This is a genomic window from Bacteroides sp. 214, from assembly GCF_010501015.1.
Lineage (GTDB): Bacteria > Bacteroidota > Bacteroidia > Bacteroidales > Bacteroidaceae > Bacteroides.
This window is the reverse complement of the sequence record NZ_QVML01000004.1, coordinates 1-115,343: the sequence shown is the minus strand read 5'-3', so window position 1 is coordinate 115,343 and position 115,343 is coordinate 1. Positions and strand designations below refer to the sequence as shown.

Genomic DNA, 115,343 nt, shown 5'->3' with positions numbered 1-115,343 from the left:
TTTCACCTGTGGTTATAGACGTTGTACCCCTACGGGGTGTTCAAACAAAATCAAAATTTAACCCGCACTGTTATCATAAACTCCCGTGCCCGCAACGCATAACGATAGTTTATTTGGTCAAAACCATTGTGAATGGTGTTTTCGTACACCTTCTGGTTGGTAAGGTTGGATAGTTTCAATTCTACTTCAAACTCCGAGCGAATATATCTTACTCCTCCATCCAGAAAATAAGCAGATACATACTTACTTGGTTCTGTTTCTATATTAGTATAATTCAATTTACTGTATACCTCAAACCCTGAAAACGGAAAGACAGAGAGATGAATACCAGTTGTCCAGTTATCTTGAGTTGTTTTTGTTGCAGAACCAGCTACTGTAGTCGAGACACCTGTTTGAGAGAAAACGGCATCGCAACTTATGTATAACCACTTATAGGGTGTAGTGGTTATGGTAGGAGCTACAGACCAAACCGAAACATCCACCGGATACTTGATAGAGTGGCGTATCCGCTTGGATTTATTAAGCGTGTAATTCCCGTTAACCGAGAACACTGTACGTATATTATGTACATTTTTAGAGAAATAACCCGTTGCAAGAAACAACCTTCCTTTGTTTTTTTGCTCCTTCGCGGTAGAAGAAACAGTTTCTTCATCTACCACGGAGCTATTGATTGTATTCTTTTCAATCAATGTATAACCCACCTGAACAGAGTAGAACAAACCTGCAAGCGAGTTTTTATAATTACCGTTCAAACTCCCACCCAACCTGTTTCTTTCCTCGAGTACACCAGTTCCGGGAGTCATTCTCGAAAGGTAATTGAGTTGAATCGGTTGCATTACAAAATCAACAATATCACCTATTACACTTTCGTATTGTAGTTTTCCTGTCAATGCAAATCGTGCCGAAAGTGTATATCTCAATGAATGATTCAGGTTGATGTATGGGCGGGTCAAACGAAATTTTTCATTGTTGCCGTATGAATAGCGAATAGTATACAACCGAAACGGGAGAGTAGCCTCGTAACGAAGATCTGTGTTTTGATAGGTATATCCCGCCACCGCTTCATAGCTTATCTTATAGCCTTGAGCAGTATGTTTACTTGTTTCTTCGTGTTGACTTTCCAACTCTATTTTGTCATACGCTGTGTTAATAAGCAATAATAGCGAAAACATAGAACGTCGGTTTGCCGACCAATTTAGCGAAGTAGACTCTGTGGTATAAAACCCCCATCCGGTTACTTTTTGTAGTTGGTTGATTGCTTCTGTGTTGTTAGCTATCAACAAATTGTTCTGTGGAAAATTGTTGAAACTCATGCGCGAGTTGAACCCCGTCAATCGTTTGTCGCTTCGCCTTAGGTAATTGAATTGATTGGAAAGACGCACTTCATTCATTTTGCGCGTTTCTGTTAGCTGGTTTCCGGTTGCAATTTCAAATTTGTCATCAACAAACTGCGAACTGAAGGATAATCTATTTTTGAGATAACACACTGTATCATTGAGTTCATAATCAACCTCCGCACCCAGTTTGTGCGTTTCATAACGCGAATCAATAGCTTCTTCTACAATTACATTGCCCTCTTCCGAAAAATAAACTAGCTGTTTGCCTTGCGTATAGCTGTTCTTATCATAGGAATAATCAGCGTTTACCTTTATTGTTTTATTGGTAGCCAGCTTAAATAAGTTATTAGTCGAAACAATAGAAGAATTATTTCGATAATACCTTTCGGAGGCAATAGAAGGTTTGCCGTAGCCACCTCTGCCAAAAAGTTTATTGATTTGTGAAGTTGTTTCCGATTCGAGGCTGATTTGATTGGTCAGTTCGCTCGAATAAGACACGCCGTCGTTGCCACTCTTTATTGTTAGCAAGTGCTGCGATGGTTTCCTGATAAATAGCGCAAAAAGCTCGCCTTTATATAACGCCTTGTCACCATAGCCACCCCCACCCGAAATATATCCCATTGGTCGTACCTGATTCTTTTTCAGCTTGATATTCAGCGCGGCTTTGTCCACAAACTCAATATCCTTCTTCGCCCGTATGGGTTGGTGATTTTCGTATACCTGAATAGTAGTAACATATTCGGGGGCTAAGTTTTTGGTAATCTGACTGTACTTACCGCCCAGCATATCAAGATCTTCTACATAAAACTTATTAATAGGCTCCCCTTTATAGAGTATCTTCCCCGAGTTATCTATGTCTATCCCCGGCAACTTCTTAATAATATCCTCAATGTTTCGGTCGGTTTGCGATAGGAACGAAGCTATGTTGTAACTAATTGTATCGCCGTTTCCATAAATAGGGGTTGCTTTAATGGTCACCTCTTCCAACTGAAAGACATCATCTTCCATTGTCATCGTAACTTCTGTTGTTTTTGGGGTTATTACTTTCCGAACGGTTTTATACCCCATAAGCGAAAACTGCAACACAACCTTGTCTACTTCTGTCTTTATCTTCAACAGAAACTCTCCATCTGCATTGCTTATGGCATAAGCAAGGAGCGCTTCTTCTACATCTATCGCTTTCACAATTACGCCACCAAGTGATGTAGAGTCTTGCGTACTCAACACCGTTCCGCGCACGGCTTGCTGAGCGTATAGGCAGAACGAAATAACACTAAACAGCATTAAGAACAGAAGCCTCGGCATCGTTACAGCTTTTCTATCTGGTTATAGAATGGCTTATACGATTTCACTTCTATCTCTTTGCCATTTTCATCTTTCGGCGCATACATTGTACCGCGATAGGCAGTTCCAGGATCTTCCATGTGTTTATTCAGCCCCTTTATATATTTGTCTCGCGTTGTTTTTATGTAGTGCTTCTTCTCTTTATGGATGGATTGGGTAGAGTTGCGTATCGTTATCGCTTCAAAGCAGTGTTCTTTCTCTTCGTCTTCTGCTTTCAAAATTAGCCCGGGAAGTCCGCAAAGTTTCCATGGACCTGCATTTACCGGAATGTTAGCAAACCAAGCAGCCCAGTTTCTGCCAGCAAATGTAGCGGTTGCTTGTTGGCAGGCATAACCACAAATGGTATCTCGTTGGTTGGTTATATCCCAAGCAATGGCAGGTATATCCTCTTCATACACATAATTATCCAGAAAAATCCGACCAAGAACAGTAACCTTACCAGAGATTCCATCTATGAAAAACTTATCTTTAAGCAATGAAACCGACCCATATTTACCATATATTCTACCGGCTTCATTTGTTGATATTTTGGTAATATCCATTTGATAGATTACAGAATCTCGTCGATAATTTGACAACCCCCAGAACTTGGAAAGGGTGTTTCCTGCTTGCAGAATCATATATTCTGTTTGGCTGCTTTTTCGTTCAAGGTCTTTAACCGTATAGGCATAAATACATTCTAATTTACTTTCGGCAAGGATTTCGAGTTCGGCAAATTTGGCGAATTTGGAGGATGATCCACCGCTATTTACAATCATTTGTGAGTAAACAGGTAGTATTACAAATAACAGTAGGGAGAGGAGGAAGAGTTTTGTTTTCATTTTAATGTTATATCAATTTGTTTGTCCAACAAATCTACCTCCGATTGTTATGTCATACACAAAAACTACTTCACAAAAAGTTCACAAATGCGCCATCCCTATTAGCAACCACGCTATGAAGTGCTATATAAGCTTTACATCTTACGTATAAAATCATCCCACAGCTCCGCCCTGCCTTGTTCGCCATGGGTTTTTTCGTACAACCTTTTACGAATATTGCTTATGGCACTTGGCTCTTTGCAAAGCAATCGGGCTATGTCTTTAAGCGGAATTTCTGCTTTTATGAGTAAGCTAACGTGTAGTTCTGTTTCGCTTAGTTTGGGGTATAATATATAAAGCCTTCCTGAAAAATTATTGTAGAGTAAGTTTATTTCTTCTTGCAATTCCTCCCAATGCTTCTTTATCCTAAAACTCGGGTTTTTACAATTCTCATGAAGCAGCAAATAGATGGAAGATGAACGAAATTTATTTTCGGTCTCCTTCTTCTGTGTAACTAACTGATTGTGCTTTCTAATGGTTTCCTCCAGTCGTTGCTGCAAAAGAATTACCTCTTGTGTGTTTTCTGTAGCCGACCTCTCCAATTGTTGTTTCAGCTCCATCATCTTTTTGTTTTTCTTTTCTATTTCGGCTTGTAATTCCTGCTGTTTGAAAAAATAAACACGTTGCTGTTGCTCCAACTGCATCCTCTTGCGCTTGCGATAGTAAAGAAATAACCAGCAGGCAATAATAATACCCAAAACAACCACGAAGAATACAGTATATGCAACCATCTCCCGCTCTTTATTCTTCAACAACAAGCGGTTGTTTTCGTTTTCGATAAGCTGATAATTATACAACGACGTTAGTTGTTTTACACTTTCGGTAGTTGTGAAATTCTTAATAGAATCATTGCTCGAAACGTATTGTTCCAAAAAATAAGGCACATCCTTTTCTAATTGAATATTGCCAAATTCTACAACCCTAATATGATAGTGCTTAGCCGAATCCGAGTTATTGATTTTTGTATAGGACCTTCCACCAGCTAAACCATCATCCAGATGTTTTTTCACCGTACTCTCAATTAATAATGTGCGTGCACTATCCAAATGATTGAGCCGCAGATAAATATCCGCCAACTCTACTCCTACCTTTTCGGCAATTGTTTCATTGCCTGTTCTTTTTGCTATTTCGATTGCTTTGTTATAATAGTACAAGGCACTATCAACATGAGATATTTCGATATATACTTTATTCATTTCGTGCAAGCCATATATTATGGTTGATGAATCCTTCAACGACACGTCATGCTGATATGATTTCTTGTAAGCCTCCACCCCTTCCTTATGCAGGTTTTGCTTAAAAAAGAGTGTTCCTATCTGGCTATATATTCTACTCAACAGCCTATGTTCTGTCTGTTCTTCGGATGTTTCTGCCGCTTTCAAGAAACAGTCGATTGCCCGGGGTGCATCGCCCAAGTCGCGATACACACTTGCCAAATAATACAACGATTCCATTTTTTGATGCGTATTACCGTGCTTTTGATAATAATCTACTACGGATTTCATCAGCGAGTCGGATGTGTGCGTTAAGAAACATTTATCTTGTGCTTTGGTAAGCAACAAGTTGTAGTACATCTGAGTAGGTCGGCTTTCGTGTTGAACACTTGCCACAAATGCAGTGAGTAACGACAACGCACTATCCGGACAACACTCCATCAACGAATCTGCACGAAGCAATAAGGGATTAGTAACTGTTCTCTGCGAACAAGAGATGAACAGCAGAGGCAAAAAAGAAAGGAAAAGTAAGCGTTTATGTGTTTTCATGTAATAGATAAAATAGAACATTTCGACAAAAGTATAGTAAAATAGGGAAAACGCAAGCATCCAACCACATATTCTACCTCGGTCTATTTCATGGGTTAAACCCCAGTTCGGAATTGCTGCCGAGTAGATACTGATTGGAGGAGGTCTCCAAAGGGCGGAGGAGGACTTTGAAGCAGCCTTTTTCTCACTGCTTTTTACTGCAAGATTGACTGTTTTTCGCATTGTTTCTCACTGCATTTTACCACAAAAGCAGTCAAAAAAATTGGTTGTGAAGACCTTGTGAAGGCAAAAAGAGGGGGTCTTCACACGTAATTCCCTCAGCGCCATCTGCTTACAGCGTTTTGTGAAGGTGAAGACCTATTTCGTAAAACTACATTTGGAGGATGGTAAAGCTACAACTGGCACTTTAAGCTTATAGTAAACAGTCGGAGAGCCATAAGCATTTACCCCAAGAGCCATAAGCATCCGAGGTGAATGCCATAAGCATTTGGAGCAAATGCTTATGGCATTTAACGAGCAGTCGTAATTCGTACTTGCAGTGTATGCGGTTTCTTCTCTATGGCATATTTCTTCAACACACCCGGACCGCAACTACTGTTGCCCAGTCCCAACACGGCAGCGTCCAAACTAAGAATCACTTCTTCGCGAGGGCGGAGCTGATAGTCGTGCGTAACAGCATTAAGGTCTTGCGCGGTATAGTGCAATGCCGAAGCAGAAAATGTATTCCCGATAGCATCGATGCGAATGCCTTTTCCTTTTGCATTGGTTAATGTAAGCCAACGCACCTCTTCTTTATTTCCACTATCTTGCGGACGAGGATAATGTGTGTATTGTTCGCTTACATTACTACGCCACAAGCCAATGGGGGTAGATATTTTTCTGTCGGGATAGCTATCTTGCGGGCCACAGCCGTACCAGGCAAAGTTAGTTAGCGACTTGTTTAAGCAGAATGCAATGCCAAGGCGAGGCAGTTCGGGAAGTTCGCCCTGAGGTGTAAAAGTTACGTTCAACTCAATAGTTCCTTCTTCGGTTAGCAGGTAACGATAATCTACATCGATACTTCCGCGTTGATAGCGATTGGATTTCTTTATCTCTACAAGAACATTACCGTCTGCTGCCGTTGTGTAGTTGCACGAATGGAATACGGTTTCGGGGGTAGCCAGCCCATGTTGTTGCCAGTCTTTGGCAATCCAGCTACCAAAGCCTTTATCATTATCTACCGGAGCACGAAAGGCTTGCATCCATGGTTGAGAGGTTACGTCGACAGAATGTGTCAAGACCTCTTGTCCGCCACAGATTAAAGATATCAGATTTCCCTCTTTGAGATTCCAAACAGCAGTTAAATGGTTATTGCCTACGGTGAGAGTTACAGCGGTTTTATCTTCTATCACTTTCAGCTTGCCATTACGATTTTTAAGTTCGGGTGCAAGGGTTCCTTCCTGCAGACAAAACTGCCATGTGCCTATTTCGTATCCTCTCTTTGCCCACAACTCATCATTGCGTAATACAAAGCTGATGTTAAGCTGCACATCAGATTGAGGCGGAGAGTTCTTAAGCGAAGGAGCATCCAGCTCTGCCGAAACTCCCGGAAGGATATCGGGCAGAGTTATTTCGCCCTCACGAAGCATACGTCCATCTTTAGTTATCGTGTAGCGGCAAACATACTGAGCCGTTGTGGTATGGTGGTTTCTGTTAGTGACAATCAACTTGTCTCCTTTCTTCTGTACATTGATAGGAGCATATACTTGCTTAACTTCCATGTATTTGGGTGTTATCTCACGCTCGGACATCACGATACCATTAAAACAGAAGGCTTTCAGATTGGGAACATCGCCAAAGTCGCCACCGTAAGCTAAGAAGCGTTCGCCGTTGGGCAAGGCTTTGTAAACTCCCTGATCGCTCCAATCCCAGATAAAACCACCAAGCATGCGTGGGTTGGAGTATATTTCATCCCAATACTCTTTGAAGTTACCCAAAGCATTTCCCATAGCATGTGCATATTCGCTGGTAAGTACAGGGCGCTTGTCATTGGTTCGTTCGGCAATGGAGAGTAAACGTTCCCAACGGGCATTTTCGGCACGCTCGGCATCGCTGTTTTCATCTATACCGGGATTGAGGTACTCTTGCTGCACACGAGGATAGAAACGGCTAATCATATCTACGGTTTGAGGGTCGGGGTTACCATCTACACCTTGTGCTCCTTCGTAATGGATAAGACGTGTAGGGTCGAAATCTTTCAGCCATGCCGAGATAGCAGCGAAGTTTGGACCGTAGCCACTTTCATTCCCCATGCTCCAACAAATGATACTGGGGTAGTTCTTATCTCGTTCCGCCATGCGGACGGCTCTGTCCAAGAAAGCCGCATGCCAATCGGGTGTACTGGCAAGTGTGCCGCGCAGTCCATGCTCCTCAATATCTGCTTCGTCCATAACGTACAGTCCGATGCTATCGCATAGCTCATACCAACGGCTTACGTTAGGGTAATGACTGGTGCGAACCGCATTCATATTGGCTTGTTTAATAAGCATAACATCTTGCAGCATACGCTCTTCACTCATCACACGGGCTGTTAGCGGGTCGTGCTCATGGCGGTTCACACCGCGTAAACGGATAGGTTTACCATTTACCAATACCTGTCCGTTCTTTTGCTCTACCGAACGGAAACCAATACGTTGACGCACCTGCTCTACAACTCTACCTGTACTATCTTCGAGTGTGAGCAACAAGTCGTAGAGCTCGGGAGTTTCGGCAGTCCACTTACGAGGATTAGGAATGAGAGCTGACATACGTCCCATCTTGCGCGGTCCACGTTGCGGATACCACGTATTCATATTAACAGCGCGATGATCGAGATCAAGAATAGGTTCTGCATCGGCAGTTATGTTGATATCTCCAAGTACAGCACGTAAACGATAGCCTTCGCCCTTCTCCTTATTATATACGCTAAGCTGCGGGTCTATCTGGAGGGTGAAGTCTTTATAGTCAGCATCGGGCAAGGTACGTATCATGAAGTCACGAATACGAACGTCAGGAGTATGAAACAACGAAATGCTACGATGAATACCACCAAATCGCCAGAAGTCTTGGTCCTCGAGATAAGAGCCATCACTGTAACGATACACCTCTAAGGCTATTTGATTTTCGCCACTCACTAAATACGGAGTAAGATTGAATTCCGAAGGCTCCATGCTCCCTTGCGAGTAACCCACCCGAACGCCATTCAACCAAACATAGAACGCACTCATAACCCCTTCAAAGCGGATAAATGTTTGTCCGCCTTGCTTCCATGTTGCAGGAAGGTTGAACGTGCGACGGTATTGTCCTACCGGATTTCGTTCTTTATAGGTCGTATAAGAGTGTTTGGGCTCGCCCATTACAAAGGGTGGATTGATTTTGAACGGATAACCTGCCGACACATAGATGGGTGTACCAAAACCGTTTACTTCCCAGTTGGCAGGAACAGGAAAAGAGATCCACTGAGTGTCGTCAAAGTCGGTGGTATAGAAATTAACGATTCGTTCTTCGGGGGTAGCCGTCCAACGAAACTTCCACAATCCATCGAGTGAGAAGTTGCTATCACCCGGAGTTTTGACAAATGAGGTAAATGCAGCACGAGCCGGCTCGCGGTTAATTTGCAATACGTGGTGGTTCTCCCAGTCGTGAGAGATTGGTTGAGCCAGCAAGCTTACTGCCCAAAAAGAGATGGAAAGGAGAAGAAATCTTTTCATTGTTTTATTATATTACTGTACATCAACCGCATCGAACGCTAGTCCTGCCATATCTGCTGCCGTTAGTACGATGCGATAATATCCCGCATTGATATATGTACCTGTTGTGGTACTCATCATTCGCCACTTCTCGGGTGCTTCGGGGAAAGTTATTTCAGCATCTTTCAACACAGCTCCTACCTTATCTATAAACTGTAGGCGTACGGTTATCGGGCGGCCACTGGTGTTCATATACTTAAACCGCATGGCATACTCTTGCGCCAGTCCGGTCGATATGTTCCATTCAATACTGTTTGTTTTGCTTTCGCCAAAGAAGACACCAACCTGTTTGCGGTGTTCCTTTTTGGTAAACTTACCACGTAGCTTCGCCTCTTCGGCTTCGTAAGTTACGTTAGCACGAGTATTTAAATCTTCGGGAAGTAGTTCCTTCGGGGTTTTCTCCATAACAGAAGTATTGAAAGATTTCCACATGGTTGTCTCTTTACGTCCCTCACCAAAAGTGACAGGTTTGCTTTGTTGTTGAGAGGAAGCTATCGCAATAGCTGAGATCACCGCTTGCCCCGCTTTCACTTCGGGGAAGTTTATAACAAGCGAACCACCTTTCACATCAGCATATACCACTTTCTTACAAGCACCATCGTGTCCTGTCTCTGCCCAGATATCCAAATCATTGAGCAATGTTTGTCCGTTCACTGCCACATCAAAGATGCGCCACCCCTCACAGTCGGTAGCGGCGCTTCCGCCTGTACCATGCCATGGCTCGGTAAAGTAGAGTTCAATGCGATAGCGGCCATCAGGTACATCAAAACGAAACGTCAGCTGATGTCTGCCAAAGCGGAAGTATTGAAACAGTTCCCAATCTTTTGTGCCACGTATCGGGTCGTTTGTTACCCGTTGGCTGGCAAGGTAAGGATTTAAGCCTTCAAAATTCTCTGCCCACGAGTGGGAATACGATCTATTGTCCTGACTCCATCGTTGCCCAAAGCTATCCTCATATTCGTCGCCTCCGCAGTTAACGCGATACAGATAGTTGTATCCACTCTCGCCTTCCAATAACGGGCGTACATCAGCATATAGTTTTTCGAAGTGAGGGGCTTGTTCCAAACCTTTCAACACAAGTATGTCTTCTGCAACCGGCTTACCTTGATAATATCCCACCGCACGAAGTACATTATAACGTATATCACGGTTTTCCCACATCATATGTGTTCCAATACCACCGTTACGTTTTCTTCCTAAATACTCCGAATCAGCAGCATCATTATATAATAATACGGAGTCGCAATTACTATATGCCTCAATCGTAGCACGACGGCGACCATCTTTGAAACGATCTGCCCATGTGTGCGAAACGAGATACACCATAGGGTCTTTAGCTGCACTCATATAATTGGAGCGATACATATAATATACATCGAGCGGCTCTTCCCACGGAGAGGTTAATCCTTTGTAATTAAATGGTCCAACCTTATCGATTATTCTATAACCTTCGTCGGGTTGGCGGCGACCGGGGTTGTCGTGACTACTATATATCCACTGAAACTGTCCGCACACACTATCGCGTACTTGTTCTGCCAAACGCACCTTCATCTCCATAAGCTGACACATACGTTCTTCGCTCCACACACCATTTTGTTCGAACGCACCGGGTTCGGTATGCAAATCAAGACTGCGCCATGCACCATATTCACCGTTCAGCAGCTGCTCTTTGCGAGCCAGCTCACGATTATAGTCTTGTGGATTACCACCATAAGTACCACTCCAGTTCTGAACTACATTCCAATCGGTTCCTTCGCCACCATTACACGTAGTAATAATGCGCATATTGCGTGCTGTCGGGTCCATTTCGCGAATTATTTCGCAACATTCTTCGGCAAAAGCACGGGGCAATGTGCTTTCATTCTGCAATCCCCAAATAACCACAGAAGGTGAGTTGCGCCGCTCCTTCACCCACTGACGAAGCAGCTTTTTGAAGTTCGCACGAAACTCGGGTGTATCGTACCACACATGCGCCGAAAGTTGTGTCCAGAAGAGAACGCCTTCTGCATCCCAATACTTCTGATAGTCCAAATGGTGCGGTTGGTGTGCATCCCTAAAGCCATTGAAGCCTGCGGCTAATATCTGTCGTACACGCGCTTTAACCTGTTCGCGGCTAAAAGCGTGGCTTTGTCCAAACTGATGTTCGTACTCGCAAACACCATTAATAAATACCGGCTTGTCGTTCAGGAAGAAGCGGCCATCGCCATCATTGCGTTTAACCGGCCAGCTAATGGTGCGGATACCAAACGGGGTTGTTATTTCATCAGTGGTTTTAGTATTACGTTTAATCATGGTAGCCAGGTTATAAAGATAAGGATTCTCTGTATCCCAGCGTATTGGGTTCTCTACAGGCGAAGACTGACGGATTGTTTTTGTCTCACCCGCTGCCAACGTTACTTGTTCCACCAACCGAAACACTTGGCGTCCCATGTCGGTACTCAATTTATTGACTAGTTCTACTGTTTGAGTAGCGTTGCTGTAATTTTTTAGTTCTGTGTCAATATAAACTGTTTCTGCCTTGTCATCGTTCCAAACATGCACTCCGAAAGGTTCAATCCGAATGTTGTCCGATACTTCCAGCTCTACCGGACGAAAGATTCCTAATGGTTGCGAACCTTCGCTGAACCCCCACTCCGAAGAACATCCGCCACATACCCACGGCATATCAGCAATCAGTTCGGGATGTTCGGCTTTTACTTCGAGGAAGTTGGACTGCCCGGGTTTGATAGCATCGGTTACATCAAGAGTCAGTGTGGTTCGCCCTACCGGATGACGACCATAGTCTTTACCATTTAACGTGATGGTGGCATATGTTCCTACGCCCGAAAAGCGCAAAGAATATACTGCCTCACCCCAACCCTCTCCAAAAGAGAGGGAGCTACCTGCGGAATGAAGAGATGGTGCAACAAAAGTAGTACGATATAAGGCTGTTCCGTGCAGGTTACCATGTGTAAGTTGGCGATATCCGTAATAATCATCCCAATTATGCGGAATGGTCACTTTTTGCCACTCATAATCAGCTGCGCTATCTTCCCCCTCTCTTTTGGAGAGGGCTGGGGTGAGGCTGTTAGGTTGCAACTTGGTTTCCCAATCGTTTAGTTCTGTTACTACGCGCTTATTCTTTACTTCCGGTGCAGGAAAGTGTACAGCCGAGCGCCCCATGGGTTTGCTGGTTGCCACGGCAATACCTCGTTGGTCGTATTTGTTAGTAGCACAATAGAAATGATATACCACACCGTTGTGGTTTATCACATAGCTTTTGTGTGCAAAGAGGTCATCGTAATCTTTGGACGGTTTAATCAGATCTTCGCCTTGCCAGTCATTCCAGTGGATAAGGTCGTAGCTACACGCAAAGGTGTTGTAGGCTTTGTATGAGCGAGTAGGATTGAACGCCGAAAAGTAGAACATCACATATACATCGCCAAACTTTTGAATGTGTGCATCGCCTGTAATGGTTCCTTCTGTTTCGTGTACAAAAACCGGGTTACCCGCGTAACGCTTCCACTTCTTCATATCTTTGGAGAGGGCGATACCCACACGTTCTCCTTTCAGGTTGGTTTCGGGATGGCGACCACCGGCGTTATAAAACATCACAAATGGTGCACCTAGTGTTTTCTCTTTATCCCAATAAATAGTACTCTTATACTCTGTGAGATTCTCGAACCACTGTGCTTCTTTATCTGAGGAAGCAATGATGGGTGTATCCATTCCCTCCCACTCTATGGCAGTTCCCAGATTTTTTGCATCTGTCCATGCCAAGCCAATGCTTAGCGGTCCAGCCTCATAACCTGTTTTATTGCCACCTATGTAAGTCATCCAGTATTTACCTTTCCATGGTTGCAAGGTATAGCTTCCTCCCCACTCCATATCGGGCAGAGCAGGAAAGCCACCACGTTGATTCATATCCCATCCTTGTTCGCGAAAGGAGAGTAAGCGTCCTTTAGTCGTCCACTCCAAGAGATTATCACTCTCGGCAAGCCATGTTTCATAGCCTCGTCCATCAGTACCAAAGCGTCCATTGTAAAGCACATACGTCATGTACCATTTGTCGTTGTGACGGAACACTGTGGGGCAATCTACCTTGTAGTTGTTTGTTTCGGGAGCAATCACCATGCCATATTTATACGGGGTTTTTACCTGTTCGTATATTTCCGTCATGCGTTCTTGCGACACTTCCCGTTGCGCAGCAACAGGAAGTATACTTGTTATTACTATAAAAAAAGAGACTATACGATTTATCATCTATATGTATATTAATAAAACATCCAATCCATTGTTTTCTCAACGCCAGCTAAACCTGCGTTGCGCGTTGGTACTTCGCTATCCGTAAAGCCCAACACCAGCAAATAACCCTTTGGCAATAGGAGCTTGTGTTTACCTGCTTCGAAATTATAGGTATGCACATCTGCCAATGGCAATCCCTTGATGCGTATGGCATGCGACAATTTTGCTTCTGCCTGACCGTATTCGTTTGCCGCTGCATCTATTTCGAGTGTTGGTTTCTTGGCATACTTGCGATGATCATCGCGGAAGTATCCTACCAGCAAGCTAACCGGTTTATCGCACTCAAATTCTATTGTAGTTGCCTCTTTCCGTTGTTTCTCGCCGTCAAAGCGAAAAGCAGTAAGTCCTTTCAATTCGGGTGCTAAAGCCTCTACCGGGTTGGTGATGTTAGTTAGCAGACTTGCGCCTTCTTGTAACGCCACCGCTGGCAAGTTACTCATTATTTTCACATTAGCCTTGTGTAGCGGGGTTATTGTTGTGGAGTTTTCGCTGGTATCACCATTTGCCTGCGCTTTCAGTGTGGCGAGGTTTCCTTTGTAGTTTTCAAGCTCTTGCTCATAATGTACCAACATCTCTTCCCAAGTCTTGTTTTTTCCATCGTCTCCACCAATAGGAATACGACGTTGTGCAGTTTGCATACTATTAGCGTAGTAGTAATGATCTTTTGTCAGCTCTACCAGTTTACGATAATGCACTAAACTTTCTTCCAGCAATGGGATAGCTTCTTCCAAACGAGCAATCTCTTTGCCCCATTGATAATCGAGCACCAATTTGGCTGCTTTTACTTTGAGGTTGAAGGCATACGCAAATTCGCGGTAACAATGCATATCATTGCGTAAACGTTCGAACTCCTCTTTGTTAAGCGTAGCCTCACCAGCTGCTTGCTCAATGGCGGCAACTGCTTTGTCGCCATGTATGATGACTTGTTCTATGATATCAAGAGGCAACTCTCCCACATGTGGTTCTTTTTTCCATTCTTTCTCTACATACTCTATCAGTTTTTCGCCTTCGGGACCACAGCTTTCGTAGAAGCCCGGATAGATGGTGTATTTATAAGGGTTTACCAATTGACTTACAAACATACCAAGCAGCAATGTCTGACGGTTTCCTTCGGTGATTCCAAAACGGCGCAACAGCTTGGGAGCAATCTCGCCAGCTTGCTCGTAGGCTTCGAGTATATCAGCGGCAGTTTCGGTGGTTGTTCCATAGAAGTCGGCAAGCTGTTTACTCCAAAACTCTACTTCATTAGGACGTTCGTAGCGACAGTTCCATGCATATCTTCCCCACGTTTTATACCAAATCCAGTCGCGCTCTATTTGTTTCTCGCGTTTACCATCAGGCAGTTTATCGGCAGTGTATGGCCAATCCCAGTAAGATGCTTGCGGATAAAGATGTAACGCATTGGCTCCATGTACATCGTGCATGGCTTTTACAGCTTTCTGTACAAACTCGGGCGATCCCCAGCGGAAAGGTTCAAGATTGGCGAGGATGTGTACATTACTAATATGTATACTTCCTAGAGCGCTAAGATCTTTGTGTATCTTAGACCACGGGCCACGCGGCTGATAGGTCGTAAGCGATTCGCCATTGTACTTGTGCATGGTGTAGAGGTTCTTATAAAGTGGCAGAGCAGCATCCATTACCATCTTGCAATCGGTGTCGTGCGCACGCACTAGTATAGGTGGTTCGTCGGTACGCCCCAGCTTGGTAAGTCCGTCTTTTACCCCCGGTATAATTGTTTTAGTAAACCATTCCACATCATCTTCATACGTATTCATAGCTTCGCCTAAGCAAACGAGCAGTCCCACGTTGGGATACTTTTCTATAAAGGCTGCCACCGACTTGCGGGTATAGTCACTGACAAGTGGTGTAATGGGGCGATGTCTATCTTGCGTTTTGATACCGTAATGTTCGGCGAAGGGTTTGGAAACAAAGATATTGTAGAACATCTGAATCACAAAGATACCGCGTTTATCAGCTTCTTGGGTAAGAAAAGAGAATACCTCTTCATTCTTCTTAAAAGTAGCCTCGTCTACTTCTAAAGCAAACGGATAGTCTTCTAACTTTACAAGCGAAGCAAACGGATGCCCGTTCCACAAATAAAGAGAGTTCATGCGGTTCTCCACCAACATATCAAGGTATTCTATCCATTGTTCTTTATCATAAAACCAAGGGAAGTTTTCGGGCGTATAAGGGTATTCGTACACACCGTGTCCGGGTAAATAGGTGGTCTTCTGCAAACCGATACAAGCACCACGCAACACCATTTCGGGGGCGTCGGTAAATGACTTGGGAAAATCTATGTTCTTCTTTCCCTTGATATGATCAATGAGTTGGCGCGCTCCGTAAATAACACCGCTACCATCTCGTCCGCCAATGGTGGTAACTTCTCCTTCGGTAAGGATGCAGAAGCCTTCAGCACGCAGCGTGGTGTCTTTGGATAATTGCAAGCGAATGGTTTTACCTGTTCCGGCATTTACACTATACCCGGCCTGTTGCAATGCTTCCTGCAATTGTCCTGCAGCAAATTGAATTCGGTTGGATGCGTTTTCTTCTACAACGATATTTACATTTTCTTTGTTGCATGCACACAGTGCGACTACTAAAAAGGTTAGCAACGTCAACTTTGATTTAATCATGTCGTTATTCTATATATAATTAGATACCAAAAAGACGGCAATTTTTCCTGTTTGTACTCAAATCAACTATCAATTGAGTACATTTGTGCGGTTTTACGTCCTAAATATATGATGAAAAAGATAAATATGAACTCCTTTATACAGGAGGTTATTGCGAATAAGCAACGAATTGCTATTCCTATCATGACGCACCCCGGCATTGAGTTGAACGGCAACACAGTTCGTCAAGCTGTAACCAACGGCGAAGTACATTTTGAAGCGATACGTACGCTCAACCAGCGTTATCCGTTGGCAGCGGCAACCGTTATTATGGACTTAACGGTAGAGGCAGAAGCCTTTGGAGCTACCATTGCCTTTCATGAAAACGAAGTACCTGCGGTAACGGGGCGTTTGCTAAACAACGAAGCCGAGATTGAAACATTGCAAGTACCCGGTTTAGAGCAAGGACGTGTTGGCGAATATCTAAAAGCTAACCGACTGGCAGCCGAACACATCACCAACAAGCCTGTTCTTGGTGGCTGCATCGGTCCTTATTCGCTTGCCGGACGACTGTACGACATGTCGGAAATCATGATGCTTATCTACATCACCCCCGAAGCTGCTAACCTGCTGTTGCGCAAATGCACAGACTTCTTGCTTGCCTACTGTAGCGCACTGAAGGAAACCGGCATTGCAGGCGTAGTGATTGCCGAACCTGCCGCAGGATTACTCTCCAACGAAGATTGCCAGCAGTATTCCTCCATCTATATCAAAGAGATAGTAGACGCGCTGCAAGACGAACACTTCTCCATCATTCTTCACAACTGTGGCAACACAGGACATTGTACCCCTGCTATGGTTTACACTGGTGCCGCAGGCTACCATTTCGGTAATAAGATTGATATGAAAGTGGCCATGCAAGATGTTCCTGCCGATGCGTTGGGTATGGGAAATATTGATCCTGTTGGGATATTCAAGCAAGGCACACCCGAGCAAATGAAAGCAGAGGTACTGCAATTGCTTAAAGATATGGAGCCGTATCCCAACTTCGTACTATCGAGCGGATGCGATACACCGCCCGAAGTGCCCGAAGGAAATATAGATGCGTTCTTCAATGCGTTGAACCAATACAATGAAGGAAGATAAAATAGCGTTTGAGCAATTGTCTATTACCCCCGAAGAGGTGTACGAAGCAATGGGGTATGGCACACAAAATCCCGAGGCGGACATCCAACAACTGGTAAAGGAAGCATTGCAAGAGATAGCCACGTTTACCGTCGCGCATTTTGCCTATGTACGCGTGGCAGGTGTATTAAACCGCGACACATTACTTATAGGCAACACCCCGTTGAATATCGGTAAGATTATCGGCAAGCAATTAGCCGGTTCGGAGGCATTTATACTCTTTGTGGCTACTGCCGGCGAAGCTTTTAACCATTGGTTAGAAGCAAGTAAGGAGGATATTGTTCGTCACTTCATCGCGCATAACATTGGCAGTTGCCTGGCAGAGGCAGCGGCAAATTACATGGAGCTGCGCCTTCAAGAAGAGTTAAACACAGAAGGGTTACTACGCACCAATCGATTCAGCCCGGGCTATTGCGGCTGGCAAGTTGCAGAACAACAAAAACTATTTTCGCTCTTTCCCGTAGAAGAACCTTGTGGGGTGCAGTTGACGGAATCGTCGCTGATGATGCCTATCAAGTCCGTAAGCGGGGTAATTGGGATAGGGAGTAATGTAAGAAGATTGGAGTATACGTGCGGACTTTGCGAGTTGGAGAATTGCTACAAGAAGAAAAATACGAATAAAGGCATGGAGTTCGCTATCAATTAACAAACTTCACGCCTTTACATTGTCTCAATAAACAGGAACTAGTTTTTTTTCTTCCTACATTTCCTTAAAACTGTTTTCCAATAATCAACTACAGTATAAAGCAACAGTAGCACCAATAGAGAAGTTAATATGATATCTATTGTATCATATCGTTCAAAACGAAAGATAAAGTCTGCAACATAGCTGATTACTATGAAAGTATATAAAAAAACATAAGGTCTTTCTCTTAATCTCATTATCCGAATTTTATAATTTACCACCAATTCATACAATCTCCAAATTCATATACAGCGATAGCTGCCCCTACCCAGCCTAGATATTTTGCTACTATTTTTCTCAGAGCAGTTTTTACCGCAGACCTACTCATACTCGCTATTCCCTTTTGCATCAATTCTCCAATAGCCGTAATACCGACAGCCTGTAATGCACAATTAAAAACTTGAGATCGAGTAACCGTTTGATCATCTGGGCATTTTTCAAGTCCAGTTAATAAACTTACATTATCAAATGTATCAATTACTTCAACCCCTTTTTCAGCCTCTTCTTCGACAGCTATGATTATAAGTCCTGCCTCAATCAATTTATCATCAGTTATTCCACCCAGGTCTTCTGCTATTTCCTCCTCAGACAGCCCGTAAGTTTTCAAAGTGTTTAATGATATTTGTGCTAGTTCACGCTTCTCACTATCAGTTAAAACCAGCTCAGCACCTCTTGTTAACTTTGACGAATAAATCTCAATCGTTTTATTCATTAGCATTGTTTTAAAATAAGGATCAACTGGTTGATTAACAAATTTGTCCTGCTCATTTGAACATGAAAGGAATAAGATACTTAAAGTTGCAATTACGACCAAATTTAATAAGTTTTTCATAAATCTGTTGTTTAAAGGATTAATAAATAATTTTATTTGATGACGGCAAAACAAGACAAAAGTGTCTAATCCCCCAAAAAAACAGGGTATCAAAAAAGTAGTAATTTGAAGATGCAGGGTATTAAAAATGTATCAAAACAATGTATCTAATTAATTATTAAGTATTTATTCTAAACAGCAACAACATCTCGAATTCCAGTTTTTTCCTAAGCCTTTGCCTTCTTGACTTTGAAGCAGCTTCACTCGAAAAAAAAGAATAAAGCACTTTGGAAGGAAGTCCTAAAGAGCTAAAAACACAAAAATCAGCATCTGTTTTGTTCAAAGAGTATTTGGTAATCAAATCATTGATTACCAAATAAAAATGATTTCGCATCTGTTTTAGAAACTGTTCTCTATCCGAATTTGCCATATAAAATTCTTTTTCATCGACATGAACTATTATTGATAGCATTTCCTCATAGTATTTTTCTTTCTTAAACATCTTTGTCTGAACAGCCAAGTTTCGTCTTATCTGCTCAAAAGGAGTTTCCTTTTTAAAGAACTCTTTTTCGGTTGTTTCCTCAAAAGCAGCATACAACGCATTGGTTTGCGTTTGCAACATTTGTTTTTGCTGAAGAATAATTTGAGCTTTTCTATAATTTTCCATCAAAAGAAATACAGAAGCCGATAGTAACAAGGAAAAAACTCCTATTATGATCCCATCGTATTTCTGCCTACTCTCCAATTCACTCATACAAACAGACTGTTCACGTTCGCTCATCAGCATTAAAGAGTCATTGGTGTGCTGTAAGACACTGTCCGTACAGCACGTTATTAAAGAATCAGAACGAAGCAATAATGGGTTAGTTATTCTTTTTTGCGAACAAGAGCAGAAAAGCAGAAATAAAATAGAAAGGAAAAGTAAACGTTTATATGTTTTCATGTACATTAATAAAATAGAACGTATAGGCAAATATACAAAAAAGTTATTATCATCCAAGAAAAACGTTTGGGTATAATGATATTGCCCCATTGTCAATTTGTCAAAATGTCAATCCACCATAACTCCCGAAATTCGGCCAATATCTGCCTCAAGCTCAAAAAAACGCAACCACGGAGATTAAAATAAAACAGAATGATACCAAATAAAACAGAAACCCATCATTGTGATATACAAATAAACAATATCTCGCAAAAACAAACAAGAATGCACACTCTTGCTATCTTTTTATTTATTGAGCACAGCCATCAAAAAGAGCAAAGAATCTATTATTTTTGCATACTTTCCTCAAGAATATTCAATATCAACAATTAAGCAGTGAGATTGGAGATGAAAACCAATGAGATTACAAGTAAAATCCAGTGATTCTAAAGGTAAATGCCATTGAGATTTGGGTATTCGTCCAATGGAATTCACCTTTGAAGCTTATAGCATTTGGGATTGAAGCTTATACCTCTTCCGTTTGAAGTCTATATTTCTGTAATTTGAAGCTTGTTCTAATAGGAAATAGAAGAGAAGTTTGGGTTAAATAAAAAAGCAACCCCCTTCAGTTGACTTCTGAGAGGGGTTGCTTTGGATTAATATGAATAAAAACAAAATACAGAAAAATAAAATGATTCCATATTCATCATTTTGATTTCAATTTGCTTGTTAATGCCCATTAAACAAAACATATAGCCCAATCATCACAACAATGAGTAATGCCCACAACAGCACCACCTGCTTGGCAGGCGCGATAATTGCACCAAAGTTGAGTGTATTCTCTGTTTTCTTACTTCTATCGAACAACGACACCACAATCATAGTCACCGAAATAGCCACAAACAGCAAGAACGAAAGCATCATGAAGTGTGGCCAGAAGTCGTACTTATCGGCAGGTAGTACCCACAAATAAAGAATACCAACCGTAAGACTGAACACGGTGCCGAGGGTTAATGCCATATTGGCGGCGCGAACAGTTGTTTTCTTCCAGAACACTCCGAATAAGAACACAGCCGCCATAGGAGGAGCTATGAAACCAAGTACTGACTGGAACACATTAAAGAGATTTAATCCTTTGATACTGTCAATAGCAATGGTTATCAAGATAGAGACAACAGAACCTACCACAGTTATAACACGTCCCATCTTCACAATTTGTTGCTGAGAGGCTTCAGGGTTCATACGTTTTACGTAAATATCCATGGTAAACACGGTACTCAGCGCATTGAGTGCCGAACCAATAGTGCTAACCAATGCGGCAACAAGCACCGCCATCACCAAGCCTACCATTCCTTGCGGGAAGAGGTTTGTAACCATCGTCATATAGGCTTCGTCGGGGTTGGCGAGCGTAGGATAAAGTGCCAAACAGATTACACCGGGAAGAATATAAAGCGGCATGTCCAGTATCTTTAACCAACCGGTAAAGTTAGCACCCAACTGTCCTTGCTTCAGGTTCTTTGCAGCCAGTACCGGTTGCACCATCGACTGGTCGGTACACCAAAACCAAACACCCATCACCGGATATCCCAACAGAATGGGTAGCCACGGGAAGTCAGGGTCGCTATTGGGCTGAAACAAATTCCAATAGCCTTGCGGAACAGCCTCAACAAGTCCGCTTACACCGCCTACTTTGTGTAAGCCAAGCAGCGTAAGAGTGAGCGATACCACAATAAGCAATATCATCTGGAACACATTTGTATAAGCCACCGCCTTCAGCCCACCCAACATTGTAAAGAAGGCTGCGATAAGCAATAACAGGATAGCCGACTGCCACATGGGGATATCGAATATCTGCTTGATAAGAATGCCACCGGCAAAGAGCGTCAGCGCCAACCAGGAAATAAGAATGGTAACAATGGTGTACCATGCCAGGATATTGCGCGTAGATTGTCCGAAACGCTTGCCCATAAACTCGGGAAGCGTCACCACCTTTGCCCCTAAATAGCGCGGTGCAAAGACAAACGCCAATAAGAAGATAAAGACAAACGCATACCATGCGAAATTGGCAGAAACAATCCCTGTGGTAAAACCCGCACTGGCAGAAGCTATCAGCATGGACGGTCCTACATTAGTACCCCACATGGAAAACCCAATAGAAGGCCATTTCAGAGAATTGCCTGCCAAGAAAAGATGACTCCCTTTTTTGCGGTTACTACTTGCCCAGATGCCAATGGCAAACAGGATCACAAAATAGATGATAAGGATGCCCCAATCCAATGTTTCCATGTAGTGTGTATTCATATAGTATGGTTTGTTTTAAGAGTTTATACGCCCATTAATTCTTTGGCTACGGCTACGGCGGAGTTAGCATTGTCGCTATAACCATCGGCACCTATTTGTGTGGCAAACGTTTGGTTGACAGGTGCGCCACCTACCATCACCTTAACCTGTTCGCGGATGCCCGCCTGCTTCAACGCATCTATTACTATTTCCATTTCGCCCATAGTAGTGGTAAGCAACGCGCTGATGCAAAGAATATCAGCATTATGTTCTTTTACCGCTTCCACAAACTTTTCGGCAGACACATCAATACCGATGTTGACAACCTCAAAACCACATCCTTCGAACATAGCAGCTACGAGATTCTTGCCGATGTCGTGCAAGTCGCCTTTTACAGTACCAATAACCACTTTACCAATGGTAACTGAAGCTTCGCCTTGCAAGAGTGGTTTAAGTAGTTCGAGTGCACCCTTCATGGCACGTGCCGACATAAGGAGCTGTGGCACGAATGCTTTCCCGTCTTGAAAACGTTGCCCTATTTCGCCCATGGCTTTAATCATATAGTCGTTGATGATGGTTTGCGGGGCTACGCCTGCATCAATAGCTTCGCGGGTTACTTCCACTGCCGGTTCCAGTTTGCCGGCAAGGATGGATTCGTAGAGTTGATTTAGTTCCATTTGATGTTATTTTTAATTGTTTTAATTGTTTGATTCTTTACTTGTAGCTTTCCACTATCTTCACAGCCTGCTCTATCTCTTTTTCATTTTTGAAATCCATCAAGATATTCAGTCCGTCTGTTCCCACATTATCCAATAAGGGGCGCAATTCATCGAGTGCTACCCAACAAGCCATGACACTCTTTCCTCCTGCCAGAATTTTGCGATACAAGTCGTACCATTTAGGGTCTCCTCCTTGTGGTTCGCCTACTCCGGGTGTCCACTGAATGGCGTTGAGTTCTTCTATTTCGAGCAGCGCATCAAGATGGCGGATAGCTCCCACTCCATCCAGATGATAGAGCGTATAATCAATCTTCCGGCATTGCTCCCGCAGGTACGGAAGAGCGAAACGTCGGAAATCTTCTTCGCTAATCATGATGGATATATCGCTTTGTAGCTTGCTTACCTTACCGGGCCCCCAAATGGAGAAATAACAAAACGCCATTTCATCACCCTCCCTAATAATATCGTACAGTTCGTCGAAGACACGGAAATAGATATCGTTCACTGCTTGGAGTTGTCGCTCAAGAAGTTCGGGGTTCAGCATGGTATCCATCAATACAGTATCCGTGCCGCGGATGGCAGCCAAGACATCGAGCCCTTCCATCAAATCGGGCATACCTACATAGTAACGTCCCTTAGCACGTTGCTTACAGGCACGCAACAAATCTTTATGCAGTTGCCACGCCGGGCTTTCGGGATTGAATACAATATCATCCTTCGGTTGCGGGTCGGGATGTATCCAGATAGTATCTTCGCCACCCTCGAGCACTCCACCAAGAATAGCAGCGAGCGAGCCGGGTCCTAATTGAGTATTAGCCACAGGCGGTATATCCGCCAGAAAAGAGCTGTTCGCCAAATAGTAATCTAACTGCGCGGCACGCCATTGCGGGTCAAACCAACGTTGGTTCAAATCCTTTGCGGGAGGTGGTGGGGCAATTGTCGCATCGTGCGAAACGACACCTGTTTGCAGGTGCTCCCACATATTGATAAGTATGCCGCGACCATTCCACCAATCGAGGTAGCGGCGTTGGCTTTCGTTCCAGTTGGGTTTTAGCCTCTCCCCGACCCTCTCCAAAGGAGAGGGAGATGAGTTGGTTACGTTGTTTTCAGTATCTTGCATTTTATTCTTTTTATTTATTGAGGATACTCATTATTGTATCATACAAACTACCTCCTCCTCCCTCTCCTTTGGAGAGGGCTGGGGTGAGGCGTTGTTTCTTCAAATCCATTTCGTCTGTGCATTGCACCACTTCCGGATACATTGGAATTTCTGCTCCATAACGCACATACACCGGCATCTCATCCAACGGCACAGTTACATTCTTCAGCCATTGTCCACCTTCGTACACCTCGCCGGTAAAAAAATGCACCCACTTACCTTCGGGCAAATAGATATCCCGGCAACCTTCGCTGTTCATTACAGGTGCAACCAGGAAGTCATCGCCAAAGTAATACTCATCATCAATGTGCCAGCAAAGTTTATCGTCGACATGATGAAAAATCAACGCACGCAGCAATGGATAACCCGAGCGGGTAGCAGCTTCACTTTGCGCCATTATATAAGGAAGAAGCGCATAACGCAAGTTCCACCATTTTTTTACAATATCGGCTACGGCAGGATAGCACCATGGTTCGCGTTTGGAAGTACCATGATAGCGTATATGCGAAGAGAAAACTCCAAACTGCGTCCAACGCACATAAAGATCGTCGGCTACGGGAGAGTTCATAAAGTTGGGCAGCGAGTGGAAACCCGGCACATCATGGCTCCAAAAAGCAAATCCTGAGAGTCCGAAGTGTAGTCCACCTTTAAGCGAGCCCGCCAATCCATCCCACGTAGCGGCAGAGTCGCCACCCCAGTGCAGAGGATATCGCTGACAACCCGCCCATCCGGCACGTGCCCAAACAATACCATCGCCGGTAACATCCTTAGTTATTTCGTAAGCGGCTTTTTGATAAAGTAAAGCGTAGAGATTATTGAGCAGAGCAGGTGACATACCGTGATACTTGGCATCCATATGGATGTTCTCGCCAAAATCTGTTTTAATACAAGCTACTCCCATATCGAGCAGGTTTTTAAGCAACCCTTTGTACCACTCTACAGCAGGTGGATAGGTAAGGTCGATGGTTCCTGCATAATCCAGTGCGGAGAAGTTGGAACCGTCCGTTTGCTGCACTTTAGTAAGTGGGGCTATGTAGTTGTTTTCGCGCGCTTCGTTTATTTGCTCGGCATCTTCGGCTACGTAGGGTAATTGCCACAACGATACACGATAACCATCTGCTTTTAATTGATGAATAAAGCCTTTTGGGTCGGGGAAGCGTTCTTCATTAAACTTCCATTCGCAAAGCCAGTCGGTTTTGAACCATCCGGTATCTAAGTGAATCACGTCGCAAGGGTATTTTTCGCGTCGCATACGATTGCAAATCTCTGTTACTTCGTCAGCGCTGAAATAGGTCATACGGCTCATCCACACACCAAAGCTCCAAAGCGGAGGCATCGAAGGGAAACCTGTAAGGCTACGGTAACCTTTAAGTATTGACTCGGGAGTATCTCCGGCTATCAAGAAAGCATCCAGCATCGGTTGGTCACTTAAGAACTGTACCGAGCGGGTAGAGTGATCGGCTAGCGAGAGTTTACTGTGCGCGCTGGTGTGATAAAACACACCATACATGCGACTGGAAATAAAGAATGGTATATTCTTGTAAGCGCGACGGTTGTTTACACCTTGCCCATCTTGGTTTTTCAGTTGAAAGGTATGCCCGCTTAAATCCATTTTGTAGAAACGTTCGCCGGTACCAACAAAAGCTTCGTCGGGTTGTACCTCGAACGAAAGGGTGGCGCGTTCTTTATTTCCTTCTTTCACCACATAGGCTAAAGGTAGTGCATCGTAACGAGGAGGCGAGAAATGATCATAAGCACTTAACCTGATAGCTTTCTTTCCGTCCGGCCAAAAAGTTATATCGGGAGCCTCTTGCGGAGCAGGCAGTAAGTCGCTCCAGTAATCGAGTACAGGGCTTTTAAGATTTACCAAAGCGCGTCGGGTATTGCTTTCATCAAGAATTAGCCATTCACCATCACCCTCTACTACATGTAGTGGCATTTTCCGAATAGAAGGATCGAACTGCAGCATATCCGAATCATCGCTTAGCTCGTACGCTCCTAAACCTGTAAAAACACGAAGAACACCTTGCGTGTATTGCCTGAGGATAAGTACTGATTCCTCTCTTGAAGCTGTTGTATCGGCAGCCATATCGTTAGAGAGCAACTGTTTCTGATAAGGGATGGTTATGTGTATGTCTCCGCCTTTCGCTTGAATCGTTGTGGGGCGACATGATTTCCAAAGAGCCTCGTCGGTTTTCAAGTCAATATCGAAATCAAGAAAATCGAAGAGATGATAATTAGTTTGTTTCATTAGTATCTTGTTTTTATCTGTTTTGCAACTTTTCTTTCCATTCTTTTTGTATCCCTGCGGCTTGTTTAATTGCCACATCAACCATTGGTCCGTTATTATTCCACACATTTCCCGGCCCGGGAGTATTCGTTCCAAATCGTGCTTCAGGACACCAGTTATTCTCCACAATATAATAGGAAGTTGCTTCGTCAAAATAAATATAGAACGCGCGCTCATTGGTAGCATAAGGTGCATCTATAAGCGCTTCTATACGGTTGCCCGTCATGCTCGACTCTGGTTGCGAAGAAAGGGTATACAATCCGCCGGCATCATAGAGTTGCTTTGCGAAATGGTGTACGTAGTTATTGCGGATGTGATTGTTTCTCATACCGCTATCCAGTTTTGTCCATCCCCATCCCACACAAATACCCGAATAGTTCACGTGGCTTACTTCGTTGTGTTCAATCGTCGTATTTGCCACATATCCCGCAGCAATACCCACACAACCCCAATCTTCGTTGGTTACTTCGGTTATCAGGTTATTGGCTATACGGATATCCGAGCAAAGCTCATCCATATTCAAGGGTTTGTAGGGTACGTGTGTTTCAAATCCACCGTCGGGGAAAGTGCCTAAAAGTATAGCCGTTCCACCAATATCGGTAAAGTAACACCCTGCTACTGTAGATTGAGTAGCCGCCCATTCGTAATCGAGCGCGGTAGCCGCCAATCGTTTGAAGTCACATCCCGTAAAGTTTATGTGCGAAGCACCTTTTATACGGATAGCAGCCTCAGGACGTGCAATCCATGCCTGATTCTCCAGTTCGGCTTTTTCGGGCAACCCCGGAATAAGTAATTTATAGGCATCCAATAGATGAAAACCGCCCTGCAATGTAACATGTCCTTGATACGATGGTCGCAACCAGGCAGCATGCTCAAAACCAATTCCTTCAAAATGAATATGGGCAACAGGACGTTCCAGCGTACCATCTACCCGAACCAGTTCTTCCAGTGCGGGTACAATAGCAGTAGCCACACGCATATCTTCACCTTCGCGAGGCCAGTAATACACGTTGCCCGATGGGTATTCGCGATACCACTCCCCCGGTTGGTCAAGTAATTGCAAAGCGTTACACAAATAAAAAGAGGAATTTCCTTTTTCTTCACCAATAACCGGTTGCGGCCACGGATGGGCAAATTCCAATTGGCTTTCGGGTTCATGAAAGGTAACGTCTGTTACATTGCCTTTTACATTCAAATTCTTTACACGAAGTATGGCAGTAGCCCAACGTTGGTGTATCACCATTTCCAGTTGCTTCGCTGTTTCCAATCCTGACACATTGGGTGTAGGGATGCGGATAATTTGCTCGCTTGGTACAAAGTCAATCATCCGTTCCATTTCTCCGGGAGCAAATTGAGCTGCACAAACAGCCTTTGCGCCATTTACCCATAACTGCCGAAAGTCTAAAAGACGATTAGCAATCATAGGAGACTCCGCTACCCATACTTTGCCTTGTGCAGATTCGGGTAATCCGGCTATTCGTTCGCTAACCAACCGCCAACCGGTTACTTGTACGCCTCCACTTATTACGGGGCGGGCACCGGGTGCGGCAGTAATTATTGTCGGACTATCAATAGTACCACTATCTTCGGGACGAACAAACAATGTGCGTGTTTGTGAATAAACACCATCTTCTAAAAGAATACGTATACCACCCTCAACAAGAGGATTGGATAAACGTCTCCACTCGCGCGCTTGTTTCAAAGCTTGCGCAACAGTTAAGAGCGGTGCATTCTTTGTACCTTCATTGCTATCATTACCTCGCAAGCTTACCCATATTTCTCCGGCACACACCGGCAGTAATAGTAATAACCCGCATAGTATCAATAATAGTCGTTTCATATTCTCTTTATTTAGGTTGCTTGGTGCATACCAGTTTGGATAGTAAGAAGCCAACCAGGAAGATGACAATCGTTCCGAACACAATCGTCAGGTTAGCATGGAACGGACTACGAAATTCAGTAAGGAAGCCATCTGTAAAGAAGATAGGTGAAAGGCTCATCCACATCACAACGATAACTCCGGCAATGGTACCGATTATGGCATCGATGTTTCGTGCTTTCTTACTAATATACCCCAATAAAAACAGTCCCAGCATACCTCCACTAAAGATGGATGATAATGCCCACCATGCGTCCAATGCGCTCTCTACTTGCAAAAAAGCAATAGCAACAAAGATCCCAATAACCGCTACACCTATGTTGGAGATGTAAATCATGCGCAAGCTCTGTTTGTCGGTAGCTTTTTTATTAAAAAAGCGTTGATAGTAATCCGTTACAACAATCGTAGCCGAACTGGTAATGCTGGTAGCTACCGTACTCATGCCGGCAGCAAAAATAGAAGCTATAAGCAATCCGGTCAATCCCATTGGTAATTGGTTTACAATGAAGTACGGAAAAACCGAGTCGCCCGTTACATCGCTTGGCAGAAGTCCTGGCTGTACCTTATAGTATGCGTAGAGCGCCGTTCCAATCAAAAAGAAAATAGCCGAAACGGGAATAAACAAATACCCGCCAAACAAAGCAGAAAACTTAGCACTCTTTTCGTCCTTAGCAGTAAGATAGCGCTGTACATAATTCTGGTCGATACCATAGTTCTGCAAATTGATAAAAACACCGTACATCAGGCAAACCCAGAAAGTAGATTCCGTAAGACTGGAGCCAAAGCTACCTAAAGAAAATTTATTGTCTGCTACGGCAATATCCCAAAACTGTTTAGGGCCTTCGGGCATACCAAAGATTAACGCCAATACACAAACCAACGCACCACCAATCAGTATAAAGCCCTGAATAGCTTCCGTCCAGATAACTGCTTTGATACCACCCAACATTGCATATACAGTGATGGCAATAGAGGTAATCACAATAATCGTTTTAATATCCCAGCCTAGCAATGCATTCATCGGTAGTGCCAGCAGGTAAAGGATAGAACCCATACGAGCTACCTGCGTGAGCAGATAACAAGTAGAGGCATATACCCGCGCCCACGGGCCAAAACGTGTTTCAAGGAAGGAATAAGCAGAGACACTGCCTAAGCTTCGATAGAAAGGTACGAAGTATTTGGCGGCAAAATAAGAAGCGATAGGGATAGAGAGTCCGAACACAAAAGCATTCCAGTCGCTCATATAGGCCTTACCCGGATATGCTAAGTAACTGATACTGCTCACGTAGGTGGCAAAAATACTCATCCCAACTACCCAGCCGGGTAGCGAACGACCGGCCGCGGTCATTTCATCACTGGTACGTTTCTTCTGGAAAAAGGAGCAACCAAAGAGTACGACTCCTCCGGTAAATACAAGAAAGACAATAATATCAAGTATGGTCATATTGAAACGGGTTATTGCTTATTTTTATAATTTTATCTCACTTAGCGCCCGGCGGATACGTTCCACCTCTGGTTCTTCAAATTTGTAGAACGGTGCAGCTACATGATTGCTGCAAACGCCCAATAAGCCCAATGCACATTTCAATCCTTTCAGGTAGCTACTGCCATACTTACCTACGGTATAAATCGTTGTAGATATTTGCATAATTGTTTTCTGCAAACGGCGAAGCTCTTCCAAGTCTTCGGCTTTAGCAGCATTATACATACGCACATAGAGTTCGGGGAACATATTTGCACCACCGTTTATACCGCCATGTCCGCCCATCAGTACCACTTCACCGGTAATTTCTTCGGGACCTACCAACATCGCAAAATCAGGACGATGCTTCATGGCTGTTAATACACTCTGAAAATACACCGCGTTGGCTGAGCTATCTTTGAAACCGATAACATTCTTGTTTTCGGCAATGACACGAATCGTTTCGGGAGCAAAATTCACCTTCGTGTGGCTTGGCATATTATAAAGGAAGAGAGGCAAGGGCAGTTGCGCTACCAAGTCGCGATAGTATGCTACAAGCTCTACCTGGCTGGGTGCAAAATAATAAGGAGGCGCCGAAACAACCGCATCGGCACCATATTTAGCTGCATAGTTTGCCAAATTCACACTCTCTGTAAGACTGGTATCGGTTATGCAGACCAACAGCGGCAATCGTTTGTTGTTTATGCGACTTGCCTCTACAATCATCTGCCGGCGCAAATCATAGCTCAAACTTTGTGCTTCGCCTGTGGTGCCGAGTATAAATAAACCATGCACACCACCTGCTATCAGTCGTTCAATCAGGTTTTCGAGTCCCTTAACATCGAGTGTATCGTTGTCCAATAAAGGAGTTACCAAGGGAGGGATAATGCCACTCAATGGGGCATTTTGTATCAATCTATTCATCTTATTTTTAATTGTAGGTTATAATTACTTCTTCTTTCGTGTCTATCCACACACGATATTGGTTGTTGGCAAGTGCCTCAACGGTACCAACTGTAGTTATAGGTTGGGCAGTAGCATTAAAGGTTACATAGCCACAACCTTCAGTTGCTTTTATCTTAATTTGATGGGCATCCATATACAGATGAATATCGCCATTGGGTGTGGGTACATTACTTTCCATCCACTCCAACCCGCCTAATACCGGTTGAATAGCAAATTCTTTGTAACCCTCCTTTACCGGACGAATACCAACGTAATATTTTCCTAACAAGTATATCGGGCTTGCACCCCATGCGTGACAAAGGCTCTTGCCATAGGGGCGACCATACATCGCTAAATGTTTCACACCACTTTCTTCCGGATTGTATTTCTCCCAGAACGAAGTGGCACCTTCCTTGAGCATACCACCCCAATACGCTTTCATCTCTTTCATCACCTCTGTTTGTTCGCCCATCGCGCACAAAGCTTCCAGTTCATAGAAACGCATATAAGGGGTAGTGATTTTTAATATATCGTCATTCAGCAATACCGATTGCTTAATCTTTTCTTTCTTTGTTTCATCCAGATAGCCAAAGAAGACCGAGAACATATTTGCGTAACGTGTTACAGCTTCGCTTTGCTCGCCGTCGACCCGGTTATGCACCAACGCTTGTTTGCTTTCATTCCAGAAGGCAGGGAGCAACTTGCTTCGTAAGCTATCCGCAAGCTGATTGTATTTCTGTTCTTCGGCTTTATTGTCGACCAACTTAGCACACAGCGCCATCGTCTCCAAACTCTTACAGAAGAGTACCTGTTCAAAAGCGAGTTCGCCTTTTTTATCCAGATAGCCATCCGCCCAGTCCACAAACACCCAGTCGCCCGAGAGACCTTCTACCATACCTTCTTTGTTGGTACGCCCCAGCACATACTCCATCATTGTTTGCATACGCGGATAGATTTGTGCCACGAAATGCTTATCGCCCGTATACATATAATAGTCATAAATACTCAAAAACCAGTAGAACGTATAGTCCATAATGGTATTGGAGTGGCTTGTTACCGGGTCTTTGCCACGAAGCAGCCAGATGGTGCGCTTCACCGACTCACTATCGAAGAACAGGTAATAGTTCATCAGATAGCTTTGAATGGCATCGCCACTCCACACCCAGCGGTCGCGCTTTATTCCATCAATAAAGAACTCGCGGGTAGTGAGGTGCATCGTATACGCGCCAATTTCCCAAATGCGGTTCAGTTCCTCATCGTTGCAGCGGAAAGTACCGCGATAGTCTACAGGGAGATATTCGTAGTGCATTGTAACCTTTTCGATGGTTACCGTAGGCGATTTCTCTATATAAAGGTAGCGATATGCCTTGCTATTCAATAATGTATAATCGGTTTGCCGGTCTGTGGTCACATCGAGCGCCAAGTCGGTAATACTTTCCGGTTCGATGATTAACTTATCCAGTGTCTCGCAAAACTCAGTATCCAACGCCTCTTCCGGACTTTCGCCATAGTAGAGATTGATAGTACCGTTTCCTTTCAGCCCACACAGACAGATGTATCCAAAGGTTTCTTTGCCAAAGTCTACAAGTTCGCCATGCGCTACCTTGGTTACATGTACCGCTTCCATCAACTCGGTTGCCAAACGGAATTGCGAGGGCTTGTTGTCTGCGCTATTGAAGTTCCAGCATCCTGCATCCATGTATACAGTAGCCGAAGTATCGCTCGCTTTACCACTTTCGTCAATCCACTCTTTATCTTCGAAAGTAACCTTCCATGTATTGTCGCTGTTTACGGTTTTGCCGCTCACAAACAAAGCAGGAGGGGTTGCTTGATTGTACACCTTAATATTAAGGTTGTGTTCGCCCGCCGGAAGCGTAAATTTCTTGGGCGCTCCAAATTGTAGCTTGCCATCGAGTTTCACATTATAGCGACCTTCTACCGCAATGGTTATCTCCTCAGGAATGGCTAAGTTCAGTTTTTTGCTAAATTCTACTACCACATAGTGGCTGTCTGTCTTCCAGAAAGGAGGGAAGAAAGCTCCACGTTCAGTACGGCGGTTGTTCATTTCGTTGCCCAACCATATTTCGTAGTCGCCCGGATACCATATCCAAGTGGGCGCATTTGTTTGCTTAGATGTCATCAGCTATCTTTTTTTATATTCGTCTTCTAATCCGGCGCGATTTTTTATCTCCTCGCTAACGGCAGCACCATTGTTTGTCCACACATTACCCGGCCCGTTGGCGTTTTGAAGGTACTTCTCTCCTTCCGTCCAGTTATCCTTTACGGTTATAAAGGAAGAACCTTCGTCGGTATAAAGATAGAACCAATGGTTAGGATCGTGTACATAACCCGGCTTGTAGATGCTATGCACACAGTTTTCGGTTACATAGCTTTTGGGCTGCGACCCGAGCGTATAGATACCCGCCGTGTCGTACATGTGCTTGCCATAGTGGTGAATAAGGTTGGCATGTACCGTATTATTGCGCATACAGTTTACGGTTTGCGTCCATCCCCATCCCAAACTGATGCCGGAGTAAGATACCTCGCTTATTTCGTTGTGTTCAATAGTTATGTCGCTCACGTACCCGGCAGCGATACCTATACAACCCCAATCTTCATTGGTAACGTTGTTTATGTAGTTATTACGGATTCGTTGGAAAGAGCAAACTTCGCGACGATCAGCCGGATCGTAGGGTATATGCGTTTCGTGTGCAAGTGGCGAGAAAGAACCCACCACAATACCACTACCGCCAATGTCGGTAAAGTTACATCCTTCTACCAAGCCACCCCGATTGCCATATACATAGTCCAGACCGGTAGACGCTAATTGGCGGAAGCCGCAACGGATAAAATCAATATCATTACCTTCGGATATCTGCACAGCGGCAGCCGGGCGACCAAGCCACCCTTGATTATCGAGTTTGTGATTGCGGTAGTTGCGAATCATTTTAGGAGTGATGCGATAAGCATCCGTAAGATACATACCTGCCTGCAACGGCACATGTCCTTGTTCCGAAGGGCGCATCCAAGTGGTATAGGCAAAGTCTATGTTCTCGAAACGAACATGTTTTACCGGATTATCCAGTGTTCCTTTTACCTGAACAAGTGTTTCTATGGCAGGCACAATCGCCTCTGCCTTTTTCATATCTTCGCCTTGTTTGGGATAGTAATAGAGCTTACGGGTGTACACATCGTGAAACCACTCACCGGGTTTATCCAACAGTTCGATAGCATTCGTTAGATAGAAAGCCGAGTTGCGACCATTGGTCGTTACCATCGGTCGTGGCCAAGGGTGTTCAAACTGTATGCGGCTTTCGGGGTTATGAAAACGAACGGCTGCCGAGTCGCCATGCACCTCGATAGATCTTATACGCAGGTTGGCGATACACCACATTTCATGCAACACCATTTCGGCACGGGGAGCTTTCAGTATAGAGCGCACAGCGGTGGTAGGTACCCAAAGTATTTCGTTCACTGGGTCATTATTGATAATACGATGCATCTGTTCAAAGTCGGCTACGTCACGTGCACGTGTGGCTTTCTCGCCATTTATCCAAAGCTGCCGGAAAGTAAGCGGACAACCATTAAACTCGGGCACGTCTGCCACCCATAGTTTACCTTGTTTGCGCCAGTTAGAGATAGCAACTCCGCTATGAAGCGTTGCTCTGCCTCCTTTTTCGGAAGTAATAACGGTAGGCGAATCTGCTGTTCCGCTATCTTCGGGACGTACGAACACCGGTTCGTAGAGTGCATGATAGCCGTCTGCCAAATAGATGGTAACACCATTCTCTACAGAAGGGTCGTTTAAACGACGTAACTCCCGCGCTTGTCGCAAGGCGGAAGTTAACGTCGCTTTCGGTTCGGCCTTGGTACCGGCTGCATGGTCGCTCCCTTTTGGAGAAACCCATATATCGGCGGCACAAAGCGGAAGCGAACAAGTGGATACTAAGAGAGAGAGTATAATTTGCTTACCTGTTATCTTCATGGTTGGTTGTTCTTATTGGGTTATTATCTGCTAAGTGGCATCCACACGGTCATTTCGCTCTTTCCGCGATTACCCCAAGCATAATAGGGTATCAGGCGAATGTTTACCGGACGGTCGGCTTTACCTACCTGGCGGTAGAGCACACCGTTCCACGAGTTGTTTTCGGCTATGCAAGCCTTACCTTCAAGGGCTACTATCGGACTACCTTCAATGGTTATCTTACGGGGAGTGAACTTGATATCGGCAGGAATCAACACATCGTCAATACGTACGCCACCCTCAATATCCATACTCTCCAGGCAATACACCAACGGTCCGCGTTTCACCGCCACTTGGTTGCGTGTTTCTTCTACCAATGGGTGCGATTCCATCAACACGGCTTCCATCGGCATTACCAGTTCTATCTTGTCGCCTTTCTTCCAAACACGGTTTACTTCGGCATAGGTATTCGATGCGAGCGAAGCTGTAACAGGTTCGCCATTTACACTCAACGTAGCATTATTACACCATTCGGGTATACGCAGGAAGATGGAGAAAGCTCTCTTCTTGGGTGCCGCATCAATGGTCAGTAACACATTGCCATCCCATGGATAGTCGGAAACCTGAGTCAGTTTAACTTTATCTCCATTAAGTAGTTTGCTATCCAGCTCGCTACCACCATACAAGTTGCACCACACTCCTTCATTGCTGATGGAATAGGCATAGTTTTGTGCTTCACACAAGGTACGCACGGTGTTGGGCGGGCAACAGAAGCAACTGATATACTCCGTGCGCTCTTTCGGCCAACGTAATGTATAGGGCAGGTCGTGACTGATGCGCAAGGGGTTGGTATAGAAATATTTCTTCCCATCCAAGCTAATACCACTCAATATACTATTGTAGTAACAGTTCTCTACCAGTTCGGTGTATTTTGCATCGCGGTTGGTTTGGAACATACGCCAGTTAAAGAGCATATTACCTATGTTGGCACAAGTTTCGTTGTGTGCCGTGCTGTTGGGTAATTGGTAGGGGCGACCATAACTTTGGTGCACCTTCTGAATACTATCGGGCTGATAGCAGGTAGCGTCGGGAGATGTACCATCGTACAATGCACCACATGCACCGGTAATATACATTTTGCGGGTAACAATATCTTTCCAGATGCTTTTCAGGTTATCCATCAATTTCTTTTCGCCTGTTTCGGCATACACATCGGCTACACCGGCATAGAGGTAATTGGCACGCACCGCATGTCCCATCGCATGGGTTTGCTCGCGGAAGGGAATACGGTCTTGGTTATCGTCCGTACCGTTTTCTACCATGCCACGTATATCAATAAGATTCTTGGAAAGTTCGAGGTAGCGTGGGTTACGGGTAGTGCGATACATTTCTACCACTCCCATATAGTGCGACGGGCAGATAGCATTTCGCGCCAGTTCGGCAGAAGCTGTTTCGTAGAAGTGACATAGGAAATCGGTAGCACGCACGGCTACATCCAGCAATGTTTTCTTTCCTGTGGCGCGATGATGCACGATAGCCGCCATCATCAGGTGTCCTAAATTGTAAGTTTCAAAGTTCAGGCGATTGGCAAAAGCACCTTTTTCGTTCTCTTCGCCCACCTTAGTGCCTATTACGGTATTCGTTTTCTTATGCGTATCTACCCCTCTATTCAGCTCGTCGATAATAACGGGGGTATGTATATATCCGTCTTCGCGTTGCGACTTAGCAATATGCACGATAACGAAATCCATCAGTTCGTCCAGTTTCGGATCTTTGGTAACGGCATAAACCGACGCTACTCCTTCGAACCATTTGTACACATCGCCATCGTGAAACGGTGGTCCCCAATGCTCTCCCGTACACACGCCCGAAGCAATCTCAAAGTTGCGGAAGCCGTGCGATACATCGGGATTCTTCCACGTATCCCACATACTCAAAATGGTTGTACCACTAAAAACGTCGAAACGGTCGCCCCAGAATCCATTTGTCCATTTCACACTGCCCATTTCCGTATTGGCCATTTGGGCATGTTTACTTTGACTCATATCGGTAAGCCCACTCTGTTGGGCATAGACTCCGGTTGCAAAAAAGGAAGCAAGGAAGAAAATACGTAGTGTTTTCATGCTAAATCGTAATGATGGTTTAATTAGAAACTATTTTGAATTTCCACAGAATTATTATTATTATTATTATGGGATGCTTTTGTTTTTTCTTTAGCACTCTTTTCGTCTGTTTCTTCTCTTTTTTGCAGCTCAAATAGCCCGCTATTATCGCCTTAAAAAGAAAACAAACAACCTGAAAATAGCACTAAATAAAAGAACAAGCAAATTCAAAATAGTTTCTATACAAGACGAAGATAATAAATATTTGTACTCAAAACAGCCAAGCCACCTCATTACTCTCTTTTAGGGAATAGGTCTTCACCTTCACAAAACGCTGTAAGCAGATGACAGCAAATGAGTTACGTGTGAAGACCCCCTATTTTATCCTTCACAGGGTCTTCACAGATAAAAAAACCAACCATTATCATAAGCAACTACCTCTGCACCACCCTATACACATTCCCCACCCGTGTATGTACCCGTTCCATACCTGCCGTAACCAACACCTGCCCAAAGTTCTTTGCACACTCTCCCTGCATTGCCGCCCGGTTACTCTCCTTTAGCATTCTGAAAATCTGTGCGGCGCTTAGCTGCAAACACTCCTCGCCCTGTGCTGCCGCGCGAAAACAATCATTCAACACATCGCGCACGGGAGGCACCCGGTAGAATGATTTGTTGTGTGCTTGCAACTCCCGTTCCTCGTCTTCGTTGAGCCAATGACGCGCGCCACCATCCAGTTCTGCCAATAGCTGTGCATAAATCTGTGCGTGGTTTATACCTGTGCAGTCAATCTTCTGCTCTACCTCTATACAGATAAAGCGGCGGCTACCCGTAGGGTCGGTCAGGAGATCCTTGCGGTTGGAAGTTGCGATAAATGATGCTGCACGCGGATACATTTGAAACACCCGTTGGTGTGGCATACGAATGTGCAGCGTGGTTAATTGCATCACATTCTTCAACGTAGCCATCTTGGCGGGCGAGAACTTATCGAACTCATCCAAATTAATCAACCCGCTTTCGGATAGTTTGCGTTCTATCTGCCTCTGCGAAGTAAGCTCCACATTGTCGATGTAATATGGTTGCAGCCGTGGCGGAATGAGCGACTTGCAAAACGTAGATTTGTGCCTGCCCTGCACCGTGCTTATAAGTATAGGTGCTATGCTATTGGCATGATACGAGGTGGTGCCCCGCCACTGATTCACCATGCCCAGCATCCAAATCCGGAAATAACGCACCCAGAGCGGATTGGGAGAAACGCGTGTAGCCAACTCCGCTAAACGGTCGTTGCCACCCCACGCAGGCAACTGAGCAAGGTACTCACGAAGCGGATGGTATCCTTCGATATGGGTAGAGTTGAGGTAGCGCGCCAAGTCCCTATCCCAACAGGCTATACCTCTTTTTAGTAATTCCATGCAGATGGTATTGGTTTCGCGCAAGCCAAGCGGGGCAAACGGGAGTGATGTGTCTTTACCCTTGAATTCATTTTCGCCCGTAAGCTGGTTATACCTGAACTCATACAACCGGGTTAATAACGTTTGCAACTCAACCGTTTGGTTAACTACCTGTTTCGTGGCAACCACCGTTTCTGCGACTACTCTCTTTTTAAGATTTTCTTGTTGTAACTGCGCCAACATTTTTCTTAGTTTTTTTCTACTGTACATGTCGTTAATTTTAAGATACTATTTTGGTTATTATTTGGCGAATATACCACCCCAGAACCCCCTTCTGCAAAGTATTTCGGGGTGGATTTCGAACCATTTGCACTTGCGTAAATAACACTGCAATGCTGCCTTTTTACCAGTGCAATGTTGTATCTTTGTCAATACTAAAATTATCTCTTCACATATGTGATGATATATCGGCACAACTGTGAAGATATATCGTCACAACTGTGAAGAGATATCATCACATATGTGAAGAGATGAAAATCACTCTTCGAAACAAGTAAGAATGCAGTGCAAAAAGCACAAAAAAACAGTAGCTAATAACTAATAAGAAAATGGCAGTACAATTTGAGTTTTATGAGAACCCGTCTAAAGCAGACGAGGGGAAAAAGAAAAAGGGTATTCATGCGCGTGTCGTATCTCGCGAAACGATTACAACGGAGCAGTTGGTGCGCGAAATACATGGACGTAGTTCATTGGGCATAGGCGAAGTGGAGTCTGTGTTGTCTTACCTGTCGCAAAAGATGTCCGAACATCTGCGCGATGGCGACCGGGTGCATCTGGAAGGCATCGGTTACTTTCAGCTGACACTGGCGTGCGAGAAGCCGCTCGTATCTCCAAAGATGACGGCACGCAACGTGAAGTTCAAATCGGTTAAGTTCCGGGCAGACCAGAAGCTAAAGAACCAAGTGTCGTGGGCAAAGATAGAACGTTCTAAAGTAAGAGCGCACTCCGAAAGCTTGTCGGCTATCGAGATAGAGCGTGTATTGACCGGGTACTTTGCCGAACACGAAGTGCTGACCCGCGTCAAACTGCAACAATTGTGCGGCATGACTTCCAGCACCGCCTACCGGCACCTTACGCGCTTAAAGAAGGAGGGCAAACTGAACAACATCGGCACATTACGACACCCTATCTATGTACCTGTGCCGGGGAATTTCCGAATCTCGAAGGATAAAAAATAGGTCGTGAAGGCCCTGTGAAGGCTAAAAGAGGGGGTCTTCACAGGTAACAGGCTGGAGGTGTATTAGTTACAGCGGTTTGTGAAGGTGAAGGCTTGTTTAGAGAAAGGGGAATTGGAGGATATACACACCTTTTTACTGGAATACAAAAAACCTAACGACTTTTGCTTTTTGGAGGCTTAGTGTAGTTAAAGAGGCACAAAGAAAATATTCCTCTTTGCACCTCTTTAGGGTTGTCTATAATGAAGCAGGGGTCTTTCACCCCATCAGCGCGAGTACACGCGTTTACTTACTCACCGTAAATATATCATTCAACAAGTCCTCAACCTCTTGAATCGATGAAGCCGATTGCACATTTGCGCCTCCGCTATTGCCGGTTGGACTGGAGAATGGGTTTGTTTCTCCGCCTTCGGGCATGTTTAGGCTGTTGCTTCCGGTCATTATACTGCCTTCGTTTTGCATTGCTATGATTTCAATGGCCGGGGCCATGTAGGTTATTTGCTTTTTCATTGCGTTATATGGAGTTTTAGGGGTTAATAATTTGAGTTTTTAATTCCTATTGGTGGCTACCCGGCTGAAGTTGTTGGTGTACCTAAGGGGACCATTATACCCATACATGGAGCCTAACGGGTCATTATTGTTGATATTGCTTGCATTTATGGCACCTATGGCCTGGCAGCGATCAATAGCCCCCCAACCATTTCCATCAATGCAACCTACGATGCCGCCAATGTAGCAAGTTCCTGTGTTTAGGGCCTTATAGCCAATGTTGATGGTGCCGGTATAGCTGCAATTTCGTATGTTGAAGGTAGCATTGTTATTCACGTACCCCAAAATTCCGCCATACGCGCTTTCTTCACCAGAGATAGGTTCAATGTCGGTTCCTTCAATATCGACTGTCACGTGCAGGTTCTCAATAGTTACCGTTCCGCTGGCAACCTCCACATTTCCGAAGATGCCTGCGTACTGTGTTGCGCCTGAAAAGTTCATTTTGCCGCCGATAGTGTGGCCTCCGCCATCGAAACTTCCCTTGAATGGGTTGTCTTTTGTGCCTATGGGGGTCCAGTTGGCATCGGCGGGTATGTAAATGTCGGCAATAAGCTTATATTTCTGCCCGGCTGAGTTGTGACTGCCGTTGTTTACCTCCTCGGCCAGCCATCTTAGATCTACATCGTCTCTGATGAGGTAAGTTCCGTCAGTTTCCGGATCAGGCGAATCGATTATGCCAGTGGTATTGTATACATAAGCTTCGTCAAAGCCTCCTCTTTTGGGTATTTCGGCGCTGTATATATAGCCTGCTTCGTATTTTTTGCCGGCGCTGCTCAGTGTATTGTTTACGTAAGAGCCTGCTGCGTTGGACTTTGATGCGATTGATACGAATATTTCCTCTCCTACCTGAAACATGCTTGGAAACACGGCCATGTAGTATATATAGGTTTCGCTTGTAGTTGCATCTATGGCTAATGTTAGCTGTTTTGATGTTCCTACGCTGGTACCGTCGGCCTTTTGCAGGGTGCCGAGAGATTCGTTGTCCTGGGTCGATAAGGTTATGGCACGAGCGTCTTTAACCATTTTGCCGCCTCGCGTTAAATCGAACCTAAGGATTGCGGTGAGATGCTCCAGATGCACGTCGCTTGGGTCGGTCAAGGTAACGCCTTCTTTTGCCAGGAAGGTATAGTTGGCAAGGTGTTCGGTTTCGCTGGCATCGGTTTGTATTTGCCCCAGCATCTTAATGGTTGTGTCATCCCATGTATTGCCTGCCTTGCCTGCGGGGTAGAAGATGTTGTAGGGGCCGTCGCCTGCGTAATCATCTCCACTGATGGTGAAGGCTACGGGTTTGCCATTGGTGCCGTTGGCTTCGGCTTTGTAGTCGGTGTATCCGCTTTGGCCGAATACGCGCACCTCGTCGCCCTGCTTCCAGTTTACTTTGAGGATTTTTGCCACGTCGTCGTACTCGTGCGTCAGGCGTGTTTGGGCCGGGGTGTTAATTCCCAGGGTAATTGTTTTGGGTAGTTGGCTATTGCCCGTAGAATTTGGCTCTAAACTATCGCTGCACGATGCCGCGATAATTGTTGCTATCAGCATTGCGCCGATGATTTTGTTTTTTCTCATTATTATATACGTATTGTTTAATAATTATTTGCTTACAGTAAATATATCATTCAACAAGTCTTCAACCTCTTGAATCGATGAGCCCGATTGCACGTTTGTACCTCCGCTATTGCCGGTTGAACTGGAGAATGGGTTTGTTTCTCCTTCTGGCATGTTTAGGCTGTTGCTTCCGGTCATTATACTGCCTTCGTTTTGCATTGCTATGATTTCGACGGCTGGGGCCATGTATGTTTCTTGTTTTTTCATTGCGTTTTGGGTTTAATTGTTGAGGGATTAATCTTTTGTGGTAGTTATCTGGCTGTAGCTGTTGGTTGGGGCGGGAGTTTCATCTCTGTAGCAAAAGTCATAAGTAAAGCAGACATCGCCGCCATTGCTTGTTTTTATGGAGCCTATGGCCTGGCAGCGGTCGATTGTTGTTGTGGCTCCCCCCATTGCTGTCAGGTTGCCTCCGATGGTGCCAACGTAACACACTGATTGGGGTGCTTCTTTAAAGGTAAAGTCGATGGCACCAGTATAGGTGCAATTTTGTAGATTGAAGGTACCCCAGTTTTCCAAGTACCCCAAAATTCCGACATACGTATTTCGGGCGTCCGTAGTTTCAATGTCGGTACCTACCATATCGGCTGCTATGTGCAGGTTTGTGATGCTTGCTGTTGTTCCTCTTTTAATCTCCACGTAGCCGAAGAGGCCTGCGTACTGTGTTGCGCCGGAAAAGCTCATTTGCCCACTGATTGTGTGCCCTCCACCATCGAAACTTCCACTGAATGGGTTGGCTTCTGTGCCTATGGGGGTCCATGGAGTGTTACGGTCTATATAAAGATCAACAGTGAGCTTATATTTCTGCCCTGCTGAGTTGTGACTGCCATTGTTTACGTTGACGATTAACCATTTTAGATTGCCGGGTTTTTTGATGAGGTAAACTCCATCGACGATTTCGGGCTCTGAGCTTGTGGTGTAATCATTGTATTTTGAAAAGTTAGCGTTAGTTCCCGAAGTGAACAATTGGGTATTGTACACATATCCTGCTTCGTATTTCTTGCCGCTGCCCACGGTTACCAGATTGGAAAGACCATTATCTCCTATGCGTACAAGTGATATGCATATTGGCTTCCCTGCATCCAACATGCTGGGCAATACTGCCATATAGAATACGCCGGTTTCGCTGTTAGGTGCATTTACGGCTAATGTTAGCTGTTTAGATGTCCCTTCCGATGTTTCGCCAACGCCTTGCAGGGTGTTGAGGCTTTCGCCATCTTGAGTTGATAGCGTTAGGGAGCGTATTTGTTTGGCTTGGATAGGAACCACACCTACATCGAATCTGATGATTGCCGTCTGATGCTCCATCTGCACGCCGCTTGGGTCATTGAGGTCTACTGCCTTCTTTGCTAAGTAGGTATAGTCGGCAAGGTGTGCGGTTTCGCCGGCGTCGGTTTGTATTTGGCCCAGCATGTTAAGGGTTGTGGCATCCCACGTTGTGCCCGCCTTGTCTGCGGGGTAGAAAATATTGAATGATTCGCCGCTTGCTGTGCCACCGTTCATGGCTGTGAAGGCTACCGGCTGGCCATCGGTGCCATCGGCATCGGCTGTATAGTCCGTATATCCGGTTGATGCACCGAATACGCGCACCACGTCGCCCTGCTTCCAGTTCACTTTGAGGATGCTTGCGTTGGCGTCGTACTCGTGCGACAGGCGTGTCTCGGCCGGGGTGTTAATTCCCAGCGTGATTGTTTGGGGCAGTTGGCTGCCACCCGTGGAATTTGGTTCTAAACTATCGCTGCATGCTGCCGCGATAATTGTTGCTATCAGCATTGCGCCAATGATTTTGTTTTTTCTCATTATTATATACGTATTGTGTTAATAATGGGGCAAAACTATGAAAGGGGTGCAAAAAAAAGGTTGTAATTGATCAATTGCAACCAAATTTTCTTTACGATTGGAGGATTTATTTGTCGATATTGTTGCGGAAGGCGGTTGGCGAAAGGCCTGTTTCGCGCTTGAACGCGCGGTAGAAGTTGTGGCGGTCGGAGAATCCGGCGTTGAAAGCTACGGAGTCGATGGTTAGCTTGGCGTTCTGCGGATCGGACATGATGCGCACGGCTTCCCTCACGCGTAGCTGGGCGAGGTAGTTGCTAAAACTTTGCCCGGTGCAGTGGTTTATGGCAGCCGACAGGTAGGTGCGGTTTATCTCGAGACGGTTGGCAAGGTCAATGAGGGTGAGTTCGGGTTGGGTAAATATTCGTTCTTTCTCAACGAGTTGTGCAACGCGTTGCATAAGCTCAATTTCTTCGGTGGAAAGGGCGTTTTCTGTTTCTTTTTCTTTGTTTTCGATTGTATTTTGCTGCTTTGCCCAGTTCTGCGCCTTTTGTGCGAGGTGGCGATAGGCTATGTGCTTTCTTCTATACAGAATCGCCAGGGCAATGAGCAGTGTTCCGATTATAGCCAGCGCCAAGGCGGCGGTGTTGATGAGGTGTTGCAGCCAGGTGGCGCGGGTTTGCTGGGCTTTTAGCTGTAGTTGCTGGGCTTCGTGGTCTTTTTGGTGCAGGCGCTGCTCGGCGCGGGTTAGTACAAGGGTGTTGTATTGACGGTTGTATTGGTTTCGTGCTTCCTCGGCACTGTCGGCGTATGCAATTGCTTGGTTGGTGTTTGCGGTAAGGGTGTAGTAGCGTGCCATTACGCTAAAAAGTTCTTGTTTTTGGCTGTTCAGATAGGTTTTTCGGGCGTAATTGCGCGCTTTTTCTATGTATTGGTGTGCCATTTGCAGGTTTTTGGCGTCGGGTTTCAGGCAGATGGAGGCTACAAGGGTGGCCATATCTTGCGCAAAGGAGTAATCATTGAGGCGTTGCATGGTTTCGCAAGCAAATGTTGCCAGCTTGATAGCTTCTTGGTGACGACCCTGGCGTGCGTATAGCTGTGCGATGTTTCCGCGGGCAATGGCTTCCCAAGCTTCTATGTGCTGTGGCGATTCGTTGCCTTGCGGGGGAAGGGCAAGTATGTTTCGGAACTGTTTTTCGGCTTCACCGGGGTTGTTATGGTGTTTGCTTTGTATTAATCCCAGTGTGTTGTAGGTGTTTGGCAACAGGTTCAGGGTGTCGGTGTGGTTCACCTGTTCTACTATTTGCAGGAGGATGTCTTCGGCCTGGTCGTAATCCCGAAAATGGTAATACATGGAGGCCATATCGGTGTATATTAACAGTTTGTCGGGCAGTTCCTGTGCATCGACGTGGTTCAGATCGGTGTACAGTTGGTTTGCGATGTCGAAGGCTTGGGCATAGTTCTTGATGAAGTGGTAGTTGAGGTTCATTAATTCGCGCTTCACTCTGATTTGCATCAGGGTGTCGGCAGCGTTTATGGCATTTTGCTCCAGTTTCTCAAAGTCAATAGCCACACTGTCGGCGTTGTATCTGTTTCCGGGTTGATGGCGGGTTTTGTATCTGAACTTATAGGTGATGTGCATCAGTTGCGCCTCTAGTTTCCATTGGCTGGTTCCGGCTATGCGTGCTGCTTCGTTAATTTGTGCCATGAGGGTGTCGGCCTCGGACTGTTCCATAGTAAAATCCAGTTGAGTACGGTAAGTTATGAGTTGCTTAGCGTACTGGCGGTAATTTTTCTTTAGCATAGGCAGGAAGGGATTGCTTCCGGTCATACCCTGGACGATAACACTCAGGATGATGATAAGGATTAAGCGTTTGCAGATTGGCATATTGCGGTGTTTGTTCATTAAATGTTTGCTCGGACGACAAGTGTATATATTCCTTTACACTGCAAATGTAAAGAAACATTTCTTATGTTCATACATTTGTTTGGATTATTCGCAAAGGAAGAAACAACTTTGTGCCAAGCCTTAGGCACGACAGTGTCAAGCCTTAGGCAGAGGCGTGCCAAAGGCTTGGCACTAAATTCTATTTACTTATTAAGTTCTTATACACAACCGACTCCAACAGCTCGTTTCTACGAGCGGAGGCAATAGGCAGTTCTTTGCCACCAACAACGACTACTCCCCCGGATATCGTATTAATATGAGCTATATTTACAAGGAACGACCGATGGGTTCTGAAAAACATTTCTTTTGGGAGCATTTCTTCCAGCGAGAGCATTGTTTGATGAATGATTAAGACTTCCTCTTTGAAATAGAGTTTCAAGTAGTTCTGCATACCTTCGACATATAAAATATCTTCGCGCGATATTTTCCGAAAAGCATCGCCCTGACGAACATATAAATCAGGCGTCCGCTCTCCTTCATTCTGTCTGAATGATATCTTGGATTGGAAAGTTCCCTGTGCCTTGATTACTGCCTGAAAAAAACGTTGAAAAGGAATGGGCTTTAACAAATAGTCTATGACATTTAGGCGATAACCCTCCAAAGCGTATTCCGAATAAGCTGTTGTCAGGATAGTTAAAGGAGGGTTCTCTAACGATTCCAGAAAATCAAGTCCGGAAAGATGCGGCATATTAATATCAAGAAACATCAGGTCGATTTCTTTCTTTTTTAAGATACTTGCAGCTTGAAGTGCCGAAGTACAAGTCTCTTCTACTTTCAGAAAATCTATCTTCTGTATATAATTGACAATTCCTTTGATAGCAACCGCTTCGTCGTCTACTACCAAACACCGAATGAGTTGTTCTTCTGTTTGCTTTGATATGATATCGGCCATCTTATTGTATGTTTAGAATAAATTGTGAACGATAGGTCTTTTCGGTCTCTTCTATCAGAAGTTTATATCTGTCGGGATATAAAATATCTAACCGCTGTTTAGTATTGGTCAGCCCCAGTCCCGAATCGGCCTTTTTTTTGGATGTAACAACGGATTTCGAATTCTCTACCTCCAAACAAATGGTGTTTCCTTCCTGATGAAGAGTGATTGTGATGAAACCTTTTTCAAATTCATCGCGAGGTACGTGTTTGAATGCGTTTTCGATAAAAGTGATTAAGAGCAACGGGGCTATCTTCTTCTCTTTATCTTCCATTTCCCACGAACAGTTCACATCTATATTGTCGTTCCAACGTATCATTTCCACATCGATGAAGTTGCTCAGGAACTCAACCTCTTCTCTCAGTGAGATGGATTCTACCTTTGCGCTATACAGCTGATAACGTAGAATATCCGAATATTTTATTAATAACGCAGAAGATAGCTCGACATCACTCTGCATAAGCACATGGATATGATTCAATATGTTGAACATAAAGTGGGGGGTTATCTGTACCTGAAGCGTATTTAGTTGCGACTCGATAAGTGCTTTCTGTTGCTTGAGATGTGTTTCGTAAAACCGTAATCCGCAAAAGCCGAAATTAACGAAGATAATTACCAGAAAGGAATTCAGGTATTCATATAAGAAAGAATTCTCATTGATAACCAATTCGGACAAGCTGAACACTCCACTTCTTTCCAAAAATAAAAAGCCATAGAGGATGAAGGGGATAAAGAAGGCCATTAGGGCGGTGACCAAGAAAAATTGTCCGGTAAATAACAGCATCTTCCTACGTTTTATTGCCTTTTGAAGTAGGTTCCGGCTTAAATAGGTTGTAAAAGGATAGGCAGTTCCCAGAACAGAGATAGCCAGAAAGCCTCCCTCTATTACAGATGATTGGATTATGTATAATAACCAGATGACAATTCCGAAAAACACCCAAACCAGATGAATAAACCGGTCGTAGTTTTTAATATAATCGAATTTCATGATGCAAAGTTAATGGATTTCGTTCAGACCGGCATCTTCGTTCGTCATAAGCAAACCGGGTGTTGGTCAAAAAGTTTTTCCCCTTTATGGATTTGTTAAGACATTTGTGGTTTCAAATAGCTTTATAGCATATTTTTTAATTCTAAAAACATATTAGTTATGAGACAAATTATTTTCGCTTTTACTTTATTACTATGTAGTTTGCTCGCCATGCAGGCCAATGCACAAACAAAAACATCATTGGGGGTAAAACTGAATGGAAATATGACAAACTTGAGATTGATGAATATGAAAGATAGGAACAATCATTTTGAACCGGGTGCCAACTTGGGCGGGTTTGCGAAAATAGAGTTCGGCAAAAGTTTTGCTCTTCAACCGGAGTTAATGATGAGTTATACTGAAGGGGAAATAAAGGTTGGAAATGAAAAATCGAAATACGAGTATTCGGCTGTGGAGGTTCCGGTATATGCGATAGGGCAATTCAAGGCTGGTAATGGGCAGTTTTTCTTCGGGTTAGCACCTCTTGTTGGTTATGGATTTGATTCTAATGAAGCGAAAGTGAAGATAGGAAATGCTGAATTGCCCAACCTGGATGATTTTTGGAAAGTAGATTCGGATAATTATGCCAAACTGGGACTGAACCATTGGTATTACGGTGGAGCTTTGATTGTTGGTTACGAACTCCAAAATGGTTTGACGTTTCAGGCTGGATATCAGAGGACACACGACTTCCGATCGGATAGTAAAAAAAGATCTAAAATAGAGACACATACAATCAATTTGGGTATAGGCTATAAATTTTGATTTTCAATTTTCAGCATACAAAATGCCCCTTGAAACGAACTGCTTCAAGGGGCATTTTTATATTTACCCGGTTTATTTCAACAATGTTGGGTCTATCTTGGCATACTTAATTCGTTGCCGTCTCCATGTGTACACCACATGAATCATACCGTCTCGTCCCTGAATAATAGAGGGATAAGAGTATTGACTTATCGGGCTATCTTCCAGTGTCAGTAACATTTTCCAGTTGATGCCGTCTTCGGAGATGGCAATATTCAATGGAGTACGTGGACCTTTGGGAGTGCCGGGTATGGTACGGAAGTCATTATAAATCAACACGTGTCTGCCATCTTTGAGCGTTACCGCATCGGTACCCGAGTTATTGTTAGGCAGATTGGTTAATGAAACTGTGCTCCATGTGTCGCCATTGTCGCTACTCCAACTGGTGGCAAGTTGCCCATTGCGGGTACGACCCAACACTTGCAAGCGTCCATCCTTATGTTTGAGGATACTTGGTTGGATACAATATATACCATCCGACTTAGCATCGGGTTTTAACTGATTGGCTGTGAGCAAAGCCTCTTCGGTAGGAATAGGACCTACAAGACGCCAAGTCTTACCCAAGTCGTCGGATATTTCGAAGCAGAAGCGCCAGCGTGGGCTTCCTTCGCGACTGGTAGGACAGATGATACGCCCGTTGATAAATTCGGGTTTGTTCTTAATCGGACCTAAGATACCATCGGGCAGGCGTTCGCGCTTGCTCCATGTTTTACCATTGTCTTTGCTACGCACGAGGTATCCGTCCCAATCTTGTACATTGAGTCCTACCTTATAGAAGAGGATAATCTCTTTCTTGCCCGGTATCTGGAAGAGAACGGGGTTCCAACAGGCTACGGGTCCGGGTGTTTCGCGACAGTTATCGCCATCTGCGGCTTTCACCGGAGCTGTCCATGTATTGCTTCCTTTTACTTTGCGGCTTACCCAGATTACGCAATCGGGATTGCGTTCTTTTGTTCCACCGAAGTAAGCAGTAACCAAATCGCCATTTGCCAATTCAATAATGGTTGAGGCATGACACTCGGGGAAAGAAGCTTGCTCGTAAAGAAACTCATCGGTAAGTATCGCCTTGTTTCTGGTAGGAATAGCTACATTATAATGGTATGTCCCCGAGCCGATTTGCTCTACTTTGCCACCGGGCAAATGCACTTCGGCAGTGGTATTGGCAGGAACGGTAACTTCCCACTTTAATTGTGTAGGAGTTTTGCTCCAGTTACTTACCGCCTTTCCGTAAGGTGTTTCGTAAGTCACGGAAGCATGACTAAGCTCTTGTATGTCGAAGTCGGGTGCAAAAACAATATGCTTAAAGCCTACCTGCTCGCGACTACTGCGAATACCGCCCAGGTTCTCGTAGCTCCAAGAAATTAAATCGCCCAGTAGCATTACGTGGTTGGCACTGTTCATCTCGGGGTTGGCAGTGTTTCCGTTCCAGAGTTCCCAAATGGTGGTAGCACCCTGTTGCACCATATATCCCCAGCTTGGATAGCTCTTTTGAGTTGCCAAAAGATATGCCACATCGGCACGTCCCATAGCACTAAGCTGATGCATCAACCATTGCGTGCCAATTACACCAGTACTTATATGTCCGCCATTGGTGGTGATAATAGTAGCAATTACATTTTTCTCTACCTCTTCTTTATACTGTTCGGGCACCATGCCGAAAGCCAACGGAAGAATATTTGCCGTTACGGTATTATTGTCGTAAAAAGTACTATCGGGGAAGAGTTCGTGACCCGGATACTGCGAAGTACCTGCTTTCACTTGTAAGAAACGATTATTGAAAGCTTCCTTTACTTTGGCTTGCAGTCCTTCGTAACGAATAATATCTTCATTGAATCCTTGCAAGCGTGCAAAGCGAACCATGAAATCCAACATCTTATAGGTATAGGCTGTTGCTATCAGGTTGCCGTCGGTGCGACGCATAGGGTCTTTACTATGTATGAGTTCCAATGATTCGGGGGGTACACACCAGTCGCCATACTTATCTTTAGTCATGATGTAGTCCTTCATGTATTCCTTCATCATATGTTCCAACCAACGCTTCATAGCAGGATAGTTTTTCCTAATGGGAGAGATATTGCCATATTGTGTATAAAGCATATCACAACCAATAAGGAAGGTAGCCGGCCAGGTCATGTTATCCGAATAATAATTGAAGTAAGGTGGTACCACATCGGGGATACAGCCATCCTCGCGTTGCACATCACGAATGTCGTCCATCCATTTGTCAAAGAGGTTACCGCATCCGAATATAAAGCTTTCGCCCCACGAGCCCATGGCGTGGTCGCCCAACCAAGGTTGGCGTTCATTGCGCTGCGGGCAGTCTACCGGCATCCCTTTGTAGTTACTGAGAATGCCCCAGTAAGCGTTCTTATGAATCTTATTGAGTATTTCATTCGAAGAATTGAACGAGCCGTTTATTGGCATTTCGTCGCTCACAACTTCGCCTATAAAGTCATTCAGCGTAGGATTATCATATCCCACTACCTCTACATAGCGGAAGCCGTGATATACAAAGCGTGGTGCCCACTCGGTTCCTTTTGGTTCTTTACCACTCACAATATACGTATCGGTAACACGCGCGTCGCGTAAGTTGCGTACATAGAGTTCGCCACTTTCCTGCAGTTGTTCGGCAAAGCGCAATTTAATGCTATCGCCTGCTTGCCCCTTTACCTTCATGCGTATCCATCCGGCAAAGTTTTGTCCCATATCGATAATGTACTTATTGCCCAGTTTGTTGATGCTGATTGGTTTTACCTTGTCAACCACCTTCATATTCGGGCTCATACCTGCCCGCAATGTTCCGTCGGGGATGCTAACGCGCTGAGCTGGTTGCCAGTTCTTATCGTCGTAACCCACAGTAGCCCATCCGGTAAGTTCTTTATTGGCATCGTACTCTTCGCCGTCGTACTCGTTATTGCTGCGAATAGGTCCATCGGCCGTTAGTTTCCAAGTGGTATCGCTCGCAATGGTCTGGCTAGTGCCATCAGTGTACTCGATGATGAGGTTGAGACGCAATTTGGGGTAACCGAAGTTAGGGATTTTGTACGGCTTATAGTTCTGTCTCATGGTATAGAAACGTCCGTTGCCAAGAGTTACACCAATGGCATTATCGGCTGAGGAAGTCAACAATGATGTTACGTCGAAGCTGTTGTACAGTACTGTTTTGCGATAATCGGTTGGCAGGGGAGCCAATACCTGATCGCCTACCTGAGTACCATTGATATAGAGTTCGTACAACCCCAATCCGCAAATATGCACGGTAGCCTGTTTGATTTGCTTTTTCGCATTGAACTCGGTGCGTAAATAGCGAGCACTGAGTCGGCTCCAGGTTGTTTCGCGATCCCATGGAGCGGGTGCATCCATACCAATCCATTGTCCGCGCCAGTGCGTTTCGCCAAGTAGCCCCATACTCCACATAGCAGGTTCGCTCCAATTAGCGTCACCTTGCGTGGTATATACTTTTACTTTCCAATAACAGCGTTGGTTGCTTCTCATAGGTTTACCATTATAGGCTACCAAGTGCGAAGCATTGCTTGTTATCCTGCCGGAGTCCCAAAGGTCGCCTTCATCGTTCACCAATTTTTCGAGCGAGGAAGCTACCAGCAGATGATACGCTGTTTGCATCACGTTCTGTTTGTCTGATGTTATTTTCCAACTCAGTCGGGGTTGTTCGGTATCAATACCGATAGGGTTTGTAAGTTGCTCTACTTGCAGGCTACTTACAGACACACTTGCCTTTGCAAAGATGCAAAGGCAGGTGATGATAAGGAGTGTAACTAATCTGTTTTTCATGGTCGGAACGTTTTTAGTTGCGCGTAGGCAATTCTGTCCATTCTTTTTTCACATATTCTTTAGAGGCATCCACAGCAATCAACACTTGGTCATTGCCGCTCATATATCCGCTGTCGTGCTGAAAAGTGGTTACTTTATTGTCGAACTCACCAATGTAGGTTAGTTTACCACTCTTAGCGCTATACCACCACACGTTTTTCTTTGCACCGCTTACCTTCTTCAAGTCTATCTCCATAGGTTTGCCAGAGTAGTTGTACACCAGCAAATAGTCACTACCACGGGTAGCGATAGCACGATCGTAGCGTTCGCCGTTAGTACCGGCAATAACACTTTGGTCGGGCACACGCTCAAAATATGGGAAAGCAAGCATCAGGTTCTTAAGATATTTCATTTGGTTAAAACCGGGATCTTTCAATGCGTCATACCAAGCAATAGTTGCCCCATAAGCCGCACCAATACCCGGTCTATAGAATTGCATAATAGAACTGTGACCATACGTATGACCAAACGATCCGGCAAATACCGACCAATAGGCATAGCGACGAACATCCGCATCGTTCCAGCGCGTTTCGTTAGGATCGTGCAAGCCTTGTGGTATATGTTCGTAAATAGGTTCGCCATCAACAACCGGTTTCAGTGGTGCTACAGCCAAACTGCGCTCTACAAAGCGCCAACCGTCTTCTTCGGTGTTCTCTTCGATAGGATAATCGCCATCGCCTTTACGCTGACCATAGCGACGATGTCCGCTCTGGAACATATTAAAATCCAACCAATCAGCATTGTTGAACCAAGTAGTAGATATTGTTCTACCAAAGGGGTGGAACGTCATCAGGTGGTCTTTACAGATGGGACGTATGGTATTCGCAAGCATTTCCCACTCGGCTGTTTTCACATCGCCTTTAACATCGCCACCGATAAACCAGATGATATTAGGTCTATCTTTGTAGCGTTCGGCCAAGAATTTGCCATAGGCTTGTGCTTGCTTCACATCCATTGCGCCACCTTTTACTAATCCGCCCCAGATACATACCATACCGATATAGATGCCTTTCCTTGCCGCAGTATCAATGATATAATCCATGTGATCCCAGTATCCGTACACACCTTTTTTATTGATGTCTTTGAAGTTATAGCCATCGGGGTGAGAGGATTGTCCGTACACATTCATTGCAGGTACTCCATTGATAGTTTGCACCTGCACCACATTGTAACCGGCTTTGGCACATTGTTCCAGATAATAACTAGCCTCGTCTCTGTTTAAGCGTTCGGGAAGCAACCAACCTGTGTCACCTAACCAGAAGAAAGGCGTACCGTCTTCATGTTTCAGGTAACGGCTCTCTTCAGATACTTTTAGTTTGCCGTGTTCCCAAGGAATATACGCCTTTTGCGCAACTGCCCCTACTGAGAGGGCTACTAAGATTGTTAATACGATTAATCGAATGTTCATAATGTGTATAGTATTTAATTATTTTCCAATAATGGTGTATGTTTGACCTGCTTTGGTGGCAAGGTCGTACATGTATATTTTGGGTAGTTCTATCGTGTTCAACACTGCTTGCTCGTTGATGAGTGGTTGCATTACTTCGGGTGTTTCGTATAGTTCATTAGGGTTCTCGCCACTAGCTTTTTTCAAGCCTTTACCCGATAGAGGATTGGCCGACAACAAGCGACAGTTACCACCACGACGCGAAAATACACTCAGTTTCTCTATTTTTCCATCCTTCCACGACATATCGAGTTCGAAACCACCACGGGCAACAATACCTTTGATACTTCCATCTTTCCAGAGAGAAGGTAGCGCGGGAAGTAAATAGATAAACCCGTCATGACTTTGCATTAGCATTTCGATCACACCGGCAGCACAACCAAAATTCCCATCTATCTGGAAAGGCGGATGTGCATCGAACAGGTTAGGATAGGTACCCCCCATCTTCTTTTCATTACGTACCAAAGAGAGTTGATCGGTAATTAGTTTATAAGCATGATCGCCATCGAGCAGGCGTGCCCACAAGCAAACTTTCCAACCCATGCTCCAACCTGTTGAGGGGTCGCCACGAGCTATCAAAGAAGTACGAGCCGCATCAAACAATTGGGGTGTACGGAAAGGTGATATCTGATTACTTGGGAAAAGACCGTACAAGTGTGATACATGACGATGTACATCTTTCGGGTTATCCCAGTCGAACATCCACTCTTGCAATTGTCCCCAGCTTCCTACTTGCATCGGTGCCATTTCTGTAAGACGTTGCTCTAAGCGATTGGCAAATTCAGTATCTACGTCGAGTAACCGAGCCGCTGTGATAATAGAATTCCAAAGATCGAAAATCAGTTGGTTATCCATAGTACATCCACCTGCTGTGGTTGATTTACCGTTGCTACCCGCATGTGTATTCTCGGGTGAGTTGCTGGGGCATACCACCAGCCAACCGTTTGCCGGTTCGTATACCATAATCTCATCGAAGAAAACGCCCGCTTCCTTCAGTATCGGATAAGCAGCACGCAGAAATACCACATCGCCGGTATAAAGATAACGCTCCCATAAATGACGACACAACCACGCTCCACCCGTAGGCCACATACCCGAAGGCGCTCTATCTACCGCGCCTGTAATACGCCAGATGTCGGTATTATGATGCAATACCCAACCATTGGCACCGTACATGATTTGAGCAGTTTGCCGTCCTGTTTCGCTTACCTCTTTTGTCATGCGTAATAGCGGTTCGTGCAGCTCGCTCAGGTTAGCCACTTCGGCAGGCCAGTAGTTCATCTCTACGTTGATGTTACAAGTATATTTACTATCCCACGAAGGAAGCACTTTGTCGTTCCAGATACCTTGCAGATTAGCAGGCTGCCCTTCGGGTTGCGAGCTGCATATCAGCAGGTAACGTCCAAACTGAAAGTACATAGCTACCAGATAAGCATCATTGGTTTCCTTGAAGTTCTGCACACGCATATCGGTAGTAACACTGGCATATTTATCTTCGCCCAAATGGATAGAGACTCTATCCATATAACTCTTAAAGAAGGATATATGAGCAGCTTTAGAGGCTTGGTAATCTTTTGTCAATGCGTTTTCGAGGTAGCCGCGTGCACGCTCTATTTCATTACCTGTAATATCTTTATAGTTATTGAAGCAAGTGGCTATGGAAACGTAGAAAGTAACTTCGTCGGCATTCTCCACAGTAGCTACCCCATCTCTATAGATAACCTTCCCACCTTTTGACTTGCTTGCCAGTCTTCCCTGAAAACGCACTTTCCCACTCTGCTTTTCATGAGTAAAGGTGGTAGCAGATAAAGAGATACAATCTCCCTCTGTCTTAATCATCGCATCTTGGTGCGGGGTGGTAAATAGCGCATGGCAATTAATCATGCCGGGTTTACTGGCAGTGAGGCGCACAGTAACTACCTGATCGGAGAAAGAGGTTATTGTTTCTCGGCGGTAAGTTACCCCATCCACCTTGTACATAACCACTGCCCGCGCGGAGTCCAGACTCAACTCACGGTAATAATCGGTGTAATGCGAATGTCCCGGGAAGGAGATACGAAGGTCGCCGAAGGTTTGATAGGGCATACCGGAGTTCGTGTTTGCCATAACCTTTTCCGTAGCGAGCGTTTGTGCTTCGAGGTACTTACCTTGAAACACGAGTTCGCGTACTTTGGGGATGTATTCCAACGCATTAGGGTTGGCATTGTTATTAGGGCTGCCTGCCCAAATGGTTTCTTCGTTGAGCTGAATTTGCTCTACAACGGGGTTGCCATAAACCATAGCACCCAGTCGCCCATTGCCAAGAGGTAATGCTTCTGTCCACACTTGCGCGGGAGCGTCATACCATAGTTTGTACTGCTGCTGAGCTTCTGCTTTCATCGCAAAAGCAAAAGAAAAGAGGCAAACTGCAAGGAATATTTTCTTTATCATGATATAAAAATCAGAGTAATTACTTTTTAGCCGCTGCCGCTGCTTTCTTTTCAGCATTGCGTTTATCTACGTAGCTCTTAAAGAGTTGTCGCCAATTTCGACCGTTGCTATTCAAATATTGTTCGCACTTGGTTTTATATATCTCGAAAATGGCAGATATCTGATTCATATTCTTATAGTCAATCGCCCGTTCGCGCGCTTCTTTAAGATGACCGAGAATAACGGTTTCTTCTTCGGCAGTAAGATCGGGCACAATAGCGTAATATCCTTTCAAAGTAAAGGCAACCTTACCCACAGTGTATTTATCGAGAATCTGTTCTACCTGCTCTTCTGTAAGGCTCTTGCGCAGTCCACTCATCAGTTTTTCGTGCACCTCTTTGGGCATAGCAGAATCGGCTATCATTTCACGATCGAGCTTACTCAGCTTATTTCCGGTAGCAGGGTTGATGCCTTCGGGGATGGTAGTGTAAGGATGTGCGTTGTGCCAGTCGCGTACTTGACGCAGATGGTTGTATATCAGCGTACTTACATGGCTTGCTGTGCGTGCATCTTCCAGTTGCAACGAGGCAGTCCATTCGGTTGCTTTCTTCTCAAGACCAGCATCCGACTTAGCTTGTGCAAACAGTTTCTTATCGAAGTAAGCAGCTACATCGTTAAAAGAACGGATAGCTCCTTCGGGCATTAATTCACCATTTTTGCCAAAGCTGTACTTGGCCTCAAAAGATTCTATGGTAACTTTGCTTTCATCTTGCTTTGCTCTATCAAGTCCAAACGTTTCTGCAAAGAAGTTGTACACGGCATTACGTTTACTGGGACCATAATCGTGTCCTTCGTTGGCAAAATGCGCATTACTTACTTTCTCTTTCGCCCCATAGAAATCATAAATACGTTGCAGGTAAGGGAACTCCAGTTCAGGTACGCTGGCTGTCCAGTCTTTTCCATCCGAAACAATTAATAGCGGTTTCGGTGCCATCATTGCTACCAGTTCGGCATTATTCGTTCCACCACAAGCCAGTTGAATAGGCATTCCGCTTTCGCAAGGACAACCTCCATCGAAGTGTGATGCCAAACTAACCACAGGTGCTGCTGCTGTGAAACGACTGTCGAGCACAGAGAGAAGTACAGTTTGCGCACCACCACCCGAAGCACCATTCGCAGCTACACGGGTAGGGTCAATATCCTTGCGGGTAAGGGCATAGTCGAGCAAGTATAGTCCGTTAATGGCTTGTATTATGCTTGCAGCGCTGGTACGATGTGCCGCGCCTCCTACTTGCAGTGCCGACTCTCCATACCCGAAGAGGTCGTAATCAATACATACCGCACCCATACGTGCAAGGGTAGCCGAGCGTAATTGTAGGTTTTTGTTGTATCTGCCTTCGCTAAAGTGTCCGTTCGGGCAAATTATCACAGGATGTTTACCTTTCTTCGCAGGAGCATAAATGCTTCCACATACATACAAGCCCGGCAGGGTTTCGAGCGCGATGTTTTGCACGGTGTAGCCATCGAACTTACGAATCTTCGAAAGAATTGGTTTGGAATGAACACAGTGTTTTAATATGTCGTCGATGCCCAATAGATTACGTACTTCTTTACGCAATTCTTCACCTCGTGCTTCCCATGCTGCTTTATCAGCATATAGTGTATTGAGATAGGCAAGCATCTTTTTTCCATCCGCCGGTGTGCGACGTGGGTATTCGTAGGATTTTAATTTATAAGCCTCGCCATCCATTACATACTTGTAATCGAAATAGGCAAGCACGTTGGTTAGCGACTCTTCGGCCGAGTAAGGACGAATACGGAAGTCGGCAAAAGGAAGTACTTTGTTCAGCGTGTCAATATCATACTTCAATTTAATATCGAAGCGACTCTGAATTTCTCTTAACACCTCACCCAATGGGCGAGAAAATTTACCCTCAACAGTTTGTGTTTGAGCACTTGCAGCTATTGTTATACCCAACAACAGCGCAAAAAAGAGCGTGTTCCTTTTCATGTTTCTTTTGTTTAAGTGTTTATTTGTTGGCAGGAAGTGTTACTTCCTTTTCATTTACAATGACATCAGTCAACTTTACGCGTTCGATGTTTTCGAAATGCGGTTTTTCCTTTGCAGTCATATTAATATCACGCAAGGTAATGTCGGTTATGGGTGACTCTTCCAATCCACGGATATATATCGGTACGTTTACGTCCATACCCGTAAGCCCCGATATGTGGATATTACGGAAGATAGGTGTACGTTCCGTTACTTCTTCCTGTGGCATATTGCTATACTTGAGGTCGAGGATTACAGCTTCTTTCTTGATGTTACTCATCACAATATTGCTTACACGAATGCCTTCGACTACTCCACCGCGACCACGCGTTGCTTTGAGGCGGATACCACGATCGGTACCATCAAACACACAATTAGAGATGGTTACTTTGCGAACACTTCCACTTACTTCGCTACCAATAACCACACCACCGTGTCCTGAAAGCATGGTACAGTTGGTAATTGTAATATTCTCGCAAGGAACTCCATAGCGGCGACCTTGTCCATCGCGGCCCGACTTGATCGTGATACAGTCATCGCCTACCGAAATATGACAATCGCTGATGTGTACGTTACGGCACGAGCTGGGGTTAATTCCATCGGTGTTGGGTGATGGTGCGTTATGAATGGTAATGCCTTTTACGGTTACATTATCGCAGAACTCCGGATTTACCGTCCAGAAGGGAGAGTTGAGTATCTTTACCCCTTCAACACGTACGTTGGTACAACGGATAGGTTGGATGAACGGAGGACGGAAGAAGCGTCTGTTCAGGGTATTTACATAGTCGGCATTGGTTTCTTCAAAGAGTGCTTTGATGTCATTAGAAGCAACCCACAATGGTTGGTACTTGTTTACATCGCGTACACCGTTCTTTTTAAGATCTATTTCTACTTTATAGGTTTCTTGCCACCAGGCGTTACCTTGCCCATCGAGTGTACCCTCGCCTTTTATAGTAATATTCTCGCAGTCGGTAGCATAGATAAGCGGATGAAAGCTATTCATTACCACACCCTCGTAGCGCATTTCTACATAGGGTAAGTAGTGGTCGAAGTTATCCGAGAAAAGGATTGTCGCACCTGCGTCTACGTGCAAAGTGATGTTACTCTTCAGGCGGATAGGGCCAGTGAGGTATTTACCTGCGGGGAAGAAAAGCGTACCTCCACCATTGGCTTCCATGCTTTCGATTGTTTTATTTATCAATTCGGTATTTAGTGTTTTGCCATCGGGGTTAGCCCCGGCTTGAAGCATGTTAACATGCTGGGCACTTGCTACAATTGTAACTAAGAGAGAAAAAAGAACCGGTAGTAAGATTTTAATCCTAATCATTTCAATATGCTTTATTTATTAAGTTTGCTTTTCAATTTAACAGACCCTCCGGCTACCTCTATAGGTTTATCACACTGTGGAAGCCATATCTGGGCAGGGCAGTCTTGGGGGAGCTCTACCGTTATTGCAAATTCATCGTCTGTTCTATGCCACTCTACAGCAATACGTCCTTGCGGAATACGGGTAGACGCTCGTACAAAGGTAAGATTTCCTACCAATTCCGGACGAATAATCATTTTTTTATAACCATATGTACCTGCTTCTTGCTGGATACCTGCCAGCGAACGGAAGAACCACTCGTCAATCTGCCCCATCATAAAATGATTCCACGAAGAGCCCTGACGAGGATCCCACTGCTCGGTAAGAGTCGTGGCACCAAACTTTAACTGAAAACCGTAGCCCGGTGCCTCATAATGATTGTGCATAGCGTACATCAGCTCGTTCAAGCCATTATCCGCCAAAACACGGAAAAGGTAGCGGTTGCCCACATCACCTGTTGTCAAGCGGTTGCCATGCGCACGGATATCATCTATAAGATTCTGCAATACCTTTGAGCGATATTGCTCGTCTACCATGTCTAGGAATAACGGAAGCGAATTGCTCGTTTGACTACCTGTGCCATACTGACAAGTTTCCGTCTGAAAGAATGTAGCATTAAATGCATTGCGAACATCTGTTTTCAGGCGGGTATAATAAGCCTTATCGTATTCGTTTCCTACAATTTCGGCTGCCTGTATCATGTAGCAAATATCCATGTAATAGTGAGCTGTAGCAACTAACGGTACTGGTGTATTGCGCGAGAAGCCAGCTCTGAAGTCGCCATAATCATACCAATCGCCTAATCCGTGCGAAACAATATGGTTCGTAGCCCGCGAGGTAAGATAATCGGTATAAGCGCGCATCTGCCGATAATATTTGGTTATCAATGAATTGTCACCGTATGTTTCATAATACATAAACGGAGCAATAATCATAGAAGAACCCCATTCGGGTGATTCGGCAAAGTTTTCCATACCAACTCCGGTAAAAATAACATACTGTGGTGCTGTGCTGGGTATCATACCATTGGCATAGTGGCTTTGCGCATCTGCTATATCTTGCATTACCTTAGGAATGTAGGTGCGCAGATCGTAGTTAAAGAACAAACCGGGACCATTGAGATGTACTTGTTCCAACCAACCCAGTTTCTCGCGATGGGGACAATCAGTAAACACCGCTTGCATATTGCTTCGCACTGCCTTATGAATGAGTTTATGTGCTTGATTGAACAAGTCATTTGAACACTCAAAGGTAGATATATCCTCAGCAGAATTATAAACGAAGCAAGACTTCACATCTATAACAGGTAGTTTCTTCGGATTCTTCATTCCCTTCAGTACCGCGCCCTCTACTTGAATGTAGCGAAAGCCATAGTATGAAAAAGAAGGATGCCATGTTTCGGTAGCACCACCTTTCAGGGTGTATTCGTAGTAATGCTGGCGACCGGTCTGTAGTTGGTTTGCCGCACCTTCCTTAGTCAATGACTCGGCAGGAAGCAGAGTTACTTTCTGTCCGCGTTTACCTCGTACGACTATTTCGGGAAATCCGGCTAGGTTCTGCCCCATGTCAAGAACAAAAGCCGAAGGATCAACCGTGCGCTTAGTAAAGATTGTGGTAGAATCGACCTCGCTTTGGGTTAGTTTCTTTACGCTACGAATACCATAGCGTTCCATAATCTTCACAGGAGGTGCTTGTTGTGCGGTGAGTTTTCCTTTCGGAGCTTCTTGCACCACTACTTCGCGCCAGTTATTATCATTGAAGTTGGGAGAGTCCCAACCGCTTTGTTCAAGGCGTGCATCATAGTTCTCGCCTCCATACAAACAGTTAAAGGTAAGAGGACTAAGGTCGTATTTCCACTCTCTGCCCGAAACAATATGCTCCATTGTACCATCAGCATAACGAATGGTTAAATCAAAATAGAGCGTTGGCGGACCAAAGCTAATCAACAGTTTACGATATCTACCACCTTGCACATTGTAGAATCCATTACCAAGCAATACACCAATGGCATTGCCGCCGTTTTGCAATAATGCGGTAACATCGTAGGTGTTGTAGTACACAGTTTTGTCGTAATCGCTCCATAAGGGGGCAAACTCGCTGTCGCCCACGCGCTTCCCGTTCAGTGTGAGTTTATAATGTCCCAATCCACTGATGTTTACCGTGGCAGATACTATCTGTTTGTTCAGGTTAAATTCTTTTCGCAGATAGATACTCTTCTTTGCAAGTGTATCGACCGCTCCCCAAGCAGCCTTCACCGCTGGTTCTCTCAAAACATTTCCCTGATAGATTCTTCCTTCGGGTAGGTGCGAATCGGAACGGGTTATAGCACCTATCCATACCGGTTCTATTGCCCAAATCGTTTGAAGAGTAAAGACAAAAATCAGTGCTATGGAGAGGATACTTCTTTTCATTTTAGTACATCTTTACAAATTACACGTGACAGTGTAGGCGAAGCTCCTACTTCCTTTCCATCCACATAGATGCGCAATCCTTTACCACGCTTATACTTCATGCCATCTTTATCCCACAAGATGGTGAGGTTATGACCATGATACAATACGTTGTCCAGGCAGAACCAATCCCATTTTCCTTCGGGAACAAGCGGATTTACCTCTACGCTATTATCCATACGGGGGCGTAAACCTATCAATCCGGTTATCATCAGATCATTGAAAGTAGAATGATTGTAGTAACGCGAACGTTCCTGATCGCCTTTGAGCCAATAACCTGTTACTTCGTCCAGATATTCGCCTATATACGGACGACCACGGTGATAACTCGACTCCACATAAAGTTCCAGTTCGCGGAAGTAAATAGAGTCGGTTATGGTGTTTTGCTTATAGTTGTTCATAAAGTTCGCCATAGCTGTAAGCGTTTGAGCAGTAGCAAAAGGCCAGATGGCACCGTCCCACTCGCACTGTCCTACTCCATGTGTGCGGAACTCCGGATGGCGACGCTCGGCAGTAGTGTGCCCATAGGGAGCGGCAAAACCTTTCGGGTCTGTAATCTGCTTCCAGGCAGCATCATATTTATTCTCCGCAGGCAGGTTGAAGTACCAAGGAATGTATCCAATAGCTTCGCGGGCATTAGCAAAAGAGTCGGGACGCAGCGTTTCGAAGAATTCACGCGGTGCATTCCATAGTTTCTCTTCTACGAGTTGCTTTAATGTATCTGCTTTCAGAGCATACTTCATGGATAAGCCCTCATCGTCTGACAGGAAGCCAATGGTAGAGAGTGCCTTCGCGTTAGCATACATATAACTATTAATAGTAGGACGAGCGTAGTTTTTGCGTCTTCCTCCACTAATAGATTCTTCCATGCCATCGCGCACATCATCTTGTCCATACAGTCCATTAGGTAGTCTTTTTTCTTTCTCCCAACGTTCATACTCGTCTATCAGATCGCTCTTCATATCAAGTAGGAAGTCTATATCACCATTTACTTTGTAGCGGTTAAGCAGTGCATCTATATTCCATGAGCTGAAGCGCATCATGCGTTCCATATGCTTACCTTCGTTGCCACGATACCATGTATGTACAATCTGGTTCAAGTAGTCTTGGTTTCTCAACCAACGACCCTCGTAAATATGATGCCCGATTGCACATGATATCAAATTGTATTTGTCGGCATACGAACGATCAACCAAAAACTCCGTCATGCCATAGCCCACCGGTGTTTCTTTAATATGTTTGCGCAACGACCACCAACGAAAGTAATACATCTCCTCAAAATTTTGTTGCGGACAAGCAAATAATGGTATATTCTTTTCCATCCAAGCAGAAGATTCCGCATTGGGAATTGCCTGAGCAATGTTTTCATCTTCCATTTCGTTAAAATACTCGGCATAATGCGCAAAGTCTTTGTAGTCGAGCACAGCTACTGTGGCTCCCTTATCTGCCGACTGCGTACGGAAGCTGCTGATGTGGAACCATGCCTCTTTGTCCTGACCACCTGCATTTTCCAAATCATAATCGGGGTCGGTAGGTGTTTCGGGTGTGGGGAAGTCGCGCACATCTCCCGTACGGAACAGTACACGCTCAATACTCGCCACCGGTGCATAGAGCATACGCAACCCGGCGCGTTTACCGTCAACGAAGAGCTCCGCATTGCGATTGGCTACAGATAGAACTGCCTTTACTTTGTATTTTTTATTTGCTTCGTACGTCATAGCATTCCCAAAACGATAGCCACCTTTTACGCGAAGCGTCTTTTCCGGGTCGAATTCAATACGTGAGCAGGAAATTCCATTCTCATCCAAAAACTCTATTTGTAACGTAGCGCCGCTGTTTTGTCCTGCCGTTACTTCAAATTCTACGGTGAGCTCCTTGCTGGCTGGTATTTTACGTTCTATCTTCGCATAGTCAAAAGAATCTTTATCGCGTAGCATTAATCCCTTACTGCCGTTTACAGTTTCCAACGAAACCGGCGCCCATAGAGGTGAATAGATATTCCACTGGGTCATATCTGCCAACGAGTTATAACTCTGGAAATCATCATCGGCATGGGCAGTTGCGGTCAATGCTACCGGAACGGGTACATGAGTTACCCACATATCTTCTTTGTTTACGCTGTACGTAAGCCACAAGTCACCATCGGGAGGCGTTCCATTACCCGGAAGAATACCGCGTACATACTGCGGCCCATAAGATTTATAGTTGCCTCCATAGCGCATAGAGGTTATTTCGCCATGTATAAGGTTCAATGTTTTGTACTCTATACCGTCGCTACTCAACGAAATGCCCAGCGGCCAGCGAAATTCAGATGGGTTATAAACCGTGGCGTATGTGCCATCGCTCAATTGTTGTCCCCAGATCTTAGCATTGCTGTTTACAAAACCTTTTGCGCGAAGTACAGGTTCGGCCCATGTTTTGCCGCCATCTTCACTGATAGAGGTAAGGGCATGTTTCCAGAAAGAAGCGATACGCCCATCGGGCAAGGTATAGTAACAAAAGGCTTTAAAGTCTTTATGTAACGGGATTAAGGCATCGTTTCTATCTGCCTCTTCTACCCACTGCATCATATAAAGCGGGTTGTTCAATATTTCTTCGCACGCCTGTACAAGGGCTTTATCTTTACTTTTCTTATAATAAGGATAGATAGCATCCTTGGGGTTCATTGTGTGGTTAAAGTAGATAAAGTGAATGTCGCCATACGAACCATCACTCTTTATTTCACGGATAACCCGACCAATACCATTACCGTCGTTGGGTGAGTCTTTTTTATTGAATGCAACACCGTAAGCAGCAAGGGTATAAAGTTTGCCAGCCTTCGACACATAGAAACCTACACGTTGGTGCATAATAGCGATCAAGTCTTTAGCTTTGTCATCTCTGCCGGGTTTCATAAAGCCTTCGGGCACTTGATAAGGCGGGAATATAACATCCGGATTAGTCCATGTATAACCGTCTTTTGAGGTCTGCAACAAGGTTTGTGAAGGCGGGACATGCTCATCTGCCAAGTCCGAAAGATATTGCATATAAAACGTACCGTTCCAATAAGCAAGCATGGGCTGATGATTGTAAGTCCAGCCTCCACCATTGGAGGCATCGGGGTGCTGACGATTGGCACGCATCGTTTGAATGTTGTGTACACCAACTACGGGCGACAACTGCCCATCGTGATAACGCGGGTTCGACAACTCCGTACCCGAATAAAAGACTCTGTCCTGAGCGCAGGCCACACCTACACTCAGGACGATAGCGGTTACTAACGCCGCCAATCTATTCATATTCATGATATTTATTATTTCAATAATCCCTCTATGTGCGAAGCAGGTGCTTTGACAATCGTTCCGTGTTTGTGCAACTTAGGTACAGAAATCTCCTCGCCTGCATCTGTAAAGTTTATGAAATCTTTAGTCCGTGCCGCACCAAATTTAAATTCGCGGTAGGCATCGTAATAAATGTAGTATTCATCACCCACTTTAGCTACTGCCGGACCTTCGGTATACATACCGGTGAATGGTTCAGAGACTTCGCCCCACGGACCTATTGGCGACTTGCCAAAAGCTACTTTGATGTTGCGACTATTGCGTGTATTATCTTTGAATACAAGCACGTAATCTTCTGCCGCACGTTTCACTATAACAGCATCTATAGAGCTAAATCCCGGATCATAAAAGAGCTTTGTTTCCGAAACGGTTTCAAAATCTTTCGTTGTGATGTAGTACAAGCGATGATTGTTTTTATTTTCTTCGATACCACATTCAAATCTATCGGGAATGCAAGATGCCCACACCACGATAAGTTCATCTTTCACATCGTCGTAAAAGATCTCCGGTGCCCATGTGTTTACCGTAGTTGGCTCGTACTGCATTACAGGAATGAATTTCTCTTCCGACCAGTTGCGCAAGTCCTTGCTGCTGGCATAGCCAAAGCCTTGATCGCCTTTCCAACTGGAAGTCCACACCAAGTGATAAGTACCATCTGGTGTACGTGTAATGGAGGGGTCGCGCATAACCTTCTGCAAGCCCACTTGTGGAGTTAGCCAAATACCGGGAATACTATCCCAATGAATACCGTCTTCGCTATACAAATACCGCAAACCTTCGGTTGCCGGTTCGTGAAACGACGTAAAGACATAATACTCTTTTTCTGCCACCGGTTTACACGACACTATGACGAATAACATCAATAGTACAACCGAGAAGTTCATTCTTGTTTTCATATAACTTACTGTAATTATTTGTATATTAAAGAAGACGCTATTGTGTTTGTGCTGTACTCACTATTCTTTTTTCTTCGCTTCTTCAATCCGTTTATACCACTCCTCCCTTTCCTTCGTAAGGTTGTATCCGCGCTTAGCAAGGTAGTTATTGATACGTCCTTTATATTTTCCAAACACAGCATGTTTCTTATTCGCGCTTTCGGCATCTATGGCAAGTTCACGCGCTTCGACCAGCCATGCATAGATTTGCATCTTCTCTTCGGCTGTCAACGAAGGAATCATTTCGCATGTTGCTTTGTAGGTTACGCCCAACACACCGTATGTCATTCCATCTTTTACACCGCTCACCTGCTCGGCATTCAGATGAATAGCCAAGCTATTGGTAAAGGCAAAGTGTGAACGATACAAAGCTGCGTCTTTTTCGTCCTCAGCAGCTTTCTTGGCTGCTTCTTTGGCTTCGCCTTCCAGTGTTTCGTTAGCCAACTTCACTTTCGCGTCGCGTACTTCGTATATGTCATTCAACTCGAAGTAACGATTGCAAAGAATAACACGGGCAAGAGTTGCCTCCTTAGAATCGTCTATACCCAATTGGTCTATTATTTTTTGCGAACGTTTTACTATTACATCCACATAGGCGGGGTCGCGCCCTTCGCTATTCAAATCCTGCGCAAACGAGCCGGTTGACACAAGCAAAAAGGCTACTAATACTATTTGTTTTATCTTCATCTTTTTCAGTTTATTTCTCTTAATTGGCGTGCTTTCTGCTCCGCCGAAGCGTTTCCTATCTCATAGCCACAAGCCGATAAATAGTTATTTATCCGACCGCGGTACTTGGTAAACATCTGCTGCATCTTGCGTCGGGCAATAAAATCCATTGAAAATTCTCTCGCTTCGACCAACCAAGCATGTACTCTTTGCTTTTCGGCATTGGTCAGTTGAGGAAGCATCTCCATGAAAGCGGCATAACGAAGCAACAACATATTTTCAGTCATCTCGTTCTTTACAGTTTCTATCTGTTCTTCATTCAAGTAGAAAGAAAGCCAGGCTATGTAACCAAACCGCGAACGGTATAAGAACGAGTTGTATTCATAATACGAACGTTCCAGTTCCTCCTTTTCCGCTTGCTCGGCTAACCCTAATGCTTTAATTCGTTCATTTCGCGCGTCATACTCGGCATGAATCATAAAGAGTTCGAGGTAGCGATTGGCTATCACATGGAGCACATTGGTTTGTTGAACCTTGTCGGCAAGCACAAGCTTATCTACTATTTTCTGAGAGCGCACGAGGGCAGACCTGATAGAATCCTGCGAATGATTGCCGCGTTTAAGCTCTACTTCGACATTTGTCGCAGAAATCGACAAAGCGGAAAGCAACAGAAGGGTTAATAGGATTATTAATCTCATTCTGGGCACTCGATTACATCAATTTTCCTTTTTTCGCCAACGTATCATAGTTATTCTTCAGATTGGTCCAATCTGTTTTCTTCTTGGTGCTGATACCGTTAATGTATTTTTCGATGTTGGTATAGCCATCGCCTGTACAGTCTTGGTTGGCATCGCTCGGATCGTTAGGATTTAGCTTGTTGGCTATTTCCCATGCGTCGGGCATACCATCACCGTCTGTATCTATATAAGGAGTTCCGGTATACTCGGGGTAACCACCTACCTGACGAATATCGGTAATAATACCTTGTTTATAGGAGTCGTTTGGCAAACGACGGTGTTGGAATTGATAGAATGAATTCGGGTCTAAGCCTTCCACATAGTATGGCTTACCGGTTTTCACTTCTTCTATTACACGTTCGTCTACAATGTCTCTTCTGGGGATGTTAGCACCAACGTTTTCTAGTACATAGTCGTAAGCTTTTTTAGCTTCCATCACGGTTACATGTGGCATAGGGAATGGCTCATTCCATCTCATATTAGCAGTATATTGTCCTGTATTCGGGAGGCTTTCTACTTGTACACCACCTGCCCAGTTATCTTTGGTTACTACATCGTTGCCTTCCATGATATTACCGTTGCAGTATACTCTACCGAATTCTTTGTAAGAGAGTTTGCTACGTCCCGACTCTGGTTTCACAAAACGATGACCTACCGGAGAGTTCTTCGGTGTAAGTGGTCCGGGTTTGTAATAGTTGTTTATAACATTGAAGAGCGCGGAATAGTCGCCACCATCCATTGAACGATGTACCCAGTTGTACAAAACATTATTAACGAAGTTGAACACACCGTTCCAACCTATTGATGGGTTGCGTCCCGCATTGCTTGCCCACAGATTGCGTACAAATGCACAGTTTTCGCCACCCAGTGTACTACCGAAAGCATGGTTATATGTATCGAGTGCTTGCGATGAAATTGTATTTTGAATGGTTACATTCACCGTAGGGAGCTTCAGTTCCTTGCTACCATCGCCCGGATTGAACATGTGGCGATAGAATGAAATGTTTTCGTCCAAGCCCCAGCTTGTAGAGCAGTGGTCAATCATGATATTACCCACCGGATTGCCACCAAAAGCATCGTCGCGACGACCTACATTTGTTTCGCCTCTACGAAAACGCATGTGACGCACCACTACATCGTGTGTATTTACCCAAAATGATTCACCAGCTATACAAATACCATCACCCGGAGCCGTTTGTCCGGCTATTGTAATATAAGGAGCACGAACCGTAATGGGAGTTTCCAAACGGATAATACCCGCTACATTAAACACCACAATACGCGCGCCTCCCGTTTCGCATGCTTCGCGGAAAGAGCCGGGTCCATGATCGTTAAGGTTGGTTACGGTTATTACTTTACCACCGCGACCACCAATACTATACATACCTCCCCCTTCTGCACCGGGGAAAGCAGGAATCTTAGCTTGTGGTAAATCCGTTGGACGAGCAGCCCAAGGAATATAAGGACGACCTTCTTTAGCTTGTTGTTGTATAATGGGGAGAGCTTTTTCCCATGCCGCGTCCGACTTGGCACGTGCTTCCGCCATTTTCTTATTAGTTGCTTCTTGTACCTCTTTCGGCACCTTAGGATACTGCGCTTTTAGCGTAGCTAAGGGAGCCATGCCCACTATGAGCAATGTTCCTATCAATAATTTATTTCTCATAAACAAGTATTTTGGAATATCAAATTTACTCCCAAAAAGACGACATCTCGTCATTTTTGTAATCAACCTAGAAGTTTTTTAACCCAAATAAAGGTATTGAAACAATTCCGCATAAGCTGAGAGAAAGAAGTTGAAGCAACATTTATTACCACGAGCATATTCCTAACGCCAAGCGAAAAATACCATTATGATACCAACAACCATCAGAAACACTAACAACAAGCTCATTTCACTATCTTTATGCTTTTCCATCTACAGAAACCAACCAATATTAAATCACCACAACACGCCCTACAAGCCTCCTGGAGGGGGGGGTGCTTTTCAATCAAAAAGCAAGTGATTATTACCTCATGAATTAATCTATATTTGAGCTTCAGGTAAGCAGAATTGCGCACCCCTCTCAGAACGTCTGTAACAGTGGTACATTTTGATTTCAATCAAATGCTTATGGCTCTAGGGTCAAATGCTTATGGTATTTCACTCGGATGCTTATGGCTGAGTAAGCAAATGCTTATGGTTCTTGAAGGAAAATGAAGTTCATTTGGGGTAAAATCAAAGTGCTTTTTTCCAAAAACTCAGTCCAATATGAATCAAAACAAAGTGTTTTTTTCGCATTTTTAGGTGTAAGTGCAACCATTACAGAAATTATCGCAGTATTGAGGGCTTTAGCAAAATGATAGTTTAAGCAAACAGGAAGAAGAGGCGGGTGTTAGCTTTTTTGGAAGAGAAAAAGAAAGGCTGTATCAACAAATCTGTGCTATGCAGGTTCTTGATACAGCCTTTCGGTAAGAATAGGATTTACTTCTTAATTACTTTTGTAGCATTGATAACATGGCCTGTTTTGCTGTCTACTACCTGTAAAATATACATTTGGGCAGGGATAGAAGACAAAGAGTTTAACTCCAAATTGTTGCTTCCAGCTTGAACTTCAAAGTTCTTACTTACCACAGCGCGACCGCCCAAATCATTCAACTTAACAGAAACGGTTTTATCTTTTTCCGAGCGAAGCACCAGCTTGATGTTAGAGTCGAATATGGTAGGATACACTTCTACATCCGGTTTCTTTGCGGCTACTTCTTCAATACCTGTTCCGGTTGCGTTTACATTAACACCAAAACGACGTGTCATTGTAGCTCCTTCCTCATCTGTAACCTTTACATCGAAGCTATAAATAGATTCTTGAGTTGCAGTGGTGGTAATTGTAGCCTGAGAACCTGTAAAAGATACATTTAATCCATCTACTGCCACGGTTGAATAAACAGGATTTGCCGTGTAACCTACGAAGTACGGAGCAAAATCGATGGTAAGTGGCTCATTATACTTCGTGTAAAAATAAGGATTAGCCATCCACTCCAGGTATTTCTCCAAGTTGGTAATTCCTTCTTTGTTGGGGTCGGCATTAGCGTCAGAGAAATCTCCTTCGGGCGAATTGGGATTTGTGCCAATAAGCGCTTCCCACCAGTTGGGCAAACCATCTTTATCCGTATCAAACCAATCGGGGCGCACTTCGTTGCCATAGTCTTCGTAGCCACCCGCATCATCTTCGTGGTCGATAAGTCCCTTGTCATTCGAAGCACTTCCCGTTGCCGAATATGTACCGTTTTTGGTTTCGTTAATCACACGTACATCGTGGTCATCGAGCACCGGCATTGTACAACCCACATCCGAGAGAACCGACTTGTAAGCTTCATAAGCAGTTTCTATCTTGGCATAAGAAGGGAAGAAAGGTTCCGGACTCCATAGCGTCCAATCAAGTTTTTGACTATTCTTTAAGGTATATCGGCGTCCACCCTCATCATTTGTTCCATCATGCCTGAATGTACCATCAGCCTTTTGTTGCACATTGCCCTTGTAGTAATAGCTTTGCGAACCACTTCCGGTACCTTCCAAATCGGCAGATAACATATGGCTTGTTGTTCTGGTAGCCGGACCTTCTTTATAATAGTTATTAACAAAGTTCACTTCGTGAGCACCACCGTCTGTTGTACGTCCGCCCCAATTGTAAACCACCATGTTGAAAATATCCAATCTGCCTGAATAGTAGCCGGCACCATCGAGTCCGCCTGCCATACTCCAGTTACGTCCGTCGTTGTGCGCCAGCAAGTTGTGATGCAAAGAAGCCACATCACCTCCAACGCTACCCGCGTATCCGTGACGTGTACCCGCTCCGTAATTCTTATGTCCCGCAATGTTCAATGCCTCTGAAATAAGCGAGCGTTGAAGCGTTATATTAAGCGCACCTCTCGAGCTGAATACCTCGTCTATTGCCCAACTGATAGAAACATGGTCCATAATAGAGTGATTACCTCCGGTCATTCCCATACCATCGGCAGTATCTCCCGCTCCCAAGCGAGAACGTATAAAACGAACGATAGACTCTTTACCTACTCCTATTGGAGCCGAGCGAAAACAGATTCCTTTACCGGGTGCAGTTTGCCCCGCAACGGTTACAAACGGATCCATCACGAGCCTGCTCTCCAACTTAATAATACCCGAAACAGCGAAAACAATCGTGCGGGGACCTTTCCCATCGGTTGCAGCAGCTCTGAAGCTACCTTCACCGGAGTCATTCAGATTGGTAACATATACTACGCGACCACCACGACCTCCTGTAGCAAAACGGCCGTAACCTTCGGCACCGGCAAAAGCCAATTGGCGAGGACGGAATTTCCACACCACACCTTTGTTTGTGAACTCATTGGCATCTACCTCGTCCACACGCCAGAAATAGTTATTCATGCTATACAAATCATTTACCGTATATTCCTTCACTGTCCTTGCAAAGGTTCCTTTGTAGACATCGGTACTGGCAGGTGTAGCATTAGCAACAGCGATAGAGTCTGTTCCGAAATACAACACATGAGACCGAGCGCTATTGTCAATAGCTTCTTCCCACTTCAGAGTTAATGAACCATTGTTGGGCTCTACATGAATATCTCTATCAGCAGGAACTGGATTGCACGATTGCTTAGATCGATCAATCACATTCAGCAAAAAGCCATTGAAATAAACATTATATTCGGCAGTTTTTCCCGCTGCAACCGTAAAGTCTTTTTGGGCTTCAAAGCGAAGTATCATATCTTGTCCTTCTTCGGTTACATTCATAACCGTAAGCAAACAAGTTGCCTCCGGCACCGTCTTTACCTGCCAGGAACATCTTACCTGGTTATGCACCAATGTTCCGTTTAAGAACACATTGAGCGGTGCATAATCCGTAGTCGAAGTCGCGTTGCCCGACCACACATTGTGATAAGTTTGAATGGTATGTTGTCCTACCGAGAGCCCAGATATCTTCAGCTCCATAACAGCACTTTCCCCAGGAAATGCCAGTAGCGCATCATTCTCAACGTAAACACCGTCATTAACAAGCCGCATAAAATAAGGCGATTGAACTAGGGATTTAGACCAACTTGAACGGAGATTAGTCAGTTTCTCGTCAGTTCCGGGAGCTATTCCGGTTAGTGTAAAAGTAACACCGGCTTCCTCCATGGAAGCTGTATGTATAGTACCTATAGTCCAAGGTGTATAGCCCGGTTCATTAACTTCATTATCGTTGCGACCGGACATATTCAGGTCCACCTTAACTACTTGCGCATACAAGCTAAAGCCTAGTATGCAGCATAACAAAAACAGTGCTTTTCTTTTCATTTTAATAATAAATTAAGTATTGTCGTATTCTTATTTGGAAACCTCGCCAAATCTAATAAATAATGACGATTGTTGGTAAATTGTGTACTCAAATCATTCAAAAAAAGAGCTATGCCGGTGTGGCATAGCTCTTTTAGTTTATCTATTCGGATATTGCTTATTCAGCCAATGGGTCGAAAGTACCGGGTGCATTACCCTTATTAGTATCTTCCCATCCAATAGTTTGTAAACCTTCTTTATAGCTACCCATTGCACTATCATTGAAACCAAGTAAATAATACTTCGGACGGAAATCAATGTACAAATCAACTTTATCGGAAGTACGAGCATCACCAATCTTCTTTTTAGCTACAAAATTAGTTTTATAGAAATCTCTCAACGTTTCGAGCTGTGTATCCAAATCTTCTTTACGGAAATCTATAGCCGCAGGACGTTCTACTCCAGCCTTCAAAAGAGGATCGGAGTCGGCAGTAGTGCCACCTACACCGTAGCTATCAGCCAAACGGAATTCAATTTTGTCGCGACGTTGTCCGTTCAGTGGTTTAAAGCCTAAGTAGATACAAGTGTTTCCACCCCATCCGCTCAAAGTCCATGTATTTGGAGCACCTTCCACTTTTCCGATTCCACCATCGTACAACATCCAACGACGCAAATCGTCGAAACGCTTACCTTCGTATGCCAACTCTATCTGACGTTCATAAATGATGGCCGACATACACGCTGCCTCATTAGAGGTTAAGTCAGCTTGCAAACCATAATTGGTTTCAGAAGTATAACCAGCGCGTTCGCGGATTTTGCGTAATTGTTCTACAGCTTCGCTAAGGTGTCCGGCACCGCAAGCAGCTTCGGCATAGTTCAACAATACTTCTGCATAACGAATTTCCATGTAAGGAGCAGCCGATAAAGCAAATGCGTTGTTGCCTGCACCCGGTTCATATTTATACAACACGCTGTTCATTACATCATAGTCATCCGAACGTTTTCGTATATAAACTGTTCTTTTGCTGTTAAGCAGATTATCTGCTGCATACGAAGTTCCCTCCGGATTGCCCTGATCGTCTGTACTTGTGTACCACACATAATTCCACAATACATAATCTTTCCCTTCGTTATACGACGGATTTTTCGCGTCGGATTGTGTTGGGTTTCCACTGTATGCCCAACGAACACCAGGGAATGCAAATGTGCGATAGAAACGTGGGTCGCGATTTGCAAATGGGAAATTAATATCATATTCAAGCTCGGAAACCTCCAAATTTGTGTATGTACCACTTACTGATGGGCGCTTACCATCTGCCATTGGGAATTGATTCAACATCATATCAGATGCTTCGTAAGAACCTTGTCCAAGCGAGTTGGCCGGGCGAATATTTCTCTCCCACGGATTGTTCTTCTTTTCATCATCGCCTGTAGCTTGATTACAGAGTGAAACAAACACCGCTTCAGGATTAGGATAAATAGTAGAGAACATAGCCGCAAAGTCCGAGCCATTCACATTGTTACCACGCCTAAACAAACCATGTCCACATTCTTCGAGTACCGGAATTGAATTTTTAATAGTGGTATAGGCAGTCTCCCAACGTGCTACTTCGTTGGCTCTGTTGAAAATCGGGCTTGCCCAAAGAAGCTGTATTCTACCTTTCAATGCAAGTGCCGCACCAGCAGTTACACGACCAAAGTTGTTAGCATCCCAAGCACCTGTAGCTTTCAACATTTCTGCCGCTTTATCTAAATCATCGCACATAAACTCAATACAAGCTTTTGTTGTAAAGCGGGGAACTTTACTGCTCTCTACCGGTTCCAGTTTTTCGGTTACAATAGGTATGCCGCCATAATACTTAACGATATTGTAGTAGCACCATGCACGCAAAAAATAGGCTTGTCCAACCAACTGGTCTTTTTCTTCTCTTGACAATGACCCTTCTTCAATACCTATAATTGCATCATTGATGTCACGAATACGTCCATATACATTTACTGCGTTTTTCATCTGATAATGAAAATAGCTGGGTACTCTTCTGTCACCCGACAAAGCCGTAAGTTCTTTTGTTGGATCTACAAATAAATCGAATCCTGTATACTCTTCCGTTGATTTCGATTGTACGTCTGGACGACCCGTAGATGGATTGTTCCAAGCTGCATCGGCATTAGTGTTGGGTAATGCTCTCGCATAAAGGCTTCTTATGCGGCCATCCGCACCCGAGTAGTAGTTATATATATCGGTATTCGTACTACCGTGGTCTTTCTTTTCTTCCAGGAAGGAATCGCTACAAGAAGCTAAAGCCACGCTTGCTACTAAGGCAAGACTAAATAATTTGATGTTATTTTTCATTGTTTACTTTCTTTAGAATGTTACATTTACACCCAAGGTGAATGTTCTCAACGTAGGATAGTTACCATAACTGCACATCGGATCCATGAAATTATCAGGATACGGATTGTAGAGGCTCAACAAGTTTTGTCCGGTAAGATTAAAACGACAACTTTGAATACCAATATAGTTGGTGTACTTCTTTGGTATAGCATAAGCTAACGTCAAACGGTTCAAACTTACACGTGTACCGCTTACGCGCCAGAAAGAGGAAGCTTGAGCATTAACACCATGTTTAAGATTCGGATATTTCGCTCCATGGTTAGCAGGCATTAACAGATTGCCCGATCCATCGTAAATATCTTCATAAACAAATACATCTTCCGGTTTCCAGAACGAAGGCATATTGGTAACTTCAAGACCATCGGCCGGTTTGTATGCGGCAGAAGGAAGCTGGCTATATCCACCCCAACTTGCACTAATCTGTGCGGTAAGCGAAATACCTTTCCACTCCGCGCTCATATTCGTGGTAAATCCGTATGGATTTGAACGGTTCGACAAGCGTACCTGGTCATTTTCCGAGTCTACAATACCATCAGGACCGCCATAGCTACCATCAGGTTGTTGTGCAGAACCGCGCACATCTTTGTACATCAACATACCCGGACGCACTTGGTCTTTCGACATACCCATATAGGTAGAGATATTGTATTTTGCAAAGTACTCTTCAATATCCTGGAACGAACGGAACATACCAATACACTGCATACCCCATGTTCCTATATCCGAGCGATGACCTTTTCTGATTTCCTTATAAGCTCGTTCAGTCTCAAAGTCCATCAAAAGCACTTTATTGTCGGTATATCCGGTATTGACACTAATTCTATATTTGAAATCTTTACCGATTTTATCTCTCCATGTTGCTGAGAATTCAATACCATAGTTATCTGTCTTACCCAAATTGGTAAATGCCGATTCCGTACCAACAACTGTTGATATTTCTTGCGACAATCTCATCAACATCTCACGATTCCATACATAGTATCCATCAATATTGAACGACAAACGGCTATTCAATGTTGTGAAATCAATACCGAAGTTAGCTTTGTATGACTTATCCCAATGCACATCAGTATTTACTGCTGCATTATTGTTATTCATGGTAAGCTGGCTGCTGGCATTATTATTAACACCAAATACCGGTCCTTTACCTTTTGATGCGCTATATGTTTGCAACCACTGCCAAGCGGTAGTGTTGTCGCGACCTGTAAGACCGAACGACCCACGTACTTTCAAGTAGTCTACCCATTTCACCTTTGCCATCCATTTTTCCTGAGAAATAATCCAACCGGCAGAAACAGAAGGGAAAGTTCCCCAATAGTTCCTTGGAGCAAATTTGGTTGAAGCGTCCGAGCGCAATAGGAATTCCAGTAAGTACTTATCATTGTACGTATAATTTGCACGACCAATGTAAGACATTGTACCCGACTCGCTACGAGTAAACGTGGTAGTTTGTTCGGAACCTTGATTGATTAAGTTCGACTGTCCAGTCGTCATTTCACTAACCTGTGAAACATCTCCATATAGATATTCCATCTCCGCTTCCGATTTCTCGATAGCAAACATCCCACTTACGTTATGCAAGCCAAAAGTACGCGCATAAGATACGGTAAAGTTAATCTGATAGTTGTCCGTACGGGTCATGTTACGCGATAGAAGTGAATTAGAACCGTTCGAGAGTTTCATTGGGCTGAAATTGCTTTCCGCGATAAACGGATCATAATCTTGTCCGGCAACCGGTGTATAGAGGTGAGCACCACTACCGGTGCGATTTATCATTTCATAGATGGTATAATCCGAAGCATACTGGTTGTTCTTGCTGTTATTGATACTCTTTGAGTAGGAAAGCTTCAAGTTCAATCCTTTCAAGTATTTACTCCATCCAAAATCATATTCAACATTACCATTGATGCTCATGTTGGAAGTCATATTACGCGTGTAGTCACCATTGTCTTGCAATACCGCATAGGAGTAGTTTTGGTTACCTGTTTTCTGCGTATTGCTGATACCATAAGCAGGAATGTAATAACCATTTATTTCTTCGGGAATATAATATGGACGGGTAAGCAGCAAATTGTAATCTTTTTCTGGGTTTGATCCACCTACTTTTACATTCGGCTTGTTTTTCTTACCATAGTCGCCCGCTACACCCAAGTTTACTTTCAACCATTTGCTGATTTTCACATCAACACCGGCACGATAGTTCCAACGGTTGTAATCCAATCTACCCAAGTTACCTTCCTGGTCGAAATAAGAAACATTGGCATAGTAATTGGCTTTCTCTGTTGCGCCACCTATATTAACACTATGTCTTTGTGTGATACCTGTTTTCCAATATTTATCAAGCAAGTCGTAGTTCAACCCTTTCATAGCTTGCAACTCATCGGCCTGAAAGAGGTCGGTGGTATGGTTAAGCGATGTATTTTTGGGGTCGCCTGCAGCTGTAATATTGTATAAACGACCATAGTTGTACGCACTCAACATTTTAGGACGCGCTACTTCGTCGGTAAAACCGAACGAGCCGGTATACGACACTTGAGGAGCACCCAATTTCCCTTTTTTAGTAGTAACTAAGATAACACCATTGGCAGCACGTGCACCATAAACAGCAGCAGCAGCATCTTTCAATACCGAAATACTTTCGACAGCCGATGCGTCGAGGTTGTTAAATGCTGTAGCACCAAGGTTTTCTGTTCCACTAGGAGTTTTTACATCATTCGGATAAATGTACCCATCGATTACATAAAGAGGTTCTTGTGCTGTAACTCCTACATCGGACAGTGAATTGGTGTCGCGAATGTAGATACGTCCGCTTTCGCCCGGACGAGATTGACCACCACTAACGCTCAAACCATTAACCATACCGCTCAATGCAGCAGATAGGTTACCTGTAGAAATGTCTTGAATGTCGTCCATCGGCACAGTGGCGATAGCACCGGTAAGGTGCGCTTTTTTCTGCGTACCGTAACCTACTACTACAACTTCGTCGAGCAACATCGCATCTCCTTTCAACACGAATCTGGTTTGTTTGAAGTCTGTAACCTTTATCGGTGTATATCCCATAAAAGAGATTTCTACCACTTGCTCTTTAGCCACCTTCAGCGTGAAACGTCCATCTATGTCGGTAATAACACCGGTTGATGTTCCTAATATCTTTACGCTTGCACCAATTACGGGCTCCTCGGCCTCGTCTACAACTACGCCGCTAAACGTTTGAGTCTGCTGCGCGTATGCCGATAACGACATAATGAAAGCCAGAAGAACGCTCAAAGTAAGTTTAAATATACTATTATATTTCATTGTTATAGTATTAAAATTATTCATCTATTTTATTCAAACCAACGTGGGTCACCAATGCGTCTTGCAATCGTATTCGGATTGGTTACGGTAAAGTCACCACTTGATGGGTCTTTACATCCGGGATCTTCATCGAGTGAAGTACCACTCTTATCATAATTCCCATTACCGGTTTCCGCAGCACCGTTTCTCCAATAAGTATTATTCTTAAACGTCAACGTTTTGTTATTAACGTTGTTGCTTGGAAGAATATAACGTGCCGCAGCATCGCGAAGACCATCTAAGAAAATACAATTTTCAACAGTGGTGTAACAATTTAACTCATTACGCGAATAGTTGTTTGAGTTGTGCATACGGTCGAATTGATAGAACGTACAATTTCTATAGGTTTGTCCTGCCGAAGTCCAACCTAACTGATGAGGACGCTGGCCACTTAATTGCATAAAGTAGTCTTTACCTTGATTATTTTTGTATACTGTACTGTTTGAAATAGTGAAATTGCTTACACCACCATTACTTCCCGAGTTTTGATAAAAACGTCCGTTGTTGGTTAATTCTACAACGCAATTATCTACAAGGAATACAGAAACAGCATAATGCTTACCGTCGTCAAAGAATAGATGAACTGGCAATTTCTCGAAACTACAAGATTGGATTACAATCGGGTTCTTAACAATATATCCGTTTGAAACCAATGCGGCACCTTCGGGGATAGCATTAAATCCATAAAACGATTTACTACCGGTAAGTCCTTCGCATTTGAAATTGATAAACTTGAAGTTGTTTCCACCACCTTGTGATTTAAATCCGGCGCTCAACACTACAGTAGCTGGAGACAATTTATTACCACGAAGGGTTACATTGGCTGTACCAAAATTAATTTCGCCAGACACAGTGTAATTACCATTGGGTGCCAATTCATATGCCACTTCTTCGCCCGGATCTTCGAAATCGGCAAAATAAGTCGTCAAATCGAGTCCATCGGGTACCATTGTAGCCGCAAGTAAAGTACTCCAGGATACTTCGGATGGAGCCGCATCTTTGTTATTAAGTTTTTCATTTCCTAACGCTGTGATATTCGCCATGTATTTGGTGTCTTCCTTATACTCACGAATTATCGAAATGCCATCAACAAACTCATTTTCTTCGCCAACCAATTCCGGATTATCAGGATCGTCGACAATATAAAGTGAGAATGCATAACCGCCTGCTCCATATACTACGGGCCATTCGATCTTTACATTTGATGTTCCCGCAACTTTGGTAAAGGTTACTTCACTCGGATTCGGTGATTCCAGTGTAACCCCTGTTACGCCACCGGAAAACCGTTCGCTGTCATCAAGACCATGCTGACATGAAGTTACACCTACCAGAAATAGGCATAAACAGCAAGCGGCTGCCCACTTACCTATTTGTCTATTTCCCGATAAGAATAAATAATTCATCTTCATAGATTAAATTTTTAATTAAACATTGTGTTTTTTTATAATTCTCAATTTCTAAATATCTCTTTTAAGTAAGCAATGTTCGCACCGAAGTTGCCCTTCACATTGCGCACGTCATTCGCATCGCGAGATCGCTCTACAACCAGCCAACCGCTCCACTGCATCTCGTCCAACACTTCTTTTATCTTGTGCATATCCAACCGTTTATTATCACGCAGTAACACACCATCGGTATCGGTGCAGTGTATCTGGCAAATACGATCTTTGCCCAGCGTGCGCAGTTCGCTATAAATATCTCTACCAGCTTCCAATGAATTCTGGAAATTAAAGTAAATTTTAATAGCGGGCGAGTTTATCTCTTTCAGCAGTTCCACATCGCCAGCAGCATCTAAAGCTGTTTCAATGCCAATAGTCAACCCATCTTTGGCAGCCATATCACCTATCACTTTAAGGCGACGTACCATTTCCTGACGTATTTCGGGCTTTTCTACCAGATTTCCTTGTACACCAAGTGGCAAGAAAGCAATCCTCACACCCATTACTTTCATCGTTTCAAGGCAATCGGCAATGAGGTCGGTATAGCTTTCGCGTTCGACAATAGATTGTGCATAAAAGCCAGACATAGCAATAGAGGAGATCTCGATAGAGAACTCTGCTGCTTTTTCTTTAAATAATGTCTGAAAATGAGGTTCGCGCAGTTTATTATCAAAGGAGTCGCGTCGCCCAAGACTGCCCATATCGAGCTCCAATCCTTGGGAACCGATTTCATGCGCCAACTGAAACGCACCAATCTTTTGGCGTTTCAATATCATCCAATCACAAACGGAGAGTTTGTATTGGTTCTCGTCGGCTAGCTTAGCTTGTTTTTTTTGCATATTACAAGCTCCTACCGACAGCACCACTGACAGCAAAAGCAAACAATGAAAACTACGTTTCATTAAGCCCATAATTTCTTTTTTTAGTGTTTTCAATAGGTTATCTATTGACTAGACGGGGATAAAAGCAGGATGTAATCAGTTTAATTAAAAAAAATGTATTCTTCCGGTTTGCTTTATATCGCCAAGGTAAATAACCACACACAAGTTCCATAGAAACACGGACCTTTTTTGACATACAAATGGTAGGTTATGCCAATGCATTGGCAAAGTTGTGCCAACGCACTGGCACTACTGTGCATCAACACTGGCACGACAGTGCCAACGCGTTGGCACAACCTAATGTGTGTGTATGTTAACGTTTTCTTCAAATAAGGTTATGTTTTCACCTTTCGGGCATTTGTTAAAGTTAGGATACGCTTCAAATATTCGGTAATCAAAAAATAGGCTATCTCAACAAATTTGAGACAGCCTATTTATATAAGGTTCTAGGAGTTACTATTCGGGGGTACAGTATACGTATGTACCGTCTTGTTCGGCCATATTTGGTCCACCTGTTGTAGTAGCGTTGGCAACCATCCAACCTTCGGTTTGAGATATCCAACTATTACCTTTAGCAGAGTCATACATATCGTAATGAATAGGATACGAGTAATACCAACCTCTCCAAGCAAATTGGAAATTTTGATTCTCAGCACTTGACCCAGAGTCCATACCGTATTTTTTATCAACAGCGGTGTATAAATCTACTGTAGTTATACCTGTGTTTGCATAAAAAGCATCCAGCTTATCAAAAGCAGCATTGCGTTCTGCTTCGGACATTTCACGTCTGATGTTGGGGACAGCATTCAAATCTGCATTCTCGCGCAAAGGATGCAAGAATTCCTTAGTTGTAGTATCATACGTAGGATTCATATTCTGGTTAGCTCCCAAATCGTACGCCCACACTTTGGATGTGTGCTTCTTTCCACACCAACGAGATAAACCTAATTTTGTCAGTACATTATCTGTTTTGCTATAATTTGGTCTGCCATTTGTACCATTGTATAGTTTCCAGCCTTGTCCGTAAGCAGCTTCCGCATCATATATATTACCAGTATTACCACCCCATACAAATTGAGGATCAAATCCAGCACCTCCTTCAAAAAGCAACCAACGTTTCATGTCGTGAACGCGCTTACCTTCGTAAGCCAGTTCAATACGACGTTCATACAATACAGCTTCAATCAGAGCATATCTATCAGAAATAGCACCAATACCATAATTATTTGCAGAGGGGATACCTATACGTGAACGGATTTTACCAAGATATTCTAGACATTTCCCAGCATTACCTTGTGCAGCATAACATTCAGCGATGTTCAGCAATATTTCTGCGTAACGATATTCAAGGATATCTGCAGTACCTGTGGTTTCTGAACCTATGCCAAGATTAGGATCGGACATTTTCCATACTAAAGCACGGCTTTTTTTATTCGCTCCACCGTCACCAGTACTACCGTCTGTATACCGAAGTTCTGTAGCACTGTTTCTATAAGCATACAACCATATCTGGGTCTGTTTTCCACCTGGCCATTGACACCCTGAAAATGCAAACGTTTTGTAGAAACGTGGGTCACGATTACGATAGAATTTCACATCGTCATAACCATTCTCTACAGTTGGGCGTTTTCCATCTTTCATCGGGAATTCCATCAACATTTGGTCAGGTGCTGGCAAACCTGCTTGTGTGCTTTCTGCACGAGCAACGCCCGGACGAATGACATTTTCCCATGTATTGTAATAGTTGCCGGTAGCACCACTTCCATCATCACTCTTTTGAATCTTGATAATGGCTTCGGGATTGAAAACGCCACTAGCATAGCCATAGAATGATTTATCCCATGTATCAATATTAGTTACACTTGTACCATAGCCAGCAGCATTAGCAGCAGCTTCGGCAGCCAGAGATGCATCCAAAGCCTTTTGCCAACGCACACCGCCCGGATTGTCCCAACTCGCATTGAATACCGGACTGGCTGCATACACACGCACACGACTAATCATAGCCAAAGCAGCAATACGCGTAAGGCGACCCTCATTCGTTTCATCGTATTTATCGGGAAGTAATGAAGCTGCGTGTTCCAAATCGGCACAAATTTTCTCAATCATATCAGGCACCGACATACGGTCTGATACATCATTAGGCTGTGGACTATCCAACTCTGTACAATAATAAGGAACACCTCCATAGAACCGGGCAGCATCAAAATAAATCCATGCGCGCAAGAAAATGGCTTGCCCCTTCAATCTATCCCAAAATTGATTATCATCAATAAGCGAGCGAGAGTTATCAATTTCTTTGATGTAATCATTCAATAAATAGATGGTTGGAAATAACGTGAACTGGTTTATGTTATTGAAATTCTTATTATTCCTTGGCTGATTCCAATAAGGAGGATTAGCTATATGATTACCTGCCTTTGTATTCTTATCTGCACGACCTGTGTATCTACCGTCTGTTGCAAATGAACTACCTCCAAATCCACTTGGGAACTCTTCTGAAAGGCCATATTGCTGTCCACCATTGTTTGCACCTTGCCTCATCATAGCATCAGCCCCGTGAGAAGGCATGCTGTAACCACCATCTCTATACGCTTGCCTGTATAGCTTAGCAAGCACAGCAGAAGCTTGAGCCGGGTCGCTAAAGACATAAAGCGGAATCATATTATTGTAGTCTCTTTTATCTTCTAGAAATGAGTCGCTACACGAAGTGCCCGTTAATAAACAAACACCCATCAGTATTAATAAAATTTTATTTCTCATATTTTTTGAATTTATCTATTTTATATCATTGAATCTGCACTAGAACGTCAAGTTAACGCCCAAGGTCCATGTTCTCAATGTTGGATAATTCGTACGAATCGCATCATAGTTATTCTTAAACTTCTTAGGATATGGATTATAGAAATCCCACAAATTATTACCCGTCAATGTAATAGCCACCTTGTCAATACCTGTATTCTTCAACAAATCTTTGGGGAAGCTATAAGAGAACGACATATTGCGTACATACATACGGAACGATGATACTTGCCAAAAATCAGAAGTCGTAAACGCATTACTAACCTTTGCTGCCATGCTTGGATATTTCCCATTTGGATTTTCTTCAGGATCAAACATATCATTCATATAAGCAAACTGAGACCAAATAAAAGTTCCTTCACCAATACCTTGTGTCGTATTACTTACAAACGTTGTATAACCACCCCAAGAAGTTGACAATTGAGCATTCCAACTAAAATTACCCCATTGAGCACTCAGCTTGGTGTTTATACCATGACGGCGATTGTTTGCTAATTTACCTAAATCTTGTCCGTGGTCATCAGATATAATACCATCAGGACCTGCCCAAGTTTTATTATCTGCATCTATATCGCCACGCAAGTCTTTGTAAGCAATCATACCCGGATACATTTCTGACTTAGTCTTCTTAAAATACCTTACGGTAGAGGCGTCTCTTCCTGATGCAATTGCATTGGCTTCGAGGTATGCCCAGTATTTATCAATATCTGCCTGCGTACGAAGCATCCCGTCACCTTGACTTGTTTCTTTCCATGTCTTAAGCCCCCAAGTATGGTCGGGCGAATGATATCCTGTATATTCAGAAGCTCCTGCATAATAAGCCGGATAATCAAATACCTCATCATTTCCTAATACTGTTTTATTCCAGCTGATGCCATAATCCATACCTATTCCATATTTAATGGGTCCCCATGAAGGAAGGATGTTTTGATTTATCTTATCATTCCATCTTATTGAAAATTCCCAACCCCAAGCATCTTTCTTTCCATAGTTCATTGGTGGATAAGTTGCACCAATATAGATAGGTTCTTCAACACTCGGAATACTCATTATCAAATCAGATGTCTTGTCGTAATAAAAATCAGTAGAAAGGCTTAAACGATTATCAAGTACATTGAAGTCAATACCGTAATTTTGCTTTATTGTACTATCCCACTTAAGGTCACGGTTAGCTGCCGCAGTTGTTGTAGCACCTGGAGCTTGCATACCACCTGATGACCCAAAGCCCAAACCGGAAGTTGCATTAACTTCATAAATTTGAAGCCATTGCCAAGCCTTCACATTATCCTTACCTGTTTTGCCTAAGCTTGCACGAATTTTCAGGTAATCAAATATATCAGATATTCTACTGTTTTGAAAGAACTTTTCTTCTGAGATAACCCAACCTACAGAAGCTGTAGGAAATATCCCCCAATAGTTCTCTGGAGCAAATCTGGTAGAGGCATCTGTGCGGATAAGAAATTGGAATAGATAACGATTGTCATATTTGTAGTTCACTCTCCCTATATACGACAGTGAGCCACTTTCATATTTCTTCAAATAAGTAGCACTTGCACTTGCATCTAAAGTTCCAGCTGTATTGCTTGCACCAGTGTAAAGCAAATTACGATCGTAATAAGCTGTTCTTTGGTCAGTACCTTCACTCTCACCACGCTCAACGACTCCTGTAGCTGCTACTTCATGTTTACCAAACGTACGATTATAATTAATCATAAAGTTCATTTGTTGAGTTTTGGTAGTACCCTTTGTATATACAACTCCCGGACGATCGGAAGCTTTAGCTTGATTCCCATAAGTAATTAGCTTGTACTGCGTATTAGCATGAACAGGCAAATGAATAGAGGAGTCTGTATTAATAGCACGTGCCAGTGTGTAATGACCACCTACCATTTCACTAAATGTATTTGCATAGCTTACAGCATATGTTCCCTTCAAACTTAGACCTTTAACGAAAGGTACATCGTATGTTAAAGAGAAATTGGCATTGTAACCATTTGCATCTTTGGTAGTACTTGCTGCTTTTTCGTTGGCAAAATAGTTAAAGAAGCCAAAACCACTTAGGGTTTCTTCTCCCGTTGTGCTCGATTCATAAGGACCTGCCCATGGAGAAGTGTAGTAATTTTTCATCTCACCTGTAGCAGGATCAAGCACTTCTACTTCAACTGGTATATATCTGGGCATATGGCGAAGTTGCGTATAATCATCAGATGTAGAGGCTGTTCCCCAAGGACCTGATCCCATTTTATTTTGACCCCTAGAAGATACTTGTTGTTGATTATAACCTGCGATAGTAGCAGAAAGGGTTAAACCCGCAGCTACCTTCATATCACCACCTACACGGAATGTCCACTTATCATAATCTTGCGTACTACCCATGTTGGTTTCTTGTTTTTGATACGTAAGCCCTGCGAAGAAATTCATATTCTCAGCACCTCCACTTACATTCAACGAATGACGATGAGAGATTGCCGAATCCCAGGCTTTGTCTAACCAATTGTGGTTTGTGTTTTTCAACTGTTCTAATTCGGCATCCGTATATTTGTACTTCAAGAATTTTTCCATGGCTTTTGGATCATTGGTAAAACCTTGTTGAATCAAGCGATTCGTAAACACCCCCAATTCGTATGCATTCATTACTTTTGTATGACTTACTGCATCTGAAAAATCCAATTTCCCTGAATAAGAAATCTTCGGTGCACCTTTCTGCCCACGTTTAGTTTTTACAAGTATTACCCCTGCTGACGCACGAGAGCCATAAATAGCAGCCGATGCATCTTTTAGCACAGTCATTGTTTCAATTTCAGAGTGGTCTAACATATTAAATGCAGTCATACTTGGAGAACCTTCTTCATCAACTTGTACCACATCATCAATAACAATCAATGGATTGTTAAACGCTACCTCAGAGCCGAAAGCCATCGGTTGTCGTACTTTCAAAGATCCAGTGCTACCAGGTCGACCATCACTTTGAGACACACTTAAACCAACTACCTGTCCAGCGAGCGCATCAATAATAGAAGCACCCGGAAGATCGGCAATTTCGTCCATCTTCACATGAGCTGCCGCTCCAGTCAAGTCTTTCACGCGTTGTGTACCATAACCCACAATTACAACTTCATCCAGCAATTGAGAGTCCTCTTTCAGTATTACCCTTACAACTCCACTAGCTGGTACTGCTACCACTTGTGTTACACAACCAATGAAAGACACTTCCAGCTTAGCACCAGCAGGCACTGATAAGCTAAAAGCTCCATTAATATCGGTAATAGCACCAACGGCTACACCTTGCACCTTTACGTTCGCACCAATGATTGGGTCGCCCAATTCATCAACAACAGTACCTTTTACTGTTTTGCTTTGCTGAGTAGCCTCAACAGAGTTTGCCCGCAATTCGGCTACACCGAACGTTGAACTACCCAAAAGAAGAAGACACACACAAAAAACCCATTTCATGAATTGTGTGTTTCTCCGCAAGAATAAATGATTCCTCATAGATCTAATTTTTAATTAATAATGGTGTATTTGTTATATTCACATTTCAGATTGAAGCACACTTTTGGCTTCTTAATATTATCAATACACTTAAAAAAGTGTTACTAGATATAAAAACCAAATAATGAAAACCGTGCTTTATCAAGCTCATAATCATTCTGATATGTTTTATTAGGTTATTTACTATTAGGACGATAAGAAAAATAGAATGTAACCAGTTTTATTAAAAAAAATCAAATTTTTGAAATTAACCAAAAACAAACTCAACTAAGACTCTCTTGATTTGGAGAAAATGCAACTCTCTAAAAAAAGAAAACATTCAATACACTAAAAGCGTTTCAATTGAAATGTGTACATTCGTAAAATGAAAAATGAAAAAGCACATACACGAACCACAGGATTTGGCGCACCCGCTGTTTTCCTGACCTCTATATCTTCTATTCTGGGAGCTATTTTGTTCCTTCGTATGGGATATGCCACAGGTGAACTTGGATTCTTCGGTATACTTTTCATTATTATATTGGGGCACTTAATTACCGTACCTACCGCACTGGCTATCTCCGAACTGGCTACGAACACCCGCGTAGAAGGTGGAGGTGAATATTTCATCATTTCCCGCTCGTTTGGTTTGAAGTTGGGTTCGACCATTGGTGTTACGCTCTTTCTGTCGCAAACCATTAGTATTGCTTTTTATACGATAGCCTTTGCCGAAGCATTTCAACCATTGTTCGATTGGTTTGCTAGTACTTATGGATATGATCTTCCTAAACAGGTTATTAGTGTACCAACACTACTCATACTTGGCTATTTGATTCTTACGCAAGGATCCGGGTCGGGCATGAAGCTACTTTATGTGGTAAATTTCCTACTGCTTGTCTCTTTTATCTTCTTCTTTCTTGGTAAGCCGGTGAGCAATTCCGGCGCAGCAGAGTTTATCCCCGATAGTTTTGGCTTCTTTAATATGGATAAGTTCTTTATTGTTTTTGCTATTTGCTTCCCCGCGTTTACCGGAATGACAGCGGGAGTAGGACTTAGTGGAGATTTGAAGAATCCTGCAAAGGCAATCCCACTCGGCACCATGCTGGGAACCTTTACCGGCTTTGTTGTATATATTCTGGTAGCTCTGAAATTGTCTAATTCCGCCTCGCAAGCTGATTTATTGTCCGACCAACTGATTATGTCGCGCATAGCACTCTTCGGTTCTATCATTATCCCTGTAGGATTGGCAGCATGTACTTCTTCATCGGCACTTGGCGCCATGCTGGTAGCCCCACGCACCCTACAAGCTATCGCTACTGACGGCACATTCCCTTTCCGTAAGATCAACCTTTTTCTTGCAAAAGGGAAAGGAAAGAATAACGAGCCACACAACGCCTCTCTCTTCTCATTTGCCATCGCACTTGTTTTCATCCTTTTGGGAGATGTAAACACGGTGGCAGAGATTATCTCTATGTTCTTTCTAATTACCTACGGCACGTTGTGTCTCAGTTCATTCCTGAATCACTTCGGTTCGCCTCCCTCCTATCGTCCACGTTTCCGGTCGAAATGGTATATTTCTTTAGCGGGTTTCTTGCTGTCGGTATGGGTCATGTTTATGATTAGTCCGCTATATACACTTCTTGCTTATCTGCTTATTATTACGATTTATCTATTTATTGAGCATAATAATAAGGAGAAAAAAGGACTTGTAAATATCTTCCGCGGAGCATTATTTCAGTTAAACCGCCACTTGCAAATCTATATGCAAAAGCACCAAACCGGTATGGATAAAGAAGAGTGGAGACCGGCCGCTGTGTGTATCTCTCCCAATTCACTAACTCGCGACAAGGTACTGTCGCTAATGAAGTGGATAAGTTATCAGCATGGATTTGGCACCTATTTCCACCTGATAGAGGGATATTATAGTAAACAAACAGTGTCTGAATCTAAAGAGGTATTGGAGCAACTTATCCAAACACAACGATTACAAAAAAGCACTTTGTATATTGACACGATGATTTCGCCCTCATACACCTCTGCAATAGCACAGGTTATTCAATCCCCCTCTATCTCGGGTATGGAGAATAATTTGGTGGTGTTTGAATACGACAAGCGACACCCAGAAGAGCTAACGCGTATCTTAGAGAATGTAAATCTGGTGCGGGCAGGTGACTTTGACGTTTGCATTTTTGCAGGTTCAGAACACTTCTTCAACCCTATTAACGGTATACACGTATGGATTCGGGAAGCAGACTCGCGAAACACCAACTTTATGATTCTACTGGGTTACATCATTATGGCACACCCATACTGGAAACATAGCCATATCAAGATATTTGTACCCACCACCTCAAGCGAAGTTGACGGTGTAAAAGAGTCGTTAACCCAACGAATTGCCGAAGGAAGACTACCCATTACTCTCAACAACATAGAGATTTTAACCAAAGGAGAAGAACAACCACTATCGCAGATAGTAGAAGAATACTCTAAGAATGCCGGACTTACCATTATCGGTTTCAACGAGCGCATCATTAAGCACGACGCTACCCATTTCTTCTCCGAGTTCAATAACATCGGCGATGTATTGTTTGTTAATGCCGGACAAGAGAAAGAAATAAATTAAGTACTTACTTAGTACTCAACAAGTAACTCTTAAATTCTTCAAACCCTTTTCCCATCGGTAAACTCTTCTTCTCGCCTTTCATAAACGCTTGAAGTTTCGCAGGGATTTCAACACGTTCGCCTACAATCTCTTCTACCGTTTCGAGGAACTTAGCAGGATGTGCAGTTTCAATAAATACGCCGATTTCGCCAGGTTTCAAATCTTCTTTTAACGCACGGAATCCACAAGCTCCATGAGGGTCAAGAAGGTAGTTCTCTTCTTGATAAACCTGCTTTACCGTTTCACGAATTTCTTCATCGGTGTAGGTTGCTCCGCTTATCTCGGCAGTGATTGCTTTATGATTATGTTTGTACAAATCGAGTACACGGGCAAAATTACTCGGATCTCCCACATCCATAGCATTGGCAATGGTGGTGGTAGAAGGACGAGGAGTGTATATTCCTGTTTGCAGGTATTGATAGAATATATCGTTACGATTGTTGGCAGCAATGAAACGCTTGATAGAGAGCCCCATTACTTTACCAAATAAGCCTGCGGTAATATTCCCGAAGTTGCCGCTGGGTACACACATCACCATTTGTTGCTCCTTTCCAAGTTTCTTTAGTTGTGCATAAGCGTAAAAATAGTAGAATGCTTGCGGAAGGAAACGTGCTACATTGATAGAATTTGCTGAGGTAAGCAACAATTTTTCGTTAAGTTCCTTATCCATAAAAGCAGCTTTAACCAATGCCTGACAGTCATCAAATGTGCCGTCAACTTCGAGTGCAGTAATATTTTGCCCTAAGGTAGTGAACTGTTTTTCTTGTATCTCGCTCACCTTTCCTTTGGGATATAATACATAAACATGTATACCTTCTACACCCAGGAAACCATTTGCTACTGCACTTCCTGTGTCTCCCGAAGTAGCTACCAGCACATTTACATCTTTCTGCCCCTGCTGTTTGATGAAGTAACTAAGCAAACGCGCCATAAAGCGTCCGCCTACATCTTTAAAAGCAAGAGTCGGTCCGTGATACAATTCCAATGAATAGATATTATCGGTTACTTGAACCAATGGTGCATCAAAGCTAAGAGTATCATAAACAATTGCCTTCAAGACTTCGGCAGGTACATCTTCGCCAAAGAAAGCATTGGCTACTTGGTATGCTATCTCTTGAAAAGAGAGCGTATCTATCTGTTCAAAGAATTCCTTTGGCAAGGGGTTGATGGTCTCGGGCATATATAATCCTTTGTCGGATGCGAGTCCTTTGACTACGGCTTCTTGTAAAGAAGCGAGAGGGGCTTGGTGGTTAGTGCTGTAGTATTTCATCTTATATAAAAATCTTCATAAATTCATTCTTTTCCAATAATCCATATACTCCGTCTTTGGCAGCATCTTCATCGTAACTTTGTACGTTGTCTGCCTCTATACCCGGATACCAAATTAAAAAAGGAACTGGTTCGGCTGTATGGGTGCGAAGTTCGCAAGGTGTAGGATGATCGGGTAGTACGGCAATGGACACAGGTTCGTTCCAATTCTTTACCGCCTCATAGATAGGTCCAACCACCTTACTATCGAGGTCTTCTACTGTTCGTATCTTTAGATTTACATCTCCCTCATGACCGGCTTCGTCACTAGCTTCGACGTGCAGATAGACGAAGTCGTCATCTACGAGTGCTTGCAGAGTGGCAGCGACCTTATTTTCGTAATTGGTGTTGTAAAGTCCGGTAGCCCCTTCCACATTTATTCGTTTTAAGCCTGCGTAGTAGCCAATACCATTGATAAGGTCTACCGCAGAGATAACACTTCCATTTTTAATTTGCGGATAAGTCTGCCATAGAGGTTGCATCTTAGGGCGATAACCCGGTGACCACGGCCATATACTATTAGCAGGGTCTTTTCCTTCGGCTATTCGTTTTTGGTTAATGGGATGATTACTAAGTAATTCCTGTGATTTTAGAATCAATTCATTCAGCAAACGAGCTGTTTCTTCAGCTTCGGGGGTAGCGGGTTGTATCAATAACGGACGAAATGCTTTGCCCGGATGGTCATGCGGAGGAAAGCAGTTAAGTGCTTTGTTGCCACCTTTTATGACCAACAAGTGCCGGTAAGAAACACCGGTATGGAAGGCAACTTGGTCATTACCGAGTTCTTTTTGTAAATAAGCAATAAGCTCGTCCGCCTCTTCGTTACTTATATGTCCGGCAGAATGATTCTTAATCTTTTCGTCTTCTATCGTTATGAGGTTGCAGCGCATAGCCATTTCGCCTGGTTGCACATCAACACCGATATTTGCGGCTTCGAGCACACCTCTTCCTTCGTATATTTCGCAAAGGTCGTAACCTAAGACAGAAAGATTAGCCACTTCGCTCCCCGGATGAAAGCCTTCGGCTACGGTTTTCAGTAATCCGTTGCGTCCCATCCGGGCAAGCATATCCATATAGGGAGTATGAGCATGCTGCAAGATTGTTTTATTTTGAAGAGCAGGAATAGCCCAATCCGCCATTCCATCTCCCAATATTACAAGGTGTTTCATCACGAATACCTTTATACGTTAGCAATACTTGTAATATCGGCAAATACTCCGGCTGCGGTTACACTGGCACCAGCCCCATATCCTTGAATCAACATCGGATACTCTTTGTAACGCTCGGTAGTAATGAGAATGATATTGTTGCTACCTTCCAGTGCATAAAACGGATGTTGCATATCTACTTCCTGCAAGCCCACAGAAGCTTTACCATCTTCGAGCTTGGCCACAAATTTCCAATGTTTGTTCTCTTTTTCGAGCACTTGGCGGCGGGTTTCAAAGTCACCATCAAGTTCTGATATGTTTTTCCAGAAATCTTCCAATGAACCTTCAAAGAAAGAGTCTGGTACAAAAAGGTTCTTCTCTACATCAGCCTGTTCCATTGCATAACCGGCTTCGCGCGCCAGAATTACAAGCTTGCGGATTACGTCTGTTCCACTCAAGTCCACACGTGGGTCGGGTTCGGAATAACCTTCTTCTTTCGCCATTTTAATTGTTTGACTGAAAGGTATATCGGCACTAATCTTGTTGAAGATGTAATTGAGCGTACCCGAAAGCACCGCTTCTATCTTCAGTATTTTATCACCACTATTTATCAGGTCGTTAATGGTTTTGATGATAGGAAGTCCAGCACCTACATTGGTCTCGAAAAGATACTTAACACCGCGACGACGCGCTGTTTGTTTCAAATCTTTATAATTGGCGTAGGCCGAAGATGCAGCTATCTTATTCACAGCAACCACCGAGATGTTGTGTTCCAATAGGTCTTTGTACATAGAGGCAATGGCGCCACTGGCGGTACAATCTACAAATACGGAGTTAAAGATATTCATGCCGATAATTCCTTCGCGCAAGGCATCACCCGTATTTTCAATACCGTTCTTTGCCAACTCTTCCTGATAGGTACTCAAGTCGAAGCCGCGACGGTTGAACATTACCTTGAATTGATCGGCAATGCCTACCACGTTGAGTTTCAACCCGCGTTCGTCCATCAGTTTCTGACGTTGGTTGTGTATTTGACTAATCAAGCTACCACCCACAACACCTGTCCCGCAGATGAAGAGGTTGAGTACCTTGTATTCGGAAAGGAAGAAGGAATCGTGAATAACGTTGAGTGTCTTACGCAACGATTTGGCTTCGACAACAAACGAGATATTAGTTTCCGAAGCTCCTTGTGCACAAGCAATTACGTTGATACCGTTACGTCCCAGTGTACCAAACAATTTACCGGCAATACCCGGTGTATGCTTCATATTCTCGCCCACAATTGCCACGGTAGCAAGTCCGCTTTCGGCAACTACTTTGTTTATCTCGCCCATCTCTATCTCCTTGTCAAACTCCTTATTGAGCAATTCGCAAGCCAGATCAGCATCATCATTGCGCACTCCGATAGAGGTGCTATTTTCCGACGAAGCTTGTGAAACCATAAATACGCTGATGCCACCTTCGGCGAGTTTGCGGAAGATGCGGTAGTTTACACCGATAACACCCACCATACCAAGTCCTTGCACGGTAATTAAGCTGGTATCGTTAATAGAAGATATTCCTTTAATTGCTTTCCCTTCGGGGTTACCTTTCTTATCGAGAATGGATGTTCCTTTAGCTTCGGGATTGAAGGTGTTTTTTATCAGAATGGGTATACGCTTATGAAAAACCGGGTAGATAGTAGGCGGATACACCACCTTTGCACCAAAGTTACATAACTCCATAGCCTCTACATAGCTAAGTTCATCAATAACATAAGCAGCAGAAATCACTCGTGGGTCGGCAGTCATAAAGCCATCTACATCAGTCCATATTTCCAATACAGAGGCACCAAGAGCGGCTGCAAGTACAGAGGCCGTATAGTCGGAACCACCGCGACCAAGGTTGGTCACATCTCCGGTGTTTTTATCTGAAGAGATAAAACCACCTACCACAGCTACTTGAGGAAGATTTTTGAAGGTTTCTTTTATCAGTTCGTTGGTTAGCTCAGTATCCAGCAGATGCTTGGAACGTTTTTTCTCTGTCTTCATAAACAAGCGAGAGTCAAACCATTTTGCTCCGTCTATTATTTCGGTAGCAATAAGCGAAGAGATTCTCTCTCCATAGCTCACGATGGTATCCGAAGTTTTGGGAGAAAGGTCTTTTATAAGATAAATGCCTTGATAGATATTGTGCAGTTCGCCAAGCAGTGCAGTAACTTTATCTTTCAGTGCATCTTGCGCTTTGCCTGCAGGAATTACATTAGCAATCATATCGTAGTGACGCTCTACTATTTCGTTGAACGCTTGCTGATAAGCCGTATCTCCGGCTGCTGCCATCTTGGTAGTGGCAATCAACTTGTCTGTTATGCCACCAAGTGCAGACACAACAACAATTACCGGCTCGTTTACCGACTCTACGATTTTCTTCACGTTTAAGATACTGTTCACGGAACCTACGGATGTTCCGCCGAATTTCATAACTTTCATTTGCTAATTATTTATTTAGGAGAAACCCACCTCAACAGGGCGCATTTCAATTTGTTTTAAGAATGTTGTTTGATTTGATTTCGCCTGCCTTCTGCAAGCGTGATTCACGTAGAAACACAATACTATCCTTAACCCCAAAGGGTCATGGTTGTACACATAAACGTGGTCGTGATATGTGGATAGCATTTTGTCATTTATTCCTTTACTTCTACGTTATTACTTGATAAGTGCTGCAAAAATACGAATAATATTGTAAAACTATCACTATTTATTAATTATTTGTGTATTTTAGTGTACCAACCACTTCAATAGTGTATGGGCGTTGCTCCATGAGCCTATGGATGAACGGGTGTGAGCCATAGGCTGACGGGTCATGAGACTATGGCTGACGGGTCGTGAGACTATGGCTGACAGAGCATGAGACTATGGACGACAACCCAATAGCTTGATATACATTCCAAATGTAGTTTTAGCAAATAGGTCTTCACCTTCACAAAGCGCTGTAAGTGGATGACGGTAAGCGAGTTACGCGTGAAGACCCCCTGTTTTATCCTTCACAAGGTCTTCACAGCCAATTTTCTGACTGATTTTGTATTAAAAACACAGTCAAAAGTGAAGCAAAACTCAGTCAGAAATGAGATAAAAGTCAGTGAGAAATGAAGTGAAAATCAGTGAGAAAAAAAGCTACTTAAAACTCTTATTTAAATACGCTTGTCAGCCTATATCTACAAACGGGCTATTATCACAAAAAGAGAAGTAGATAGCCTGATAATGGTTTATCGCCATCGTATAGATTATTTTGCGTACATTTGCGAAGACAAATCAGCACGTTATATGGCAAAAGAAAAGACCGTTTACGTCTGCACCAACTGCGGACAAGATTCTCCTAAATGGGTAGGTAAATGTACCTCGTGTGGAGAGTGGAACACATATGTGGAAGAAATTGTACGCAAAGAACCGACAAACAAACGCCCTGTTTCGGGCATAGAAACGCCTAAAGCTAAGCCTGTAATGCTTCGCGAAATAGAGGCGGGCGACGAACCACGTATTAATATGAACGATGACGAGCTAAACCGTGTGCTTGGTGGCGGACTGGTTCCGGGTTCATTGGTCTTGATTGGTGGCGAACCGGGCATTGGAAAATCTACGCTTGTATTGCAAACGGTACTTCGAATGCCGCAACATCGCATCCTTTACGTCTCGGGCGAAGAGAGTGCGCGACAGCTCAAACTGCGTGCCGACCGCTTGCATGGTATCTCGGACAATTGTTACATTGTATGCGAGACATCGCTCGAACAGATATACGTACATATTAAGAATATTCGTCCGCAATTAGTCATTATTGATTCCATACAAACGGTTTCTACAGAGAGCATCGAGTCTTCGCCGGGAAGCATCTCGCAAGTAAGGGAATGCTCGGCATCTATCCTTCGATTTGCCAAAGAAACGCATACGCCGGTACTCCTCATTGGGCATATCAATAAAGAAGGAAGCATTGCCGGCCCAAAGGTTTTGGAACACATTGTAGATACGGTGTTACAGTTCGAAGGCGACCAACACTATATGTACCGCATTCTACGTAGCATTAAGAATCGTTTCGGCAGTACGTCGGAGCTGGGTATTTATGAAATGCGACAGGATGGATTACGACAAGTCAGCAACCCATCCGAATTACTGCTTTCGCAAGACCACGAAGGTATGAGTGGCATTGCCATTGCCTCAGCGATAGAGGGGATGCGACCATTTTTGATAGAGACACAAGCACTGGTTAGTTCGGCGGTATATGGCAACCCACAACGTTCATCAACAGGTTTTGACATTCGGCGTATGAACATGCTATTGGCTGTTTTGGAAAAACGGGTTGGTTTTAAGCTGGCGCAAAAGGATGTATTCCTGAACATTGCCGGAGGAATTCGGGTCAATGACCCCGCAATAGACCTCGGAGTTATCAGTGCAATTCTTTCGTCGAATATGGATACGGGTATTGAGTCTGGTGTTTGTGTGGCTGGAGAGATTGGACTATCAGGAGAGATTAGACCAGTAAGCCGCATAGAACAACGTATCAGCGAAGCAGAGAAACTTGGTTTCAAGCAGTTTATTTTGCCGAAGTATAACTTGCAAGGACTAAATGCAAAGAATGTAAAGATAGAACTGGTGCCGGTAAGGAAAGTGGAGGAGGCATTCCGGGTGCTCTTTGGGTGATAATTTTTTGAACCGCAGAGTTACGCGGAGTTGCGCAGAGTTTTTATTTATTAAAAATGAATTATGACAGAAATCGATAAAGAGACGAATGAGCTAGCTTACAAAACTCTTGGATGTGCATATAAAGTCCATACGGAATTAGGTCCAGGATTATTAGAGAATGCTTATGAGCTCTGCCTTTGTTATGAACTAGATAAAGAGGGAATTCCATATGAAAGGCAAAAAGAATTACCTGTGATTTATCATGGACAAACAATAAATTGCGGATACAGAATAGACATATTAGTTGGCAATAGTATTGTGGTTGAACTTAAAGCCGTAGATATTTTAATGCCTGTACATACAGCTCAATTGATGACATATCTAAAATTAAGCAATAACCGCTTAGGATATCTCATCAACTTCAATTGTTCTAGTCTTAAAAGCGGAATAAAAAGAATTGTCCATCAAATAAAATAAAAACTCTGCGCAACTCTGCGTAACTCTGCGGTTCAAAAAAAAAATATGATTAAAGAAATACAACTCCGTCTTCTGCCTCAACAAGCAGTAAGCGAACAAAGCATTAAGAATTATCTCGTTCAAGAGCAAGGCGCCCATGCCAAAAGCATCACTGCCATACGCATCTTGAAGCGAAGTATCGACGCGCGCCAACGTACCATCTTCGTAAATCTCACAATACGGATATATATTGATGAGCAACCTTCCGACCCCGGTTATCAAGAAACCTCCTACCCCAATGTAGAAGGAAAGCCGGAAGTTATTATTGTTGGTGCTGGTCCCGGTGGACTATTCGCTGCCCTACGCCTTATAGAAGCAGGTTACCGCCCCATTGTTGTAGAACGTGGTAAAGATGTGCGCGAACGCAAGAAAGACTTGGCACTCATTAGCCGTGAACAACAAATAAACCCCGAATCCAACTACAGTTTCGGAGAAGGAGGCGCAGGAGCTTATTCTGACGGGAAATTATACACACGCAGCAAGAAACGCGGAAGTGTAGAAAAGATACTCAATGTATTCTGCCAACACGGTGCATCAACAAATATCCGCGTGGATGCACATCCGCACATCGGCACAGATAAATTGCCGCGCGTTATAGAAAATATGCGAAACACCATTCGCGCCTGTGGTGGCGAGGTACATTTTGAGACTCGCATGGATGCGTTGCTGATAGAAAAGAAAACTGTCATAGGTATACAAACCAACACCGGGAAAACATTCAAAGGAGCGGTTATTTTAGCGACAGGACATTCTGCCCGCGATGTCTATCGATGGCTACAGACCAATAATGTTTTCATTGAGCCCAAAGGTATTGCCGTAGGCGTGCGCTTGGAACATCCCGCCCAACTCATCGACCAATTACAATACCACCGTGCAGAAGGAAGAGGTAAATATCTGCCTGCTGCCGAATATAGTTTCGTAACACAAGTAGAAGAGCGTGGTGTATATAGCTTCTGCATGTGTCCGGGCGGATTCATTGTGCCTGCGGCAAGTGGTGCAGAACAAATTGTAGTAAACGGCATGTCGCCTTCCAATCGCGGATCGCGATGGAGCAACTCTGGTATGGTAGTCGAAGTGCGTCCCGAAGATATTACAGGGAGTAGTGAAAATCCACTTAAGATGCTGGAGTTTCAGGAAGAATTGGAAAGACAAGCATGGTTGCAAGGGGGTATGAAACAAACTGCACCGGCTCAACGTATGCTCGATTTCACCCGAAAAAAGCTAAGTTTTGATTTGCCGGAGAGTTCGTACACTCCGGGATTGGTATCTTCACCGCTACACTTCTGGTTACCAGAATTTATCAGCAAACGACTATCGGCAGGGTTTGTTCAATTTGGGAAAATGAGCAAAGGATTCCTGACGAACGAAGCGCTGATGATTGGTGTTGAAACCCGTACCTCATCACCTGTGCGCATTGTACGGGATAAAGACACACTGCAACACATACACATTGCCGGACTATTTCCCTGTGGCGAAGGTGCTGGTTATGCAGGTGGTATCGTTTCGGCTGCTATTGATGGCGAGCGTTGCGCCGAAGCTGCCATGCGTTATATAAGTGAAAGAGTATGAATACAGAAAAGGAAATAGCTATCATTACGCCCGATACGCTTTCGGCAAAAGGTTTGCAGGAGTTGCTCAAGGAGATAAACAATAAGCTCATTATTCGTAAGTTCCCTAATTTCGGTGCCTTTGCTGACGACACCCCGGATATGTACACATGGTATTTTGTATCCTCACAGACGTACGTACTATACAATAATTTCTTCTTACCGCGCAAAAAGAGAACCATCATCCTCATGCACGGCATCGGTGGAACGGCCATCCCTGCGAGCAACTACATCCTGAATATTTTCCTACCCGAAGAGAAGTTAAGGAGCGAACTGGTACAATTCTTAACAGAGCAAACACCCCCTACCCTCCCCAAAGAGGAAGATAAAGATCTCTCTATTCGCGAAATTGAAGTTTTGGTGCTTGTTTCTAAGGGGTATATTAATAAAGAAATAGCAGACAAACTAAACATTAGCCTAACTACCGTTATTACACATCGCAAAAATATCACAGAGAAGCTAGGTATTAAATCTGTTTCGGGACTTACCATGTATGCAGTAATGAATGGATATGTGGAGGCGGATAGGATATAAATTATCAGCCGGGTACAAATCCTCATAAATTAGGATTGCCGCCTTTAGCTTTTTGTCGTTACTTTGCAGGAAAAAATTAACATCTGGTCAAACAAATAGCGTAAGCGGTTGTTGTACTTACATAACCAATCCCGCTGTTACGACAAAAAGATTATTTATGAGAAAAAGATTTTTAACTCTACTGCTATTCGTGGCAGTAACATTTTATGGTGCAAGCGCAAAAGAACTCCCTGTCGACACACTAAAAGTTATTGATATTGAAGAGGTAATCATCATTGCCTCTCCGAAGGAAAGTCGCAAACTGCGCGAACAAGCCAATGCAGTAACATTGCTATCACAACAGGATATGCAAGCCAATCAGGTAAAGTCTATTAAAAATCTCACCTCTATTGTGCCCAACATCTTTATCCCCGATTATGGATCACGACTCACATCGGCTATTTATATTCGCGGAGTAGGATCACGTATTAACACACCATCGGTAGGATTGTATGTAGACAATGTACCGTTTATTGATAAGTCGGCTTTTGACTTCAACTACTCCGACATAGAACGCATTGATGTACTGCGCGGTCCACAAGGAACACTCTATGGGCGTAACTCTATGGGTGGTTTGATTCGTGTTCACACCAAGTCGCCATTCAATTATCAGGGAACGGATGTAAAACTGAGTGCTGCAACTTACAACAACTACAATGCTTCGCTCACACACTATCATCGCATTTCGGAAAAGTTTGCCTTCTCTGCCGGTGGGTTTTACGAATATGCTGGCGGATTCTTCGAAAACGCTACGCTCGATAACAAAAAAGTAGATAAAGGCAATGCAGCCGGTGGACGTATGCGCGGCATTTATCTACCCGGCGAGAATCTGAAAATAGACTTCAGCCTGAGTTATGAATATAGTGACGAGGGGGGTTATGCTTACGGCATGCTCGACAAAGAAACCGGAAAATTCCAACAGCCTGCTTATAACGACGAAAGCAGCTATTATCGAAACTTGCTGAATAGCGGTTTGAATATACAGTATCAGGGAACAAACTTTTTGCTTAGCTCCGTTACCGGCTTTCAACATCTGAAAGACCATATGTTTATTGACAACGACTTTACTTCGGCAAACGTCTTTACACTGGGACAAAAGCAAAAACAAAGTACCATTACCGAAGAAATTACCTTCAGAAATCGAGGTGAAAGGCGCTGGGAGTGGGTTGTCGGTGCATTTGGATTTTACCAATGGCTGAAGACAGACGCACCGGTAAACTTCAAGTCGCAAGGGCTTGCCATGATAGAAAATCAGATAAATAAGGCTATGGCAGAAGCCGGTGCACCAGCTACGGTAGACATAATAGAGGAAGAGATGCCGGTTAGCGGCTTGTATGACACACCAAGCATGGGAGCGGCTATCTTTCACCAATCCACAATCAACGATTTCCTTTTCAAAGGATTGAGTGCCACCATAGGGTTACGCTTAGACTATGAAAAAAACAAAATGACGCACGACACGCAAGCAGCCATGAGTATACAAGCTTATATGATGGGAAGACCCATGGGTAGTCCTCGCACGTATGAATATATCATCGATGGAAAAGAATCGGTGGATTATACTCAATTACTTCCTAAGTTTGCGCTGAAATACGACTTCGACAAACAAAACAACATTTATGCCTCTGCCTCACGCGGATACAGAAGTGGGGGCTATAATCTGCAGATGTTCTCGGATTTAATTCAAGCCAAGATGATGTCGGAAAGCAAACCCGGTTCGGATCCGGTAGAGGCAGATGCAAAAACCATCAGCTACAAACCAGAATATAGCTGGAACTATGAAGTGGGCAGCCACTTAACCTTAGCCAAGAACAAGCTATGGACAGATATCTCTGTGTTCTTCATGGATACCAAAGACCAGCAGATTGCCAAATTTGCACCTAGCGGACTAGGACGTATGATGGAGAACGCTGGTCGTAGCCACAGCCACGGTGGGGAAATTTCCATCAAAGCAAAGGTCAGCAACCCATTGACGCTGAATATAAACTACGGTTACACCCACGCTACTTTTAGAAAGTACGATGACAACGAGAGTAACTACAAAGGAAAATATGTTCCTTTTGTGCCACAAAACACACTTAATGCAGGAGCAGAGTATGTGATTATAGCTGACAAAACATCATTGCTGGATGAAGTACGCATTAATGTAAACTACAATGCCGCTGGAAAAATCTACTGGACAGAAGCAAATGATGCAAGCCAGAAGTTTTATGGAACATTGAACTGGCGAATAAGCGCCATTACCAAAAAAGTACAAGTGGATGTTTGGGCACGCAATTTCTTGGATAAGGAATATACCACATTCTACTTCGAAACAATGGGCAACAGCTTCAGACAACAGAGCAAACCCATGCAGGTAGGAATGGACATACGGTGTCGCTTTTAATCTGCGTACACTTTCATTTGGCACGCTTTGCAGTCGAACTCAAGACGGAAGCGTTTGCCATTAGTAGCCTGGAGATAAAGCGTTGTATCCATACGACGCCCTCCATGCTTCACACACCACCCCATGCTAAAACGCAAACAGTGCTTGCAAAACATTAAGGGAACATTTTCCTGATGGTTCACTTCGTAAGCCGGTACTACTTGTTGCACTCCGTGTGTCTGATAGAAGGTAGTAGCTAATGAATTACCTACATTGCCCAGATAGCTTAATACTACTTCAGGATACGGATGTGTAGTTGGTTTGAAAAGAGCTAACTCCCTGCGATACACAATACGCCGACAAGCCAATAATTTATCTACCGCCATGCGTCGCCAATCAGAGAGCAACGAAGCGGGAATAAACCAGTTGGATGTAAAATCCACATCCACACGCGTTGCCTCAAAAGGTGTGTTACCCAACTTGGAGAGTTGCTTTTTTAGATTATCCTCTTGAGGACTCTTCGCCAATTCTTTCTCGCGTGGAAACGAAAGGGTTACATTGTTATCGTCTTCATCTGTGAGGGATAAAGAGAAGCCCTGACTATTTTCGGTAAGAACAATGCCTACCTGTATCTTCCTCTCACTCGATTTGCGCGAAAGCAGTCGCTCAAATTCTTGATCATAGTTACGGTAAAGAGTTGTTTTTGGAGCAATACGTATTGCCTCTTGTAGGAAAAGCTTATTGCCCTCCACCTTATTAATACGGAAACCTTGCAGGTGCCCTTGTTCGTCCAGGTAGCACATGCCATCACCATTATTAAAGGATTTTACTCCGGCTACAACGATGCAATTGCTACGTGCTTCCTTTACTCGACCCATCTCTTCGCCTAAAGATTTCGGTGTATCAAAAGAATGAATATCTTGCGAGCGACCAGCCAAGAAATAGTTCGTAAAACCACGACTGAAGCTCTTATCCAATTGTGGCGTAAAGGAATAGTGACACGTACCCGATGAAGCACGCACATATTCAACCCGCTTCTTAAATAGCGTATCGAGTTTCTTGCGATAAGCAGCCGTAACATTCTTTACGTACGACACCTCTTTCAAACGTCCTTCTATCTTCAATGAAGATACACCTGCATCGAGCAATCGCTCCAACTGTTCACTTTGATTCAAATCTTTGAGAGAGAGTAAATGTTTATCTCTGACTAGTTGTTTCCCATTGGCATCTATCAAAGAAAAAGGTAAGCGACAAAACTGTGCACATGCGCCACGGTTGGCACTCCGCCCATAGCACGCTTCGCTTATATAGCATTGTCCACTATAGCTCACGCATAAGGCGCCATGCACAAATACTTCCAACGGAACAGGAGTGGTATCATGTATCTGCTTGATTTCCTCAAGAGAGAGCTCGCGAGCCAATACCACTTGTTTGAAACCGGCATCAGCAAGAAATTTCACCTTTTCGGGGGTGCGATTATCCATTTGTGTGCTGGCATGCAAAGGTATAGGAGGAAGGTTCAGAGCAGTAATCCCCATATCCTGAATAATCAACGCATCAACACCTATGTTGTAGAGCGACCAAATAAGCTTTTCGGTTTCCTCCAACTCACTCTCATAGAGCAAAGTATTGAGGGTTACATACACGCGTACATTATATATATGGGCATAGTTGACCAACTCAGTAAGGTCTTCCAAAGAATTTCCGGCAGCAGCACGCGCACCAAACTTAGGCGCACCAATATATACCGCATCGGCACCGTGGTCTACAGCGGCTATGCCACATTCCAGATTCTTGGCAGGGGCAAGTAACTCTATTTTGCGTTGCTTAAGCACTATTTAATATCTTCTATATTGAATGGGGTTTCTTGATACACATAGTAGTTCAACCAGTTGGTAAAGAGCTGATTGGCATGCGCCCGCCAACGAACTAACGGCCCCTCTTCCGGTTTATTGTTTTTATAATAATTCGAAGGAACGTCAATAGGTAGCCCTTTGTCTACATCACGACGATACTCGGTATCGAGTGTATAAGGAGAATACTCCGAATGTCCGGTTACAAAGAACTCGCGACCACCGCGTGCCATAACCATATAAACGCCTGATTCTTCGGACTCAGAAAGTAGAGTAAGGTTTGGATTGGCCAAGACATCCTTGGCGCGTATTTCTGTATGCCGACTGTGAGGTACATAAAACTCGTCATCAAAACCGCGGAAGATAGGATCTTGCGGATACAATACGTGATGCTTAAAAACACCAAACATTTTCTTCTCGAGTGGATACTTAGGCACCCCGTAATGATGATATAGTCCTGCTTGTGCTGCCCAACAAATGTAGAGTGTGGAAGTAACATGCGTCTTCGCCCATTCAAATATTTCGGTAATCTCATCCCAGTAGCTTACTTCCTCAAAGTCCATCTGTTCTACAGGTGCACCGGTAATAATCATTCCGTCGTACTTCTCGTTGCGCATATCATCAAAGTCGCGATAGAAGGTTTGCATGTGCTCAACAGGTGTATTCTTGGAGGTATGACTCTTTATTTTCATAAAGGCAATTTCCAATTGCAGCGGAGTATTGGAAAGCAAACGTATCAAGTCCGTTTCGGTAGTTATCTTCAACGGCATAAGGTTGAGGATAGCAATACGCAACGGGCGAATGTCTTGTTTGGTGGCACGCGTAGCGTCAATCACAAAGATATTCTCTTCTTTGAGAAGCTCAATGGCAGGCAGTTTGTCGGGTAAATTCAGCGGCATACGACTACTTTTTTAGTGAATTGAACCACAAAAGTAATCAAAAAAACAGTTATTCGAAGTAGAATGTAAGCACAATCATGCGCGACTTGCCTTTATCCACAGACTCTGTGAACTTCAACAATGACAAATCAGTGAGGTCCGTTCGGTCCTTGTCTATGAGATTACTCAAGCCAAAACAAAACTTCAGCTCGGGAATGAACTTAAAAAACGGGAGATAAAAATCGCATCCCAATCCCAACTCTATGTAACAATCTACCGATTTCATCAGCAAGGCATTACGCCGCTTCACACCTAAGTCGTAAACCGGATTTATACCTGCCATGAGATAAGGGCGATAATTATTAAAGCGTTCGGAACTGAATTTCAGGTTAAGTGGTACAGAGATATAGCTCGATTTGATTTGCTGACGATGCACTTCTCCTGTGGCTTGTTCCTTAAAAACCACCGTTTTATCGCCAAAGTAAAGTGAAGGAATAACACGAAATGCCAAATGATTCGTCAGGTAAAACTCCCCAAGCACTCCAATATTAAAACCCGGCGAATACTCGGGTGTATCGGCAAACCAGGTTTGTCCGTCTGCCGTTATGAAACCATTGTTCACAAGCTGCAGGTCTTGCGTGTGCATACCTATCAGAAAGCCATAATGAAACTTCCGCTGGTCAATATAAGGGCGGTTCTGTACTTTGCGCTTTTGCGCAAAAGCACATGTAGCTAATAAGATAGTCAATGTTATAAATAAAACTCTCTTCACACTACATAAAACGTTTCGAGTTTGCAATTATTGCCCATTTTATTTAGAAGGTTTACAAATTAGCTCAAATTCATTCAACTTCTATGGGAGGTACAAATAAATAACCTAATTTTGCTCGTGATATTAATACAGATAATAATAATTTAATTCTAGAAAAATGGCTTACGTAATTAACGAAGATTGTATCGCTTGCGGATCTTGTATCGACGAATGTCCGGTAGAAGCTATCTCTGAAGGCGATATCTATGCTATTAATCCTGATGTATGTACAGATTGTGGTACTTGCGCAGATATTTGTCCTTCTGAAGCAATCCACCCGGAATAATAGATAGTTAGAAAAAATCGAAAAAGAGGAACCAATCATTGATTCCTCTTTTTTTATTCTCATAGTTTTATGTTGATATATTCAACTACTTCAGCAACGCTAACGCTTCTTTAATTCTACGAACGGCCTCCACTATATTCTCATCCGAAGTCGCATAGCTCATACGAATACACTCGGGTGCTCCAAACGCTGCACCACCCACACAAGCCACATGACCTACCTCAAGCAGGTACATTGCCAAGTCGGCAGCATTTTCAATTTTATGCGCACCGTTTGACTTACCAAAATAGTAGTCACACTTAGGGAATAAATAGAAAGCACCTTCGGGTACATTCACCTCAAAACCGGGTACTTCCTTCGCCAACTTCACAATGAGGTCACGACGACGTTGGAAAGCTTCGCGCATTTGTGCAACCGGTTCCTGAGAACCCAGATAAGCCGCTTCGGCAGCTTTTTGAGATACGGAACATGGTCCTGAAGTGTACTGACCTTGCAATTTGTTCACAGCAGAAACAACCCATTGCGGTCCGGCTATAAAACCAATTCTCCAACCGGTCATAGCGTATGCTTTAGAAACACCGTTTACAATAACCACACGGTCAAACAGCTCTGGGAACCGCGCCATACTTTCGTGCTTACCGATATAGTTTATATGTTCGTAGATTTCGTCGGCAATAACAATAACTTGTGGATGCTTTGCCAGTACCGCAGCCAGTCCTGCCAACTCTTCTTTAGAGTACACCGAACCGGTAGGATTAGACGGAGAACACAAAATGATTGCTTTTGTTTTAGGAGTAATAGCCGCTTCGAGTTGTGCAGGAGTAATCTTGAAATCTTGTTCGATACCTGCAGGAATGATAACACTTTTACCTTCCGCCAACTTTACCATTTCGGGGTAGCTTACCCAGTATGGTGCAGGGATAATCACTTCATCGCCCGGATTTACCAATGCCAACACTACGTTACACACCGATTGTTTGGCACCATTAGCACATGATATTTGATTTACAGTGTATGTAAGTCCGTTTTCTTTCTTTAGTTTCGCAACAATAGCATCACGAAGCCCAGGGTAACCCGGTACGGGCGAGTAACGAGAATAGTTCTCATCGATTGCTTTTTTTGCTGCCTCTTTAATGTGGTCGGGCGTGTTGAAATCGGGTTCACCAACACTCAGATTAATAACATCAATGCCTTGAGCTTTTAATTCGTTGCTCTTTTGCGACATAGCTAATGTCTCAGAAGGAGACAAGCTGTTCAAACGGTCTGATAACTGATTCATCTGTAAACTAATATTTGGTTATTTCTTTAATTTTGCTGCAAAAATAGTTGATTTCATTGAATTATGAAAGCTATTCAACAAATTTACTTCTTCATATGTAACGAATGACCCATTCGTTCTTTCTTTGTACGCAAGTAACTTTCGTTGTATTTATTGGGGGTAATCTCAATAGGCACATTCTCGGTTATTTCCAAACCATAAGACTCTAAGCCAATGCGCTTTACCGGATTGTTAGTCATAAGCCGCATTTTGGTTACACCCATCTCACGAAGCATATGCGCACCTACACCATAGTCGCGTTCATCGGCATTAAAGCCCAAATGCAGGTTGGCATCCACAGTGTCATAGCCTTCTTCCTGCAATTTATAAGTGGCTATTTTATTCATCAGTCCAATGCCACGACCTTCCTGACTCATATAAACAATCACACCTTTGCCTTCTTTCTCAATCGTCTGCATAGCTTTATGTAGTTGTTCGCCACATTCACAGCGACAAGAGCCAAAGACATCACCCGTCATGCACGAAGAGTGAACACGCACTAATACCGGCTCGCCTTTCTCCCATGTTCCTTTTGTAAGAACTACATGCTCCATGCCATTTGATTTCTGGCGGAAAGGAGTCAAACGGAAATGCCCATATTGCGTAGGCATATCTACCGTTTCGCCTTTCTCCACTATTGATTCTTGTTGAAGACGATAAGCAATGAGGTCTTTTATAGAGATAATTTTTATATCAAACTTCTTAGACACTTCAATAAGTTGTGGTAAACGCGCCATAGTACCATCTTCGTTAATTATCTCAATCAACGCGCCGGCAGGGTACAAACCTGCTAAACGGGCAAGGTCTATGGTAGCTTCAGTATGCCCGGCACGACGAAGCACTCCTCTGCTTCGGGCACGAAGCGGACTTAAGTGTCCCGGGCGACCCAAATCCGTTGGCTTTGTATTAGGGTCTGCCAACGAGCGGATAGTTGCCGCTCTATCATGCATAGATACACCAGTGGTGCAACCTACAAGCAAGTCTACCGTTACAGTAAAAGGAGTTTCGTAGATAGAAGTATTTGCCGAAACCTGCATTTCGAGTTCTAATTCGGCACAACGTTCTTCGGTAATAGGCGCACAAAGCACGCCACGTCCATGAGTTAGCATGAAATTTATCGCTTCGGGAGTTACTTTCTCTGCAGCAATAATAAAATCACCTTCGTTCTCACGGTCTTCATCGTCAACAACAATAAGAAATTTGCCTTCTTTAAAGTCGGCAATCGCTTCTTCTATGGTATTCAATTTAAAATCTTCCATATTCTTATATCTTATTTTCGGTAATCATGGTTTGTATATCGCCATTTATTTTTATTACTTTTTCAATATCTTTCTTCAACCGTATGCGGAAAACCCACATGCGGAAATAAAAGAATAGCCCCACAGGCACCAGCAGCCCCGTAAGCATATTAATCCACTCTATACGGAATGGTTTGGTATGCGCTGCAGTAGGAATGATGGGGTATTTATTCAGCGAATTGAGGATTAACGTAGACTTTGAGTTGGACATCTCATCAACCAGCTCTTCCAAATGATTATTTATATCAACAATCTCTTTATCCTCCTTTTCGACCATCCACAATTTGAAATAATTGGGTGCTTTCGTCAATCGGTGGGTAACAAGGTATTGATTGCAAGCTGCGGTAAGTTTCTCCAACCCACTTGGCAGCCTGTTGTAATCCGGATCGTCGATAATTACATCTTTACGCGTCATGTGCCGCACAGTGCGTATACCTACCACACGCTTAATCCATGCAGTATATATATCGGCATTGAATACCACCGAGTCATTATTGGACTTATAAGTAAGGAACGCTCCGAGCGGCGCAAGAATAGCGGTACTAAGCCACATACCCATAAACATTATCCATTTACCATCGCGCGCCATTTTGTAGCCCATATTCTCTATTACATAATAAAAAATGAAGAGCAACACCGAAATAACCACTGGCATACCAAGCCCTCCTTTACGGATAATAGCACCCAATGGCACACCTATAAAAAAGAATATAAGACAGGAAAGCGATATAGAGAGCTTACGATGCCATTCTGTTTTGTGGCGACGAATGTTACGATCGCTTTCGTTAATGGTGTATTTCTTAAACTCTAGATCTTGCTTATAGCTTTCGGCACGTGTTACAGCAGAATTGATTGTTTTTTGCTTCTGCGCCAGAGTCGCACTCGCATAAAGGCTATCCACATTAAAGCTGGTGAGTCGTGCTTCTGCCATTTTCAGCGTATCTTCTTTGCTTAGCGATGGCGAATAGAGAAATACCCCCTGCTTAGCATCCTTAAAATTCTTACGCCCGATGCTATCGGTTACCGTCGTCATAGAGTCGATGGAGTGACTTAGCATCGCCATGTCTTTACCTATGGATTGGTTGGTAGCGTAACCTTCGTCCATCATATTAAAGCCCGAGTCAAACTCTATCAGCGTATGTTTTTCACGAAATGTTTCGCGCATATAGGGCACACTACTGGAGCTTGATTGTTGTGCTTTTATATTTTGAAAAGATTCGCCACTGTAAAGATGCAAATAGAGGTGTTGCTGGTCGGCAGTCATTTGCAAGCGTCCCGAATCGGCAACAATGATGTGGGGTTTATCAGATCCCTCAGAAAAGTCGTATATCATCACATCATAGAGTATCCCTGTGTTGCGATCTTTCTTTTTTACATAAATACTATATTGATCTATTCCATCATAGAACACGCCTTCGGGTATTTCGAGTTCGGGCGATTTTTGCTTTACCGAGTATAGCAGTGTAAGAAGTTTAACGTTGGCATAAGGCCCTACCACATTCTGAAAATAAAAGGAGACGCAACACAAGAACATGGTAAGTACAATAAGCGGTCGCATGATTTTGAGCAATGATATACCCGCCGCCTTCATAGCCAGCAGCTCGTATCGTTCGCCGAAATTACCAAATGTAATGAGAGAAGCCAATAGTATGGCAAGCGGAAGTGCCGCAGGCACCAAGGTTAATGCCGAATAATAGAAAAAAGAGGCAAGCACATTCATCTCCAGCCCCTTACCTACCAATTCATCTACATACTTCCATAAGGACTGCATCATAAAAATGAATAGGCAGATAAGAAACGTGCCGGCAAATGTCAGCAAGTAACTCTTTAACAAAAAGCGATCTAATTTTTTTATGCCCGGCATCTCACGTCGTTGAGTGTTCAAAACGCAAAATTAGCACAAAAAAGGGATTGCAGAAAAAAACGCAACCTTTTATAACAATTAGAAACCATAAGCCCTTCGCATGGCTTCTATCTGAGAATCCCACAACTCTTTCATATCATCTACTTCGCCAGGGTCGGCAAAATCAGTGATTTCTATCACAGTATCGTTGGTTAGTTCGCTATTGGTCATTTTAATTTCAAAGTAGTCGCGTTCGTTTTCATCATCCAGCCAACGAAAACGAATATACGAATAAGCCCTTATAGCGGTTATTTCTGCTTCTCTTGACTCTGTTTTCCCCCAATAGAAAGTTACAAGTTTATCGTTGGAAATTACTTTATCTGCAAACCACTCTTCCATTCCGGAAGGTGTACTGATAGCCGACCATACAAGATTCTTCGATGTTGGGTTCAATAGATACTCTACATGTACTTTCTCTTTTTTCATAATTTCTGCGTTAAACGGTTATTGCTGGCAATATAAAGACTTTTTCCGAATTACACTATATAAAGTGAAAAAGATTTCTTTTGGTAATTTTATTTATTGAAAGAAATCTTGCACAAAATAAAATCTATTTTTTGGAGAATAAGAAAAAACTTCTATCTTTGCACCCGCAATCACAAATTGATGGCGCGATAGCTCAGCCGGTTAGAGCGCATGATTCATAATCATGAGGTCCCCAGTTCAATCCTGGGTCGCGCTACAATCAAAAGAATAGGCATTTAGGAGGCTTCCACTCTTGGGTGCCTTTTCTTTTTTTAATACTAAAAGAGCCGGTGACGCAAAGTTCACCGGCTCTTCTTATTTCATAAAAAGACGTTATTAGTCTTTCAAAAACATTTTAGTTGCTTTTGAAGAACCGTCTTCGTATATATATCTTACGATATTAAAGCCTGCTGCAGGTTCTGCCAATTTAGCACCTGACACGCTGTAATATTCTGTTTTTACGATTGCTTTTTCTGCAACAACTTCGCCGATGCCGGTTGAAACCTCTTGGATAGTTATTGATTTTAATATAATACCACCACTATATTTGAGAGACACATCTCCGTTTGCTACAACCATAAACTCATTAGTAACAACAGATTTGGGGTCTCCCCAAGTAGTAGGACCAACCTCTCCTGTCAGGTTAGTAATACTGGAAAATCCACGTGCCTCACTATCTTTGGCACTTATAAATTTAACTATCACTTTTTGACCTGCGACTAGATCTTTAATAATAACATCTTTATTTGAACTACCACACTGAACACCCATATTGCCTTCCCAATTATGGCGAATATTAAAGTTACCTGCACTGAGGGATCCACCTCCAATTAGGAAACCCTTAAGTTCTTCTATTTCAACATTGTTTGCTTTGAACACCCCTTTATCAACAGTTGCCACTTTATTTTTGTAGCGTCGAACAACGTCTCCATTCATATCAGCTTCCCAATTCTCTGTATCAGCAGCAAGATTAGCAACAGTAGCCGCACTCCATACCTCAAGATCATACACTTTAACATTAGTCCAATCTTGCGCCATCGCAGTTTTTGCACTAAACAGTGCACACATCATAAAAATACCAAAAAGTAATTTTGTCTTCATAGATAAAATGTTTTATAAATTAGTAATGTTGTTTTAGTAGGTGATATACACCTCTTTATTTGGCAAAAATACCAGTTTTAATTATAACAACAAGTATTTATCTGAATTTATGTTGAATTTAACACATTCTGCCTACGGCTGAGTGGTCGTGAGTCATAGGTGCACGGGCAATGAAACTATGGCAGACGGAGCATGAAGTATAGGCAGACGGGAGATGAGGTTATGGCTGACGGAGTCTATTTTAATAAGAGCTTTAAGCAATGTTTTTTCTCACTGTTTTTCACTTCATTTCTCACTGATTTCCACCTCGTTTCTCACTGATTTCCACCTCGTTTCTCACTGATTTCTTAACACAAAACCAGTCAGAAAATTGGCTGTGAAGACCTCGTGAAGGATAAAACAGGGGGTCTTCACACGTAACTCGTTTACCGTCATTCACTTACAGCGGTTTGTGAATGTGAAGACCTATTTCGATAAATGCCGTTTGGGAGTGTATAGCAATGCGTTATAATGAATAAGCACTTAATTAATGCAATGAGTTATTTCGTTAATGCAACGAGTTATACTGTTAATGCATTGAGTTATATCGCTAATGCATTGCTTTCTGACGAGCTATTGTTGATGTATCATTTTTTAAGACACACAATGAAATCCTAAAAACCAAGGGATAAATGGCAGGTATTTTTTGTAAGATAGAAATAATACGCTATTTTTATGCGGTTTTACACGAAATAATAAAATTACGGCTATGTTACGAAAAACAAGGATTGGCGCGGCTCTCTTTTGGTTCACGCTGCTTACGTTGCTGTTTCTTGACTTTACAGGGGGTCTACACAAATGGCTGGGATGGTTAGCTCACATTCAACTTATCCCGGCAATCATTGCGTTGCACATCGGTATCATTATTGTATTGATATTGCTCACGCTACTCTTCGGGCGCGTTTACTGTTCGGTGATTTGTCCGCTGGGCGTATTTCAAGACGGTGTATCATGGGTATCTGCCCAACGAAAGAAAAAGAAACGCCGTTTTAGATTCTCACCTGCCATTTCGTGGTTACGATATACGCTGTTGGGTGTTTTTGTATTAGCACTTATCATGGGGTTTAACTGGCTTGTTGCTATATTGGAACCATACAGTGCTTATGGACGCATAGCCTCTACGATTTTTGCACCTGTGTATCAGTGGGGAAACAATTTGCTGGCTTGCGTTGCCGAACGTGCCGATAGCTATCTCTTCTACTCTACCGAGGTATGGCTGAAAAGTGGGCTAACACTGGCAGTTGCCATCGCAACACTTACTATAATCAGTATATTGGCTTGGCGAAACGGACGCACCTATTGCAACACCATTTGTCCAGCAGGAACACTGCTCGGCTTCTTCTCTCGCTTCTCCTATTTCAAACCGATTATCGATGCTGATAAGTGCAACAAATGCGGACTTTGTGCACGCAACTGCAAGGCTTCCTGCATCAACCCAGAAGACCAAAAGATTGACTACAGCCGCTGTGTGGCATGTATGAACTGTATTGGCACGTGCAACAAAAACGCACTCACTTATGCACGCCCCAGAGGTAAAAAAGATGCCAAAGATTCTTCACGCCGCAACTTCCTTTCGGCAGTAGGCATGGTCGCTGTGAGCGCCACGCTGAAAGCACAAGAAAGAAAGGTAGATGGCGGACTGGCAATTATCGAAGACAAGAAAATACCTAAACGCACCACACCTATTTTTCCTGCCGGAGCCGAGAGTGCAAAGAATTTCGGTCAGCATTGCACGGCTTGCCAGCTATGTGTTTCGGTATGTCCGAATCAGGTACTTCGCCCATCCGAAAAATTAGACCGATTTATGCAACCCGAGATGTCATACGAGCGTGGCTACTGCCGTCCCGAATGTACCAAGTGCGCAGAGGTTTGTCCCACTCATGCCATACATCCCATCAGCGTAGCCGAAAAATCATCTATACAAATAGGACACGCGGTGTGGTTCAGAAGGAATTGCCTGACCACTAAAGGGGTGAAATGCAATAACTGCGCACGCCACTGTCCTACGGGAGCTATTATGATGGTTCCAAGCAATACCAAAGATCCCAACTCTATAAAGATTCCCGCCATTGACACCAGCCGTTGTATTGGTTGCGGTGCATGCGAGAACCTTTGTCCGGCGCGTCCATTCAGCGCCATTCATGTGGAAGGTCATGAAAGACATAGCTTTATTTAACCACAACAAAAGCTGAAGTACAATGAAAGAGAATAAGAAAAACAAGATAAACCGTAGAGAGTTTTTTAAGGTATTGGGAGCTGGAGCGCTTGCCACTACTTCCTTGTATGGCTGTAGCCCGAAAGAAAACTCATCGGACAATGCAGCCGAATCGAGCGAAATACCCAAAGACAAAATGACCTTCCGCACCAATCCTCACTCGGGCGATAAAGTTTCGCTACTGGGGTATGGATGTATGCGTTGGCCTATGAAGAAGAAAGAAGATGGCAGTGGCGATGAAATTGACCAAGAAACCGTAAACAGGCTGGTTGACTATGCCATTGCACACGGCGTAAACTACTTCGACACCGCTCCGGTTTATATTCAGGGCTGGTCCGAAGCATCAACGGGCATTGCACTAAGTCGCCATCCACGAGATAAATACTTTATTGCCACCAAGTCTTCGCGCAACAATACACTTGAGAGCGGGATTGCCATGTATCGCCAATCCATGAAAGACCTGCAAGTAGATTATATCGATTACTATCTGCTTCATTCGGTAGGTGGCGGCAACGGTATCTCCACATTCGAAAGCCGCTTCATAGACAATGGGCTGCTCGACTTCTTCTTAAAAGAGCGTGAAGCCGGACGCATTCGTAATCTGGGATGGTCGTTTCACGGAGCAGTCGAAGTGTTTGACCATTTACTTGCTATGGATATACAGTGGGATTTCTGCCAGATACAGCTCAATTATCAGGATTGGAATCATGCATCGGGTAGAAACGTAAATGCGGAGTACCTTTATACTGAATTGGTAAAGCACAACGTCCCTGCCGTCATCATGGAGCCTCTTCTGGGTGGAAGATTAGCGAGTATCAACGCTCACATGGCAGAGATGCTTAAACGCCGTCGCCCACAAGAGAGCATTGCCTCTTGGGCTTTCCGCTTTGCGGGTACTCCTCCGGGGGTACTTACCGTGCTTAGTGGCATGACTTATATGGAGCACTTACAAGATAACCTCCGCACTTACTCACCACTAGAGCCACTCTCTAACGAAGAAGACACTCTTTTGAAAGAGATTGCCGACATGATGGTAGAACTCCCACTCATCCGCTGCACCAATTGTCAATATTGTATGCCATGCCCTTACGGAATAGACATCCCAAGCGTATTCCTACATTATAATAAATGTGTTACCGAAGGAAATGTACCAAAGAGTTCGCAAGATGAGAATTACCGTAAGGCTCGCCGCGCCTTCTTGATAGGTTACGATCGTAGCGTGCCAAAACTTCGCCAAGCAAATCATTGCATTGGATGCGACAAATGTCGGGAACATTGCCCACAGCGCATCAACATCCCTAAAGAGATGGAAAAGATTGATGAATATGTAGAATTATTAAAACAAGGAAAAGAGTTTTAAGCGGAACAAAAAAGGTTTAACTTATTGAAAGTTAAACCTTTTTTGTCGGAATGAGGCGACTCGAACGCCCGACCCCTACGTCCCGAACGTAGTGCGCTACCAACTGCGCTACATTCCGCTGCTGTTTGCGTTTGCAAAATTACGTATTTTTTCTTTCACACAAATAATTCTGCAAATATTTTAATTAAATTCGCGAATATACTTGGGGATTAAAAAAAAAGGTTTAATTTTGCACCCGCAATCACAAAGGTGCCATAGCTCAGTTGGTAGAGCAAAGGACTGAAAATCCTTGTGTCCCCGGTTCGATTCCTGGTGGCACCACTTAAAAAGAGTAGCAAAACGAAGCAAATCCCTGAAACTGTCTATGTTTCAGGGATTTTTCTTTTTAGGACAACCCTGTAAAAATGGATCAACGTAAAAACCTGAGGGATTTTATTTTTATGCATAAATATTTGTCAGCCTGTATATAAAGAATTCCCTTTCCCTTACTCCTCTGAACTGTGCTCTAAATGCCTTTATTTTTG

The 115,343-nt window shown here is 43.7% G+C and carries 65 protein-coding genes, 3 tRNA genes and 4 pseudogenes; 15 read left to right on the top strand and 57 right to left on the bottom strand.

Annotated elements, in window-relative coordinates:
- Nucleotides 1–50: 50 nt before the first annotated feature.
- From D0T50_RS04970 to D0T50_RS04945, 7 genes and pseudogenes are all read right to left on the bottom strand, one after another.
- On the bottom strand, nt 51–2,642 hold the full coding sequence (locus D0T50_RS04970; RefSeq protein WP_163222406.1) for a carboxypeptidase-like regulatory domain-containing protein: 2,592 nt from the start codon (nt 2,640–2,642) through the stop codon (nt 51–53).
- A 2-nt stretch (nt 2,643–2,644) separates the two neighbouring features.
- Nucleotides 2,645–3,502 (bottom strand): GLPGLI family protein, encoded by an 858-nt coding sequence (locus D0T50_RS04965; protein ID WP_163222405.1) that lies wholly within the window; start codon nt 3,500–3,502, stop codon nt 2,645–2,647.
- Between the two features lie 134 nt (nt 3,503–3,636).
- A complete protein-coding gene (locus D0T50_RS04960) occupies nt 3,637–5,526 on the bottom strand; it encodes a tetratricopeptide repeat protein (RefSeq protein ID WP_163222404.1) in 1,890 nt (629 codons plus the stop codon).
- A gap of 287 nt (nt 5,527–5,813) precedes the next feature.
- Complete coding sequence (locus D0T50_RS04955; RefSeq protein ID WP_163222403.1) at nt 5,814–9,032, bottom strand: glycoside hydrolase family 2 TIM barrel-domain containing protein; 3,219 nt, start codon at nt 9,030–9,032, stop codon at nt 5,814–5,816.
- 524 nt (nt 9,033–9,556) lie between these two features.
- Nucleotides 9,557–12,071 (bottom strand): annotated as a pseudogene (locus D0T50_RS13945) (malectin domain-containing carbohydrate-binding protein); the annotation flags it as partial.
- A gap of 86 nt (nt 12,072–12,157) precedes the next feature.
- Nucleotides 12,158–13,313 (bottom strand): annotated as a pseudogene (locus D0T50_RS13940) (beta-galactosidase); the annotation flags it as partial.
- An 11-nt stretch (nt 13,314–13,324) separates the two neighbouring features.
- Nucleotides 13,325–15,994 (bottom strand): glycoside hydrolase family 20 zincin-like fold domain-containing protein, encoded by a 2,670-nt coding sequence (locus D0T50_RS04945; RefSeq protein ID WP_163222401.1) that lies wholly within the window; start codon nt 15,992–15,994, stop codon nt 13,325–13,327.
- Between the two features lie 111 nt (nt 15,995–16,105).
- On the opposite strand from D0T50_RS04945, the gene D0T50_RS04940 reads away from it, so the two are divergent.
- Together D0T50_RS04940 and D0T50_RS04935 are read left to right on the top strand one after the other, a co-directional pair.
- Nucleotides 16,106–17,119, top strand: a complete 1,014-nt coding sequence (locus D0T50_RS04940) for a uroporphyrinogen decarboxylase family protein (RefSeq protein WP_163222504.1) — start codon at nt 16,106–16,108, stop codon at nt 17,117–17,119.
- Nucleotides 17,106–17,804 (top strand): vitamin B12 dependent-methionine synthase activation domain-containing protein, encoded by a 699-nt coding sequence (locus D0T50_RS04935; RefSeq protein ID WP_163222400.1) that lies wholly within the window; start codon nt 17,106–17,108, stop codon nt 17,802–17,804. Before D0T50_RS04940 ends, D0T50_RS04935 begins: the two co-directional genes overlap by 14 nt.
- A 253-nt stretch (nt 17,805–18,057) precedes the next feature.
- Here the strand turns inward: D0T50_RS04935 and D0T50_RS04930 are convergent, their stop codons facing one another.
- The 12 genes and pseudogenes from D0T50_RS04930 to D0T50_RS04870 all read right to left on the bottom strand — a co-directional run bounded on the left by D0T50_RS04930 (nt 18,058) and on the right by D0T50_RS04870 (nt 38,010).
- Nucleotides 18,058–18,675, bottom strand: a complete 618-nt coding sequence (locus D0T50_RS04930; protein WP_163222399.1) for a hypothetical protein — start codon at nt 18,673–18,675, stop codon at nt 18,058–18,060.
- A gap of 157 nt (nt 18,676–18,832) precedes the next feature.
- Nucleotides 18,833–19,597, bottom strand: coding sequence for a hypothetical protein (locus tag D0T50_RS04925; protein ID WP_163222398.1), 765 nt, complete (start codon nt 19,595–19,597; stop codon nt 18,833–18,835).
- A 708-nt stretch (nt 19,598–20,305) separates the two neighbouring features.
- Nucleotides 20,306–21,877, bottom strand: coding sequence for a sodium:solute symporter (locus D0T50_RS04920; protein WP_163222397.1), 1,572 nt, complete (start codon nt 21,875–21,877; stop codon nt 20,306–20,308).
- A 23-nt stretch (nt 21,878–21,900) separates the two neighbouring features.
- Nucleotides 21,901–23,557, bottom strand: a pseudogene (locus D0T50_RS13935) (cobalamin-dependent protein).
- Nucleotides 23,558–23,705: 148 nt separating this feature from the next.
- Complete coding sequence (locus D0T50_RS04905) at nt 23,706–25,985, bottom strand: alpha-xylosidase (protein WP_163222394.1); 2,280 nt, start codon at nt 25,983–25,985, stop codon at nt 23,706–23,708.
- 13 nt (nt 25,986–25,998) lie between these two features.
- Complete coding sequence (locus D0T50_RS04900) at nt 25,999–27,864, bottom strand: right-handed parallel beta-helix repeat-containing protein (RefSeq protein ID WP_163222393.1); 1,866 nt, start codon at nt 27,862–27,864, stop codon at nt 25,999–26,001.
- A gap of 7 nt (nt 27,865–27,871) precedes the next feature.
- Nucleotides 27,872–29,347: a sodium:solute symporter gene (locus tag D0T50_RS04895; RefSeq protein WP_163222392.1), complete on the bottom strand. Its 1,476-nt coding sequence runs from the start codon at nt 29,345–29,347 to the stop codon at nt 27,872–27,874.
- A 24-nt stretch (nt 29,348–29,371) separates the two neighbouring features.
- Nucleotides 29,372–30,289: a dihydrodipicolinate synthase family protein gene (locus D0T50_RS04890; protein ID WP_163222391.1), complete on the bottom strand. Its 918-nt coding sequence runs from the start codon at nt 30,287–30,289 to the stop codon at nt 29,372–29,374.
- A 7-nt stretch (nt 30,290–30,296) separates the two neighbouring features.
- Entirely contained in the window at nt 30,297–32,450 is a 2,154-nt protein-coding gene (locus D0T50_RS04885) for an alpha-L-rhamnosidase C-terminal domain-containing protein (RefSeq protein ID WP_163222390.1), read from the bottom strand.
- Nucleotides 32,451–32,453: 3 nt separating this feature from the next.
- A complete protein-coding gene (locus tag D0T50_RS04880) occupies nt 32,454–34,295 on the bottom strand; it encodes a right-handed parallel beta-helix repeat-containing protein (RefSeq protein WP_163222389.1) in 1,842 nt (613 codons plus the stop codon).
- A 23-nt stretch (nt 34,296–34,318) separates the two neighbouring features.
- Nucleotides 34,319–36,397, bottom strand: coding sequence for a glycoside hydrolase family 127 protein (locus tag D0T50_RS04875; protein WP_163222388.1), 2,079 nt, complete (start codon nt 36,395–36,397; stop codon nt 34,319–34,321).
- A 413-nt stretch (nt 36,398–36,810) separates the two neighbouring features.
- Complete coding sequence (locus D0T50_RS04870; RefSeq protein WP_239058211.1) at nt 36,811–38,010, bottom strand: VapE domain-containing protein; 1,200 nt, start codon at nt 38,008–38,010, stop codon at nt 36,811–36,813.
- A 365-nt stretch (nt 38,011–38,375) separates the two neighbouring features.
- On the opposite strand from D0T50_RS04870, the gene D0T50_RS04865 reads away from it, so the two are divergent.
- Nucleotides 38,376–39,005: an HU family DNA-binding protein gene (locus D0T50_RS04865; protein ID WP_163222386.1), complete on the top strand. Its 630-nt coding sequence runs from the start codon at nt 38,376–38,378 to the stop codon at nt 39,003–39,005.
- Nucleotides 39,006–39,287: 282 nt separating this feature from the next.
- Here D0T50_RS04865 and D0T50_RS04860 read toward each other — a convergent pair whose 3' ends face one another.
- The 7 genes from D0T50_RS04860 to D0T50_RS04830 all read right to left on the bottom strand — a co-directional run bounded on the left by D0T50_RS04860 (nt 39,288) and on the right by D0T50_RS04830 (nt 46,793).
- Nucleotides 39,288–39,512 (bottom strand): hypothetical protein, encoded by a 225-nt coding sequence (locus D0T50_RS04860; protein WP_163222385.1) that lies wholly within the window; start codon nt 39,510–39,512, stop codon nt 39,288–39,290.
- A 39-nt stretch (nt 39,513–39,551) separates the two neighbouring features.
- Nucleotides 39,552–41,114, bottom strand: a complete 1,563-nt coding sequence (locus tag D0T50_RS04855; RefSeq protein ID WP_163222384.1) for a hypothetical protein — start codon at nt 41,112–41,114, stop codon at nt 39,552–39,554.
- 24 nt (nt 41,115–41,138) lie between these two features.
- Nucleotides 41,139–41,360, bottom strand: coding sequence for a hypothetical protein (locus D0T50_RS04850; RefSeq protein ID WP_163222383.1), 222 nt, complete (start codon nt 41,358–41,360; stop codon nt 41,139–41,141).
- Between the two features lie 27 nt (nt 41,361–41,387).
- The gene (locus D0T50_RS04845; protein ID WP_163222382.1) at nt 41,388–42,950 is read right to left on the bottom strand and encodes a hypothetical protein; all 1,563 of its coding nucleotides are present in this window, start codon (nt 42,948–42,950) and stop codon (nt 41,388–41,390) included.
- A gap of 106 nt (nt 42,951–43,056) precedes the next feature.
- The gene (locus tag D0T50_RS04840) at nt 43,057–44,814 is read right to left on the bottom strand and encodes an AraC family transcriptional regulator (RefSeq protein WP_163222381.1); all 1,758 of its coding nucleotides are present in this window, start codon (nt 44,812–44,814) and stop codon (nt 43,057–43,059) included.
- A gap of 199 nt (nt 44,815–45,013) precedes the next feature.
- Nucleotides 45,014–45,766, bottom strand: coding sequence for a LytTR family DNA-binding domain-containing protein (locus D0T50_RS04835; protein ID WP_163222380.1), 753 nt, complete (start codon nt 45,764–45,766; stop codon nt 45,014–45,016).
- A gap of 1 nt (nt 45,767) precedes the next feature.
- On the bottom strand, nt 45,768–46,793 hold the full coding sequence (locus D0T50_RS04830; protein WP_163222379.1) for a sensor histidine kinase: 1,026 nt from the start codon (nt 46,791–46,793) through the stop codon (nt 45,768–45,770).
- A 159-nt stretch (nt 46,794–46,952) separates the two neighbouring features.
- Here D0T50_RS04830 and D0T50_RS04825 point away from each other — a divergent pair, with 159 nt between their 5' ends.
- Nucleotides 46,953–47,597 (top strand): porin family protein, encoded by a 645-nt coding sequence (locus D0T50_RS04825; protein ID WP_163222378.1) that lies wholly within the window; start codon nt 46,953–46,955, stop codon nt 47,595–47,597.
- A gap of 72 nt (nt 47,598–47,669) precedes the next feature.
- Here D0T50_RS04825 and D0T50_RS04820 read toward each other — a convergent pair whose 3' ends face one another.
- The 18 genes from D0T50_RS04820 to D0T50_RS04735 all read right to left on the bottom strand — a co-directional run bounded on the left by D0T50_RS04820 (nt 47,670) and on the right by D0T50_RS04735 (nt 86,443).
- The gene (locus D0T50_RS04820) at nt 47,670–51,428 is read right to left on the bottom strand and encodes a family 78 glycoside hydrolase catalytic domain (RefSeq protein ID WP_163222377.1); all 3,759 of its coding nucleotides are present in this window, start codon (nt 51,426–51,428) and stop codon (nt 47,670–47,672) included.
- A 13-nt stretch (nt 51,429–51,441) separates the two neighbouring features.
- A complete protein-coding gene (locus D0T50_RS04815) occupies nt 51,442–52,875 on the bottom strand; it encodes a glycoside hydrolase family 140 protein (RefSeq protein ID WP_163222376.1) in 1,434 nt (477 codons plus the stop codon).
- An 18-nt stretch (nt 52,876–52,893) separates the two neighbouring features.
- Entirely contained in the window at nt 52,894–55,293 is a 2,400-nt protein-coding gene (locus tag D0T50_RS04810; protein ID WP_239058215.1) for a glycoside hydrolase N-terminal domain-containing protein, read from the bottom strand.
- Nucleotides 55,294–55,363: 70 nt separating this feature from the next.
- On the bottom strand, nt 55,364–57,334 hold the full coding sequence (locus D0T50_RS04805; protein WP_163222374.1) for a DUF3826 domain-containing protein: 1,971 nt from the start codon (nt 57,332–57,334) through the stop codon (nt 55,364–55,366).
- A gap of 19 nt (nt 57,335–57,353) precedes the next feature.
- Nucleotides 57,354–58,700, bottom strand: coding sequence for a glycoside hydrolase family 28 protein (locus D0T50_RS04800; protein WP_163222373.1), 1,347 nt, complete (start codon nt 58,698–58,700; stop codon nt 57,354–57,356).
- Nucleotides 58,701–58,711: 11 nt separating this feature from the next.
- A complete protein-coding gene (locus D0T50_RS04795) occupies nt 58,712–61,150 on the bottom strand; it encodes an alpha-L-rhamnosidase (protein ID WP_163222372.1) in 2,439 nt (812 codons plus the stop codon).
- Nucleotides 61,147–64,467: a glycosyl hydrolase family 65 protein gene (locus tag D0T50_RS04790; RefSeq protein ID WP_163222503.1), complete on the bottom strand. Its 3,321-nt coding sequence runs from the start codon at nt 64,465–64,467 to the stop codon at nt 61,147–61,149. The genes D0T50_RS04795 and D0T50_RS04790 overlap by 4 nt, the downstream gene beginning before the upstream one ends.
- Nucleotides 64,468–64,481: 14 nt before the next feature.
- Complete coding sequence (locus D0T50_RS04785; protein ID WP_163222371.1) at nt 64,482–65,405, bottom strand: glycoside hydrolase family 43 protein; 924 nt, start codon at nt 65,403–65,405, stop codon at nt 64,482–64,484.
- 60 nt (nt 65,406–65,465) lie between these two features.
- Nucleotides 65,466–66,125 carry a DUF3826 domain-containing protein gene (locus tag D0T50_RS04780; RefSeq protein ID WP_163222502.1) on the bottom strand — a complete coding sequence of 220 codons (660 nt, stop codon included), beginning with the start codon at nt 66,123–66,125 and terminating at the stop codon, nt 65,466–65,468.
- A gap of 11 nt (nt 66,126–66,136) precedes the next feature.
- Nucleotides 66,137–66,808 carry a DUF3826 domain-containing protein gene (locus tag D0T50_RS04775; protein ID WP_163222370.1) on the bottom strand — a complete coding sequence of 224 codons (672 nt, stop codon included), beginning with the start codon at nt 66,806–66,808 and terminating at the stop codon, nt 66,137–66,139.
- A gap of 13 nt (nt 66,809–66,821) precedes the next feature.
- Entirely contained in the window at nt 66,822–68,468 is a 1,647-nt protein-coding gene (locus D0T50_RS04770) for a polysaccharide lyase (protein WP_239058213.1), read from the bottom strand.
- 840 nt (nt 68,469–69,308) lie between these two features.
- On the bottom strand, nt 69,309–72,158 hold the full coding sequence (locus D0T50_RS04765; RefSeq protein ID WP_163222368.1) for a thrombospondin type 3 repeat-containing protein: 2,850 nt from the start codon (nt 72,156–72,158) through the stop codon (nt 69,309–69,311).
- A 157-nt stretch (nt 72,159–72,315) separates the two neighbouring features.
- The gene (locus D0T50_RS04760; protein ID WP_163222367.1) at nt 72,316–74,490 is read right to left on the bottom strand and encodes a RagB/SusD family nutrient uptake outer membrane protein; all 2,175 of its coding nucleotides are present in this window, start codon (nt 74,488–74,490) and stop codon (nt 72,316–72,318) included.
- Between the two features lie 12 nt (nt 74,491–74,502).
- Entirely contained in the window at nt 74,503–77,829 is a 3,327-nt protein-coding gene (locus D0T50_RS04755; protein ID WP_163222366.1) for a TonB-dependent receptor, read from the bottom strand.
- A gap of 29 nt (nt 77,830–77,858) precedes the next feature.
- Nucleotides 77,859–79,277 (bottom strand): DUF4992 family lipoprotein, encoded by a 1,419-nt coding sequence (locus D0T50_RS04750; protein ID WP_163222365.1) that lies wholly within the window; start codon nt 79,275–79,277, stop codon nt 77,859–77,861.
- A 41-nt stretch (nt 79,278–79,318) separates the two neighbouring features.
- Nucleotides 79,319–80,218, bottom strand: a complete 900-nt coding sequence (locus D0T50_RS04745; RefSeq protein WP_163222364.1) for a sugar phosphate isomerase/epimerase family protein — start codon at nt 80,216–80,218, stop codon at nt 79,319–79,321.
- Between the two features lie 426 nt (nt 80,219–80,644).
- On the bottom strand, nt 80,645–82,951 hold the full coding sequence (locus tag D0T50_RS04740) for a RagB/SusD family nutrient uptake outer membrane protein (protein WP_163222363.1): 2,307 nt from the start codon (nt 82,949–82,951) through the stop codon (nt 80,645–80,647).
- Nucleotides 82,952–82,990: 39 nt separating this feature from the next.
- On the bottom strand, nt 82,991–86,443 hold the full coding sequence (locus D0T50_RS04735) for a SusC/RagA family TonB-linked outer membrane protein (protein WP_239058210.1): 3,453 nt from the start codon (nt 86,441–86,443) through the stop codon (nt 82,991–82,993).
- Nucleotides 86,444–86,846: 403 nt separating this feature from the next.
- Between D0T50_RS04735 and D0T50_RS04730 the strand changes: the two genes are divergently transcribed.
- The gene (locus D0T50_RS04730) at nt 86,847–89,084 is read left to right on the top strand and encodes an amino acid permease (protein ID WP_163222361.1); all 2,238 of its coding nucleotides are present in this window, start codon (nt 86,847–86,849) and stop codon (nt 89,082–89,084) included.
- A gap of 4 nt (nt 89,085–89,088) precedes the next feature.
- On the opposite strand, the gene thrC is transcribed toward D0T50_RS04730, so the two are convergent.
- The 3 genes from thrC to thrA are packed head-to-tail and all read right to left on the bottom strand — an operon-like array spanning nt 89,089 to nt 94,047.
- Nucleotides 89,089–90,393, bottom strand: coding sequence for a threonine synthase (thrC, locus tag D0T50_RS04725; RefSeq protein ID WP_163222360.1), 1,305 nt, complete (start codon nt 90,391–90,393; stop codon nt 89,089–89,091).
- A gap of 1 nt (nt 90,394) precedes the next feature.
- Nucleotides 90,395–91,600, bottom strand: a complete 1,206-nt coding sequence (locus D0T50_RS04720; protein WP_163222359.1) for a cofactor-independent phosphoglycerate mutase — start codon at nt 91,598–91,600, stop codon at nt 90,395–90,397.
- Between the two features lie 11 nt (nt 91,601–91,611).
- A complete protein-coding gene (gene thrA, locus D0T50_RS04715; protein WP_163222358.1) occupies nt 91,612–94,047 on the bottom strand; it encodes a bifunctional aspartate kinase/homoserine dehydrogenase I in 2,436 nt (811 codons plus the stop codon).
- An 834-nt stretch (nt 94,048–94,881) separates the two neighbouring features.
- Here thrA and radA point away from each other — a divergent pair.
- The 5 genes from radA to D0T50_RS04690 all read left to right on the top strand — a co-directional run bounded on the left by radA (nt 94,882) and on the right by D0T50_RS04690 (nt 101,313).
- Complete coding sequence (gene radA, locus D0T50_RS04710) at nt 94,882–96,249, top strand: DNA repair protein RadA (protein ID WP_163222357.1); 1,368 nt, start codon at nt 94,882–94,884, stop codon at nt 96,247–96,249.
- Between the two features lie 63 nt (nt 96,250–96,312).
- Nucleotides 96,313–96,708, top strand: coding sequence for a GxxExxY protein (locus tag D0T50_RS04705; RefSeq protein ID WP_163222356.1), 396 nt, complete (start codon nt 96,313–96,315; stop codon nt 96,706–96,708).
- A gap of 45 nt (nt 96,709–96,753) precedes the next feature.
- The gene (locus D0T50_RS04700) at nt 96,754–98,316 is read left to right on the top strand and encodes an NAD(P)/FAD-dependent oxidoreductase (protein ID WP_163222355.1); all 1,563 of its coding nucleotides are present in this window, start codon (nt 96,754–96,756) and stop codon (nt 98,314–98,316) included.
- Nucleotides 98,313–98,888 (top strand): LuxR C-terminal-related transcriptional regulator, encoded by a 576-nt coding sequence (locus tag D0T50_RS04695; RefSeq protein ID WP_163222354.1) that lies wholly within the window; start codon nt 98,313–98,315, stop codon nt 98,886–98,888. The genes D0T50_RS04700 and D0T50_RS04695 overlap by 4 nt, the downstream gene beginning before the upstream one ends.
- A 157-nt stretch (nt 98,889–99,045) precedes the next feature.
- Nucleotides 99,046–101,313, top strand: coding sequence for a TonB-dependent receptor (locus tag D0T50_RS04690; protein ID WP_163222353.1), 2,268 nt, complete (start codon nt 99,046–99,048; stop codon nt 101,311–101,313).
- Here the strand turns inward: D0T50_RS04690 and D0T50_RS04685 are convergent.
- From D0T50_RS04685 to D0T50_RS04675, 3 genes are read right to left on the bottom strand one after another with little or no spacing between them, the layout of a single operon-like run.
- On the bottom strand, nt 101,310–103,127 hold the full coding sequence (locus tag D0T50_RS04685) for a U32 family peptidase (RefSeq protein ID WP_163222352.1): 1,818 nt from the start codon (nt 103,125–103,127) through the stop codon (nt 101,310–101,312). The genes D0T50_RS04690 and D0T50_RS04685 overlap by 4 nt on opposite strands.
- Nucleotides 103,127–104,044 (bottom strand): homoserine O-succinyltransferase, encoded by a 918-nt coding sequence (gene metA / locus D0T50_RS04680; protein WP_163222351.1) that lies wholly within the window; start codon nt 104,042–104,044, stop codon nt 103,127–103,129. The genes D0T50_RS04685 and metA overlap by 1 nt, the downstream gene beginning before the upstream one ends.
- A gap of 49 nt (nt 104,045–104,093) precedes the next feature.
- The gene (locus D0T50_RS04675) at nt 104,094–104,795 is read right to left on the bottom strand and encodes a porin family protein (RefSeq protein WP_163222350.1); all 702 of its coding nucleotides are present in this window, start codon (nt 104,793–104,795) and stop codon (nt 104,094–104,096) included.
- Between the two features lie 157 nt (nt 104,796–104,952).
- Here D0T50_RS04675 and D0T50_RS04670 point away from each other — a divergent pair, with 157 nt between their 5' ends.
- A complete protein-coding gene (locus D0T50_RS04670; protein ID WP_163222349.1) occupies nt 104,953–105,120 on the top strand; it encodes a DUF362 domain-containing protein in 168 nt (55 codons plus the stop codon).
- A gap of 85 nt (nt 105,121–105,205) precedes the next feature.
- On the opposite strand, the gene D0T50_RS04665 is transcribed toward D0T50_RS04670, so the two are convergent.
- The 4 genes from D0T50_RS04665 to D0T50_RS04650 all read right to left on the bottom strand — a co-directional run bounded on the left by D0T50_RS04665 (nt 105,206) and on the right by D0T50_RS04650 (nt 110,065).
- A complete protein-coding gene (locus D0T50_RS04665; protein ID WP_163222348.1) occupies nt 105,206–106,399 on the bottom strand; it encodes a pyridoxal phosphate-dependent aminotransferase in 1,194 nt (397 codons plus the stop codon).
- Nucleotides 106,400–106,482: 83 nt separating this feature from the next.
- Nucleotides 106,483–107,697 carry a bifunctional 3,4-dihydroxy-2-butanone-4-phosphate synthase/GTP cyclohydrolase II gene (locus D0T50_RS04660; RefSeq protein WP_163222347.1) on the bottom strand — a complete coding sequence of 405 codons (1,215 nt, stop codon included), beginning with the start codon at nt 107,695–107,697 and terminating at the stop codon, nt 106,483–106,485.
- 4 nt (nt 107,698–107,701) lie between these two features.
- A complete protein-coding gene (locus tag D0T50_RS04655; protein WP_163222346.1) occupies nt 107,702–109,600 on the bottom strand; it encodes an LptF/LptG family permease in 1,899 nt (632 codons plus the stop codon).
- 78 nt (nt 109,601–109,678) lie between these two features.
- Nucleotides 109,679–110,065, bottom strand: a complete 387-nt coding sequence (locus D0T50_RS04650; protein ID WP_163222345.1) for an START-like domain-containing protein — start codon at nt 110,063–110,065, stop codon at nt 109,679–109,681.
- A gap of 182 nt (nt 110,066–110,247) precedes the next feature.
- On the opposite strand from D0T50_RS04650, the gene D0T50_RS04645 reads away from it, so the two are divergent.
- Nucleotides 110,248–110,321 (top strand) — tRNA-Met (locus tag D0T50_RS04645).
- Between the two features lie 119 nt (nt 110,322–110,440).
- Here the strand turns inward: D0T50_RS04645 and D0T50_RS04640 are convergent.
- Nucleotides 110,441–111,205 (bottom strand): hypothetical protein, encoded by a 765-nt coding sequence (locus D0T50_RS04640; RefSeq protein ID WP_163222344.1) that lies wholly within the window; start codon nt 111,203–111,205, stop codon nt 110,441–110,443.
- Between the two features lie 748 nt (nt 111,206–111,953).
- Here D0T50_RS04640 and D0T50_RS04635 point away from each other — a divergent pair.
- Together D0T50_RS04635 and D0T50_RS04630 are read left to right on the top strand one after the other, a co-directional pair.
- Nucleotides 111,954–113,420 carry a 4Fe-4S binding protein gene (locus tag D0T50_RS04635; RefSeq protein ID WP_163222343.1) on the top strand — a complete coding sequence of 489 codons (1,467 nt, stop codon included), beginning with the start codon at nt 111,954–111,956 and terminating at the stop codon, nt 113,418–113,420.
- A 22-nt stretch (nt 113,421–113,442) separates the two neighbouring features.
- The gene (locus D0T50_RS04630; RefSeq protein WP_163222342.1) at nt 113,443–114,819 is read left to right on the top strand and encodes an aldo/keto reductase; all 1,377 of its coding nucleotides are present in this window, start codon (nt 113,443–113,445) and stop codon (nt 114,817–114,819) included.
- 45 nt (nt 114,820–114,864) lie between these two features.
- On the opposite strand, the gene D0T50_RS04625 is transcribed toward D0T50_RS04630, so the two are convergent.
- A tRNA-Pro gene (locus D0T50_RS04625) sits at nt 114,865–114,937 on the bottom strand.
- Nucleotides 114,938–115,067: 130 nt separating this feature from the next.
- Here D0T50_RS04625 and D0T50_RS04620 point away from each other — a divergent pair.
- A tRNA-Phe gene (locus tag D0T50_RS04620) sits at nt 115,068–115,140 on the top strand.
- A 117-nt stretch (nt 115,141–115,257) separates the two neighbouring features.
- On the opposite strand, the pseudogene D0T50_RS13930 reads toward D0T50_RS04620, so the two are convergent.
- A pseudogene (locus D0T50_RS13930) lies at nt 115,258–115,343 on the bottom strand (ISL3 family transposase); the annotation flags it as partial.

Coding starts and splice junctions, on each gene's coding strand:
- D0T50_RS04970 (WP_163222406.1), bottom strand. CDS start 2,642: ATGCCGAGGCTTCTGTTCTTAATGCTGTTTAGTGTTATTTCGTTCTGC.
- D0T50_RS04965 (WP_163222405.1), bottom strand. CDS start 3,502: ATGAAAACAAAACTCTTCCTCCTCTCCCTACTGTTATTTGTAATACTA.
- D0T50_RS04960 (WP_163222404.1), bottom strand. CDS start 5,526: ATGCGAAAAACAGTCAATCTTGCAGTAAAAAGCAGTGAGAAAAAGGCT.
- D0T50_RS04955 (WP_163222403.1), bottom strand. CDS start 9,032: ATGAAAAGATTTCTTCTCCTTTCCATCTCTTTTTGGGCAGTAAGCTTG.
- D0T50_RS04945 (WP_163222401.1), bottom strand. CDS start 15,994: ATGATTAAATCAAAGTTGACGTTGCTAACCTTTTTAGTAGTCGCACTG.
- D0T50_RS04940 (WP_163222504.1), top strand. CDS start 16,106: ATGAAAAAGATAAATATGAACTCCTTTATACAGGAGGTTATTGCGAAT.
- D0T50_RS04935 (WP_163222400.1), top strand. CDS start 17,106: ATGAAGGAAGATAAAATAGCGTTTGAGCAATTGTCTATTACCCCCGAA.
- D0T50_RS04930 (WP_163222399.1), bottom strand. CDS start 18,675: ATGAAAAACTTATTAAATTTGGTCGTAATTGCAACTTTAAGTATCTTA.
- D0T50_RS04925 (WP_163222398.1), bottom strand. CDS start 19,597: ATGAAAACATATAAACGTTTACTTTTCCTTTCTATTTTATTTCTGCTT.
- D0T50_RS04920 (WP_163222397.1), bottom strand. CDS start 21,877: ATGAATACACACTACATGGAAACATTGGATTGGGGCATCCTTATCATC.
- D0T50_RS04905 (WP_163222394.1), bottom strand. CDS start 25,985: ATGAAACAAACTAATTATCATCTCTTCGATTTTCTTGATTTCGATATT.
- D0T50_RS04900 (WP_163222393.1), bottom strand. CDS start 27,864: ATGAAACGACTATTATTGATACTATGCGGGTTATTACTATTACTGCCG.
- D0T50_RS04895 (WP_163222392.1), bottom strand. CDS start 29,347: ATGACCATACTTGATATTATTGTCTTTCTTGTATTTACCGGAGGAGTC.
- D0T50_RS04890 (WP_163222391.1), bottom strand. CDS start 30,289: ATGAATAGATTGATACAAAATGCCCCATTGAGTGGCATTATCCCTCCC.
- D0T50_RS04885 (WP_163222390.1), bottom strand. CDS start 32,450: ATGACATCTAAGCAAACAAATGCGCCCACTTGGATATGGTATCCGGGC.
- D0T50_RS04880 (WP_163222389.1), bottom strand. CDS start 34,295: ATGAAGATAACAGGTAAGCAAATTATACTCTCTCTCTTAGTATCCACT.
- D0T50_RS04875 (WP_163222388.1), bottom strand. CDS start 36,397: ATGAAAACACTACGTATTTTCTTCCTTGCTTCCTTTTTTGCAACCGGA.
- D0T50_RS04870 (WP_239058211.1), bottom strand. CDS start 38,010: ATGTTGGCGCAGTTACAACAAGAAAATCTTAAAAAGAGAGTAGTCGCA.
- D0T50_RS04865 (WP_163222386.1), top strand. CDS start 38,376: ATGGCAGTACAATTTGAGTTTTATGAGAACCCGTCTAAAGCAGACGAG.
- D0T50_RS04860 (WP_163222385.1), bottom strand. CDS start 39,512: ATGAAAAAGCAAATAACCTACATGGCCCCGGCCATTGAAATCATAGCA.
- D0T50_RS04855 (WP_163222384.1), bottom strand. CDS start 41,114: ATGAGAAAAAACAAAATCATCGGCGCAATGCTGATAGCAACAATTATC.
- D0T50_RS04850 (WP_163222383.1), bottom strand. CDS start 41,360: ATGAAAAAACAAGAAACATACATGGCCCCAGCCGTCGAAATCATAGCA.
- D0T50_RS04845 (WP_163222382.1), bottom strand. CDS start 42,950: ATGAGAAAAAACAAAATCATTGGCGCAATGCTGATAGCAACAATTATC.
- D0T50_RS04840 (WP_163222381.1), bottom strand. CDS start 44,814: ATGCCAATCTGCAAACGCTTAATCCTTATCATCATCCTGAGTGTTATC.
- D0T50_RS04835 (WP_163222380.1), bottom strand. CDS start 45,766: ATGGCCGATATCATATCAAAGCAAACAGAAGAACAACTCATTCGGTGT.
- D0T50_RS04830 (WP_163222379.1), bottom strand. CDS start 46,793: ATGAAATTCGATTATATTAAAAACTACGACCGGTTTATTCATCTGGTT.
- D0T50_RS04825 (WP_163222378.1), top strand. CDS start 46,953: ATGAGACAAATTATTTTCGCTTTTACTTTATTACTATGTAGTTTGCTC.
- D0T50_RS04820 (WP_163222377.1), bottom strand. CDS start 51,428: ATGAAAAACAGATTAGTTACACTCCTTATCATCACCTGCCTTTGCATC.
- D0T50_RS04815 (WP_163222376.1), bottom strand. CDS start 52,875: ATGAACATTCGATTAATCGTATTAACAATCTTAGTAGCCCTCTCAGTA.
- D0T50_RS04810 (WP_239058215.1), bottom strand. CDS start 55,293: ATGAAAGCAGAAGCTCAGCAGCAGTACAAACTATGGTATGACGCTCCC.
- D0T50_RS04805 (WP_163222374.1), bottom strand. CDS start 57,334: ATGAAAAGGAACACGCTCTTTTTTGCGCTGTTGTTGGGTATAACAATA.
- D0T50_RS04800 (WP_163222373.1), bottom strand. CDS start 58,700: ATGATTAGGATTAAAATCTTACTACCGGTTCTTTTTTCTCTCTTAGTT.
- D0T50_RS04795 (WP_163222372.1), bottom strand. CDS start 61,150: ATGAAAAGAAGTATCCTCTCCATAGCACTGATTTTTGTCTTTACTCTT.
- D0T50_RS04790 (WP_163222503.1), bottom strand. CDS start 64,467: ATGAATAGATTGGCGGCGTTAGTAACCGCTATCGTCCTGAGTGTAGGT.
- D0T50_RS04785 (WP_163222371.1), bottom strand. CDS start 65,405: ATGAAAACAAGAATGAACTTCTCGGTTGTACTATTGATGTTATTCGTC.
- D0T50_RS04775 (WP_163222370.1), bottom strand. CDS start 66,808: ATGAGATTAATAATCCTATTAACCCTTCTGTTGCTTTCCGCTTTGTCG.
- D0T50_RS04770 (WP_239058213.1), bottom strand. CDS start 68,468: ATGGCTCCCTTAGCTACGCTAAAAGCGCAGTATCCTAAGGTGCCGAAA.
- D0T50_RS04765 (WP_163222368.1), bottom strand. CDS start 72,158: ATGAAAAGAAAAGCACTGTTTTTGTTATGCTGCATACTAGGCTTTAGC.
- D0T50_RS04760 (WP_163222367.1), bottom strand. CDS start 74,490: ATGAAAAATAACATCAAATTATTTAGTCTTGCCTTAGTAGCAAGCGTG.
- D0T50_RS04755 (WP_163222366.1), bottom strand. CDS start 77,829: ATGAAATATAATAGTATATTTAAACTTACTTTGAGCGTTCTTCTGGCT.
- D0T50_RS04750 (WP_163222365.1), bottom strand. CDS start 79,277: ATGAAGATGAATTATTTATTCTTATCGGGAAATAGACAAATAGGTAAG.
- D0T50_RS04745 (WP_163222364.1), bottom strand. CDS start 80,218: ATGGGCTTAATGAAACGTAGTTTTCATTGTTTGCTTTTGCTGTCAGTG.
- D0T50_RS04740 (WP_163222363.1), bottom strand. CDS start 82,951: ATGAGAAATAAAATTTTATTAATACTGATGGGTGTTTGTTTATTAACG.
- D0T50_RS04735 (WP_239058210.1), bottom strand. CDS start 86,443: ATGAAATGGGTTTTTTGTGTGTGTCTTCTTCTTTTGGGTAGTTCAACG.
- D0T50_RS04730 (WP_163222361.1), top strand. CDS start 86,847: ATGAAAAATGAAAAAGCACATACACGAACCACAGGATTTGGCGCACCC.
- thrC (WP_163222360.1), bottom strand. CDS start 90,393: ATGAAATACTACAGCACTAACCACCAAGCCCCTCTCGCTTCTTTACAA.
- D0T50_RS04720 (WP_163222359.1), bottom strand. CDS start 91,600: ATGAAACACCTTGTAATATTGGGAGATGGAATGGCGGATTGGGCTATT.
- thrA (WP_163222358.1), bottom strand. CDS start 94,047: ATGAAAGTTATGAAATTCGGCGGAACATCCGTAGGTTCCGTGAACAGT.
- radA (WP_163222357.1), top strand. CDS start 94,882: ATGGCAAAAGAAAAGACCGTTTACGTCTGCACCAACTGCGGACAAGAT.
- D0T50_RS04705 (WP_163222356.1), top strand. CDS start 96,313: ATGACAGAAATCGATAAAGAGACGAATGAGCTAGCTTACAAAACTCTT.
- D0T50_RS04700 (WP_163222355.1), top strand. CDS start 96,754: ATGATTAAAGAAATACAACTCCGTCTTCTGCCTCAACAAGCAGTAAGC.
- D0T50_RS04695 (WP_163222354.1), top strand. CDS start 98,313: ATGAATACAGAAAAGGAAATAGCTATCATTACGCCCGATACGCTTTCG.
- D0T50_RS04690 (WP_163222353.1), top strand. CDS start 99,046: ATGAGAAAAAGATTTTTAACTCTACTGCTATTCGTGGCAGTAACATTT.
- metA (WP_163222351.1), bottom strand. CDS start 104,044: ATGCCGCTGAATTTACCCGACAAACTGCCTGCCATTGAGCTTCTCAAA.
- D0T50_RS04670 (WP_163222349.1), top strand. CDS start 104,953: ATGGCTTACGTAATTAACGAAGATTGTATCGCTTGCGGATCTTGTATC.
- D0T50_RS04665 (WP_163222348.1), bottom strand. CDS start 106,399: ATGAATCAGTTATCAGACCGTTTGAACAGCTTGTCTCCTTCTGAGACA.
- D0T50_RS04660 (WP_163222347.1), bottom strand. CDS start 107,697: ATGGAAGATTTTAAATTGAATACCATAGAAGAAGCGATTGCCGACTTT.
- D0T50_RS04655 (WP_163222346.1), bottom strand. CDS start 109,600: ATGCCGGGCATAAAAAAATTAGATCGCTTTTTGTTAAAGAGTTACTTG.
- D0T50_RS04650 (WP_163222345.1), bottom strand. CDS start 110,065: ATGAAAAAAGAGAAAGTACATGTAGAGTATCTATTGAACCCAACATCG.
- D0T50_RS04640 (WP_163222344.1), bottom strand. CDS start 111,205: ATGAAGACAAAATTACTTTTTGGTATTTTTATGATGTGTGCACTGTTT.
- D0T50_RS04635 (WP_163222343.1), top strand. CDS start 111,954: ATGTTACGAAAAACAAGGATTGGCGCGGCTCTCTTTTGGTTCACGCTG.
- D0T50_RS04630 (WP_163222342.1), top strand. CDS start 113,443: ATGAAAGAGAATAAGAAAAACAAGATAAACCGTAGAGAGTTTTTTAAG.